Below are 115343 nucleotides of genomic sequence, written 5' to 3' on the forward strand. Positions count from 1 at the left end.
AGTGACACAATCATTGAACAGCCTGTAGCCGCTACAGGGTCAAGTGATTTGGGAGAGCCGCGACCATGCGAATTGGTGAACTGGCGCGCTGCGCGCACTGCGACGTCGAAACGGTGCGCTTTTACGAGCGCGAAGGCCTTCTGGACGAGCCCGCGCGCGAAACCAACGGTTACCGCAGCTACACGGCCGTGCATGCCGCGCAGCTCAACTTTATCCGTCATTGCAGGTCACTCGGCATCGGGCTCACGGACATTCGCATGCTGCGCCGCTTCCAGGCCGACCCGAGCCAACCCTGCGACGAAGTCAACGAATTGATCGACAGCCAGATCGAGCGCATCCATCAGCAGATCGAAGCGATGCGCGTACTCGAGCAGCAATTACGCACGCTGCGCGAGAGCTGCCATGCCAATCAGAGCAGCAGCGCGGAGTGCGGGATCATGAAGAGTCTCGAACAGCCCGTCGACGACGAAAGCTGCTCATGCCATGGTGACGGGCACGCCGCACAGGACGCGCCGCCTGCAGACGGCGCGCCATCCCCTCAGCGCCACTAGCCGCTCAAGGGCAGTTCAAGGCGCGGCGGCGATCACTTCGGCCACCGTGGCCGTGAGCTTCTTCGCGTAGGGCACATGGAGGAACTCGTTCGGCCCGTGCGCGTTGGACTTCGGGCCGAGCACGCCGCACACCATGAACTGCGACTTGGGAAACCCTGCCTGCAGCACGTTCATGAGCGGGATCGTGCCGCCCTGGCCGAGATACGCGCAGTCCGCGCCGAAATGCGTGCGCGAGGCGGCGTTGAGCGCTTCCGAGAGCCACGGAGCGAGTTCCGGCGCGCTCCAGCCGTTGGCCGCGCCCGCGTCCGGCCTGAAGGTGACCTTGGCGTTATACGGCGGATCGAGTTCGAGCAGCGCCTTCAGTTCGGCTACGGCCTTCGAAGCCTCGACTAGCGGCGGCAGGCGCAGCGAGAGCTTGAACGCCGTCCGCGGCCGCAGCACGTTGCCGGCGTCGGCGAGTGCGGGCAGGCCCGCCGCTCCCGTGACCGAAAGCGAAGGCCGCCACGTGGAGTCGAGCAGCGCCTGCTGCGGGTCCGTGGTGGTGGGCAGCACGCGCCGGCCGTCCTGGCCGCACGCCCAAGGCATGGTCTTCCAGACGCTTTCACCAAGGATCTTCGCCGTGGCCTCGGCTTCGCTCAAGCGCTGCGAGGGGATCGCGCAATGGAAACCCTTGGGCAGCAGCGTGCCGCTCGCGGCGTCTTCGAGACGCTCGAAGAGCTGCCGCATCACGCGGAAACTGGACGGCGCAATGCCGCCGTAAGAGCCCGAGTGAATGCCCTCCTCGAGCACTTCGACTTCGAGGTCGCCCGCCACGAGACCGCGCAGCGACGTGGTGAGCCAGAGCTGGTCATAGTTGCCCGCGCCCGAATCGAGACACACGACGAGACCGACGTTACCGAGCCGCTCGCGCAGCGCGTCGACATAAGGCAGCAGGTCGTAGCTGCCCGACTCCTCGCAGGTTTCGATGAGACCCACGCAACGCGGACGCTCGATGCCCTGCGCGTCGAGCGCGGCGAGCGCCGTGACGCTCGCGTAGATCGCGTAGCCGTCGTCAGCGCCGCCGCGCCCGTAGAGGCGGCCGTCTTCGAGCTTCGGCGTCCAGGGGCCCAGGTCGTTGCGCCAGCCCGCGAATTCCGGCTGCTTGTCGAGGTGGCCGTAGAGCACGACCGTCTCGCTGCTACCCGAGCGCGTGGCGGGTACCTCGAAGAAAATCACCGGCGTGCGATTGGGCAGGCGCACGATCTCCAGCTTCAGGCCGCGCACCGGCTGCTGTTCCGCCCACTTCGCGGCCTCCTGCACGACGCGCTCGAGATAGCCGTGCTGGGCCCACTGCGGATCGAATGCCGGGCTCTTGGCCGGCACCGCGATGTAGTCGGTCAACGCGGGCACGATCTCGTCATGCCATTTGCGTTCGACGAAGGCGCGCAGTTCGTCGTGGTCGAGTTGACGGGTGGCCTCGGACGGGTCGGAGATCATGGTGTGGGTTCCCAGCGATGAAAAACCCGATGATAGACCCGAACCCCCACCGGCCGACACCCCTCGCGCCCGGTGATGGCCGTCCGGCCAGGGCATGGCGTGCGCTCAGGGCCAATCCGCGCGACAATGATCGTTCGGGCATATTCCGCCCTTTTTTCTGGAGAATGGAAATATGGTGAGCCGTTCCGTCTTCGAGATCATCGTTCTCGCAGCGGTGGTCGCGCTCTACTTTCTCCCAGCGCTGATCGCCGACAGGCGTCAGCGTCACGACCTGCTGGTCATCGCAGTCTTCAATGCCGTGCTCGGCTGGACACTGCTCGGCTGGCTGCTGGCGCTCTTCTGGGCGCTGCAACCGAATCCGCCGAAGGATCTCGGCGGCCAGACCAGGATTCGCAGCCGCCGGCTGGGGATGCTGCTCTTCTCGCGCCGGCTCGACGACCGGGTCCAGGCGCGCGAAACCCGCGCCACTGAGAGCAAGCGCTCGCCGCATTGAGGCCGTCGCGGCTTATCCGTTTGGCCAACGTTTCAGGCCATGGCGCGCAAGCGCTGCCGTCGCATGAAATAATCACCGGGAATCAAGCTGCGTTGGCCGCGCCGTTTTGATCGTTCTATATCAGGCTGAAGCGCACAGCGTTGTGCCCATCGCTCGAGTCGCCTTCACACTCATCAGCAACCCACGCAAACATCAACACGGAGCCTCGTCATGCCCCACGCCGCCCCGCTGCTCGCCTTTGCCGCCGTCGCACTCGGCATGGCGCTCACGCCCGGACCCAACATGATCTACCTGATCTCGCGCTCGATCTGCCAGGGGCGCAAGGCGGGCCTGATCTCCCTGGGCGGGGTCGCGCTCGGCTTCGTGTTCTACATGCTGTGCGCCGCCTTCGGCATTACCGCGTTGCTCATGGCCGTGCCGTTCGCCTACGACGCGCTGCGCCTGGGCGGCGCGCTCTATCTGTTCTGGCTCGCGTGGCAGGCACTCAAGCCCGGCGGCCGCTCGCCGTTCCAGGTGCGCGAGTTGCCCGCCGACCGCCCGCGCAAGCTCTTTCTGATGGGGTTCGTCACGAACCTGCTGAATCCGAAAATTGCCATTCTGTATTTGTCGCTGCTGCCGCAGTTCATCGACCCGCATCACGGGAGCGTGCTCGCGCAGTCCATCGTGCTCGGCAGCGTGCAGATCGCGCTTTCGATCAGCGTGAATGCCGCCGTGGCGATGACGGCGGGCACGATTGCAGCGTTTCTCGGCGACCGGCCGGGCTGGCTCAAGCTTCAACGCTGGCTCATGGGTACGGTGCTGGCCGGCCTCGCCGTACGTATCGCCGCCGAAGGCCAGCGCTAAAGCAAACGGCCGGGCGCATCCGGCCCGGCCGCTACTTCATCGTATTTGACGCGCCTGTGGCGCGTGTGCAGTCTGCGTGGGTCTACGCCTCAGACCCTGCCGATGGCCCTTCCGCCAGCCGGGCTGCGCATCTTGACGAACGCCGCGGGAATCGAGCGCGGTTCGATCTGCACCATGTCCTGAGCGAACATGTCCTGGCGCAGTTCGCCTTGCTCGTCGAACCACTGGCAGATCAGCCAGTGACCGCTGGCAAAGCCAACCGAACCGGCATACATGACGGTCATGCGCGGACCGCCCGATTTCAGGGTGACAACGTCGCCAATTCCGGCCATGGCAGCGAGCGGCTTTTCGGCTACGTCGATGGTCGTATCAAGCATGATGTGCCCCGTTAAAAAAGTCGCACAGAGAAAAAACCCGGGCGGGCTAGCCCCTGGCTCCCGCCCGCCCTTTCGATAATCAGAATGGGACGGTCATTAATAAGTTCGGCAAGACTAACAACTCGAATTAATGCGCGCAAGCGGTTTCCATTAAACCTGCTGAAAACCCTGTTATTCGAAGCACGCCCAAACCCCCGTTTAATCCCTTCCCGCACAATTTACGCGGAAAGCCGTACATGGCTGGAAAAAGCTACCGGGCAAGGTTTCCCCCGAAACAGTCATATTATTTCGAATCCACAACCAGAAAATCCCGCAATGCAGCGGCAATAAACATGGCACACGGCAACTGCATTAACGATTTCGTCCAAAAACCGGAAGCCCTGCCAGAGCGAATGGAAACGATTTCTACGCGGATAAACCGTCCGTTCGATTAATTCGCCCACGCCGCACTTGAACTGTTCTCCTGGGGGGAAATCCTCATGTTTTACCGATGCCCTCAAAATTCTGCTGTTGAAATACGGTTGTCACTTAAATGGAATTGCAGTGCGGTGCAAAAAAATGCCCCATCCGGCAAAACCGGATGGGGCTGCGCGCGCAGGACGCGGTCAGTCCGCTTATTCGGCAAACGGCAAGGTCGTCTGGCCTTCCGCGCGCATGGCGAAGACATTGAGCGTCATTGCGACGAGCGCGTAGTAGCCAAGCAGCCCGACCAGGTTGATCGTGGTTTCGTAGCCAAAGCGCTCGACGGCACGCGCGTAGGTCGCGTCGGACACACGCTTCGCGTCGTACAGCTCGGTCGTGAACGCGTAGATCAGCGCGTCGTCGGGCTCGTCGAACCGGGGCGCGACGCCCGTGCGGATCTGCTCGGCCAGCACCTCGGGCACGCCAGCCTTCAGGGCGATGGGATAATGGATGTACCACTCGGCCTGCGCCTGCCAGCGCGCGGCCGTGACGAGAATCGCCAGTTCTGAGAGGCGCAGCGACAGGCCTGTCTGGTAACGACAGAACGCCCCAAGGCGCTGCGCATGCTGCGCCAGTTCCGGGCTGTGGATCCAGCCGAGGAACGGACCGTTGAGGTTGCCGCGCGGACCGGAAAGGATCTCGTCCAGCACCGCCTTCTGCTCCGGCGTCGCTTGGGCAGCGTCGAAAGCGGGAAGCCGCGAGGTCGGGTTTTGCGTCATCAATGGACTCCGTTGGAGGTTATGACCGGCGCGCGCGACCGATTGCGGTCGCCGCGATCTCGGCCGCCGCTAGCGGCGGACAGTTAGTTGCACTTCAACTCCATACAGCGAAGCTTACGCCGGGCGCGCCACGCCCGTTACGTCGAGCGCACCGTCGACGGCCGCGGCAAGCCGCTCGACGATCGAGTCGATGTTCTGCTCCGTGCAGATGAAAGGCGGCGCGAGCAGCACATGATCGCCGTTGCGGCCGTCCACGGTGCCGCCCATCGGATAGACCATCAGGCCGCGCGCGAACGCCTCGCGCTTGATCGCCGCATGCAGCTTGAGCGCCGGGTCGAAGGTGGCCTTCGTGGCGCGGTCCTTCACCAGCTCGACACCGACGAACAGGCCGCGGCCGCGCACATCGCCCATGTACGGATGGTTCGCATAACGCTCGCGCAGACGCGCACGCAGTTGTTCGCCGCGGGCGAGCACGTTGTCGAGCAACTTCTCCTCGGCGATCACGCGCTGCACTTCGAGCGCCGCCGCGCAGGCCGTGGCGTGGCCGATATACGTGTGGCCGTGCTGGAAGTAGCCGCTGCCGCCCACGATCGTCTCGTAGATGCGCTGGCTCACGAGCGTCGCGCCGATCGGCTGGTAGCCTGCGCCCAGGCCCTTCGCGATCGTCAGCAGGTCCGGCGCAACGCCGTCCTCTTCGCAGGCGAACAGATGGCCGGTGCGGCCCATACCCGACATGATCTCGTCGAGGATCAGCAGCACGCCGTAGCGGTCGCACACCGCGCGGATCTTGCGGAAGTAGTCGCGCACGGGCGGCACCGCGCCGGCCGTTGCGCCCACCACGGTTTCCGCGACGAAGGCCGCAACCGTTTCGGAACCGAGTTCGAGAATCTTCTGCTCGAGTTCATCGGCGAGGCGCTGCGCATAGGCCTCGTCGGTCTCGCCTTCGTGGCGCTCTCGGTACGCAAAGCAAGGGCTCACGTGATGCGATTCGATCAGGATGGGCAGGAACGGCTCGCGGCGCCACGCATTGCCGCCGATCGCGAGCGCCCCGAGCGTGTTGCCGTGATAGCTCTGCCGGCGCGCGATGAAGTGGCGGCGCGCAAGCTCGCCCTTCTCCACGAAGTACTGGCGCGCGAGTTTGAGCGCGGCCTCGATCGCCTCCGAACCGCCCGACACGAAGTACACATGGTCGAGCCCCTTGGGCGCCGCGGCGATGAGGTGATCGGCGAGTTGCTCCGAGACCTCGGTCGTGAAGAAGGAGGTGTGCGCGTACGGCAGTTGCTGCGCCTGACGCTTGATCGCGTCGATCACGCGCTGGTTGCTGTGGCCGAGGCATGAAACCGCGGCGCCGCCGCTTGCGTCGATGTAGCGCTTGCCGGTGGAATCGACGATTTCGATGCCTTCGCCTGCCACCGCGACGGGCAAGCTTTGCTTCGGCATCCGGTGAAACACCTTGGTCATATGTGTCCTCGATGAAGTCCGTGAATATTTAGCGGTTCGCGCCGTCTGCATCGCGCGCGTTCGAATCGATAAAGCGGCCAAGCACGCGCTCGCCGCCCTGCCAGACGTCGAACGCCACGCCGCGCGGCTCGACGCGCATGCAGGCGGTGGCGAGCGTGTTCTCGTCGTCGGGGTCGTGCGGATCGTCGCGGAAGATCGGCAGGCCGGCGCCCGCGCGATCCTGCAGCACCTGCACGAAAGCCGCGCCGTCGGGCTGCGCGCCAAGCGCGGGCAACAGCTCGGCGAGACGGGTCTGGCGATCGCGCGACGAGTCGGTGACGATCTGCGCCTCACGCTCGCAGCCCGAGTGAATGAGGTGATTCGCGTGTCCCGAGGGCGCGCTCACTTCGCGCGCCGAAGCGCGCTGCGCAGTGGCTTCGACGCTAACCACACGCACCTCGCCCGCCTCGTCGGTCCCGCCGATCGTGTGGTGGAAGCCGCTCGCGCGCGGCGTGTCGCGCAGCAGCGCGAGGGCTTCTTCCAGCGTCGCGCAATCGAGCACGGCGCGCGCCAGGATCATGCGCGGCACACCCACGCGCGGCTCGCGGATGCGCACGTTGTTGATCGCTTGCGCAAGTCCCGCACGCGTAGCTGCGAAGGTATGCCCCGGCAGCGAGCCCGGATAGTAGAAGCTGAGGAAACCGGGCTTTCCGTCGGGTTCGACCTCGACCACGCTGCAGTGGCCATGCAGCCAGGGGTCGCCGTCTTCGTTGTGCGCGATCAGGCCCACACCCGGCGTGCGCACCGCGAGCGTCGTGCAGCCGTCCGGTGCGTGGTGGATCAGTTCACCGCGGCAATTCCAGAGGAACAGGTCTTCCGCGGACCAGTCCAGCGCCTGCGCCATTGCGTCGATTTCCGCGACATAGGTCGGAAAATACTGTGCGGCTGCGGCGCGCAACTGCTGCGCAAACGCACTGCCGCGCCAGCGGCTCACCGCCCGCCAGGCGCTGCTTTGCGCCATGTAATCCGCAAAGATCGGCTTCACGTGTGCGCCGAGCTGCCGGCCGATCGCCTCAGGCGAACCGGCCACGCGGATAGTCTTGAGTTCCTGCATCTGTTTCTCGCTTTTGCTACCGGTATGGGTCTACCTCTTCCTATAGTGCGCTTTATACGTCACCGCAACATATGTTGTCAAATTAAAAATCGATCACAACAAATGCGATGGAAACGTGCAAAGCAAAGCCGGATGCCTGCTCACAACGACATCCGGCTGCGGGAAAACAGGCGCGAAATGGCGCGGAAATGCCGGGGGTGGCGCTCAGGGCACGTAAGCGCCGCGTGCGTTCAAGGAACGCTCGGCCTGTTCGAGCTGCGCGATCGCGCCCGAGCCTTCGAGCGCCAGCAGATGGGCGACGAGCGACTCGGCCAGGGCCGTCGCAGCGACGAGCGAAGGGAAAAACGATGGGCTTTCGTGCGTGAAGATCAGCGCCTTGTCGGCGTTCAGCGCAATGGGCGAGACGGCGCTGTCGGTAATCGCGATCAGGCGGCTGCCTTTGGCGAGCGCGGCCTCGGCCACGCGCACCGCCTCGACCGAATACGGTGCGAAGCTGACAACAATCGTTGCGCTGTCGCGCTCGATGCCGAGCAACTGCATCTCCAGCGTCCCCGCCTCGCCGCCCAGCAAGGAAACCGAAGGCCGGAACAGGCGGTATCCGTAGACGAGCCCGAACGCCACTGCATAGCACGAGCGAAAGCCCGCCACGTGCACATGCTTCGCGCGACGCAACACGCGCGCCGCCTCGACCATCGAGCGGGTATTGTGCGCGGCGCTCGCCTCCAGATTGTGCTGTTGTGCCACGAGCAGGTCGCGCGCGAGGCCGTCCTTCGCATTGCCCGCCACGAGCGAGCGGGCCCGCGAGGAAAGCGGCTCCGGCCGCGTGCGCACGCGCGCGACGAACAGGTCCCGCAGCTCGTTCCAGCCCGGAAAGCCCAGTTGCTGGGAAAGCCGCACGAGCGAAGCAGGCTGCACGCGGGCGCGCTCGGCCACTTTGCGCATCGACGAAACGGCCACTTCGTCGGGATGGTCGAGCAGGAAGGCAGCGCCGGTCTGGAACTGCGGGCTCAAATCGGAGAAACGCGCGCGGATCAGCGCGGCGAGCTGGTCGAAACTGTCTGGCATGCGTCGCTCTGGCAGTGGGTGACAACAAATGTTACCACCGGTGTTGCCGGATGTTGCAAGTCGGGACAGATGACGATGTCGCGCATGCCGACGGACGCGGGCTCCATCCAGGCGCCCGCGTGCTTCATACATCGAAGAGTCGGTTCAAGCCTGTTTGCCCCACAGATCGTCAATCGCTCGGATCGCGAGCAAGTATCCGTTCGCTCCTGCCCCGCAAATTACCGCGGTGGCCGCCACCGAAATCGTCGAGTGACGATATTCTTCCGAGCGTTGGTGAATATTGGTGATATGCAATTCCACGACTGGCCGGCGGATGAGCTTGACTGCGTCGAGCACCGGAATCCGACCGAATGAAAAGCCGGCCGGATTGATGATCAGCGCGGCGTCCTGCAGGAATGCTTCCTGAATCCAGTCGATCAACTCGCTTTCGCTGTTCGTTTGACGAAATACGCAGTCGAACTTGAGCGCGTCGGCCAGCGTGAGGCAATTCTGTTCGATGTCCTTCAGCGTAGTGCTGCCATAAAGATGAGGCTCCCTCGCGCCCAGCATGTTCAGGTTGGAACCATTGAGGATGTAGAGTTTGCGCGTCATGGTGTCAGTGTGTAGAAGAGCGTTCGAGGACCGTGTCCTTGGTTTCCCGGGACATTGCGATCATCAGGAAGGAGATCAGGTTCAGCGAGCCGCAGACCGCTACGATGGCCCACGGGGAACCGTGAAAGGCATTGAGCAGCGCCACGGCAACGATAGGCATCGGGCCGCCGGTGAGCAGGTTGGCGCCCGAATACGACAGTGCGGACCCTGTGTAGCGCGCCTCGGTCGGGAATGACTCGGCGAACCAGACTGGCTGGATGCCGCTCTGGAACTGTGTAAAGCCGAGGAACGCGCCCATGACTGCCATCGTCATCGCGATCGAGTTGTGGTTGAGGATTGGAAAGTAAATCAGGCAGCAGATCAGCGTGCAGGCCGAACCGATCATCAGCGCACGTTTGCGTCCGATCCGATCGCTCAGATAGCCGCCCGCCAGCGCGCCCACGATGGCGCAGACATTCGCCACCATCAACAGCATGAAACCGGTCTGCTTAGGTACGCCGAGGTGTTTCGTCAGGTAGCTGAGCGAGAAGACCACGATCAGATAAAACAGCGCGGCCGGGCCGCAGAAGAACAGCGTCAGGCGCAGCGCGGTGCGCCAGTGATATTTGAAGACCGTGCCGAGCGGATTGGCGGCGCGTGTGGATTCGCCAGTCCTCTTGAGCACCTCGAACGCCGGTGTCTCGCTCACCTTCCTGCGGATGTAGATGCCCAGTAGCACCAGAACGAAGCTCGCGAGAAACGGCACTCGCCAGCCCCAGGTATCGAAGTCGTCCGATGAAAGCAACGCGGCCAGCGTAAAGAGCGAAAAGTTGGCGAGAATCTGGCTGAGTGGCGAACAAATGCCAAGCAGACCTGAATACCAGCCGCGTCGGTTGGCAGAGGCATGCTCCACCGCCATCAATTGCGCGCCCGTCGATTCGCCGCCAAGCGCGAAACCCTGAATGATGCGTAGCGACACCAGCAGTGTCGGCGCGAGGATGCCAACCTGGTGGTAAGTGGGCAGCAAGCCCATCAGGAACGACGACGCGCCCATCACCGATACGGTGATCAGCATCAGTTTGCGGCGTCCCCAACGGTCACCGAGCATCCCGCAGATCACCGCGCCGAGCGGGCGGGCGGCCAATCCAGCCCAGAAACTCGCCAGCGACGCGAGCAGCGCAGCAGTCGGGTCGAGCGACGGAAAAAACAGCTTGGGAAAGATCGTGGCCGCGACGACGCCATACAGCGCAAAGTCGAACCATTCGAGCGCTGTACCGACGGTTGCCCCCGCTACCGCCCGACGCGCCATCAAGTGAGCTTGCGCGGACCGCCCTTCCCCGGCGAGGTCCGAATCAGCAAAAAATGACATGTTGTCTCCTGGATTCTCGATATGGCGAAGCGTTCGTTTCTGGCGACGAACAGGTGCTATTGTTTGCGCTGGACAGGCGGGGCGTTCCGCACCGGAACTCCATTTCATAATATGGAAGTTGGCGAAAAATGTCGCTTAGAAACGGCCTGAGAATTCTCGATCTGCTGGCGTCGCAAGGCGAAGGTGCAGGCCTCGCGGCTATTGCCGATGCCTTGTCTCTGCCGCGCAGCACCTGCCACCGCCTGCTCGCCGAACTCATCGAAAGCGGGTATGTCCGGCAACGGGTCGATCACAGCCGCTACATCCTTACCATGCGCATGACGTCGAACGGACTCGAATTCCTGAGCCTCACGGGCATCGCGGACATCGCCCAGCCGATCATCGAACGCGTCGCTGCCCAGACAGGCGAACTCGCGCGACTGTCGCTGGTGGATGGCGAAGCGATCATCTGGGTCGGGAAGGCGGACGGACAGCGCACCGGCTTCCGCTACGATCCCGACATGGGCCAGGCGGCACGACTTTCATGCACGTCGACCGGACATGCATGGCTCATGACGATGACCGATGAACAGGCGGCCTCGCTGGTCTTGAAGCAAGGCTTCGGACAGCCGAATGAGTTCGGACCCAATGCGCCGACGACACTAAAAGCGCTGTTGGGTTTCGTGCATGCTGCGCGCGTGCGTGGCTACGCGATGATCGACGAGGTGTTTGCCCCGCGTATGTCGGCAGTGGCGGCGCCCGTGGTGAACGGTTCGCGCTGCGTCGGCGTCATCAGTGTTGCCGGTCCCCGGGTACGGCTAACGACCGGGAAGATTCACGAGTACTCTGGACTGCTACGCGAGGCGGCCAATGAACTGGCCCAGTTGAGCAATATGGCGGGATTCTCACGTCGGCCGCCGCTCGGAAAGGGGTGAGGGTGCAGAATCCAGTCAATAGCTGTGATTGCCCTTGTGACAACTGCAGTGGCACATAACGCACGGCAAGCCAACTGCAACGCGTTCCCGCACGGCGGCACGGTTTCAGCGTCAATACGTGTTCAAGGCAGTGGAATCGGAACATGAATGTAACCACCTTTCACGTCGCCGTAAGCATATGTGCGCCCTTCGACCAGGTATCTCGCGGTCAGCGCACACAGCGCGGCATCGAAGTCGTCAATCGATTTCAAGCCAGAGGCGTCGATCATAGCGCTTTCCAGTACTTCGGGCCGCTGCCGGCGCTTCTCCTTCGCAGACGTCCCCTCCTTGCCGCGGAGAGCGCAAGTCACGGCATGGGGAAATGTTTCGAAGCTAACACGCCCGCCCTGGAAATCGCGAGATGACAGTAGCGGATAGTCGGAAGAAAAGACTTGGTAAATGGCTTCTCCGTTGAACATCCACCGGTAGAAGCGCCCAGGATTCTCATCGGCCCGCTGTCGGGTTGGCGTGGCGAAGGAAAAGATGCGTTGCCGCGCAAGTTCCCGTTCCGCACGCCGCCCTTTACGTTCGATACCCCATTGGCATGGAGCATCGATCCCGACGGCCTGCACGCCGTACTCGAGGCAGGCTCGCAGCATCTCCTGCGGGGTTATGGTATCGGCAGGCCGGAAAGCTCGACTGCCCTCCAGAATGACCAGATGGCAGCCCTTCTTGTCACCGCCTACGTCGATGCCAGCAACCGTCCGTGTGTTCAAGCGGTCCCCGCCACGAGTAACAAGCGCTGAACCGGGCCGGAAGCAGGCTTCCGGAGCCCGGTGTGCGCAACTCAGGCCGCAGCGGCCGTGCTCACAGCTTCAGTGCCCGCCGCAGGCGCGGCAACTTCGACGGGCGCCGTTGATTTCACCACAAGCTTCGGCGCACGGGCCTTGCGGACGGCCGGCGATTTCGCCGCTGCGCCGTTCTTCGGCGCAGCTTTGCGTGCCGGCGAAGATACCTTCTTGACAGCAGCCTTTTTCGATGCAGCGTTCTTTTTTGCGGCGGCCTTCTTCGCTGCCGGCGCCTTGGCTGTCTTCACTACAGGCTCGGCCTTTTCAATCAAAAACTTCGACCGGTCCTTCGCGCCAGCGAGCCATGCCGGTGCGATGCCACGACCGGACCACGTCGCACCGGTTTTCGGGTCGCGATATTTCGGCGGTTGCGGCCCGCGCACGTAGTTACCTGCCTTGGGCGCCTTCACTGCAGCAGCCGGTTTCGGCGCCGCGCCTGCAATCAGGAACTTGCTTCGGTCCTTGGCGTTTGCAATCCACGCGGGAGCACGACCATGGCCGGTCCAGGTCGCGCCAGTTTTGGGATCGCGATATTTCGCTGCCGACGAGCCCTGCTTCGCGGCAACGGCCTTTCCCGGCTTGCGGCCGCGCCGCTTGCCGACAAATGCCTCGATGTCGGCAACCGTCACGGCATGCTTGTCCATCAGGCCGCGAATCTTCTCGAGTACCGCCGACGATTTCGTCGTTACCAGCGATTCTGCCTGAGCCTGCAGCTTTGCGATTCTTGCCTGAATCGATTGGAGCGTAGCCATTCGTGGATTTCCTTTGATAAGTTAGTTTTTTCCACTATGCCACATCGAACGACGAATACAACATTTGGTGTCGAATTAGTTTGCGCGAGGCACTGAGAAACATTACTTTCTATTTCAAAATCGGTAAGTCGTCTGACTTCCAGTCAGGAAACGCGAGTAAAAGCCATGTCAGCGGCTACGCCTGTCTGATTGCGCTGCCGCAAGACTCACGCACGATGAGCGGAACCGCCATCATCGAATGCAACTCGTCGGGGCGTTCGCCAGCCCGATTTCCTCAGTCAACGTTAATTCAATTCGGCTGATCCATGCCGCGACTCGTGCGTGTACGCAAGCCGTTCAATTGCGATATCGACGGATCGGCACCGCTTCGGCCACGTGCGGACACGTTCCGGATAATTACGCTAGACTGGGATGTCCGTCGCGCCTGAACCTTCGCCATCATGTCGTCGGTTGCCCGTCTTGTTTCATGGTCCATCCGTCACCGGATCAGCGTGATTGCGCTATCGCTCGTCCTCGCGCTGCTGAGCGGTTACTACGTCTCCCATCACTTCAAGATCAACACGGCTACGGACCGGCTACTGACTGTCGACAAGCGGTGGGACAGCTTGTCCAGGTCGCTGGATCGCGCCTTTCCGCAACGAGGGGGCTCCATTCTCGTCGTGGTGGAATCGAGTGCGCCGGAATTCGCCGACACCGCCGCCAGCGAGCTTGCCACTGCATTGCGCAAGGACACGCACCGGTTCGTTGCGGTAACGCAGCCGGGTGCCGGTCCCTTCTTCGAACACAATGGGTTGCTTTTTCTGTCGTTGCGCGACGTGCAGTCGACGACATCGCAGTTGACGCAAGCGCGCCCGTTGCTCAACGCGCTCTCGCATGACCCCAGTCTGACCGGTCTCGCCAACTTGCTGACGACGACCCTGCTTTTGCCGCTGCAAATCGGGCGGGTCAAGCTGGAGCAGATGGCTCCGCTTCTCGGTCAAAGCGCGGACGTCATGGACCGCGTGCTAGCGAACCAGGCCGCCGCTTTTTCGTGGCGGTCGCTGATGGATTCCCACGCGACGTCACCTGCGCGCGCATTCGTACTCGTGCAGCCCGTGCTCGATTACGCATCGCTGAGGGCAGGCGGCAACGCATCGGCATTGATACGCGACACGGCGGCCTCGCTGCATCTCGATGCGAGATTTGGCGCACGCGTGCGCCTTACCGGCGAGCAACCGCTCGCCGATGACGAATTCGCATCGGTGCAGGACGGTGCGGCATTGAACGGCGCCGTGACGCTTCTCGTCGTACTCGGCATTCTCTGGGTGGCGCTTCGGTCCGCCAAACTGGTACTGGCCGTTTTTATCTGCCTCGTCGTCGGGTTGCTCATCACTGCAGCTTTGGGACTAGTGATGGTGCACGCCTTCAACATGATCTCGGTCGCGTTCATGGTGCTATTCGTCGGCCTGGGCGTCGACTTCGGTGTGCAATTCACCGTGAGATATCGGGAAGAGCACTACAAGGACAGTCGTATCCCCGTCTCATTGATGAGTACGGCAAATACGCTAGGCGGTCGCCTGTCCCTCGCCGCGATTGCCGTCGCCGTTAGCTTCTTTTCGTTTATTCCGACTGCTTATCGCGGCGTGTCGGAACTGGGCAAGATCGCCGGAGTGGGAATGATCGTCGCCTATTTCACCAGTGTGGCGCTCTTGCCCGCGCTCATCAGCGTGCTGCGGCCAGGAGACGAAAAAGTGTCGCCGGGCTTCAGGCGGCTTGCCGGAACCGACGACTTTCTCGACAGGCATCGCAAAGCCATGTTGGCCGTGGCGGCCGTTGCCATTCTCGGCGCGTCGCCCTTGCTGCTGCACCTGCGCTTCGATTTCAATCCACTGCATCTCAAGGATCCACGCACGGAATCGATGGCAACCCTGCTCGCACTGAAAGACTCGCCCGAAATTGGCATCAACAATGTGCGCGTCATGGCGAATTCCTTGAGCGAAGCCGATGCGATCGCCGCCCGCTTGTCAACGCTGCCGCAGGTGGGCAGAACGGTCACGCTCACCACTTTCATTCCGACTGACCAGGCAGAGAAACTCGCCGCAATTGCAGACGCTGCCCGTGTATTGAACCCCGTCCTGGCGCAGACGCCCGCGCCGCCGGCAAGCGACGCCGTTCGCGTCGACGCCTTGCGTCGTGCGGCGAACCAGCTCTCGCTTGCCGCAGAGGATCACCCCGGGCCCGGCGCCGCCGAGGCGAGGCGACTGTCACACGTGCTGACCCGTCTGGCCGACGCGCCGAGCACGACACGCGATCGCGCCGACCATGCGATGACGGCACCGTTGAAGATCGCGCTCGCGCGATTGGTTGCGCTTCTCGATCCTGCCGGGATCACACGCACCAATTTACCGCCCGGGATCGTAAGAGACTGGGTCGCCGCCGACGGCAAGGCAATCGTCGAAATTTCTCCCCGCGTCCCGAGCGGTATCGACCCCAATGATGACGCGATGTTGAGAAGCTTCGCCAACGCAGTGAGTTCTGCGGAACCGAATGCGATCGGCGGTCCGATCTCGATCCTGTACTCAGCTAACCTCGTCATCAAGGCATTCCTTCAGGCGAGCGGATACGCCCTGGTAGCGATCGTCGTCATCTTGTGGATCGCGCTGCGCCGGGTCGACGACATCCTTCGAACCGTTGTGCCGTTGCTCGTTTCCGCGCTTTTGACACTCGAATTGTCTGTAGCGCTCGATCTGCAGTTGAACTTCGCGAACATCATCGCGTTGCCCCTCATGCTTGGCGTAGGCGTCGCATTCAAGATCTACTATGTGATCGCCTGGCGAGGTGGCGCAACACGGCTGCTGGAATCCAGCCTGACTTATGCGGTTGTGTTCAGCGCAGCGACAACGGGCGCAGCGTTCGGTAGCTTGTGGTTCTCACATCATCCCGGGACATCGAGTCTGGGTGCTCTGCTCGCGTTGTCGCTGGTGTCTACACTGATTGGCGCGGTGGTATTTCAGCCCGTGCTGATGGGACGGCCTCGCGCAGCACAGTTCAAAACGCTGGCGTCAGCAGACTGATACCGCGCCTGTGCGGAACTTGAAACCTGGCATCGTTACGATCGCTAGCGTTTCCCTGCACCCTGCAACGCTTCGAGCAAGCTTCGGGCGTCGTGCTCTCCGCCGTAGAGATGACCGTTGATAAACAGCGTGGGTGTGCCATGCACCCCACTCCGTATGCCACTCACGAAGTCGCTCTGAATGCGCTCGTCGTTACGGCCGCTGAACGCAGCAGTCAAACTGTCAGGAGGAAGACTCCGTTCCTCAGCGTACTGCGCGATGTTTGATCTCCAGGGACCGCTGATTCTCGTACAAGATAGGGTCACAGAATGTTTCGGCCGGACGTCGAACCCTGTCGCCTCCGGAAAGCGCCCACCATCCGCTGTTGCCGATCTGGCACGAAGTCCATCGATCGCCCGCCGCACAAGGCATTGGGCCTTTTGTTACGTTTTCGCGACAGTCTTTTTTTTTTCGTTTCGTGAGTTTGCAGGACGTGCCGTATCCTCCGGCGCGCAGTAACGAATAAACCAATCCAAAAGATACTCAGGGACACTGAATTACAGATGAAGAACATCACCATCAAGGCAACGGTTACCGCTGTTGCCGCTTTCGCCGCATCCTCGGCAGCAATGGCACAGTCGTCGGTCACCCTGTACGGCATGCTGGACGCAGGTATCAGCTACACCTCGAACGTCGGTGGCCACTCGCTGGTCGGCCTCGTTGGCGGCGCCTCGGGTTCGAACAAGTGGGGCCTCCAGGGTCAGGAAGACCTCGGCGGCGGCCTCAAGGCGGTCTTCAAGCTCGAAAACGGTTTCAACATTGCCAGCGGTGGCATCGGCGGCCAGGGCCCCATCGGTTCCTCGCGTTCGCTGTTCAACCGCCAGGCCTATGTAGGCCTCACGTCGGACCAGTACGGTACCCTGCGTATGGGTCGCCAGATCGACGCCGTAACGGAAATGGTTCAGGGCCTGACCGGCGACGCCGTTTCGGCGTCGACATTCTCGACCCCGGGCGACGTGGACAACAACGACAATACGACGAACCAGAACAACGCCGTCAAGTACATTTCGCCGATTTTCCACGGCTTCCAGGCTGAAGGCGCGTACTCGTTCGGCGGCGTTGCCGGTGCGATGGGTTCGGGTCAATCGTGGTCGGTGGCTGCGGACTACGCTCAAGGTGGTCTGACGGTCGCTGGCGGCTACTTCCATGCTGCAAACCAGGGTGAGAACGGCTGGCAGAACGCAACGGCACAACCGTCGTTCGGTGGTGCGCTGGGCTATCCGAGCTCGGGCTACTACGGTGGCAATGCGTTCAAGAGCGCGGGCATCGCTCAAATCGCTGGCCAATACGAGTTTGGCCGGTACACGGCTGGCCTTCGGTACTCGAACGCTCAATACGAGGGCAACGACGGCCAGGCGTCGATCCACTTCAACGTAGTGGGCGCCCTTCTGCAGTACCAGGCAACCCCGGCGCTGTCGCTGGCTGCTGGGTACACGTACGTCTACGGTTCGGCAGCCACGCCTGCGCAAGCCGCTGAAGGCCGCACGATGGCTTCGATCAACCAGGCCTCGCTGGGTGCTACGTACGCGCTGTCGAAGCTCACGTCGGTATACGTCATGGGTGCCTACGTTCATGCTCAGGGCGCTCAGGCTTCGGCTGCTGACTTCGGCAACACGGCGTCGGGCGGCAACCAGGTTCAAGCCAACATTGGCATGTACCACCGGTTCTAATAGCAGGTTCAGAAGCTCGGGGTCGTGGACGCATTGCCCCGACAAAGAAATCCTGGCTAGTGAATTGCACCCCAAGAGTTGGACGTCGATCCAATCTTTGGGGTGTTTTTTCATTCATGATCGGCCCTGCCAGACGCATTTCGTCATCCCGCGCGCCGTTCAATAGCCGCCGTCGCCAGTCCATGCTGCGCTGATGTCTCAACTCCGGCTCGACCCAACGCGCCAGCTGCTCGGAGCACGTGCTCCGCCACGCTGATACTCGCGAAGCTGGGCCTGCTGCAAGGCGTTCCCGCATGCACGGACCTCACCACCACGCCGTGGGTCCAAGAGGCGGGTGTACCCGTGCTCAATCAGCCGTTCGTGGCCAGTGGGATTGTCGCGACGGCCGCAAGCCATTGAACGTCTTCGCGCCCTTTCGAAAGGGTCGATCACCGCATGATATAATTCGCACGCGAACTAAATCGCACAATGTTATCTGCGCGGAAATGAAACATCGCCTCGTCTATCTATTGAACGTCGGACAGCGCCGGCTGCAACGGTGGTCGCAAACACGCGCGGCCGGAGGCGGCGTCACAGCAGCCCAGGCCGGGCTGCTGTTTTTTTTGGGTGATCGCAACGGCGCACTCATGAGCGAAGCCGCTGCTGCGCTGGATCTGGGCGCACCAGGCATGAGCGGTCTCGCTGACCGGACAGAAAAGGCAGGGTTGATCGAACGTCGGGCTGACGAGACCGATGGCCGGGTGTCGCGCCTGTGGTTGACGCAAGCAGGACGTACCGCGCGCCAAAAGTCGAAGCTTCGCATGAAAGACTTGAACGCCCGATTGACCGAAGGATTTACGGAAGCGGAGATCGACGTCGTAGCGCGGTGGCTGACCAGCCTGCAGACCAGGTTTCCGCTCGCCGAAGACGGCGACGCGTAACCTCGACCGTGGCCGGCCAGCAAGGCACTGGCTAGTGCCGGGCAACCTTCGCGAAGTCCGGCTTGCGCTTCTCGGCAAAGGCCGCGAATGCCTCTCTTGCCTCGGCGCTCGTCAGCCGCTCCTGAAACTTCGCGCTCTCGCTGTCCATTTGCGCAACCAGGGTTTCGGCTTCGCGCATCAGCTTTTTCATGGCGCTCAGTGAACCGGCCGGCTTGGCGGCGATTCTTTCCGCCATCCTGCGTGCGTCGTCGCGTAGTTGATCCTTTGCGCAGACCTTGTTGGCGAGACCCCACGCGACAGCGGTTTGCGCGTCGAGCGGCTCGCCCAGCGCAAACATCTCGAACGCCCGCACGTGGCCGACGCGCAGCGGAAGCAGGTAGCTGGACGCCGCCTCGGGGACGAGCGCGAGATTGACGAACGGCGTGATCAGTTCTGCGTCTGGCGCGAGCAGGACGTAGTCGCAGTGCAGTAGAAGCGTCGTGCCAATACCGACCGCCTTGCCCTGAACCGCCGCGATGATGGACACGCTCGACTTCGCCAGGGCGTGCAAAAAGCGATGCACGTGTCGCTCACTGGGCCCCTTCCCCGATGCAATGGCTGCGAACTCGCCCACATCGTTGCCCGCGGTGAACATGTCTCCGTCCCCTTGCAGCAGCAATACGCTGACATCGCTGTCGTGCTCCGCATTCTCGATGATGTCTGCCAGCGTGCCATACATCTCGTTCGTCAATGCATTCTTCTTGTCCGGTCGGGCCAGCGTAATCGTCAGAATGCCATCGGCTTGTTCGACGTGAATCTCCGCGCTCATGTGCTCTCCTGAAATTTAGTTTGCATGCGAAGTATATAGGTAGTTCGCATGCAAAGTAAACCGGACGGTCGATGCCATGTAATTCGGGGCCTGCTCGCGAACCCTCGCTCCTGAAGACGTTTGAAGGCGGAATCAGTAGCGGACCAGAATTCGACCAGGTATTCCATTCGCGACGTCGCGCCACTCCTCGCGCGCACCCAAGCTCCGTAGCATTGAAGCATTACCAAACAGACAAGCAACCGGAGGACTGAACATGCTTATTCTCACCGCTGTCGTCGTGATCGCCGCCGTGGCGATCTGGAGCGTCTACCGGCGTTTGCACCCGCGCCAGGACTGAAACATGACAGGCTGCTCCACCAGCCTGTTCGCAACAGCCCGCCGCATGGCGGGCTTTTTTTGGATTCCACAGTCAGAGCGGCGGCGTCCGCGGAAGAGCCGTTTGCGAACATCTCCGCACTCAAAAAAATATCTCCGAATCAGCTCCAGTATCCTGACAAAGTGACTGTATAAATGTACAGTTCCATTCAATTTTCCACAGGACGCACGGTGCCGTCGTCCCGCTGCTCCTGCCGCCATACCCGATGATGAGTAGCGTGCCGGTCGCGCGGAGCCATCGAGAGCTATTTTTGAGTACCAAGGCATGCCAGATGATCGGCGCATAGCCCACATCGACATGGACGCATTCTTTGCGTCGTGTGAACTTTCGCAGTATCCGGAGCTACGAGGCCAAGCCATGGTGGTTGCTGGCCGTCGCTCGGATACGCCCCGAACGAAGCCGGACGGCACTCGCGAATTCTCGCGCCTGCGCGACTATGTGGGCAGAGGTGTCCTGACGACCGCGACCTACGAGGCTCGCGCGCTCGGCGTTCATTCCGGAATGCCCGCCATGAAAGCCGCCCGGTTAGCGCCAGATGCGATTCTCCTTCCAGTGAATTTCGACCTCTACCGAACGTACTCGCGACTGTTCAAGGATGCCGTCCGGTCAATCAGTTCGAACATGGAAGACGTTGGAATCGACGAGGTCTACGCAGACGTTTCACTCACGAATGGCGATTCGGAGGCAATCGCGCGCAAGTTGAAATCCGCCGTCTTCGAAGCAACCAATCTCACATGCTCCGTCGGTATCGCGCCAAACAAGCTGCTCGCCAAGCTGTGCTCCGATATGCAAAAGCCGGACGGAATCACAATCCTGACGCCGGAGGACGTGCAATCCAGGATTTGGCCAATGGCCGCAAACAAGATCAACGGTGTCGGCCCCAAGGCGGCCGCCAAGCTTGCGTCTTTTGGAATCACGACCATCGGTGAGATCGCTGCGCGCGACGAGCACTGGCTCATCGAAAACTTCGGACGAAGCTACGGGGCGTGGCTTCGCAGAGTTTCACACGGACTAGATGACAGGCCGGTGGTGACGTATAGCGAGCCCGTCTCGATGAGTCGCGAAACCACATTCGAGCGCGATCTGCACGCGGTGCGGCATCGACAGGAACTGGGCGCAGCGTTTACCCGCCTATGCGAACAGGTGGCGCTCGACCTCCAGCGAAAAGGCTATCTGGCCAGGAAGATCGGCATCAAGCTGCGCTTTAATGACTTCAAGACTGTCACGCGTGACGTCACGCTTCCTGAGCCTATTGATGACGCGAAAGCATTGCGGCGCGCGGCGACTGAGTGCCTGAAAAGAGTCGAACTCGTCAAATCCATCAGGCTGCTAGGGGTGAAGGCCGGCAACCTCCAACACACCGGAGAAGCTTCCAGTAACGAGTCGCCTCAGTTCACGCTGGATTTTTAGCCGGCAACGCGCAGCCGCCTCGTCGTGCGAGGCGTGCGCGGTGACTTCGCAAACACAGAAGCGAATGCATCAACTGGCCGGCTCCGATGCCAACGCAATCCGCGCCTTCTCCTCCGGACTATTCGCCTTGTAATACTTGTCGGCCCACTTGCGGTCGGGCTGCAGCAACAGCCGTTGCACGGTTCTATGCTGCTGCTCCTCGATGCCAACGGCGCGCGCACGATAGTGCTCGTACAACCGCATGAATTCAGCGAGGTAAATGGCGGCGATTCGCTTGTCTTTTATTTCGAGCAGATTCTCGTCGTTGAAATGCTCGGAGTTGTTGCTCATGTTGGCCGAGCCCGTGTAGACAATCGGATTGTCTCCTTCGGCGTCGATGACGATGAACTTATGGTGGATGATGACCGGCGCGTAACTGGGCGCGACTTCGCCGGGAAAGAGGCGGAGCTCGGGTTCGAAACCTTCAGGCACGGTCGCCGGGGAAAAGTACGATGCATCGATGACGTCGCGGTTTTCCCTGCTTCGATGATAGAGCGCGAGGTTTGCCAGCGCAGTCGTACTCACTGCCTCTCCCGCTTTTTGCGCCTCTTGCGCATTCTCAGCGGACTTTCCGCTGATATTGTTGACGAGGCCGAACATCATGAGCCCCTTGTCGCCGGCGGCAAAGCAGGCGTCGCGAAGCGGTTCGTCTGTCGGCATGAAGAGGCAGAACAAAACCGAATGCTGCGCCTTTCCTATCGCTTCGACGATGGTATCGATCTGGGTACGTCTGGTTTTCGTTTCCGGAGAGAAGCAAACGCGCACGGCTGCGCTTCCCACCGTCACGGAATCGGACCAGCCATTCGTGAGTTCGGCGGTCTGGTTGATCGGCGGATTGCCGGCGATGGCTTTCGTTCTGTCGTCGTACAGTTTCGCGAGGTCTGCCGAATCGAACAGATGAAGTACGTTGGCCTGCTCCGTAATGCCTTCTGTCGTGAAATTCGCAGAACCCGCAACCACGAATGCCGGGTTGCCTTGCCGATCGCCCCTATCCGTCACGATGAGCTTGTCGTGCATGATGTGCGTCTTGTCACGCGGGCAGAACGTCACGACGTTGCCCAGTTCATCGACCGTGGGTTGATTGGGCGATGCAGCGGGCGCTTTGCCTTTTTCGCGAACCCGATGCGAGTCGTATACGACGGCGACATTGGCTTTGCCGTGAGCGGTTCCGAACTCCTTGAACGCCGGGATCGCCCAAAGCGGGTCGGTCAGGTGATAGACGGCTGCTGCAGCGCGCGACGCGTCCTGGAATATTTCCTTGAACACGAGCTGCATATCGTTGGCGAGCCACGTACGAAGTTCAAACGCCTGTGCGGCCGGCGGCGCGGTATGCGGATCGATTCCCATCGCCTTCACTTGTCGTGCGAAAGCCTGCGAGCTCACCACCGCGCGGTTGAACCAGGTACCCACGCCGTCTTCGATATGCGCCGGTAACGTGACCTCACACGAACTCGCCTCTGCGTTCAGCACATTCAGATTGTCCGGCGTACCGACTACCGGGTAGATGGTGTACCTGAATTGCTTGCCTCTGTCGGCTTCCTCGATGCGCGCGTCCCACCACATGAATTTTTGAATCGGCGCGATATTCGAAGGCGCATCGGGTTTCCCGTCCGGCACGGGCCCCTTGAACGTGATTCGATTAGGGAGCCAGCTGCTCGTCTCATGGCATTTACCGTCCGGGCTAGTGAAGCCCGGGGCGCGTTCAATAGCGAAACCGAGGAAGTCGGCACGTGTCGCACCGTCCGGCCAGTCGAGCGCGAGTAAAACCAGCGTCGGGGAGAGATAGCTGCGGACCTTCGTCGACATCGTTCACCTCTGCTGTATTAGCCAAGGGCCCCAGTTTCAACCATCAGTTTGTTGAAACGGTGAACGAAGCATGTTGCCTGGATGTCGTTTCGATGACGCTGCCGGGAGCCGCAATAAAGTCACTTACTGCGGCGTGATATCTCTTTGCACCCGATGAATATGCCGCTCGACATAGAACGCCGCCGCATCGGCGTCTCCACAGACAATGGCTTCGTAAATCAGACGATGCTCGGCAACGTACAGCCGAATGCGAGCCGGGTCGTCAATCCCATCGTCCTTGAGTCGCTTGCACAGCGACTGGCCCATGGTCGATGCAATTTCTTCCGCGAGCGGTCATCGTGAGTTCTCGGTGCGCCTTGAGTTGTTCTCAAACATACCACTTTCGCGACCACTCCTGCTGGCCTTGGCGGCATGTTCATGCGAAGAAACCAATTTTCCGGACCTGACGAGACTTTTTGGTCTAGTTTAAGTCCACATTGACACATTTCGTGCTATCCACCACAAGTGGTATAGATTGGTTCCACATTGCGCCCGAGAAATGGACGGCCTGCCGGTTCCGTACGGCCAGTGAGTCAATAGCGTAAAAACATCATGAAGACTACTCGCACCATAACGACCGTCGAAGTGCATACCGGCGGCGAAGCGTTCCGTATCGTCACCAGCGGATTGCCTCGCCTGCCCGGCGACACGATCGTGAAGCGTCGTGCGTGGCTCAAGGAAAACGCCGACGAAATCCGCACCGCGTTGATGTTCGAGCCGCGCGGTCACGCCGATATGTACGGCGGCTATCTGACCGAACCGGTCAGCCCGAGCGCCGACTTCGGCATCATCTTCCTTCACAACGAGGGCTATAGCGACCACTGCGGACACGGCGTGATCGCGCTGTCCACCGCAGCGGTCGAGCTTGGCTGGGTGCAGCGCAGTGTTCCGGAAACGCGTGTCGGCATCGACGCTCCCTGTGGCTTTATCGAAGCCTTCGTTCAATGGGATGGCGAACACGCGGGCAACGTGCGATTCGTGAACGTCCCCTCGTTCATCTGGAAGCGCGATGTGACTGTCGAGACGCCGTCCTTCGGTACGGTGAAGGGCGACATTGCTTTCGGCGGCGCGTTTTATTTCTATGCTGACGGCCAGCCACATGAGCTCGCCGTGCGCGAGTCGTCGGTCGAGGAACTCATCCGCTTCGGCGCAGAGGTGAAGGAAGCCGCGAACAAGGCCTACCCTGTCGAGCATCCCGAGATTCCCGAAATCAACCACATTTACGGGACCATCATCGCCAATGCACCGCGGCACGAAGGCTCGACGCAAGCCAACTGCTGCGTGTTCGCGGACCGCGAAGTGGACCGCTCACCGACCGGTTCCGGCACGGGTGGACGCGTCGCCCAGTTGTACCTGCGTGGCGAACTCGGCAAAGACGAGACCCTCGTGAACGAGTCCATTATCGGCACGGTTTTCAAGGGACGCGTGCTCAGCGAAACGACCGTCGGCGACTTCGAGGCAGTGATTCCCGAAGTCGAAGGCAACGCGTTCGTGTGCGGCTTCGCGACCTGGATCGTAGACGAGCGCGATCCGCTGACATACGGATTCCTTGTCCGCTAGCCCCTCTTCCTCTTGGTACCTGGCAGCCCGGAACGCTGTGAATTGAGAGTCCGCGCTTTTTTTACAAATCGGAACATGCGAAATAACGCGCCGTTACGAAAATCGCACGGCCGTTGCACCTGTGTCCGGGCTCGCCGCCTACACTCCGAACCGTGCTCACCAGAAACGCACGACAGGTGCGAAGGAGTAGTGAAATGAAAAGGACGATTCTCGGCGTGGTACTGGGCGCGGCCGCACTGGCTGCTTCGAGCGCAGCGTTTGCGCACGTCGATCTGGCCGTGGGCGTCGCACTGCCTGGCGCCGCCTACGCTCCGGCTCAGCCCGTGTACGTTGCTCCGCCGCCTGCCGCCTATGCGCCTCCTCCGGTCGCGGTGGCCTGGCGCGGCGACGACGACTGGCGCGCGCGTCAGTGGCGGGAACACGAATGGCGGGAGCACGAGCGTCGCGAACACCAATGGCGTGAGCGCGAGTGGCACGATAATGGCCGCTGGGGCTATTGAGCCGGTTCCAAAGCTAATATTTCACACAAGTGTTTATCATGAACGTCAATAATCGAATCAGGGTGCTTGCCGCGGCGGCAACTTTAGGCCTCGCGGCAGCCAGCAGCGCACATGCCGCCGGCTGCCTCAAAGGCGCTGTCGTGGGTGGTGTAGCCGGACATTATGCGGGCCACCACGCCGTTGCTGGCGCCGTTGGCGGCTGCATCGTGGGGCATCACGTTGCGAAAAAGCATGCGGAGGAACGGGCCGCAGAACATCAAGCCGAGCGCGCCCAGAAGCTCAACACCTGATTCCCGCCGGACCTTTCGCGACAGCCGCCGGGGACGCCTATTCAAGCTGTGATATCGTGGCGGCACGCGACTTGCGCTATATTCTGCTCAAGAGTTGCATTCAGAGCGAAGCACAACTAGAAATGGACGAACGAAAACGCGAAAGCATCGTGGCCTATCTGCGGCGTCGGATGGCCGAATATGGTATTGAACCCGAAGATGTTGCTGCGTCAATGGCAGCAGACGCCGCGCAAATGCGCGCCGCCCGTTACCGGGATGCGGCTGGCCACACGTGGGACGGCAAGGGCGACGCCCCGCGGTGGGTGGTGCAGGCGACAAGCGCGGGGCAGTCGCTCGAGCATTTTGCAGTCGGCGAGGCGGCTGAACCTGAACAGCAATCAGTGAAAGCCCCAAGCGTGGACTGGCGACAGGACCCATTTGCCGGCAGCCGCCTGGCAAAAGTCAGAACAGAGCACTCCGGCGCCGCCTGAAAGCATGACGGGTTAAACGCCGCCCCGGCGTTAAAGCAAAACTTCAGTCGAATTCGACGTCACTGTTATTGCGCAGTGCATCCAGTCGTCGAATTTGTTCCGGCAGAATCCGGCCTTGGGACAAGGCTGGCAGGTTATCGATATCAAAGAACTGAGCGGCGTCGGTTTCGGCTCCGGCTATTTTCCCCGCGCGCACGATTTCCCCAAGGAAAACCAGTTTCCAGATGTGAAACACAGAAGGCGGATGCCCGTGCTTGAGCATGTCCCACACGGCCAATAGGCGAACGACGTTCACCGTGTAGCCGCTTTCTTCACGTGCCTCTTTTGCCGCGTTCTCGGCGGGCGAAACGCCCACGTCGGCCCAACCGCCGGGCAGAGACCACAAGCCGTCCACGGACTCTCGCACGAGAAGGATTTGACCGGACTGGTTGAATACGGCGCATCTGACATCGAGTTTAGGATTCGCGTATCCCGTTTCGAGAACAAACAGCGCGGCGAGATCGCTCGTTTGCATGGACGCCATTTCCGCGAGTTGCTGATGCGCGATGCTGGCGATTTCCGTGTACCGTTCCGTGTCGAATGGGCTCGTGGCGTAGTGCAACCCCGTTTGCGCAAGTGCCAGTAGCCGGCGCGCCCGCGCGAGGCGTGCTCTCAGCGATTCGTGTTCGGCGGGCGTGGGCATCAATCGCGCCTCACTTTTGCGCCGCGGCTTCCTGATGCGCCTTCGCAAAGTCCGCCATGCTGTTGAAGCGGAAAGCGACGTTCGGCAGCCATCCGGAATTCATGGTCGCGCCAAAGCCCGGCTGCGAATGACGGCGGTAAATCCAGCATGACGCCAGACCAAATTCACTGGCTGGCTTGTGGTCGTGGAAAAGACTTTCGGCTGTGTGAAGGATCTTTTCCTTCTTGATGCCACGCTCACCCAGCTTCTCGAGCATGTATTCGAAGTTTCGCGGCGATGGCTTGTACGAACCGATATCTTCCGCCGTGAAAATGGCGTCGAACGCTACTTGCAACCTTGCATTGCTGTAGCTGAAAGTTTCGTTGTCGACGTTGGAGAGTATGACCAGCTTGTAGTGCTGTTTCAGGTACTGCAGCGCGGCTACGGTGTCTTCGAATGCCGGCCAGTTCCGCACCGACTGCCCGTACGCCATGCACTCCTCGTGCGTGAAGGGCAGTCCCCATTCCTCGGCCAGCCGCTTGTAGACGATGGGCAGCAGTTCCTGGTATCGCTTGGCCGGCGTGTACTTCTGCTGCGACGACTCGTGTCGCGCATGGGCCTCCAGAACCTGGTCTCTCGACAGCGGCACCCTGGCCCGTTCGATCAGGGACTTAAGGCCAGCGAAGATGCCGCTTTCCCAATCGATCAACGTGCCGTAGCAGTCGAAAGTCAGTGTGTCGAAGTCAGTCAATTCCACGGTTACTCCTTTCGGAAGTGCATGGCGGCGATTGCCTCGAGGAAGCGTTTCCGGAAAGCATCGACTGTTCGCGCGTAAGCTTCTCGGCCAGATCGGTGTCCTTACGCGCAACCGCGACGATGATCTCCCTTGTTCCGCTGGTCAATAACTCGGCACCTCACTGTCGGCCGCTTCCTTTGGGCTGTCAACCAGGCGGTTGCCCTTACGTGGAGCGCTTCGTCGAGCTTGCACAGGCGCTCGCGTAACGGGACACGCGCGGCGCCTCATGAACCGCGCGAAATTCAGACAGGTGCCGACGTGACGTCCGCCGTTCGCGTGGCGTGCGTGGCCCGCTTCAAACGCGTCACGCCTTCGCGAATCTCATCGACGTTCGGCGCCGCAAACGAAAGGCGCAGCGACGCGGTGTCGGGCTCGTCAGCGAAGAACGCCTTGCCGGGAACGAAAATCACCTTGTTGGCAATCGCATTCGGCAAGAGCGCATCGATCGCCACACCCGGAATGCGCGCCCACACGAACATGCCGCCTTCGGGCTGATGAAACGCGATCTCGTCGCCGAATTGCGCGCGCAAGCCATCGCAAAGCGCTTCGCACTTGCGTTGATAAGCCTGCGTGATGTGCGGAAGGTGCCGTTCGAGCGAGCCCGCCGTTAGGTAGTGCGCGGCGATAGCCTGAGTCCACGGCGTACTGCACAGGTCGACGGTCTGCTTGGCGATCACGCAGCGCCGCGCGATTTCAGCGGGCGCAATAGTCCAGCCTACGCGCAAGCCAGGCGCGACGACTTTCGAAAGACTCGAGAAGTGCACGAGCCAATCGCGTGCTCCCTGCACCTCGCTTGCCAGCGCCAGCATCGACGGCACCGCGTTGCCAGCGAAACGCAGATCGCCGTACGGATCGTCTTCGACGATCACAAAGCGGTACTGAACGGCGAGACGCAGGAGCGCAAGGCGCCGCTCGCGTGTGAGCGTGGCCCCGGTGGGATTCGCGAAGGTCGGCACCGTGTACAGCAACTTGGGCCGGACGATCGCGCCCGAAGCAAGCTTCGCGGCGAGTACGTCCACGTCGAGACCGTCGCCGTCGACAGGCACCGTCACGACATGCGCCTGCTGGAGCCTGAGCGCCTGCAGCGTGGCCGGATAGGCGGGCTGCTCGGTCAAGGCCGTGTCGCCCGGATTGAGCAGCACGCGCAACAAGAGGTCGAGGCCTTGCTGTGACCCCGTGGTGACGAGCATCTCCTCAGGAGCGCAGGTCACACCGCGGCGCGCCATCAGCGCGAGCAGTTGCGTCTTCAATTCGGGCAAACCGTCGGTCGGGCCATATTGCAGACAGCGCGTGGAAGCCTGCCATGCCTGGGCCGCTGCCGCCTGCAGTCCATCGGCATCGAACAGGTCGCTGGCCGGGTAGCCCCCAGCGAAGGAAATCATGCCTGGTTCTCCCAGGTACTTGAAAAGCTCGCGAATGGGCGAACCAGCGGGATGCTGAAAGGGTGCGGTGAAATCGTACATGGCGGACATGGAGTCGATGGCGGTTAAGCGCGGCAACGGACAAGCTTCGATTGTGGTCAGCCCTCACGGGCACATCAAACGAAATCTAATCACCACGTCATGCGGTTTGCTCATCAAGCCGGCGCGCAATAAAAAAGCCCGCTGAAATCGCGGGCGCTACTTTGTGCGTTGTGCGGCCTGCCTACGCCACCGTCACACGACGTTCTTTTCGACGATCGGCCGGTTTTCCAGCACGCGCGACCAGTCGAGCGAAGACAGATCCAGCGTCGTATACCGGCCATTGAGGATCAGCTCGCTCACGCCGCGCCCGGTTGCCGGTCCCTGCTGCAGACCGTGCCCGCTGAAACCATTGGCAAACACGCAATTGTCGATAGCCGGGTGGTAACCAATGATGGCGTTCTGGTCGAGCACGTTGTATTCGTAATAACCGGACCAGCAGTTCTCCACACGCAGCGCCTCGAAGCCCGGCACGCGGTGCGCAAGCGTGGGCCAGATCACGTCGTCGAAGATGGCGTGATCGACTTCGTCGAGCGGCAGATCGTTGGGGTCGTTCTCCGCGCTCGGCGACGTTCCCGTGATGTACGTGTTGCCCTCGGGGCGGAAATACACGCCGGACGGATCGATCAGCAACGGGCAGGTGGTAAGCCGCGCCGGCGACGACACGTTGAAAATGCTGCGGCGCCGCGCATAAACCGGAATGTCGATGTCCATCATTTCCGCGAGCTTGCGCGCCCACGCGCCGGCTGCGTTCACGAGCGTGTCGCAGGCATGGCGTTCGCCGTCGCTCGCGATCACGTGCGTGACCTCGCGGCCACTGCGCACGACGCCGGTCACATCCGCCGGCACATAGCGCGCGCCGAGCGACTGCGCCTTCTTGCGCAGCGCCTGCACGAGGCCGTAGCCGTCGAACCATCCCTCGCCGCTGCGGCCATACGCGCCGCTCGCGAGATCCTCGACGTTGAGCCAGGGAAACTTTGCGTGCAGCGCGTCGCGCGACATGAGTTCGATGTCGGCACCAAGACGCGTTTGCAGCGCGTGATTCTCGCGCAGCGTCGCATCGCCCGCTTCCGTGGCGAGGAAGAGATAACCGCCCTCGTGCAGATCGATCGACGGGCGGCTGCCGTTCACTTCGAGCCGCTCGCCAATGCCGCGCAGAAACTCGATGCCGAACAGCGACATCTGGATCGACAACGGCGTGGAAAACTGCTGCCGGATCGACGCGGCCGAAAGCGCCGACGACGAGCGCGCATAACTGGGGTCGCGCTCGAACACGGTCACGGAAACCGTTGGGTCGGCTGCGCGCAGAAAATAAGCAATAGAACTACCGATTACCCCGCCGCCAACGATAACGACTTGAGAACTCACGACTTGCTCCAGATAGCGGAAAACCGCAGCGCGCATGGGATTGGGTTTGCGCGAATCGATCCATCGACCGGGCGCACGATGCACCCGGTCACGTACCTCAAACGCGCTTATTCGACGTTGAAATCGATGCCCTGCGCGAGCGGCAGCGCCGACGAATAGTTGACCGTGTTGGTCGCACGACGCATGTAAGCCTTCCACGAGTCGGATCCCGATTCGCGCCCGCCGCCCGTTTCCTTTTCGCCGCCGAACGCGCCGCCGATCTCCGCGCCGCTCGGGCCGATATTCACGTTCGCGATGCCGCAATCGCTGCCCGCGGCCGACGTGAAGCGCTCGCTCTCGCGCAGGTCCGTCGTGAATACGCACGACGACAGGCCATGGTGGGCGGCGTTGTTAGCATCGATGGCGTCGCCGAAGTCGCTGTACTTGAGGACGTAAAGAATCGGTGCGAAGGTTTCCTTCAGGACAACTTCCGTTTGCGACGGCATCTCGACAATAGCCGGGCGAACGTAGAAGCCCTTCTCGTTGCCCGCCACCGTGTGACGCTCGCCGCCGAACACCTTGCCGCCTTCGCGCTTCGCCTGCTCGAGTGCCGACTGCATGCGGGCGAACGACTGCTCGTCGATGAGCGGCCCCATCAGCGTGCCCTGCTCCAGCGGATTGCCGATCACCACCTTGCCGTAGAGCGCTTTCAGGCGCTCGATTGCCTTGTCGTACACGCTCTCGTGCACGAAGAGGCGGCGCAGCGACGTGCAGCGCTGGCCGGCCGTGCCGACCGCCGAGAACAGGATGCCGCGCAGCGCGAGTTCGAGATCGGCTGTCGGGGAGACAATGCCTGCGTTGTTGCCGCCCAGTTCGAGCAGCGTGCGGCCGAAGCGGCGCGCGACCTCGACGCCGACGGTGCGGCCCATTTCGGTGCTGCCCGTTGCGCTGACGATGTTCGAGCGCGGGTCCGCCACGAGCTTCGCGCCCACTTCACGGCCGCCGACCACGAGGCTCGTGAGGCCTTCGGGCGCATCGCCGAATTCCTTCAACACGTCCTGCATGATCTTGTGGACGGCAACCGCGGTGAGCGGCGTTTTTTCCGAAGGCTTCCAGACCACAGCGTTGCCGCACACGAGCGCGAGCGCGGCGTTCCACGACCACACGGCGACCGGGAAATTGAACGCGGAAATCACGGTACACACGCCCATCGGATGCCACGATTCGGCCATGCGGTGGCCGGGACGCTCCGAAGCAATGGTCAGACCGTAAAGCTGACGCGAGAGGCCGACCGCAAAGTCGCAGATGTCGATCATTTCCTGCACTTCGCCCAAGCCTTCCTGGAAGATCTTGCCGGTTTCCAGCGAGACGAGGCTGCCGAGCGCGCGCTTCTGTTCGCGCAGCTCGTTGCCCAGCAGGCGCACGAGTTCGCCGCGGCGCGGCGCGGGCACATTGCGCCAGGTCTTGAACGCCTCCTGCGCCTTCGCGAGCACAGCGTCGACGTCGGCCGCCGACTGGCTCGCGACGCGGCCGATCAGTTCGCCGTTGATCGGCGAATGCACGGCGATGTCGCCCGCTTCCGCGAGCTGGGAGATACCGAGATCCGAGAGGATGGAGGAGGCTTTCATAGGTAGAATCCCTTAAAAATTTCCGATACGAAACATTGCTACTTTAGGAAACTATACACGCGCAATTTTGCGGCGACAACACGAAAATCGACGGGAATTTCGCTATGCCGCGTGTACCGCTTCCGCCCCGCTTTGCGCCATGAAAATGGCATGTGCCCGCACTGCGGGCACACCTTTGTTTTCCTATTGGAAACAATGCATTGGGGCGCCGGCAGTGCCGGCGCCCTTCAAGGTAGCAGAGGCGTGTGATCTCAGTCCGCGGTTCGCGTCGTGACCGGCACCCACGCCACGTTCTTGACCTGATACAGCGTCGAACTCGGGCTCTTCAGGTCGCCCTGGGCGTTGAAAGCGATCTTGCCCGTAATGCCGTCGTAGTTCGTGGCCTTGAGCGCGGCGTTGAACTGCGCGGGCGTCGCCGAGCCGGCCTTCTCCATCGCCGTGATCGCGACCCACGCCGCGTCGTAGGCGAACGGCGCGTAGGCGAGCATGTCGATGCCGTACTTCTGCTTGAACTTCGCCTCGAAGCCCCTACCCTTGGGCAGCGTGCCGAGCGGCTGGCCGTATTCCCACACCGAAGCGCCATCGGCGGAATCGCCGGCGAGCTTGATGAAGTTCGCGTCCATGACGCCGCCGCCCGCGAGGAATTGCGCTTTCAGGCCAAGCTGGCGCATGCGCTTGACGATCATGGCGGCCTGCGCGTCGAGGCCGCCGAAGAACACGAGATCCGGATTCGTGCGCTTGATGCTCGTGAGCTGGGCGCTGAAATCCACCGCCTTGTCGTTCGTGAACTCGCGCGCGACGATCGTGCCGCCGCTTGCCTTCACGGCCTTCTCGAACTCGTCGGCTTCACCCTGGCCGAAGGCCGTGCGATCGTCGATGATGGCAATGCGTTTCGCCTTCGTCACCGTCGCCGCATAGTTGCCCGCGTTGCCTGCGTTTTGCGAGTCGGTGGCGATCACGCGGTAGATGGTCGGCGCGCCGCTTTGCGTGATGGCCGGGTTGGTGGCGGCCGGCGTGATCATCGGAATGCCCGCCTTCGCGTAGATCTTCGAGGCCGGCAGCGTCGTGCCCGAATTGAAGTGGCCGATCACGACGGCCACGTTGTCATCCACGAGTTGCTGCGCGACCTGCACGCCGATGCGCGGATCGCTCTGGTCATCCTGCGAGTCGATCACGAACTTGACCGGCTTGCCGCCGATGGTGGGATGCGCGGCGTTGGCTTCGTCCACGGCCAGACGCACGCCGTTCTCGATGTCCTTGCCATACGCTGCCCCGCCGCCCGTAAGCGGGCTGGCCACGCCGATCTTCACGACCATTTCCTGAGCGCTCACCGCGCCGGCAACCAACATCAACGACGCTGCGATCGCGCAGCCACGACGAGAAGCGAGGAAACGAGGAGACATGCGATATTCCTTCGGTATCTGGAGCCGGCACGTGATGCGTTCGAATGGTCGCGCGGACCTTCGGCGCACTGGATTCGTCCCGCGATGCCGAGCGGCGGGACGTAAGCGGATTGTCGGCAGCCGTGCAGGCGGCATCAAACGAAATCTAATCACCACGTAATGCGCTTTTCTCATCAAGCCCGTCCACGCGGGGAATACGGCAAGGCGTGACGCGGGCCCCGCTGGCATTGGGAAATACCCGATAACGCCGATATGCCCCCTGTGCGTGGATGCCATGCGAGCCCGGATCGAGCGCACGCCAGCCCTTGCGCCGTCTGGGTTTGCGTCAGAAATCATCAACTTCGGGGCGATCGATTTACTTAGCCATGCTTGTTAATTGCTGGATGGCGCGCCAAACGTCGCGCGATACGCAAATGTTATTATCGGAAACATAGAGTACGATACGAACCATCAGCGAACCATCAGCGAACCACCAGCGAACACCCCGAGTTCCCGAATGGAAACCCCGTCCCTCAAGGCCGCCGAGAATGCTTCGGCGGAGCTGGGCAAGCGCGTCAAGGCGGCCCGGCTGAAGCACGATTACACGCTCGAGGCCGCCAGCCGCGTGTGCGGCGTGTCGCGCTCCACGCTCTCGAAGGTGGAAAACGGCGTCATGTCGCCGACGTTCGACGTGCTCCAGAAGATCGTTCACGGTCTGAAGATCGACCTCGGCGAACTGTTCGGCTCGGCGCCCAGGCCGCGCGCGAGCGGACGCCGCGCGCTCACCCGCAAGGGCGATGGGCAACAGCATTCAGCAGGCTGTTATCAGATGGAGTTGCTGGCGACGGAACTCGCCCACAAGGCGATGCACCCGTTTCGCATTCGCGTGACGGCGCACTCGCTCGACGAGTTCACGGAATGGGGCCGGCATGAAGGCGAGGAATTTCTCTTCATATTGAGCGGCTCGGTGTGTCTCTACTCCGAGCTTTACGCACCGACACATCTCGAAACCGGCGACAGTCTCTATTTCGACAGCCGCACGGGGCATGCGGCCGTCTCAACGAGCGAAGAGGACGCCGAAGTCCTCTGGCTCATCAACGAACCGCACCCGGACACGCAGGACGGCGCGCCGGGCGTTTGATCCTTCATGCTTACGCGGCGTTCGCGGTCATCTTGAAGATGCCCGTGGCGTTACCCGCATCGAAGCGCAGATCGGTCTGCCAGCGCCGCGTGACCTGATCGAACGTGCGCTTGCGCGTGATGAACTCGTAGAACGAGCCCGGCACCTCGCGCGTCACGCGCTGGCCGTCCGCCGCGCGAAACTCGCGCGTCACGGTGTCGGCTCGATAGGCCGTCTGAAACACGCGGCCCGAGCGCGAAGTCTCGACGCTGGGCTTCATCGGGCGCCCCTTGGCCTTCTCGTCGTCCGAAAGCTGAAATACGTCTTCCACGCGGTCGGTCGCGTGATTGAAGGCGTTGCCTTCCGTCGCGATCCATGCCATTTCCGCCGATTCCTGCAGCAATGTCTCGTAGTCCGAAATAGATGGCACGTCGTGCTGTCGTGCGAATGCACCGACGATCACGGGCAGCAGTTGCAGCGCCGCGTCGAGCGGCAGCGAGCCGTCGCGTTCCAGTTCGGAGAGCTGCGCCGCGGCCAGCGGCGTAAGCGGATCTTTCGATGCGCCCACCACGTTCGTCACGGCTTGCTGGAACGCCGCCGAAAAGCGCTCGGGGTGCAGCTCGCTCACGAAGAACTGCGCGATCTCGTCGGGTGCGTCTTCGTGGGCGTAGGCGCGCCCCGTCATGCCGAGCTTGTCAAGCGGATAGCGGCCATTCAGGCGAAAGCCGAGCGGCCGCAGAATGCGCGTGAACGCCGCTTCGCCGGGCGGCAGCGCGCCGTTCTGTGCCCAGCGCACCGTGCGCAGCGCGCCATGGTCGAAGTACACCGCACCGCCCTGCGCCACCGTGTCGTTCGTGTACGTGCGGCCGTTGGGAGAGCGCTCCAGCAGGTCTTCGAACAGCGCCATGTTCATCGCCTGGGCGAGTTCGGCACGCGTGACGGTGCCGCTTTCCCAGTCGCCGAGCATCGACGGAAAGTTCAGCGTTGCAAACAGGGTTTCAGTTTTCTCGCGGCCCAGCAGCGCGGACAACAAGCGTTCTACGTTCGAATTGCGCATCACCAATCTCACAGGAAACGACCGCCTGGCGGCAGTCATCAAAGGGGCCTCTGGCCATCGGTTTCGGCCAGCTATACGTAAAACGCATTATTCAAATGGTTGCGCACCGCGTAAAGCGAGTTTAAATTGTCACTTGATGAGTTTCTGGAATCACCATGCGCAAGTTCAAGATCCCGAATATCGGCGCGCTGACGGCCTTCGAAGCCGCGGCGCGGCACGAGAGCTTCACTCACGCCGCCAAGGAGCTGTTCCTCACCGAAAGCGCGGTCTCGCGCCAGATCGCCACGCTCGAATCGAATCTCGGCGTGCGCCTGTTCGTGCGCGCCAAACAGCGGGTCGTGCTCACGCGCGCGGGCCGGCTCTATAGCACCCAGGTGCGGCGTGCGCTCGAAAACCTCGATCGCGACACGCTCTCCATCATCGCGCACGGCAGCGGCGGCGGTTATCTGGAGCTCGCCGTGCTGCCGACCTTCGCGTCCGAATGGCTGCTTCCGCGCCTCAAGGACTTCTACGACCGCACGCCCGACGTGCGCGTGAACATGGGCGTGCGCACCGAGACGTTTTCGTTCGAGGAGTCGCATTTCGAAGCCGCGATCCACTACGGCAAGCCGACCTGGCCCGGCACGTCCTCCGACTTTCTGTTCGGCGAGGAAGTGGTGCCCGTCTGTTCTCCGTCACTGCTTGCGCGCCCCGTCAAGAAGGCGCACGAACTGCTCGCCTACCCGCTGCTGCACTCCACCACGCGCCCCGACGCCTGGACGCGCTGGTTCTCCGACCTCGGCGTGGAAGACAACGCCACCATGCACGGCGTGCGCTACGAACTGCACACGATGCTGATCGCCGCGGCCGCCGCCGGCCTCGGCGTGGCGCTCGTGCCGAAGTTCTTCGTTGAAGGCCAGCTCGAGCGGTTCGGCGTCGTCATTCCGTTCGAAGCCCCTGCTATTGCCGATGGCGGCTACTACTTCGTCTATCCCACCGAACTCAGCCACGGCAAGCCACTCGAGATGTTCCGCGCGTGGCTGCTCGAGCAGGCGAGCGCCTACAACGCTTCGCAAGTGCAACGCTGATCGGCGGGTCGAGTACGCGTGATATACGATCAGAAAAAAGTTTCCTATAGGAAATAGTTGAGTTAGCATCGGACCAAATTACTTCTTCGTCGCGAGACTGACATGGAAGATGTCGTCGTCATCGGTGCAGGCATCATCGGGGTCTGCGCCGCGCTCAATCTGGCGCAGCGTGGCATGCGCGTGCATATCGACGACAGCGCGCCGCCCGGTTCGGGCTGCTCGTTCGGCAACGCGGGCCTGATCGCGGTCGATCACGTCGCGCCGCTCGCGAGCCCCGAGACGATGGCCGGTCTGCCCCGCATGCTGCTGCGCCGCGACAGCCCGCTGCGCCTGCACAAACGCAGCCTGCCGCGCATGGCGCCGTGGGTGCTGGAGTTCGCCGCGCAGGCGCAGCGCCCGCGCTTTCGGCGCAACACGCGTGCGCTCGCGAGTCTCGTGACCGGTGCGGCGCAGGCCTGGCGTCGTCTGCTCGATCAGCACATCGCCGCCGACCTCTTTCGCGACATCGGCTCGCTCTACGTGTTCGAGCAACCCGTTGCGCACGCAACGGAACGCGCGCAACTCGATCTGCTCGACCGGCACGGCGTGCGCTACGTGAATCTCACAGCGGAGCAGGTACGGCGCGACTATCTACCGTCGCTCACGCCGCATATCAGCCATGCGCGCTACTTTCCCGGCATGGCCTCGGTCACGAATCCGCAGCAGGTCGTCGAGCGCATTTTCGAGGCGGCGCTCGCAGCGGGCGCGAGATTCACGCGCGCAGCCGTCGATGCGTTGCGCGCCCTCCCCGATGGCCATATCGGCGTCACGCTGAGCGGCGCGACGCACCCAGCCGCCAAGGTGCTGATCGCAGCCGGCTCGCGCAGCGCCGAACTTGCAGAGCAACTGGGCGCCAGGATTGCGCTGACCAACGAGCGCGGCTATCACGTGCAGGTCGGCGCGCCCTCGCAAGACACGCTGCGCGTGCCCGTGAGCTTCGTCGAGCGCGGCTTCACCTGTAACCCGATGGCGCAAGGTATCCGGCTTGCCGGCACCGTCGAACTCGGCGCGCGCGGCGCACCCGACTGGCGCCGCGCCGACATGCTCGCCACGCAATTCCAGACGCTCTTTCCCGGCGCGCCCGCGGTGCAGGTCGCAAGCCGCTGGTACGGCGAGCGCCCCACGCTGCCCGACTATCTGCCGATGATCGGCGAGATGCGCGGCGCACGGAACGTGTTCGTCGCGACCGGCCATCAGCATCTGGGCCTCACGCTCGGGCCGCTCAGCGGCGAACTCGTCGCACAATTGATGGCGCGCGAGACGCCCGCCGTCGATCTCGCGCCGTTTCGCATCGACCGCTTTTGAGGCCGGCGGCAGGAACGCACGCCGCCCCACACACGCATCATTCATCAGGAGAGAAGATTCGATGGAGCCCATCGCGATTTACGACGCAACCGCCACGGCGCGACTGCTCGACTTCGGCGTGCTGCTCGACGCCCTCGCCACGGCCGCGCAGGATCACGACGCGGGCCGCATTCACGCGCCCGTGCGCACGGGCGTGCCGCTCAAGGGCAACGGCGTCATGCTTTCGATGCCCGCCAGCGCCGACGACATTGCCATCCACAAGCTCGTGAGCGTGTGCCCGGCCAACACGGCGCTCGGCATGCCGACCATCTTCGGCGCGGTGACGGTGTGCAACGGCGCGACGGGTCAGCCGGAGTTCATCCTCGACGGCCCGACCGTCACCGGGCGCCGCACCGCGGCGCTCTCCATGCTGGGCGTGCGCCTCTTTCACCCCGGCGCGCCGCGTGCATTCCTGGTCATCGGCACCGGACAGCAGGCGCGATTTCATGCCCAGGCGATCGGCCAGCTGTATCCGTCGGCGACGCTCTACGTGAAAGGCCGGACCGAAGCGTCCGAACAGGCATTCCGCGCCCACTTCGCGCAGGCTGGCGTGGACGTGACGCCCGCGCACGGTGCGGCTCCGAAAGAAGTCGACGTCGTCATCGCCGCGACAACGAGCAAGACGCCCGTGTACGACGAAGCGGCACGCAAGGACCGGCTCGTGATCGGCGTGGGCGCCTTCACGCCGGACGCGGCGGAAATCGCCCAGGACACGGTGCGTGCGAGCTGCGTGTTCGTCGACGATTTCGCAGCCGCGCGCGAAGAAGCCGGTGACCTGCTGCAGGCAGGCGTCGACTGGGCGAACGTGCGCACGATCGGCTCCGCTGTAACGGACGGGGCGGCACATGACGGCGGTCCGGTGCTGCTGAAGACCGTCGGCAGCGGCGCCTGGGATCTCGCCGCGTGCCGCGTGGCCCGGCAAATGCGCTGACCCGCACGCGCGGATTAGACTCGCACATCGACCGCGCAGCACGATCCCATCCGAGACCCAAGGCAAACGGCACCATGACGACGAGCGCTCCCCAACCCGCCGTGAAAGTCCTGCGCGGCGATGTCATCGAAACCACGCATATCGCCCACATTGCCGTGGTCGACGCCCAGGGCCGCCTGCTCTACGCGCTCGGCGACCCGCATCGCATGACGCTCGTGCGCTCGGCGGCCAAGCCCGCGCAGGCGCTCGCCGTGGTCGAAACCGGCGCGCTCGAGCGCTTTGGCTTCGACGACGCCGATCTCGCGCTCATGTGCGCCTCGCATAGCAGCGAGGACCGCCATATCGAGCGGACGCGCGCGATGCTCGCCAAGGTGTCCGCCACGGAATCGGATTTGCGCTGCGGCGGCCATGTGCCGATCTCCGACGCCGTCTACAAGGCGTGGATCAAACGCGACTTCACGCCGGGCGCGGTGTGCAGCAATTGCTCGGGCAAGCACGCGGGCATGCTGGCCGGCGCCCGCGCCATCGGCGCGGCGCTGGCCGATTACCATCTGCCTTCACACCCCTTGCAGCAACACGTGAGGCGGGTCGTGGCCGAGGTTTGCGATCTTCCCGAGACGGGCGTCGAGTGGGGCATCGACGGCTGCAATCTGCCCACGCCCGCCTTCCCGCTCGACCGGCTCGCCCGCCTGTTCGTGAAGCTCGCCGATGCGCAGGACCACGCGGCCTTGCCGGGCTCGGCCGCGGCCGATGCGCGCTCGCAGGCGCTCGCCCACATCTATCGCGCCATGACGTCGTATCCGGAACTCGTGGCGGGCGAAGGCCGCTTCTGCACGACGCTCATGAGCGCGTTCGAAGGCGCGCTCGTCGGCAAGCTCGGCGCGGCGGGCAGTTATGCGATTGGCGTGCGCGCAAGCGCGGCGACCGCAACGCATACGGGCGGCCCGGCATTGGGTATCGCGGTGAAGATCGAGGACGGCGATTTGACCGCGCTCCATGCCACCGTCGTGGAAGTGCTCAGACAACTGGGCATCGGCACGCCACAACAGCTGGCACAACTAAGCAAATTCGAAGCCCCGCGCATCGTCAACACGATGGGCGTCGAGACGGGTTGCGTCGCGCCGCAGTTCTCACTCGAGCGCGTCGCTTCGTAGCCAGCACAAAATGAGCGCGCGGGCTTTGCAAGCCCGCGCCAAGATTCACAGCAACGCCACGACTTTCACGTCGCTGCGATCGGCCGATGCCACCACCTTGCCGTCCACACGGCGGAACATGAGCGTCACCGTATTCTTGCCCACACGCAGATCGTCCACTTCCAGCCAGTCGATGCCTTCGGGCAGCATGGGCTGCTCGACACGCACCTCGTTGCGCGCCGCGTCGATCGTCACGCCAAGACACGCTTCGAGCATCATGAACGGCGAGCCCGCGGCCCAGGCTTGCGGCAGGCAGGCCACCGGATACGCGGTGGGCGGCTCGCCGCGCCGGCGCGGGAACCCGCAGAACAGTTCGGGCAGACGCATGTCGAACGTCACCGCAGCCTCGAACAGCGCCTGCAAGAGGCGCACTGCTGCCGCCTTGCGGCCATAGCGCGCGAGACCGCGTGCGCACAGCGCGTTGTCGTGCGGCCAGACCGAGCCATTGTGGTACGCCATGGGATTGAAACGCGCCTGGCCCGCCGCGAGCGTACGCACGCCCCAGCCCGTGTGAAACAGCGCCGATTCGAGCACTTCCGCCACGGCGCGGCCGCGCTCCTCCTCGGGCAGCCCGAAGGCGAGCAGATGTCCGGCGTTCGACGCGAGCACGCGGCACAGATCGCCGTGGCCATCGAGCGCAATGCCGTAGAACTCCGACTCCGGCATCCAGAACTTCTCCTCTACGCAGAGGCGGATTTTGGCGGCGCGCGCGGCGTAGCGCGCTGCGTCTTCGATCTGGCCGCGATGCGTGGCGAAGCGCGACATCGTTTCGAACGCAGCGCTCGCATATGCCTGCACTTCGACGAGCGCAATCGGGCCATCGGGGAAACGGCCGTCCGCGTGGAATACAGAGTCGTGGCTGTCCTTCCAGCCCTGGTTCGCGAGCCCGCCCTCCGATTCGCGCCGGTAGTCGAGCAGACCGAGTTTATTGCGGTCGCATACACCTGCGACCCAGGCCGCCGCACGCTCCAGCGCCGGCCATAACTCGTCGATCAGCGAAACGTCGCCCGTGCGTTCGACATAAGCGCCCGCCAGCACGACGAAGAGCGGCGTGGTGTCCACCCCGCCGTAGTAGAGCGCAAACGGCACTTCGCCTGTGGCGGCCATCTCGCTCTTGCGCATTTCGTGCATGATCTTGCCGACCGCCGCGTCGCGGAACGCCGAATCCTCGCGCGCCTGATGTTCCGCGAGAAAACGCAGCACGCCCTGCGCGAGCGCGGGCGTGAGCCACAGCGTCTGCAGCGAGGTGATGACCGCGTCGCGGCCGAACGGCGTGGAAAACCATGGAATGCCCGCATACGGATACGGGCCGGTCGGCAGGTCGGTGGTGAGCAGACCGAGGTCGGCGATCGAGCGGTTGATCCACGCATTGAAGAGCGGATTGCTCGAACGCAAGTGCGCCGCCGCTCGGCGGCGTTCGCGCATCACGATATGCGAATCCACCAGCGCGGCGCGCTGAGCGGCGCGGCCCACGCGCTGCTCCTGCGAGTCCGCGAGGCAATGCGGCGGCTGGAAGATGCCCGCGCTCTGTGTGCCGGGCGCGGCGCCGGGCATGGCCTCGACTTCGATCGCCACCGTGAGATAGATCGAGACGCAGGCCTGCGCGGGCAGATCGACCGTGAAGTCGGCGCGATCGGCGAGGAGTTTGTTCGGCGTGGGCGAGAACTCGATACGCACGCGCCGCGCAACCTTGTCGAGGCCGATGTATTCGAGCCGGACTTCGCCGTCTTCGACTCGCGGCGGCATGAGCGTGCCGCGTTTTTCGCGCTTCAGGCCGCGTACTTCGAACATGTCGCGGAAGTCGCTCGCGAACGAGATGGAAAGCGGCACCACGGCGTCTTCCGTGCCGTAGTTCGTGAGCTCGATGGCCTCGGTCATCATCGTGCCGGAGAGCACGCGCTCGCGCTGCACGTGAATCACGCCTTCGGGCGTGGTACTGCCGCCGAGCGGCGGCAGCGGACGATTGGTCAGGTGGGCCGTGAACACGGCGTTGTCGCTGCTCACGCTGCCCGAGAGCAGTGAGGGCACGCGTCCGCCGAAAGTGAGGCGCAGCGACGAGAGCACGCGCGTGTCGTTGACGAACAGGCCGTCGTCGATGCCGGTGATGTCGCCGAGCGGATCGTTGACGATGAAGGTGCCGCCCGACTTCAGCACATGCTGGTCGGCGCTTGCGACCTCCGGCGTTTCGGGCGCGATGAACGCGCTGTCGGTTTCCCGCGTGTCCTGGTCGGGATGATCCACGCCGCTTGAGCGCGTGACGCCGCCGAGTGTTTCAGGATCCTGCATTGCGTGCCTCCTGGGTGCCATGCAAAGGGTTACGGTACGGTTCGCTTGCGGTTGATTGTAGTGGCTTCGGCGCACGTGTTGGGCGAATGCGCAAAGAACGGCCGAAAGATACGCGCGAAATGAGTGGCAAATCGCAGTGCGGAGCAAGGAACGTGCGCGGAAAAAATTGCGGGCGCCGGCACGACGTAACGTGCGGGCGCCCGTGGAGGCCATGCGCTCGCGCCGGAAGCGGCGCGCGCCGTGAGGATCAGCGTTGCGAAATCGGCTTCGCGACGCGCGGCGTTTCGCCGATGAAGAGTTGGCGCGGACGGCCGATTTTCTGCTCGGGGTCGGCGATCATTTCGTTCCACTGCGCGATCCAGCCCACCGTGCGTGCCATCGCGAAGATGCAGGTGAACATCGAGGTCGGGATGCCCAGCGCGCGCTGCACGATGCCCGAGTAGAAGTCGACGTTCGGGTACAGCTTGCGCGACACGAAATATTCGTCTTCCAGCGCGATCTTTTCGAGCTGCATGGCGAGCTTGAACAAAGGATCGTCGTGCAGGCCCAGTTCGTTGAGCACTTCGTAGCACGTTTCGCGCATGAGCTTCGCACGCGGGTCGTAGTTCTTGTACACGCGGTGGCCGAAGCCCATCAGCTTCACGCCCGAGTTCTTGTCCTTCACCTGCTCGATGAACTTCGGGATGTTATCGACCGAGCCGATTTCTTCGAGCATGTTCAGTGCGGCTTCGTTCGCACCACCGTGCGCCGGGCCCCACAGGCAAGCGATGCCCGCGGCGATACACGCGAACGGATTCGCACCCGACGAACCGGCCAGACGCACGGTAGACGTCGAAGCGTTCTGCTCGTGGTCGGCGTGAAGGATGAGAATGCGGTCGAGCGCGCGCACGAGCACATCGTTGACCTTGTACTCCTCGCTCGGCGCGGAGAACATCATGCGCATGAAGTTCGCGCTGTACGACAGGTCGTTCTGCGGATACACGAACGGCTGGCCGATCGAGTACTTGTACGCCATGGCGACGAGCGTCGGCAGCTTCGCGATCATACGGATCGCCGACACCTCACGATGCTCCGCGTTGTTGATGTCGAGCGAGTCGTGATAGAACGCGGACAGCGCGCCGACCGCCGCCACCAGAATCGCCATCGGATGTGCGTCACGGCGGAACCCCCGGAAAAAGAAGTGCATCTGCTCGTGAACCATCGTGTGGTTCGTCACCGAGGCCACGAATTCGTCCTTCTGCTGCTGCGTGGGCAGCTCGCCCTTGAGCAGGAGGTAGCAGCTTTCGAGGAAGTCGGCGTTTTGCGCGAGGTTGTCGATCGGGTAGCCGCGGTAGAGCAGCTCGCCCTTGTCGCCGTCGATATAGGTGATCGCCGAGTTGCACGACGCCGTGGACATGAAGCCCGGGTCATACGTGAACATGCCGGTCTGGCCGTACAGCTTGCGGATGTCGATCACGTCCGGGCCCTGGGTGCCCTTGTAGACCGGCAACTGCACGCCTTCAGCGTGGCCGGGAATCGTGAGCGTGGCGTGTGTCTTCGAATCGATCATTGTGTGTCCTTGAATTGCTGTCACATCGCAATACTTCGCGCATAACCTCGCGCAACAGGACGCAGCCGCCGGAATGGCCGGCATCGCTGCGACCGCTTGCCGCATTCTACGGCGCGGTGCAGCATCGATTGATAGTGCAGCCAGCAACAATCCCTCTTCAACGCCGCAACACTGCGAAGCTTGCGGCTTCCTTAACGCCGATTCCTGCAACAATATTTTGCTCTTGCAGCGCAACATGTCGCACCCCATCTTTGCGATACTGCTTGACATGCAAGGGTTTTCCATTACTTGCATTTTGTAATCCAGCCTGATCTCACGGGCGGCCGTTTTCACCGCCACGCGCGCTTAAAGCAAAACGTAAGGAAGCAACAGATGAACATCTCGGTCGATACCCTGTTCGCAGAAGACGAACAAGCAGAGGGCGCCGTTGTCACGGCACTCAATCACCAGGACATCGTGGTCGCACTGTCGGCTGCGCTCGCCAGCGAACGCGTGGCCGTGCTGCACATGCTGTATCCGCGCACCGACGCGCGCACGCACCGCAGCCTCGATCACCTCGTGGACGCGCTCAACGGCCACGGCCTGCACCAGGTCGCCCGCCTCGTTTCGCAGGAAGCGCACTATCTCGTGTTCAAGGATCCGGTGAAGGCATGGAAGGCCTTCCACGAAATCCGCAACGATTCGCTCGCGATCGGCGTGCACCTCTACTACGCGGGCCTCGTCGGCGAGGCTGCCGAGCACAAGCTCGACGCCCACGCGCACGGCCGCGACTAGGCGAGAGTCCTTCGGACTACGGTATTTCTCGCAGCAACGAAAAGGGGCGGCCGCATCGCGTGGCCGCCCCTTTTTCGCATCGCGTGAATCAGCGCGCGTCAGCGCCCGTGGCCGCTCACGAAGCGGTCGATCAACTCGTTGAACGCCGCGGGCCGCGCCAGATTCATCCCATGCGATGCGCCCGCCACACTCGCGCGGCGCGCATCGGGCAGCCAGGCGTCGAGCGCGGCCACGGCCCGATGAAACACTTCCGGGCTCAGCTCGCCGTCGATCAACAGCACGGGGCATTGCACCTCGGCGGCTTGCTCGCGCGAATACGCAGGCAGCGGATCCTGAAACTGCGGCCCAAGCGTGTGTGCGTTGTCGGTGGCCATGCGGCGAAACCCATGTGTGCTCTTCACCCAGAAGCCGGGCCGGCTCACCGAATCGACGAACAACTCCAGCCCCGCGTCCACCTGGCCCGACTCGATCAGCGCCACGGCGCGGGCGCGCAGCGCATTGACGTTCTCGGGCAGCGTGGCGAGCGTCTGGCCCGGCTGCTGGACCGGCCCGCCAGGATCGGCGAGCGTGAGCGTGCGCACGTGCTGCGGATGGCGCCGCGCGAACTGGAACGACACGAGGCCGCCGCGCGAATGCCCGATCACATGCGCCGGGCCGGCGCCCAGGGCATCGACGAACGCCGCAAGCTCATCCGCATGCTGCCGCCAGCTGAACGGCAGGCCGCGTGCCGCCTCCGCGGCGGGCCAGTAGTGCGTGAGACTCACCGAGACACAGCGATACTGCTGCGCGAGGCCGGCCAGCTGCGGCTGCCAGTAGCGGTAGTCGCAAAGCGAGCCGTGCACGAAGAGAAGAAGTTCGCCCGCGCCTCGTTCGACATAGGGCATGGGCAGGCCGCCGGGCAGTTCGATGAACGTACCGGGGGCCGGAAAGGCGGCTGGATTCACGGCTGGACGATGTGGAGACAACGGGACAGCGGCGCATTGCAACGGACAACGGCCTACGGGCAGTCCATCGCGGCGCACGCCGGCAAAGTGGCGTATTGTCCCATGCCCGCGGCGCCAACAGCGGTCAAGCCGGCGCCCTCGCGAAGCGGCCTTGCCTCGTGCGCCGGCTTGGGCCGTTATTCGACCATTTCGAAAGCGTGCTCGCTCATGAGCGAGGCCGCCGCGCCCGCGCCGCGCACCGCGCAGGTGAGCGGCTCGTCGGCCACGCGCACCGTCACGCCAAGTTCGGAGGCTAGGCACTGGTCGAGCCTGCCGAGCAGCGAACCGCCGCCCGTGAGCACGATGCCGCTATCGGCGATATCGGTGACGAGTTCGGCGGGCGCGGTCTCCAGCACCTGCCGCACCGTGTTGATCACCACGCGCAACGGCGCGGCGAGCGCGTCCACCACGTCGTGGCTCGTGATCTCGACCGTGCGCGGCAGACCGTCTTCCATGCTGCGTCCGGTCGCGCGGATGCGCTCGATGGGCTCGCCGTAGAGCGCGCAGCCAATCGTCTTTTTCACGTGTTCCGCGGTCTGTTCGCCCAGCACGACGCCATAAAGCGTGCGCACATGATCGACGATGGCGCGGTCGAACTGGTCGCCGCCCACGCGCACCGAACCGCTGCACGCCACGCCGCCTAGCGCGACGATGCCCACTTCCGTCGTGCCGCCGCCGATATCGACGACCATCGAGCCCGTCGCCGCGTGCACCGGCAAACCCGCACCGAGCGCCGAAGCCAGCGACTCGCCGATCAGGTTCACGCTCGCCGCGCCTGCCGCGAAGGCCGCCTCGCGAATCGCGCGGCGCTCGACGCGCGTCGCGCCCGCCGGCACGCACACCGTGAATGCCGCACGGCGGCCGAGCAGACGGCGCGGCTGCGCCATCGCCACGAAGCGGCGCATCATGTGTTCGGCAGCAGAGAAGTTGGCGATCACGCCGTGCGAGAGCGGCCGCACCGTCTCCATATTGGCCGGGGCGCGGCCAAGCAGATCCTTCGCCTCGCGGCCCACCGCGGCCACCGTCGTCTCGCTCGCCCCCGCGCGCCGCTCGAAGCAGACCACGGAGGGCTGGTTCAGCACGATGCCCTTGTCGGCGGTGTAGATGAGCGTGTTGGCCGTACCGAGATCGAGCGCCACGTCCTGGCGGAACAGCCTTTTGGAAAAAATGGATTGCGGCTTGGCTCGGGCCATATTGGTCTGAAGTTCGGTTCTTTTTGGCGACCCGGCAGACGACGCGCCGCCGGATGGCATTCCCGATGGCGGCCTCGTCCAGGCAGCGCGAACCAGCCGCGCGCCGGGCGGAACGGGCCTACGCGGCCCATAAGGTCGCGGCGACTCCCCGTATTAACGGCCGCGACCGGCGCGAACTTTAGCCGGTCCAAAAACAACTGCCTAGGTTATGCGGAAAATATGGCCGAAATACGACACTACGGGCTTATGCCACTGCCAATTTGTACCGATTTAGCCCGCCGATGCCGGCCGATACCTGCTGATTAACGGGGACCGACCTCGTCCCCGCCAGCGACCGGATCGGTCTCGCGATTAGCCGCGCGCGAGCGCGCGCACCAGGGCGTCGCGCCCAAGCATGACGCCCTGCGGCGTAATCGTGTGGCCGACGCCCGGCAGCGCGAAAGCGGTGACCGCGAAGCCCGCGTCGCTGAACGCGGCGGCGGCGCGCTCCAGTTCGCTCGCCGGAATCACTTCGTCGTCCTCGCCGTGCACGAGCGTGAGCACCGTGCGACTTTTCGCGACCACGGGCGTAACGAGCCGGCCCGCATACGCGACCACGGCCGCCGCGCCCGCCGCCTGTGTGGCCACGTGGTACAGCGACATGATCGAGCCTTGCGAGAAGCCCACCAGCGCGAGCGCGTCGTGACCGAGCCCCCAATGGGCGAGTTCGGCGGCGAGCCGCCGCTCGAACACCTGCGAGGCGGCAACGACGCGCGCCTCGCGATTGGTCTCGCTGATGTCGCGCAGGCTGAACCACTGGCGTCCGCCGAAGCCGCCGTCGAACGGCTCGCTGCCGTCGAGCGACGAGAACGCGACGCCCGGCAGCGCGTCGCGCCACACGTCGGCGAGCGGCGTGAGGTCCTGTGCGTTGCTGCCTACCCCGTGCAGCAGCACGACGAGCGCGTGCGCGGCGCCATCGGCCGGCGCCAGACGCCAGCCCCCTTCGAATGCTTCCCAGCTCATGGTCGGACCTCCCCTGTACTGACGATCGTATTGTGTGTCCAGCGCACGCATTTTGCGCGGCGCGCGGCAGGCGCAAGGATACGCTCGCCGCGCTACGCGTGTACGAAAGACTCCATTTCCCGGCGTTACATAAAGCCGCAACGGCAACCCGATCGCGCGCGAAAGCCATTCGCAAGCCCCATGACCCTGCGCCGCATGGGGATGCTCCGCGGCTGGCGATGACAAAAGGCGATTACAGGTATCCTGTGCCGCAAACCGAATACGCGGAGAACACGCTTGAATCAGCCCGCCGCATCATCGGCGCCGCCCGCGCCGCCGCCGCCGCTCCAGGGAGGCAGTCTGGTCCTCGGCACTATCGCGGTCTCGCTCGCGACCTTCATGAACGTGCTCGACACGTCGATCGCCAACGTCGCCATTCCGACCATCTCCGGCGACATGGGCGTTTCCGTCGACGAAGGCACATGGGTCATCACCGTGTTCGCGGCGGCCAACGCCGTTTCCATTCCGCTGACCGGCTGGCTCACGCAGCGTTTCGGCCAGGTGCGCCTGTTCGTCACCTCGATCCTCTCGTTCGTGCTGGCGTCGTGGCTGTGCGGCATCGCGCCGACCCTGCCGTTTCTGCTCGTCGCGCGCGTGCTGCAAGGCGCCGTGGCCGGCCCGCTCATTCCGCTTTCCCAGGCCGTGCTGCTCGGATCCTGGCCGAAAGACAAATCGTCCACCGCGCTCGCCTTCTGGGCGATGACCACGACCGTCGGCCCGATCGCGGGACCGGCGCTCGGCGGCTGGATCACCGATAGCTACAACTGGTCGTGGATCTTTTACATCAACATTCCAGTGGGCCTCTTCGCGGGCTTCGTCACGTGGACGATCTATCGCAACCGCGAGTCACCCACGCGCAAGCCGCCTATCGACGTCGTGGGCCTCGGTCTGCTCATCACCTGGGTTGCTTCGCTGCAGATCATGCTCGACAAGGGCAAGGACCTCGACTGGTTCAACTCGCCGGTGATCGTGACGCTCGGCATCCTCGCGCTCATCAGTTTTGCGTTTTTCCTCGTGTGGGAGCTGACCGAGGAGCACCCGATCGTCGATTTGCGTTTGTTCGGACAACGTAACTTCCTCGGCGGCACGATTGCGATTTCAGTGGCGTACGCGGTGTTCTTCGGCAATCTGGTGCTACTGCCGCAATGGATGCAGGAGTACCTCAACTATCGCTCGGTGGACGCAGGCCTCGTGACCGCGCCGCTCGGCGTGTTCGCGGTGATCCTGTCTCCGGTCGTGGGGCGCCTGTTGCCGCGCTCCGACGCGCGCATCATCGCGACGATCGCGTTCGTGATGTTCGCGGGGGTGTTCTACATGCGTTCGCAGTACGTGATCGAAATCGACACCTTCCATCTCGTGCTGCCCACGCTGCTGCAAGGCATCCCCATGGCGCTCTTCTTCGTGCCGCTCACGGCGATCATTCTCGCGGGGCAGCCCCCGAGCCGCGTGCCGGCGGCGGCTGGCCTCTCGAACTTCGTGCGCGTGTTCTGCGGCGCAGTGGGCACCTCGATCGCGACCAACGCCTGGAACAACCGCACGATCCTGCATCACGCGCGACTCACGGAACAAGCCTCGGTCAATAACCCGACTTTCGTGCAGGCGATGGACCAGACCCAGAAGGTGCTGAATATGAGCGAGCCCTCCGCACGCGCGCTGTTCGACTTCCAGCTCACCACGCAGGCCGCCATGATGGGCCTGAACGACATTTTCCATATCTCGGCGATCATCTTTCTCGTGATCATTCCGCTCATCTGGATCACGAAGTCGACGAAGGGCGGCGCAGGCGGCGGCGCAGCAGGGGCGCATTGACCCGAGAGGTCGAGTCAGGGCGCGCAATGAAGCCGTGGCGGTAAGCGCGAGCCGCTACAATCGCGGGACCGCGGCGGGCGCTCTGCCGCGATTGCCTGGCTCCCTCCCATGAATCACACGTTCGACTACACGCCCATCCTCGACGCCATCCATCACGACCTGCAGCCGTATATCGGCACGGGCCGCGTTGCCGACTACATTCCCGAACTCGCCACGGTGCGCGCCGATCACTTCGGCATGGCTATCGTCACGGTGGACGGCCAGGTGTACCGCACCGGCGACGCCGATGTGCGCTTTTCCATCCAGAGCATTTCGAAGCTGTTCGCCTGCACGCTCGCGTTCCAGCTGCTCGGCGACGTGCTCTGGCAGCGCGTGGGCCGCGAGCCTTCGGGCACGGCATTCAACTCGCTCGTGCAGCTCGAATTCGAGGCGGGCAAGCCGCGCAACCCGTTCATCAACGCGGGCGCGCTCGTCGTGACCGACGTGCTGTGCCGCCGCTTCGTGCAGGCGGAAACCGCGCTCGTCGATTTCATGCGGCGCCTTTCGGGCGAGCCCGGCATCGGCTACGATCTGCGCGTCGCGCAGTCGGAACTCGCGCACGCCGAACGCAATCGCGCGATGGCGCATTTCATCGCAAGCTTCGGCAACCTGGAGATGCCCGCCGATACCGTGATCGACGCGTATTGCCGCCAGTGCGCGATCTCGATGAGCTGCGTGGAACTGGCGCGCGCAGCACTCTTTCTGGCCAACGGCGGCGTCTCGCCCGCGAGCGGCGAACCCGTGCTCGACGCAAGTTCGGCCAAGCGCCTTTCCGCGCTGATGCTGACCTGCGGCACCTACGACGCGGCCGGCGACTTCGTGTACCGCGTCGGTTTGCCCGCGAAGAGCGGTGTGGGCGGCGGGATCATCGCGGTGCTGCCCGGCGAATTCGCGGTGTGCGTGTGGTCGCCGGGCCTCGACGCGACGGGGAATTCGCTGGTCGGCTCGCTGGCGCTGGAGTGGTTGACGACGCGCACCGGGCGCTCGATTTTCTGAGGCTGGGGTGAACGTCATCCGGTCAGCATCCGCAAGCCCTGCGTGACGACACAGCCTTAGAGCGGCGGCCGCTCGAGCGTGAGCCAGCGCTGCACGGAGGGCCTCTGCCACTGAGCCAGGGCGTATTGCGCCAGCCGATGCGGCACCGGATCGCCGTTCAGTACCAGACGGTTCAGCATCAACGCGAGGTCCACGTCGGCGATCGACCACTCGCCGAAAAGATGCTTCTCGCCTTGAGCGAGCAGCGCGTCGGCCATCGCGAAGAGCTTCTCCGCCGCGAGTTGCGCCGCGCCGGAAAGGGGCGCCGTGGTCGGGCCGTAAAACACAACCTCGGTCGAGCGCTCCTGGCGGATCGGCATGAGATCGCTGCGCAGCCACGCCTGAACCTGGCGCGCGCGGGCGCGCTGTTGCCGGTCCGCCGGATAAAACGCCACGCCGGGGAAGGTTTCTTCGAGATACTCCGTGATCGCCGAGGACTCCGACAGCGCGAAGCCGTCGTGGATCAGGGTCGGCACGCGCCGCGTGAGCGACTTCGCCGCGAATTCCGGCTGCTGGTTTTCGCTCTTCGCGAGATCGACCGTCGAAAGCTCGAACGCGAGCGCCTTTTCGTGCAGCGCGACGAAGACGGACATCGCGTAGGGACTGGCGTACTGGGCGTCGGCGTAGAGGTGGAGAGCGGGGTTGGTCACAGTCGGCTCCGTTGTTGGCGCCGACGATAGTAGCAAGCCCAGCCGCCGTTGCGCTCGGCCACCGGCAGGCTGATCGACTCAGCCTGCCCCGCTTAAGCCGTCGCCGAGACCAGCCCCGTGGTCTTGCCGCTCGCGACCATCAGCTGCGCCAGCGAAGTCTGCACGCTCGCCAGTTGCGACGCGATCTGGCTGACCTGGCTCGCGTCCGATTGCGACGCCGAGCTCAACGCGCTCTGCGCATTCTGGATCTGCGCCTTGATCTGGCTGATCTCGCCCGAGTTCGAGCCTTGCGCCGCGGCGCTGGATGTCTGCGACGACACCTGTGCGAGCTGCGCCTGAAGCGACGCGATGAGCGCGTTCAATTCGTCGACTTCGCTCGAAGACGAACTGCTGGAGGATGCCGCTGCGCCTCCACCGCCGCCGCCCGACTTCGAAGACGCCGAAGTGCTCTGCGTCGAAGTCGAAGTCGACGTCGACGTGGTGCCGCTGCTGGGTGTGCTCGTCGACGAACTCGTCGTGCTGCTGTCATTCGGGTTCGACGATGCCGCGCCCGAGGAAGCGCCGTTGCCTGCGCCGCTCGTCGAAGCCTGCGTGCCGCCGCCGTAGGCGGTCGTCGTGGTCGTCGTCGCGGTAATGGGTTGAATCTGCATGGAATCTTTCTCGCCGTAAGTCAGGGGCTGCGCAGCGCTGCCGAATAACGCCCTATCCGTGTGTTATCGGCAAGCTTGACGGTTTCTTGAGCGCTGTCCGTGCCGCTTTTATCGCGGGGCGGTCGTGGCCTGCTTACACCATGATGTATCCGTGCCGCATGCCGAGCATCACCGCCTCGGTGCGATTGGTCGCGCCGAGTTTGCCGAAGATGGACGAGAGGTGCGATTTCACCGTGTTGTCCGAGATGTCGAGTTGCCGGGCGATCTCCTTGTTGCCGAGTCCGTCGGCGAGCATCGCCAGCACTTCGATCTCCCGTAGCGACAAGGCTTCGAACGGTCCGCCGGATGCCGACTGGCGCAACGGTTTTCGTCCAGCGAGCAGCCTTGCGAGGATGTCGGGCGACAGCACGCACAGGCCGGCGGCCGCCGCTTCGATGGCCGCGACGATCTCGGCGGGCGTCACGTCGCGCGACAGGATTGCCGTCGCATAGGCGGGCAGTTCGTCGAGGAACGCGTCGCTATCCGGGTCGTCGAGCAACAGGACCAGCGCCGCTGGTGCGTGGCCTGGGTCGAACAGCGTCTTGAGCGCGTCGCTCGCCTGAGGCTCGATGTCGGCTACGACGACATCCGGCACCGAACCGGCGAGGTAAGCGGCGAGCGTTTCGGCGTCGGCGGCGCTACCGAGGAACGCGAGTGCCGGCTGCGCCTCGACGATCGCCTCGAGGCTCCCACGCACCTCCGGCGATGCCGCGATTACCGCCACCCGCACCGGCCCCATGGGTTCCATCGTTCCATCCCACATATCGCCGTGTCCCGGACCTCACCTGCATGCATGCCGTTGGGGCCGTTCGCCCACGGCGACCGTGCACGCGTGGCGCTCGCCGCCCCGGATCAACGTGACTGGCAACGGCTGCCCGATGCCCGTCGAGCCCAGCGCGGCGTGCAGGTCACCGATGTCGCGGCAAGGTTGGCCGTCCAGTTCGATCAGCACATCGCCGATGAGCACGCCTGCCTGTTCCGCAGGACCGCCCGGCGCAAGCGAGCTGATCAGCAATCCGCTATTGAACGACAGGTTCATTTTCTCCGCCCATGCGTTCGGCAGGCTGACCTGCTGTGTGCCGACGCCAAGGTAGCCCCGCGAGACGCGTCCCTTGGCCAGCAGTTCGTCGGCGACACGCTCCACCGTCATCGCGGGAATCACCATGCCGGCGCCGCGCATCAGTCCCGACGTGCAGATGCCCACGACCTGACCGCGCATATCGGCGAGCGCCGCGCCCGAGAACCCCGGGCGCAGACCGCCGTCCAGCCGCACGAATGCGTCGAGCTGGCCGCCTCGCCACGTGCGCCAGGCACCACCCGTGCTGCCGATCACGCCAAAATCCGCGCTGACGCCGAGTTCGTCGGCACGCGCGACGGCGAGCGCCAGATGACCCGGCTTCAGTGAGCCGGCATCGCCGGACTCGACCGGGCCCAGGTCCACGCCGTCCAGCTTCAGCACGGCGAGGTCCGTGCCCGGATCCTGGCCTGCGAGGACCGCGGCAACCGTACGACCGTCGCTCAAGGTGATTTCGATCCCCTCCTCGCGCCGGATCGTATGGGCAGCCGTCACGACGACGCCATGGCGCCAGATTACGCCACTCGACGGCATGCGATGCCGGCCATGGATTGCCACGACGCTCTGCCCGACTCGCGCGACAATGTCGGCCAGACCGTCCGAGAGAGCCATCAAAGGATTTGCGCCCGAAGATGTCGTTTCCATTTCACGTCTCCTGCCAGTGTGGGTTCACCATTCGTGGGTTCACAATGACAGAACGACGGGCGGCGCGCACCACCCAAATGGGTAGTCGTAGCGATGCAGATCACACGGAGTCAACGTGGGAGGAAGGCCATGAGTACGCTTGCCAGATTCACATCGGGCGTCCGGTGCACGCGCCTGTGGTGGATGGCCGCGATGACCGCGGCGCTCTGTTTGCTGGGCCAGGGCGCTTTCGCGCAAGCGGACGTCAGGGCGACGAGCCTGCGCGAAAAGTACCAGAGTCTCACGCAGCAACTCGCGCAAAACCAGTTCCAGCGCCCGCTATACCTCGAATCGCAGGAGTTGCCTTCGGCACTCAAAGGGGACATTTACGGTGTGGTCAACTTCCCTTTCGCGACGGTCAGCGACACGCTCAACCATCCGACTCAAGGGCCGGCCAACTGGTGCGATGTGCTGATCCTGCACTTGAACATCAAGTACTGCCATGCCTCGACCGGCGCGAGCGGTACGGTGCTCGCGGTGAATATCGGCAAGAAAACCGAGGAATCGCTTACCTCATCCTACCGCGTGCAATTCGCCTGGAACCAGGCAGTGAGCAGCCCTGATTATTTTCGCGTGGAGCTTTCCGCCGCCACGGGTCCGCTGAGTACGAAAGACTACCGGATCGTGGTGGAGGCCATACCCGTGGGCGACGATCGGACCTTTATTCATCTGACTTACGCCTACGGTTACGGCACGGCCGGCCGGCTTGCCATGAAAGCCTATCTGGCAACGATAGGCAGCGACAAAGTCGGCTTTTCCACGACCCGCGATCCGTCGACGAACGAAACGCGATACATCGCCGGCGTACGCGGTCTGGTCGAACGCAACACCATGCGCTATTACCTCGCCATCGAAGCGTATCTCGATGCGCTTTCCAGCCCGCCCAATGGCCGCCTCGACAAACGCCTCACCAAGTGGTTCGATGCCACCGAGCAGTATCCGCGCCAATTGCACGAGGTCAGCCGCGCCGACTACATGCAAATGAAGCACAACGAATATCAGCGTCAGCAGATCGCGCAGTAGTGCGCGTATTAGCCCGTGCGGCGCACGGGCGTTACGGCGCAGGTTTTCCACACTCCCGCTGCGCTCGCCCGTTGGACGAACGCAGCGGATCAGGCGGCGACGTGAAACACGCTCACCGTTCTTTCGAGCAGCCTCGCCTGATCCTGCATGGATTGCGCCGCCGCCGACGCCTGCTCCACGAGCGCCGCGTTTTGCTGCGTCGCTTCGTCGATCTTGCGTGGCGGCAAACGCCTCCGTGACGTCGGATGAAACAGCCGCCGGAATCAGTAGCGCGCGAGCTGGCTGCCGTTGACCTGTACGCGATCGCCTGGGCGCAGGTCGCCGGGTGTCGGCACGTTGAACGCGCGGGTCGAGCCGTCGCTCAACTGCACGTCGATCTGGAATCCTGCGGGCTGGCCCATCTGCTGGCCGATCCGGTTGCCTGCATAGGCTCCCCCGAGCGCGCCGATGACGGTCGCCGCGTCGCGGCCGTGGCCACCGCCGACCTGATTGCCGAGCACGCCGCCAACCAGCGCGCCGACCACGGTTCCGGCGATGCCCGAAGCACCCGTGGCGTTGCTCAACGGCCGGATGCTCGAGATCGTGCCGTACTGCGTACCGTATTGGTTGCCGTATTGCGGGTTGTACTGCGCACCGTACTGACCGTTGCTTTGCGAGTCATACGGCTGTTGCGGCGCAGGCGGCGGTGCGTAGGCGGGTTGCTGCACGGTGCCCGGTTGTGCGTAAGCGGGCTGGCCGTACGCAGACGCCGCCGGTGCTGCATATTGGCCCTGGTAGCCTTGCTGCGCGCCGTACTGCGAGTAGCCCGGAGCAACGCATGCGGACAACGAAAGACTGGCTGCAGCGACAAGCGCGGCGGTGAGGGCGGACTTGGTAGAGAGCATGGACGTCACGGTGGGTTCGCATTGCCGCCGCTGCGGGCACGACAAGCATGAGGAGGAGTGGCGATTGCGCGGCAGTATAAGCAAAGCCCGCCCGGACGTCCGCTGCGCGCGGGTAACAACGTGTAAAGTTCGTTGCCGGATGAATGGCGGCGCGCCGAGCGCGGTGCCATTCATCCGTTGGAATCAAGCTGGCGCCGGATTCCCCGAAAGTTTCAATGCAGGGTTTGGACGCTGCCGATGGTGTCGGCACCCGCATCTTCGGACGCGGCCTGTTCGATGATCGCGCAGCGGAAGTCGAACTTGACGCGAAGGATCGCGGATTCGACCCGTGCGTCGCCGCGATGGCCCTTCAGGCGAGTATCGATCGCCTCCTCGACGGCGAGAATCGCCTGCTCGATACTCTCCGGATCGTCGCTGTCGAAGCCGACCTCGACCTCTATGCTCTCCAGCAGGTTCAACGCGGTTGCAATGTCTTCGGAAGCGACGAATAGCGTCTCGGCGTTCTCTCTCATCTACCCTCCCCGTTGGATTGTCCAGCTCAACAGACAGCTGCGAGTTGCACGTCTATCGTTGCACATCCGGAACAAATCTGCCGGCGACGACTGCCGATGTTGGGTTCGAAACAACGGAAGGGTTGCCGTCCACCGTGAAGCGAATAGAATCGAAGGTTCCAGCCGATAGCGTAAAGGCAATCGAGCCGGCTTCGGGCGCGGTTTCGACCTGCTAGACTGGAAGTTCCCCCGCGAACCATGGAGGGAATCATGACGACTGTCTACGTGGTAAAGACTGGCGAGCAGTACCTCTGCTGCGCAGAGGACGGCGATATCGGCATGGCGCCGGAGATTGGCGGGGCCAAGTCCTTCGTCTCATACGAGGAAGCCGAAAAGGCGGCGTCCGAGCACGCCGACCCCGGATACGAAATCGTCGCCGTCAGCGTTGCCACACACTGACGCGCAAGGCGGCTCCGCCTCGCCTTACCGGAACTTGCCAGCCGGTGCTTTCGGCTGGCTTTCGGCTGCGCCGCCGGCCAGCGCGTGAACCGATCCGGCGAGGAAGTTCAGGATGAATTCGTTCACCTCGTCCGGACGCTCTTGTTGCACCCAGTGACCCGCCTTCGCGATGAGATGCTTCTTCCATAGGTTGGGAACGTTGCTCTCCAGCGCGTCGTAGTCCTTCGCGGCCATTTTCACGACGCCGTCCAGCTCTCCCGCGAGAAAGAGCGTCGGTTGCATGATCCGGGCGCCGTCGAGAAAGCTGGTGAGCGCCCAGTTCCGGTCGATATTCCGATACCAGTTGATTGGCCCACGAAACCCGCTGCGCTCGAACTGAGCGACGAAATATTGCAGATCCGCTTCGGTCAACCATGGCGGAAGCTCGTCGGGCAACGTGAGGTTGTCCACGAGTCGAGTCGATTTGGGAAAGATCGCGAAGTTGGCCGGCTGTCCTTTCACCACCGGGTCTCCCGACGCCGAGTAGAGAATGCCGAGCATCGAGCGACGGACATCTTCTTCCAGTTCACGCTCGATGCGTCCCGGCAACTGAAAATAGTCCTGATAGAAGTGACACTCCTGCGTGATCTGCGCAAAGCGCACCGATGGGCGCACCGGACGTCGAGGCATGTAAGGCACGCTCAGCAGGCCGAGAACGGGAAACAGGTCGGGGCGCAGCAACGCTGCGTAAGCAGCGACAGCGGCGCCCCAGTCATGTCCGATCAGAATCGCCTGCTCTTCACCGAGCGCCTTGACGAGGCCAACGAGGTCGCCGACCAGGTTCAGAATGTCGTAAGCCTCGATCGCTTCCGGGGCGTCGGTGAGCCCATATCCGCGCTGGTCCGGCGCAACCGCGCGATAGCCCGCAGCCGCCAGCGCATCGATCTGCCAGCGCCACACGTACCAGGACTCCGGCCAGCCGTGGCAAAGCAGCACGAGCGGGCCCGTGCCTCTTTCGACGTAGTGCATGCGGATGCCGTTGACGTACGCGAACTTCTCCTGGAACCCGTTCATCATGGAGTCGACCTCGTCTCACGCGGTGGGAAAGCGCCTGGCGGTCATTGTGAATGCAGTACCGCAATGCTTCAACCACATCAGTCGTTTTGAGCGTGAGCCGGAAATCAAGGATCGACGCGTGCCGTGCGGCCCTCCCCCCCACGCAATGACGCTCAGGTAACCGGCGTGTCCATGTCGACGGCCTCCGGCGGCCGTACGGCGGCGAAACGCAGACGCTCTTTACGTCAACCGGCCAGTCTTCTTCGTCCTAGAATTCCTTTCAGGGGGGAGGCGACATGAAGCGCGAAGTGGTCACTGGGCTGCTGTGCGGCGCACTACTCGCCGGCTGCGTGACGGCCGGCGTCGAGGTCAGGCCCGAACAGATGGCGAACTTCAGGCACGGTGTGACGACGCTGCAGGACGTGATCGTCGCGCTCGGCCCGGCGTCGGTCGAGACCGCGTTGGACGACGGCTCGACGCTGCTCGTCTACACCTACGTGACGTCGCGTCCGCACCCGGAAAGCTATATCCCCTTCATCGGCTCGCTGGTCGCCGGCGCCGACACACACTCGTCGGCGGCCGTGTTTCTGTTCGATTCGCACGGTCTTCTCAAGGGCGCCAACAGCACGGGCTCGAACGTCGGCACGGGCATGACCGCGGCCCATAGCGCGGAGCCCCGAGCGCCCGTGCCGGTTTCAGACGCGCCCGTTGTTGGCAAGGGCGTCCCGCCGCCCGCCGTTCAGACCGCCCAGCCGACGCCGGAAGAAGACGCCGCGCCCGCGTCGCAAATGCCTGGCGAACCGCTGGAAATCAACGTTCAGCCGGCTCCCGTCGAATAGCCATATCCCAATGTCAAACTTGCCCTGGCTTTCGCAATATCCTGCTCGCGTTGCGGCCGACGTCGACCTCGACGACTACCCCTCGATGGCAGCCCTGCTGGAACAGGCCGTCGCGCGCTTCGGCGACAGGATCGCCTTTCAAGGCGCGCGGAGTACCCGTCCAGTTCGCGATAAGTGAGATTCACGCCGAACTGATGCGGCGACAATGGCGAGACCGGTTGGTGAATGAAATCTGACTTTTCCGCCGCCGAAGAACCAAACCATTCGAAAAACGACGTTGTCTTGCCCTCCCGCGACAGCACCAGTCCGATGTCGCTTCCAGCGCGTCACCCTGTCGGCTTCGTTCTAGGAGCGACATTTCTGGTCGCATTAACTGTGCAAATCATTACCGTGCGACTTCAGCGTTAAAACCGCTCGCCTCCCATGGCTTCACCATTCGGGGTGATACGCACGTCTTATTCAACGCACAAGGGACGGCCAGATCATGAAAGCGTATCAGCCCAAAGTGGACCCAAAGACGCTTCGCAAGGTGATCGTTGCCGCTGCGGTTGGCAATTTCGTCGAATGGTTCGACTTTGCCGTTTATGGATTTCTGGCGACCCTGCTGACTCGCCAGTTCTTTCCGAATGGCGACCCGGCGATCGCGTTGATGAAGACCTTCGCGGTGTTCGCCGTCGCCTTTGCATTCAGACCGCTCGGCGGGGTCTTCTTCGGCGTGGTGGGAGACCGGGTGGGCCGCAAGAAAACGCTCGCCCTGACCATCTTGATCATGGCAGGGGCAACAACGGTCATCGGCTTCCTGCCGACCTACGCATCGGTCGGCATGCTCGCCCCCTTGCTGCTCGCAATCGTGCGCTGCGTGCAAGGTTTTTCCGCCGGCGGCGAATACGCCGGCGCCTGCGCGTATCTGATGGAACATGCGCCTAAGCACCAGCGCGCGCGATACGGGAGCTTTCTTCCGGTCTCCACGTTCCTGTCGTTCGCGAGCGCCGCAGTCGTGGCGTCGGGACTGGACGCCGTGCTGTCGCCAGAGGCGATGAGCAATTGGGGCTGGAGAATCCCGTTCATCGCCGCGGCGCCTATCGGTCTGGTCGGACTGTATCTGCGCACGCGCCTTGGTGAAACGCCATCGTTTGCTGCAGTCGAACACGATCACGACCTCGCTCATGCCCCGCTGCGCGAAACGCTAAAGACCCAGGCAGGCGCGATCGTGCGCCTGGGTGCCTTCGTGTCCGTGACTGCGCTCTCCTTCTATACGTTCACGACCTATTTCGCGACGTATATGCAGGTCGTCGGTCATCTGAGCCGGGCCAACGCGTTATTGGTCACGGTCTTCGCACTCGTCTTCGCCGCGGCCATCTGCCCGCTCGCCGGCCTCTACTCCGATGCCGTGGGAAGACGAAAAACGGTCTTCACGGCATGCGCCATCCTGATCGCGGCGGTGTACCCCTCTTTTTCGCTGGGAGGCTCAGGGGATTTTCGTTCCGCGATTGCTGGCGCATGCATGCTTGCGCTCGGCGCGGTCCTGTCGGGTGTGGTCACGGCGGCACTGCTCTCCGAAATCTTTCCGACCCGCACCCGTTACACCGCTTCGGCGATCACCTACAACCTTGCCTACACGATCTTTGGCGGCACGGCGCCGCTTGTCGCCACCTGGCTGATCGAGTCGACGGGTAACAGCATCTCGCCCGCTTACTACCTCATCGCCGTCTCACTGCTGGCACTGGTTGGCGGGTTGTCCTTGCCGGAAACGTCGCGGATTTCGCTCGACGATCCCCCGCATGAAGGTGTAACGGAACGCGTTGCGGCGCGAGGTCTGCAAGACGCACCGCACAATTCAGTCTGACGTGAACCCTCCGCCGCTCAGTAGGCCGCGCGCAGGGCCTCCGTGGCCAAGGCAAGGCGCGACGCAATGACCTTCACCAGAAAGCGATGAAACTGCTGGGCGGCCACGGGGTCGTCCCGCTCGAGCGCGACGAGCGCCGCCAGCGACAGCCTGCGCACCCGCGTCGGCGCCTCGGCGAACACGTCCGCGCTGCGCGGTTGCTGCGTGTATACGGCCATTTCCCCGATGACCGTGCCCGGCAGGCAGGCGCGCACCCGCACCGACCGCCCGTTGCCGAGCGGCAGCGAAACGGCGAGCCGCCCGCGCTCGATGAGGTACAGCGCGTCGCCCGGGTCCCCGCGAAGAAACAGCGCCTGGCCCGCCTGCAGATCCTTCGCTTCGAGCCGCGTGGAGAGCGTGTTCAGCGCGCTCGCCGTGAAATGCGGCGCGAGCAGTGAATTGAGGTCGTCACCGGGTTTCGGCGCGAGCGCACTCGACGCGAGCAGCTGGTCTTCGACCCATTCCAGGCCCGCATCGAGCGTGTCGAATTCGCGAATACGCAGATTGAGCGTGCCGGTTTTCGTCAGCAGATCGCGCGAGCGCGACGGCAGCGCGGTCAGGATCAGGTCCGCGTCCGTCGCCGCGCAGAGCTGCCGCAGCTTGACGAAGCTGATCGACACCGACGCGTCGATGCCCTGGGTCGCCGCGAAATCAAGTACAACGAATCGAACCCGCACCGGAGTGCGCGCGGCGAGGCGCTCCCGTATGCGCTGGAGGATCGAATTGGCCGTGCCGAAAAAGAGAAACCCTTGCAGGCACATGCCGCACACCTGCGCGCCGAGCCCGCGCAACGCTTCGGTCTCCTCGATGTTGCGCTCGACATTCGAGGTCCGGGTGCGCAGGTCGAACGCCATGCGAATGCAGCTCACGCGGCCGTAGAGCAGCGTGAACATCACGCACGCGGCAATCACGCCCGCGCCCACGCCGATGAGCACGCCCCAACCCGCGATCGTGCAGAGAATGACGGGCACGAGCAGATACTCGTACCAGGCGAGCTTCGCCCAGGCGCCGACCACCCACTGCACGATGAGGCGCAGCCCCATGAAAAGCTGGAGGCCGACGAGCACCGGCACGGGAAAGAGCGCGACAAAACCGGGCGACGCGGCCAGCACGACGAGGCATGCGAGCGAGGCGAACACGCCCGCCAGCCGGCTCGTCGCGCCCACGCGCGCGTTGAGCATCGAGCGATTGAACGACTGATAACCGACCATGCCGCCCAACAGACCGCTCGCGAGATTGGCGAGGCCCGCGGCCCGCAGCTCGCGATTGAGGTCGACTTCCTCGCCCGTCGCCGCGCCGATCGCCGTCGAATTCATCAGGATCGTGACGGCCGAAACCGAGGTGACCACGAGGCTCTCCGGAAGGTGTGCGGTGATCGCCGTCCAGTCGATGCCGCCCTGCCCGAGCTGCGCGCGCAGGTGCAGCTCCGGTAGCCCGGTGAGCCGCAGCGCCGCGCGCGGCAGCAGCAGGCCCATGGCGCGCGCGTCGTCGATCGACAGGCCCGCGGCACGCAGCAAAACGTAGAAGAGCACGATGCCGAAGGCCAGCGTGAGCGGCAGCGCGGCAACGTGCTTCCAGCTGCGCATCAGGATCGTGGCCAGCACGCCGACGACGAGCGCGGGCAACCATGCGAGCCAGTGGAGATGCGTCAGCAACGCGAGCGTGCGCCATTGCAGCGACTCGCCCGTCATGACGCGAAACGCGCCGGCGAGCAGCAGATAGCCCGTGCCGGCGAGGAAACCGCCGAGGACCGGGTAAGGCAGGAACTGCAGCGAGCGGCTGCGCTTCGACGACCCGATTGCGTAGAGCACGACGCCGGTCACGAGCGAGCAAAGCGCGATGGCGATCAGCACGGTGAGCAGCAGCGTTTGCGGCGAACCGCCGTCCGCCCGCACGCTGCTCGCGACGCCTGCCGCCACGCCCGCAAGAAACGCCGCCGCATTGCTGTCGGGGCCGCCGATGTTCAGGCGCATCGAACTCGTCAAGGCGATCACGAGCGCGGTGACGACACAGCTGACGAGCGCGGTGGGCACGCCGAGCATGGCGTAGCGGGCGAGATCGGCGCTGAAGATCAGCGTGCCGAGGCTCATCGCGTAGCACAGCATGACGAGCGCCGATACCGCGCCGGCCGCCAGATCGCCGGGCAGCGCCGCGATGCGCGAGCGCGGCGGGACGTCGGCGACAGTAACGGTCTTGCCCGGCTTCACGTGAATTCCCGGTGGAATGCGCGAGGCGCGATGGGGAGCGATCCAGTATCCGTCCGCGCCGGAAAGCCTGTCAAACGCCGTACGCAGCCCGTGGCGCGCGCCTACACTGGAAATTCACCGGCACGATCCCCCGACGGGCTCGGGGCGGTTCGCATCAGGCAACCGGCATCGCATCCAGGCGGCGAACATGGATATTGAGCAATGGCTGCACGCCCTGGGACTCGAGCAGTACGCGCAAGCGTTCGCGGCTAACGACATCGATCTCTCGCTGCTCGCGCAGCTGACCGACGCGGATCTGCGGGAACTCGGCGTGCAGTCGCTCGGCCACCGCAAGCGCATCCTCGCTGCCGCCGCGCCGAAGCCGCCAGCCGCGGCTTTGCCCGTGGCGCAAACGGCGGTCGCCCCCCACGCGCTGGAGATCCCCGCGGACGAACGCCGGCAGGTCACCGTCCTGTTTGCCGATCTCTGCGGCTTCACCGCGCTTTCGCGTACGCTCGATCCCGAGGAGGTGCGCGCGCTGATCGGCCGCTTCACGGCGCTCGTCGACGGCATCGTGCTCGCCTGGGGCGGTACGACGGACAGGCATATCGGCGACGCGGTGATGGCGCTGTTCGGCGCGCCGCGCGCGCACGAGACGGACACGCTGCGCGCCGCGCGCGCGGCGCTCGAGATCCATGAGGCGCTGACGCCATTGAGCCTGCAGGCGGCACGCACGTTGCAGGCCCATATCGGCATCGCGAGCGGCGAAGTCGTCGCCGGCGCGCTCGGCTGCGTCGACGCGCGCGACTACACCGTGACCGGCAGTCCGGTGAACCTGGCCGCGCGCCTGCAGGTCGCAGCGGCGGCCGGCGAGACCTGGCTCGCCGATGACGTGGCGCGCGCGCTTGGCGACGCCGCCGTCTGCGACGCGCTCGGCGAGCAGTGCTTCAAGGGCATCGACACGCCAGTGCGCGCATGGCGGCTGCGCGCGATTTCGAGCGACCCGGCGAGCGAATCGGCGAAGACGGGTCAGAGCCTTTTCGTCGGACGCGAGGCCGAGCTCGAGCAGTTTCACGGTATCGTCCGCGCGTGCGTCGCGAGGCGGGCCGGCCACATCGTCCATGTGCGCGGCGAAGCGGGCATCGGCAAGACGCGTCTCGTCGACGAGATGCGCCGCCATGCGCAGTCGCAAGGCTTCGAGATCCATCGGGGCCTCGTGCTCGATTTCGGCGTGGGCAAGGGGCAGGATCCCGTGCACACGATAGCCGGCAGTCTGTTCGGTCTGCCGGCCGGCGCATCGAGCGACGCGCGGCGCGCCGCCGCCGCGCGGTTCGCCGCTGAAGGCAGCCTCGAGGCCGGGCAGCATGCGTTCCTCCACGACCTTCTCGACCTGCCGCTCGCGGACGAATGGCGAACCGTCTACGACGCCATGGACCACGGCGCGCGCAAGCGCGGCAAGCAGGCGCTCGCCGCGAGACTGACCGGCGACGCCTGCAGGCGGGCCGCCACGCTGATCGTCGTAGAAGACCTCCATTGGGCCGAGCCCGAAATGCTCGACTATCTCTCGGCCTTCGCCTCGGGCATCGCGAACGGCCCGGGCCTGCTCGTGACGACCTCGCGCGTGGAAGGCGACCCGATCGATGCGGCGTGGCGCGCGCGCTGCCGCGACATCCCGTTCGCGACGATCGACCTCGGGCCCTTGCGCCAGGACGAAGCACTGAGCCTCGCAAGCAACTTCATCGACGCGACGCAACGGGTCGCGCTCGCCTGCATCGAGCGCGCGGGCGGCAACCCGCTGTTCCTCGAGCAGCTCTTGCGCAACGCCGAGGAAGGCAGCGGCAACGCCGTGCCAGGTTCGATCCGCAGCCTCGTGCTCGCGCGGATGGACCGGCTCGCGCCGCGCGACCGTCTGGCGTTCCAGGCGGCTGCCGTGATCGGGCAGCGGTTCGGCATCGCGTTGTTGCGACGGCTCATCGACGACCCCGGCTACGTCTGCGACGGCCTGCTCGCCAATGCGCTCGTGCTGCCGGAGGGCGAAGAGTTTCTGTTCGCCCACGCGCTGATCCAGGAGAGCGCCTATTCGACGCTGCTGCGTGCGCGCCGACGCGAGTTGCACCGCTGCGCGGCCGACTGGTTCGCGCACGGCGACCCCACGCTGCACGCCCAGCATCTCGACCGCGCCGAGGACGAACGCGCGCCGCAAGCCTACCTCGCCGCCGCGCTCGCGCAGCGCACGGCGCACCTGCTCGAGGCCGCGCTGCGCCTCGCCGAGCGGGGCCTCGAGATTGCCCAGAGCGAGACGGACCGCCACAGCCTGAGCTGCTGCAAGGGCGAACTGCAGCGCGACCTCGGCGACATCGCGGGATCGATCGCGACCTGGCGCGCGGCGCTCGCAGCCGCCCCCGACGACGCCAGTCTGTGCCGCTGCCAGCTAGGACTCGCCGAAGGCCTGCGTGTGAGCGAAGGCCTCGACGAAGCGCTGGACCTGATCGAGGCTGCGCAGCGGATCGCGGAGCGCGATGACCGGGTGGCCGAACTCGCGAGCCTTCACTATCTGCGCGGCAACATCTACTTCCCGCTCGGCAAGATCGATGCCTGCAGCACCGAACACGAACGCGGGCTCGACTATGCGCGGCGCCTCGGCCTGCCGGAGGCCGAGGCCCGCGCGCTCGGCGGCCTCGCCGATGCCGCCTACGCGCAAGGGCGGATGCGGACCGCGCACCGCCATTTCAGCGATTGCGTGGCGTTGAGCCGCGAGCACGGGTGCGGCCGGATCGAAGTCGCCAATCTGTCGATGCAGGGCTTCAGCCGCATCTACCTGAACGAGCCGCGGCAGGCGCGCGAAGACGCCGTTGCCGCCGTGCGCGCCGCCGCGTTGATCGGGCAGCCGCGCGCGCAATTGCTGGGCGAGACGCTCGGCGTGTTCGCCTGCTACGAGCTAGGCGATATGCCGGCTACGCAGGTCCATCTGGAGCAGGAAAAGCGCGTGATCCGGCAATTGGGCGCGCGCCGGTTCGAAGCGCAGAACCTGGAAATGCAGGGACGTGTCTGGCTCGCCGATGGACGCCGCGGCGAAGCCGTCGATGCGCTGCGCGAGGCGCTTGCGATCTCGCGCGAGGTCGGCACGCAATTCTCCGCGCCGAAGAATCTGAGCGCCCTCGCCCGCGCGGTCCACGAGCATGACGAGCGCACGCGCCTGCTCGCAGAAGGCGCGGACCTGCTGCGCCTCGGCACGGTCGGCCACAACCATCTCTGGTTCTACCGCGACGCGATCGAGGCGATGCTGGCGGCCCGCGATCCGGCCGGCGTGCTGCGCTACGCGAGCGCATTGGAGGACTACACGCGGCACGAACCGCTGCCCTGGGCCGAGCTGTTCGCGGCACGCGCACGCGCGCTAGCGCGCGTCCTGCAGGCACCCGCCGACGATGGCGCGCGAGGCGAGCTCGCGCGCGTGCGCACCGTGCTGCTGCAGACCGGCTTCCAGCAATACCTGGCTGCCGTCGATGCAGCGCTTGCTGCTTGAGGCATGCATCCGGCCGAACACGCTTCGCCCAGGGCGTTCATTCCTTGTGCTCTTTGCGGAACGCAGCCTCGCCTGCATCCGATACCTCGACCCACTTCTTGTCGGGCGGCGCGTCTGCGGTGTAGCTGTCGTGCCAGTTCCACCACTTGTAGGTTGGGGTCTGGGGATAGCCCTCGGGCGAGTCCTCCCAGAGCTCCTGGCGACCCAGCGGCGTCATGTCGAGGTAGTTCCAGGTGCCCCCCATCTGTTCGTCGCCGCGATTGTTGATGAAGTACGTACGGAATACGCGCTCGCCATCGCGGTAGAACACGTTCGTGCCGTGCCACTCGTCGACACCGAAGTCGGCGTCGAAGCTGTCCGTAATGGTGAACCATGGCATCTGCCAGCCCATGTGCGCCTTCAGTCGCGCGATGTCGGCCTGAGGCGCACGCGAGACGAAGACGAGCGTCGTGTCGCGGGCGTTCAGGTGAGCGACGTGGGCGACCTGATCCGCCACCATCGAGCAGCCCCGGCAGGCATGCTCGGGCCACCCGAACACGCCCGGTTCGAAGAAAGCGCGGTAGACGATCAGTTGACGCCGGCCGTCGAACAGATCCAGCAGACTGAGCTTGCCCGCGGGACCTTCGAATGCGTAGGCCTTCTCCACCGCCATCCAGGGCATTCGCCGGCGCTCGGCGGCCAGGGCGTCTCGAGCCCGGGTCAGCGCCTTTTCCTTTACTAACAACTGCTGGCGCGCTGCTTCCCACGCTTGCGATGAGACGACCGGTGGAGTGGCCATGGCGGGCTGGCCGCCTTTCCTTCCGTTTTCGGCTGATGAACTCATGGCTTTTGCGACCTCCTGAATAGGGCAAATTCCTGCGGCGCGATTGCGTCCGCTACGCGTCGCTCATTTGGTGACGTGAGTAGTTTGCTACCGGGAATCGGAAGTCGGGAGTAACAAGTGTGGCGGTATTCCGAGGGCGTGCTGAGTGCGGTCGCCGGGCCGGGTCCAGGTTGCCTCAATCCAGGGTCGATTACCTCGGCTCGAATACCGGGTACGAGGCCGTATCGATCAGCGACAGGGTATCGTCGCGCGAAAGCAGCCCGGATTCGTCGAGAATCTGCACGAGTAGCCGACCTTGCGCAACCGACTGTCGCGCCAGCTTGCTGACACGAGCATATCCAAGCTTCGGCACGAGCGCTGTGGCCACAGCCATCGAGTCCATCAGGTGTCGCTCATTGCATGCACCGTCGGCGGTGATGCCGGCGATACACTTCTGCGTGAATCTCTCGATGCCGTTGGTCAGCAGCATGATGCTGTCGAACACACGGGAGGCCACTACGGGCTCGAAGTGATTGATTTCCAGTTCTCCATACTGAACCGCCTGAGCCACTGCGACATCATTGCCGATAACGGCAAAGCTCAACTGGATCATCGCCATCGGCAGCACAGGATTCACCTTGCCCGGCATGATCGACGAGCCGGCCTGCGCCTCCGGCAAGCGCAACTCCCCAATTCCGCCCACGGGACCGGAGGAGAGCACCGTCAGGTCCGATGCAATTTTCGCAATGGACGCCGCACAGGTGCGAAGCTCACCCGAAACGCGCGAGAACACGTCCATGTTCTGCATCGCGTCGAACGAGTTTGCCGGCGCGACATAGTCGACGCCTGCGATATCCGCGAGGTGCCGGTAGACCGCAGTTCGATACCCAGCCGGTGCACCAAATCCCGTACCGATAGCCGTACCACCGAGCGGCAGCGTACGCAGCTTGTCGCGAACCGCCATCAGTTCTTCCGCGAGACGTCGTGTGAGCGACGCGTAACCGCCGAAAAGCTGACCGAGACGCATCGGCTGCGCATCCTGCAGACAGGTACGGCCGAGGTGAAGGACGTCGGCAAACTCGATAGCCTTCTGATCGAACTGCGCAGCCAGTTTTTCCACTTCCGCAATGAGCGGTCCGAGCATTGCGTAGGTCGCAATCTTCAGCGCAGCGGGATACACGTCGTTCGTGGACTGCGAGCGGTTGACATGATCGTTGGGATGGATCACGTCGTACGAGCCCGGGGCGTGACCCAAAAGCTGCTGCGCCCGATTGGCGATCACCTCGTTGAAGTTCATGTTCGTCGACGTTCCACCCGAGCCCTCGAGCAGATCGACGATCAGTGAGTCACGAAACTTGCCTTCGATGATTTCCTGACACGCGCGGCTGATTGCGTCGCATTGTTCCGGCGTGGTGACATCGGTGTCCCGGTTCGCGAGCGCGGCCGCCCATTTGCACTGCGCGAAAGCCACCGCGAACGCCGGGTAGTGAGCAATGCTGAGAGGAGAAACCGTCAGATTGTCGACGCCCCTCACCGAGTTGACGCCATACAATTTCTCGACCGGAATTTCGACTTCACCAACGTAATCGCGTTCGGTACGCGTTTCAGCTTTGGCTTGACTGTTCATTTGAGTTCCTGTTTCCAATATCAATCAGTTGTTCAATTTCCTGACCGAGAGCCTTTTTCACTCGCGGGAGGAACGATGTTTTGATCACTTCGGACGCCGTGTCGCATGCATCTTCGAAAAACGCGCTGTATTCGTCGCGCCGCGCTACCAGATACAGCGACCGTTCGAGGCCCAGTCTGTCGACAACGTGGCGAGTCACTCCATCCGCGTAAGCCGCACCCTGAAGCAGACACATCGGCGAGGTCACGGCCCAGCCGATGCCTTCGGCCACCATCGATGTCAGCGCGTCGGCGTTGTCGAGCTCGAGCCTCGTCGGCGTACGCACTTCAATTCGACGCAGATAGCGCTCGATCTGCATGCCGACCTGCGATTTGCGGTTAAAGCGCACGATGGGCAATGCGTCCGCCAGGGCCCGGATGTCCTCCACGGTGCGGACCGACTTGCGGAATTCCCGCGGCGTGATGACAAAGTACTTCTCGGAGAGGAGCCGGAAGCGCACTACGTCATTGGCGTCGATCAACGCGTCGCTCGTGACGATGAGGTCCAGGTCGCGCCGCAGCAGCGCCTCGCCTTGCTGCGGGCTCAATCCCGTACGGATCGACAGTTGCGATACCTTCTCCAGCAGCCGCTTCGTAAGAGCCGAGCCGCAGGTAGCCGCGAACGAGTCGACAAACCCGATGCGAAGATCAGGCTTGATGCCACGCCCCGCTTCGACGACCTGGGCCTTCAGATTGGCGATCTCCTCGCTGAGTACCGCTCCGCGGTTCCTCAATGCGATGCCGTATGGCGTCAACGCGAGCGGACGGGTCGTGCGATTGACCAGCACGACCCCCAGTTCGTCCTCCAGCTGGCGGACGATCTGCGAGACACCCGATTGGGAAACGCCCATGCGTGCGGCCGCCCCGGACATGCTGCCTTCCTCCGCCACTGCGACGAAGACCTGCACCGCATACATATCGATCGGCTTGTTGAGCGACACGATGGACTCTCCCATAGTTACTGTCAGCAGACGTTGCCACGAGTGCGCCAACGTGGGAGCGTCACACGCCAGGCCTTCAGTGGCGATGTCCCGCTGTATGCAGGCTCACGTTCGGTGCGCCGTCCACCGCCGGCTCGTTGCTGCCCTGACCAGAACCCATATCCGAAAGACTCTCTTTGCCGGTTTCCGGTGCGAACAAATGACAGAACACGCCGCCGAACACCAATACGGCCACGCACACGCCGAGCGCTGCGTGAATGCCAACCTGTTGCACGGCCACGGGCAGGAGAAACGTACTGATCGCGGAACCGAACCGGCTGGAGGCAACGGCCAGCCCGACGCCTGACGCGCGCAGGTGGGTCGGGAAAAGCTCTGGCGGATAGACGAATTCGAGGTTCGCGGCGGCCGAGAGAATGCAGGCGAAAATGCCAAATGCGAGGATTGTGCCGAGCGGACCGAATCCGGCGTAGGCGAGCACCGCCAGCCCGATCGCTGCGAGATAGAAGCTACCAATGAGAAACGCGCGGCGCGAGAGTCTGTCGACGATTAGCAATCCAAAGATCGCTCCGGCGAACAGCAGCACGTTATAAACGAGTCCGCCGACAAAGCCGTCCTTGACCTGCAAGGCTTGCAGTACCTTCGGCGAAAAGGTACCGAGCGCAAAGTATGGAATGACCTGGCACGTGTAGAAAACGCAGCCGACCAGGGTGTTCTTTCTCCAACGGGCCGAGAACAGTTCCGACCACGCACCACGACGTTGCTCGGGCGCGGCTGTCGGTGCGGGCAGAATAGTCTCCGCACCGAACTTTGCACGGATGATCTTCAGTGCCTCGTCCTTCCGGCCGCGCTTCATCAGCCACATGGGCGACTCGGGTACGCCGAGCCGGAACGGGAGAATGAGCAGTGCCGGCAGTCCACTCGCAGCCAGCATGATCCGCCAGGCGTCGGGGCCGATATCGCGAATGGCAAAGCCCGCGAGATACGCGCAGACGTAACCCGCTGCCCAGGCTGCTGCGAGCACACTCAGGAGACGGCCGCGATAGCGGCGTGGGGAAAACTCCGTGACGAGCGATTTGCTTACGACGTAGTCGGCGCCGAGAATGAAACCAAGCAGCACGCGCAACACCAGCAGCTGGGTCGGCGACGTCACAAAGAATTGCGCTGCAGAAATCGCCGCAAACAGCAGCATGTCGAAGGCGAAAATGGTGCGCCGGCCATATCTGTCCGCCACGGGCCCGGCAAACATGCTGCCAAAAAACAAGCCGGCAAGGGACGCCGCACCGAGTGCGCCCATCCAGAGCGCGTTCAGGTGCAGCGCTCCCGCCGCCATGCTCACCGCGATGCCGATGATGCCCAGCACGAAACCGTCGCTGAACTGTCCGCCTGTGCCGCTGAACGCCACGCGCAAGTGGAAACCGCGCAGCGGAACGTCCTCCATCAATATCGGCTTGCTCACTTTCGTCTCCTGGACTCTGGTTGTCAGCGAGGCGCCTGCCTGCGCCTTCTGAAACCAGTGTAGGGACTCGGATTCAAGAAAACAGCATATCCGGTGTCAGTATCAGCAACTCTAATACTATGTCACGCGGCGGTTGAAGTGGAGCAGTTCAACGTACGCCAACCGGTCGAGGCTCGAACCGGGGCCGGCTTCGGGCCTCACGGAACGACATGCGGCGCGGCGGTGTGCTTTGGCAGCACCGTCGCGCCTGAACGAATCATCTTCACCGGCCCTGAGCCGGCAAAAGCGATTCAAAACTCGTGGAGCATTGCCTGGATACTCGCCGGATCTTTGGTCGTCGTCAGCGCGAGCATCAGCAGAATGCGGGCCTTTTGGGGGTTCAGATCGTCACCGAGAAGACCCACATAGGCCGGATCTTCCGGTATGAATCCGCCCCCTGTGCGGGACGAGCGGACCACAATCACCCCCTGGGCGATCGCCTTCTTGATGGACGGAAGAGTGAGAAGCGATTCGCTGCCTGCTCCAACGCCTGCGACGACAATGCCCTTTGCTCCGTGCGCGACTGCGGCGTCGTAGATGTAGCCGCCGTCATTCTGATAGCCGTAGACAATATCGACTTCCGGCAGAGAATCGAGCTTCGACACGTCAAATGGCGTTGCAGTGGTATTGCGTTTCAGCACGGACGTTTCGAAGTGGGGAACCTCGTCCACCAGCGTGCCCAGGTAGCCGGCGTCGTTTCCCTTGAACGTATCCGGTGTCGTGCCGTTGGTCTTCGTGGTGTAGCGAGCCGAGCCGATCCGGTCGTTCAGCACGATCATGACGCCGTGGCCACGCGCCTCCGGCGAGGCCGCAACCGTGACTGCCTGCAGGAGGTTGCTCGGACCATCGGCGCTGATGGCCGTCGACGGACGCATCGATCCGGTGACTACCACGGGCTTGTCGCTCTTGACGACGAGATCGAGAAAATAGGCCGTTTCCTCGAGGGTATCGGTGCCGTGAGTCACCACGACACCTGCGATGTCCGGCTGAGCGAGAAGCTGATTCACGCGCTTCGCCAGTTTCAGGAGGATATCGTTGGTGATGTTCTCACTCCCGACATTCGAAATCTGTTCGCCGGACACCTGTGCAATCTTGCCCAGTGACGGGACTGATCTGAGAAGCGCATCGGCCGTCAGGACGCCGGGCTTGTAGCCCGTCGTCTGCGTCTCACTGCCCGCGGTACCTGCGATCGTGCCGCCGGTTGCCAGCACCGCTACGTGGGGCAGTTTATCGGGGGATGTGGATTGCGCCATGGCCGGGGCCACTGAGAACAGGCAGAGTGCAAGCCCGGCTAGAAGCCGGCCTAAGTCGTTGCTCATATGAGCGCGGTTGTGTTTCACGGGATGTCTCCAGATTGGAAGAGTGAAACTCTGGATAGCCATCGAGATTGGCGTATCGCTGAAGACGAGTGTAGTGACACATTCAGGAAATCAAATCAGGCACGGGCTATCATTAAGGAAACTGATAGTGCGGTGCACGGAAGATGAAGATGCGCATTCCCCGCGCTGCTCGCGGATGCGTAGTCTCGACGCACAAAAAACAGCTGCGTTGCGTCCAAGCGGTCGTTGAAGCCCTCGTGCGATCCCCTGATGTCCAGGAGAAACGTATTTTCTCGAACGCTAAAGCAATCGCCCCTCTGGAGATGACATCGAAAGGCGGTGGATGATCGCGTCGACGGCCTGCTCGACAGAAACGTTAGCTGTGTCGACAACGAGATGCTCAGATTCCCATGCGTCATATTGGCGTTCAAGCACGCTCTTCCACGTCGGCAGCTTGTGGCCCGGAATATCGGCTCGCCGTCCCTCGACCCTCAAACGGTGCGTCGTCGTATCAGAACAAACCAACTCAATCTCGAAGATTTGAACACCGGCTTCGAGCGCGACACTTCGCCAGGCGCTGCGCGTCATATGCAACGCGTTGACCGAGTCGGCGACGACGGTCAAACCAAGGCGCAAATTATCTTTCGCAACTCCATATCCGGCCAGATATCCGGCAGGTCCGATATCCGCCGCTGCGCCCGCGGCCTCGATGAATGCCTGTTCCAACGTATCAATGCGCAGATAGACCGCGGCCAGTTTGCGAGCAAGTGTTTGCGCTATGGTTGTTTTTCCGGTGCCCGGTAGTCCCCCGAAGGCAATCAGCATTTTCGACGCTCTCAATATTCGAATATTGGCTGATTGTCGCAGGATTTCTGTCGCGACTTCCAGTGTCCGCTCCTGGCGGATCTCCGCTGCCCGCCGCAGCTCAGGCGTGACGGTCGTCGTGCGGCACACCCGCGGCCGTGGGCCCCGACAATTTGCAGACAGAGTCAGGACTATCCGTGACGCGGAGGTAATACCTTGCGAGCGGTCGTTGAGAGGCCGAGCAAGCGAGGGGCCGGAGTCTGTCGGGACAGTGCCATCGCTCCCGGCCCGCTTTCGAAGTGTCGGTACCTGAGGTGTTGAATCAGTTGTCGTCGCTTCTGGACGGGAGATGCTCGTGAGGCTCGGGCTCTGCCGCGTCGGCGTCAGGAAGGTCGTCTGGGGCCGGATTTTTCAGGCCCTTTGGATCGGGCTGCCGCGTTGTGCCGGCGGAGGTTGGCGCGGGGTTGAGGGGGGTGCCGGTCGGCTCACTGGATGGATTCGACGTCATGATGTGCTCCTGCGCTGATGAATACATCTCCCGATCATGATAGTACGCCTGGTCGCCTTAAGCCGATGCCCTGATTCCGGTTGGACTTACTGGCTTTGCCAATCTTTGGCCATCGCCGACGAATGAGCGGCGGCACAGAGTCGCTCAGCGACCGTTGCACTGCATGCTCGACGGAATTGCCAGATCGCGTGAGACGATTCCTGCGACCTCAGCGTGCCACCGGGGACAGCGTGTTGGCGTCGCGGGCCAGAAGCCAGCGGCCATCGGGCTGTTTGCGGTACAGGGTCATCCGATGACCGGCCAGCTCCGTTGCTTCTCCGCCGGCGCGCGGTGTCACAGATAACGAGTCCCGGCACAGTGTGTAGGCGACTTCGCCGACGATCACGACCTCTTCCAACTCGCTGATGCAGCGGATCCGAGATTGTTGGTGGGCGGCCGAGAAGCCGACGTGGAATCGCTCCCGACCGATGGGCGCTCGACCCGGATTCAAAAACACGACATCGTCCGCCATCAAGGTGAGCAAGCGGACAAGATCGCCCGCGTTGACTGCATCAATCCAGGTTGTGTGCATCTCACGAATAGCGCGTTCATCGGATCCCATCTGGAACCTCCATTGCCAAAACAGTTCGATTACGACGACCATCAGGGCGTCGGTCAGCATCGATCGCCATCCAGGTCGGGAGCGCGGCACTATCCGAGGCTGTCGAACTTCCCGGTCTGAGGATAAATGGTTTCGCCGCGATTCAGCATGCCGATGAACTGCTCGATCTTGCGCACCGGTGTTGCGGGCTTTTTGGCATTCTGCATCCGAAACAGGATAGCGTAGCGGTTGCGGGCGACGATGACGCCTGCTTGCCCGGTCACCATCAACTTCCGGGCGAGCCTGCCGTTATAACGGTGCAGCAAACCGAAGGGCACGGCCCCTTCTTCTTTCAGGGTCATGTCGACGCACTCAAGCGTCAACCAGCAGCCAGTACGGCTCGCGCAAGAAACGGGGCCGGACGTGAGTAAACCGCAGACAATCATCAGCAGTGTTGAGCCGGCATGGCTTCATACTTTCGCGCCGCGCGGGCTCCCACTCCCGAGCATCCTGATGGCCACAGAGTCGAGCCCCGTTCTAATTCGCCCGACCTCGGAAGAAGACTGGCAAATCTTGAAGACGGTCCTCCTTGCCGCGCTGCTTGACAGCCCAACGGCGTTCGGTCTGAATTACGCCACCGCGGCTGCGTATAGCGAGCAGCAATGGCGCGAATGCGCTTCAGGTCAGACGCAGCCGCAATATTTGGTAGCCATGGTGCAAGGGCAAGCAGTCGGTCTTATCGGCGATGCGATAAGCCGCACGCGCGAATACAACCTGATTGCCATGTGGGTTCATTCGAAGTGCCGGGGTTTGGGAATTGCAAGTCGCCTGGTCAACGCAATCCAGGCGCGCGCGATTGAACGCGGACAGCGAAGAGTCGTGTTGAGAGTCTCGCCAGACAACGCCCGCGCTGTAGGTCTCTATCGCCGACATGGTTTCCGGTTCTTGCCCGAACGAGAAGCGCTAGCCAATCAGCCCGGCATCAGCGTGCAGAAAATGGAATGGAATAGCGGTGGCTGACTGTCGGTGCGATATCTCACCGAGAGGGTCCAGACAGGCAAAACCGGGGATGGAAACGCCCTTGCTGGATTCGCGGCTCATCGGGTCAGCCGGCGTGCAGATGACTCGATCCTTGCGCTAGTATGGAAGGGCAAAAGATGCATCGAAGACAGCGCGCCGGCCCGGTGCTGACGTCACCTGCCCGCTTTGCCCTGCTATTCAGCCGCTAGCATCGCCGCGTTCAGACGGAGGTCGACATGAACGAACAATCCGTGCTCGGTATCATCCATGCGCAGGAACTACTGATGGTGTCCCTCATCCGCGTACTCCCGCCCGACGAGCGGCGCAAAGTTTCCGAGGAGTTCCACCGCCAGGTCGAGCTAGCCGAAGCGCCGCATCTGAGTGACGGCCATCACCGCGAGATGACCGAAGCGTTCAAGGCGCATATCCGCAAGCTGTCGATCTTGCTGGCATCGTTGAGTTGATCGGGCCGACGTTCGCGCCACCGTCAACAGCCACGAAACGCGCCCGTCATGCACTGACCGTCGCCGCGTTCGCCCGGGCGTGGCCAACCACGCCCGATCCAATGCGACACGCCCCGTGGTTGTATCATTCACTAGCTCTTCTGGTCTCCCCATTGGCAATCGGACTACGTCGCTAGCTTTTTCAACGCGACAAGCTGCCTGAAACATCCACCGAACCAGCTGAGGTACCGCCGTGAAATGCAACCTGCTATTTCTGCTCCTCGCCCTTGCCGCATGCTCGCAAATACCCGACGCGCAAAGCCCGGCGCCTTCAACGAGCGCGTCGACTGCTGCCGGCGCGAGCGCGGTACCGGCGATCGAACCTGGGATACTCAGTCAGTATCACTGGCAACTCAGCGACGCGTTTGACAGCAAAGGCATGCGCATTGATGCGTTGTTTGCCCGTGCAGAAAAGCCCGTGCAACTGGACTTCAGCGCCGACCGGCTAAACGTAGTCAATAGCTGCAACAATATGGGCGCCAGTTACAGTGTCAAGAAAGGACGGCTGCAGATTGGCCAGATGGTGAGCACCATGATGGCTTGCCCTGACGCCGCTCGCGCCGCCCTCGACGACGCCATTGCCAGGCGCCTGCATGGCAGCCTCGACGTGAGCCTGCTGGCCCGTGGCGATACCCCCCGCATGCAACTGGTTACGGATAGCGGCGACACGCTGACATTTATCGGCGTGCCCACTGCTCAGACCCGTTTCGGCGGACCGGGTGAAACGACCTTCCTCGAAGTGGCCGCGCAATCGGTGCAGTGCCACCATCCGCTCATTCCGGACAATCAATGTCTGCTGGTGCGTGAGCGCCACTTCGACGAGCACGGTTTGCCAACCGGAACACCTGGCGCATGGCAACCGCTGTATCAGGAAATCGAAGGCTATGCCCATACGCCTGGAATGCGCGATGTACTGCGCGTCAAGCGCTATACCATCAAGAACCCGCCCGCCGACGGACCAGCGATTGCGTACGTGTTGGACATAGTGGTTGAATCGGAAAAGGTGGAGAACTAGCTTTCCCGACCTGTCAGTTTCAGCACTCGGCCTTTCACCACTGGCATTCCACCCGGATCAGTCGGGCTAGTCCTGCGCAATCCACCACAACCGCGCAGGCAAGTTCGACGATGGTGACGAGCCCTACCGCTCCCGGGTGCTGCAACGCGTGATCGCCAGGGGCATCCTCCCCAAGGGCACCAAGCTGTCCCCGCTGGATTCTCTTCCCCCAGGTGTTGCGAATCAGGCGGATTACAGCGCGCTCAGTCGAGCGGCACGGTGAGGCGGTCGATGACCGCGGCCGTCAACGGTCGAACGCCGCGCCACCATGCAAAGGCTTCGGCCGCCTGTTCGACCAGCATGCCCACGCCGTCGGCGACACCGTGTACGCCGGCGTTGCGCGCGAGCCGCAGGAACGGCGTGAGCCGCTTTCCGTACGCAAGTTCGTAGGCAGTGCCCTCCGGGCTGAACACGCCCGGAGGGACGGGTGGCAGGTCGCCCGTCAAGCTTGCTGACGTCGCGTTGACCACAAGGTCGAAGCGGCCTCGCGTCGCGAGATCACCATAGCCGCAGGCGCGTAAGCCCGTACCGCGCGAGCCGACCTGGGCGACCAGCGCGCAGCCTTTGGACACGTCGCGGTTGGCGAGGACCAGTTCGGCGGGACCCGCGGCGAGAAACGGCAGCAGCGCGCCGCGCGCTGCGCCGCCCGCGCCGAGCATCAGCAGGCGTTTGCCGGCGAGCGGGACGCCAAGATTGACTTCGATATCGCGCAACAAGCCAATGCCGTCGAAATTCTCGGCAACGATCCGGCCGCTCTCGAACTTGAGCGCATTGGCGGCACCCGCCAGTGTCGCGCGCTCGCTGCGCGCGTCGGCGAGCGCGAAGGCCTTGAGCTTGAATGGTGCGGTGACGTTCATGCCCTTGCCGCCATCCGCAGCGAACTGGCGCACGGCCCTCGCGAAGCCATCGTCAGGGTCGAGCGGACCTTCGATTGCGACGTAGGACATCGCCTGTTGCGTCGCTTCGGCAAACAGGCGGTGAATCAAGGGTGATTTCGTGTGTCCGATCGGGTGGCCGATCACTGCATACGGGTCAGTCATGGTGTCTCACTTCGCGTAGAGAACGCCTTCGCATTGCATCGCGTCGATCTCGGCAGCGGAAAAGCCGAGCGATTGCGCGACCTCCGTGTTGTGCTGCCCGAGATCCGGCGCGACGTCGCGAATGGTCGTGTCGCAATCAGAAAAGCGGAAAGGCAGGTTGGGCAAACGCAGCGTTCCATAGCGCGGGTGATGCTGCTCGACCACCATGCCGCGCGCCTGGATCTGCGGATCGTCGAGCACCTCGTCGATGCGCTGCACCTTTGCGCAAGGCACATCGATGCCATCCATCAGTTCGAGCACCTGCGCGACGGGCCGCGCGGCGACCCACGGCTGCACGACAGACAGAATCGCCTGCCGGTGCGTGTTGCGGCCGACGCTATCGTAGAAGCGCATATCGCTGCCGAATCCGGCGGGCCCGCCGTGCGTTTCGATCAGCGCGGCGAGGCGCTTCCACGCGTCGTCCACCTGTGCCGCGATCACGAGGTCGCCGTCCGCGGCGCGAAACACGCCATAGAGCGTCGAGGTCGGCATGTCGTGCCCCGTCTGCTCCGGCAGCACGCCTCGAAGCGTGTAGCACTGCACCGCGTATTCGTGCATCGAGACGAGCGTGTCGTAGAGCGCCATGTCGATATGCTGGCCGCGGCCGCTCTTCGCGCGTCCGAGCAGCGCCGCGTTGATCGCCGCCACCGCGTGAATGCCCGTGTACATGTCGCCGAGCGAAATGCGCAGCAACGGCGGCGGCTCGCCCGGCGTGCCCACCATCTGCATGATGCCGCTCTTCGCCTCCGCGATCAGCCCGAATCCGGCGCGATGCGCGTCGGGGCCGGTATGGCCGTATGCCGAGATCGAGCAATAGACGAGGCGCGGATTGCGTGCGGATAACTCGGCATAGCCCAGTCCGAGCTTGTCCAGCGCGCCGGGACGGTAATTCTCGACGAACACATCCGCCGAATCGCACAAGCGGCGCATGAACTCCTTGCCGCGCGCATCTTTCATGTTGACGCTGACGCCGCGCTTGCCCATGTTCAGTTGCAGGAAATAGCCGCTTTGCTGGCCGTCCAGCACGGTCGCGTGCTGGCGTCCTGGGTCACCGCTGCCCGGACGCTCGACCTTGATGACTTCGGCGCCGAGCGCAGCGAGACAGCGGCCTACGTAGGGACCGGCGAGGAAGTGGCTGTAGTCGACCACGCGAATGCCTTCGAGAGGACGGCCCTGCATCAGTACGCTCCCGGCCGACGCAGCACCATCAGACGATGTTCGCCGCGCTGAACCACCTGGTTATCCTGATTGATCAGTTCGGAGGGCAGCACGGCGATGCCCCAGCCAGGGCGGCTGTTGCTCGGCCGCATGGCGCCGACGCGAAATTTCACGTGCAACACATCGTCGACCTTGATTGGCAGCAGAAAATCCCACGTCCACCCGAGCGAGATACCGGGCGGAAAGCGATAGTCGCTCTGTGTCTTGAGGCCGTCGGCAATCGACAGACCGAAAAGCCCATGCGCGACCAGGCAGCCGAAGTGGCTCGCTTTGGCGTATGCCTCGTTCACATGCACGGGCGTATGGTCGCCCGTGAGGTCGGCGTAGGCGAGGATGCGTTCCTTCGTCACGGTGTAGCTCGGGCTCACGCACTCGTCGCCTTCGCGGGCGTCGTCCCAGTACTTCTCGATGATCGTCATGCTTACGCCTCCGCGCGCGGGTTGATGATCAGCGCCTGCGCAACACAGGACGCGGGTTTGGCTTGAATCAGTTCGACGGCGAGGCCGCCGGGCAGACGCAGCCAGTTGCGCCCTTGCGGCAATTCGCTGACGCCAAAGGCATGGGCCGCTGCCAAAGCGGCTTCGAGGTCTTCGCACATGACGCCCAGATGCGCGAGGCGCCCTTCGGGGCCATCGTGTTGCGGCGCATGAATGAACTGAAGACCGCCGAGCGTCCAATACTGGCGCGGCGCGTCGACGGTGCCGTCGACTTCGCGCATGGTCATGCCGAGCACGTCTTCGAAGAAGCGGATATGCCAACGGATGTCGTTCACCCAGATCGCGACATGCTCCAGGTAAGCCTTCGAGCCGCTCATGCCGTCGCCTCCTTGCGCGCTTCATCGGCCATCGCGCGCTCGATGCCCTTGATGCAGGCCACCAGCGTCGCGTTGACGGGCGTCGGCACGCCGAGCCGTTGTCCCCAGCGCACCACCGAACCGTTGATGAAATCGATCTCGGTGACCGAGGCTTTTTCGAGGCTTTGCAGCATCGACGTCTTGAACGCAGGAGACAGACCTGCGGCCGCGACTGTCCAGGCCTGCTCGGGGTCCGTCATCGAGAGCCTGATGCCGGCCGCCTGTGCCGCCGCGATTGCCTCGGATACGGCCGCGAGGGCCGTCGCTTTCAGCAGCGGCTCGTCATAGAGCTGGCCGTAAGTGAGGCGCGTAATGCCGGTAATCGCGCCCGTAGCGACGTTGACGAGCAGCTTGTCCCACATCGTGCCCATGATGTTGTCGCTGACGATGGTCAGCAGCCCCGCTGCGTTGAAGGCCTCGGCGATCGTCTTCGCACGGCGCGTGAGTTGGCCATCCAGTTCGCCGATATACGTCGCCTTGCCGGTGACACCCGACTGGATACGCCCCGGACCGCGCAACACGCCGCCCACATACGTCTTGCCCGCCAGCACGCGCTCGCGGCCCACGATATCGGCGAGCACGTCTTCATGCCCGAGGCCGTTCTGCAGCGACAGCACGAGCGTATCGGGCCCGATCAGCGCGAGTGCGCCGCGCATCGCCGCGTCGGTGTGGAAGGACTTGACCAGCACGATCACCACGTCGGCTGCGCCGATTTCGCTCGCCTGGGTCGCGGCGCGCACTGCGATGCGCCGCGTGCCTTTGTCGTCGTCGACCTGCAGACCGTCGCGGAGCATCGTTTCGACATGGACGGGCGAACGGTCCAGCAGCCAGGTTTCGTGGCCACCTTCCGTGAGTGCGGCGCCGATCGCGCAACCTAGTGCACCGGCGCCGAGAATTGCAATCTTCACAGGGTTTCTCCTTGACGTATAGGCACACGATAGGAGTCGCCGCTCATATCGACAATGCAATGACTACAATGACGTCATTGCGCCATACAATAATGCTCGCTACGCCATGATGCCGACCGATTTGCCTGATCTGAAGCTGCTACAGCTGTTCGACCTTCTGTATGACGCGCGCAGCGTCACGCGCGTTGCCGAGCAACTGGGGCAAAGCCAACCCACCATCAGCATCTGGCTCGGGCGCCTGCGTGAGTATCTGCAGGACCCGCTTTTCATCCGCACCCCCGGCGGCATGGCGCCGACCCCGCAGGCCGATGCGCTGATCGGGCCTTGCCGCGAGATTCTCGAATCGCTCAGGCGCTTCGCCGCGTGGGAGATCACGTTCGATCCGGCGACCGCGCAGCGGCGCTTTCGCATCTGCATGACGGACGCGAGCCACATCACGCTGCTGCCGAGACTGCTCGCGCACGTACGCGCCCAAGCGCCCGGCATCCGGCTCGAGGCAGCGGGAATCGACGGCAACACGGAACGGGCGCTGGAGTCGGGCGAAGCCGATCTGGCTATCGGCTATGTGCCCTGGCTAAGCGGCGGCATCTACCAGCAACAGCTTTATCAACAGAATTGGGTGTGTCTGACGAATCGGCACCATCCGCGCGTTCGCGCGCGGCTCGGTTTGAAGCAGTACCGCTCGGAGGGACACGTCGCGATCGAATCGGGCACGGGTGCTCAATTGCTCGAACAGGCGCTGGCGCGCGAGCGGATCGAGCGTGACGTCGTGCTGCAGCTGCCCGGGTTCCTGGGGCTCGGCACGATCGTCCAGACAACCGATCTGATTGCCACGCTGCCTCGCCACATTGGCGAAACCCTGGCGCAGGCCAACGATCTGGCAGTCCATTCGTGCCCGATTCCCGTGGATGGTTTCGCCGTCCGGCAACATTGGCATGCCCGGTATCATCACGAGGCCGGGAATCGCTGGCTGCGTGGCGTGGTCCTTCAGCTGTTTGGAGTGTCGCCGTGAAAATGACACTAAGGCGCCGTCGATCCGGCAGCTCTCTCGACCCGTGATGGGACGACATCTGTGCCGACACGGCGTATCGAGGCCCGATGCGATTTCATGGCATCATCGTGCGGACCTTCACACAACCTGAGGAGCGACACGATGGCGACCTATATTGTCTTCACGAAGGAAAGCACGCAGGATCAGAGTGAGCTCGATATCTACCAAAGCAAGGTGGGTGCGACCTTCAAAGGTCATCCGGTCAAGATTCTCGCTGCCTACGGACCACAGCAGGTTCTCGAGGGCGAAGCGCCCGAGGGTGTCGTGATAGTAGAGTTTCCGTCGACTGCGGCTGCGCGTGCGTGGTACGACAGCCCGGCGTATCAGGAAGCCGCGCAGCACCGCTTCAAGGGCGCGCGCTATCGCGCCGTTCTTGTCGAAGGCGTGTGACAATCTCGACGTAACCATCGATGTGCATGCGCTCGCCTGCCATCGCGATGAGCTGCCCTCGTTCGCGGATTTCGATGTAGTTGCCCGTCTCGTGCGTGCGTCTGGCGAAAGGACCTCGCCCTGTATAGCGTTGCACGAGCCGCCACATTGCGGTCTCCGCGGGCTGGAGACATTCGAAATGAATTCTTCGCTGCACCAGCCACGAAAGCGTCAATAGCCGTCGCGTAGTGAACGAGCGAAATCACGTCAGTCATTTGCCCACCCATCGCCGCCAGCACGTCGCGAATATTCTCGAGAACCTTGCGCACCTGTAACGCACCGAATGGCGACCAGACATCTGGAAGATTCGCGTTGGGCGCCGCCTGCGCGGCGCCCAACGTATTCAAGGCGCTGCCGCGATACCGAACACGTGCAACTTGCCTTCGCTGGACTGCCTTGGCAATGTCACGCTCGCCACCAGCCTGCCGGGTGTCAGCGGCACCGACTGCGCAAACAGATAAGTCTTGACGCCGTCGGTCGAACCGTTGCCGCCATTGCGATACCCGGTGGTCAACGCGATCGGGTCCACCGGAGCCGCGCTGCCTCCATTGAGAGTCCAGTCGTCAAAGGCGAGCGTGAACGGCGTGGTCGTCCCGTCTGTATAGGTCACGAGCGCGGCTCCCGAGCCGGGGCCGTTGTTGGCCGAACCCAGCAGAACCAGCGAGTGACCGGTCGTGCCGGGCGGCATCGCAATCGTCTGTCCTACCGCCACCGCGTTATCGAGCGGTCCATTCGACAGAACGAAGCTTGCTCCGCCGACAACGAACGGCTTGCCCGGCGCCGCGCCGGCCGCAGCCAATGCAGTCGACGAGTAGCTGAACAGAGAGCCGTCGAAGTCCGAACCGAGGCCGTCGGTGTCGGTGCTGCCGTCGGCGCTGATGCCGTGGTTGTTGAAAGCATCCGCCACGTTGCGCGCGACCGGCACCCCGTAGGACGGAGGCGCATCGGCCGGGTTCGCGCCCCACTGCGAAGGTGACGAACCCATCGCAAAGTTCAGCGTCGCGCCATTGGCGAGTGCGTCAACTTCCAGCCAGGAACGATTGTGAGCGCTGCCATTGACGGTGAGCCCCTGCACATAATTCGCGCTGGGCGCGCCGGGTGCATTGATGCGCAACGTCTTGCCGTTGCCGAGATGAACGACGATCGAGGAGAATTGCGGGCTGCCGATCGCAAAGCCCCCGACGCCCGGGATCTCCGGATAAAGGCCCAGCGCGCCCCACACATACCAGCCCGACACGGCGCCCAGGTCGTCATTCCCGGGCAAACCGTTCGGCCCCGTGCCAAAGGCGCTCGCCATGATCTGCTGGACGACATTCTGCGTGCCCGATGGCGAACCTGCCCAGTTATACAACCAGGGCACCTCGAAGGTCGGCTCGTTGCCCATATAGAAGTTGGGCAGCGTCGTCCCCGCATTCAGCACGGTAAAGAACGTGTTCAGCCGCGAGACCACCGGCGTATTTCCGCCCAATTGCGCGAACAAGCCAGTCGGGTTGAACGGCACCATCCATGTGTACTGCTCAGCGTTGCCCTCCACGTAGTTGTCGGTGCTGCCCTGGTTCTCCGGAATCCACGTGCCGTCGGAGTTGCGTCCGGCAATAAGAGGCGGCGTCAGGGAAGTGTTGAGCAGGTTCTGCCAGTAGCCCGAGCGGCTACGCAGCATTTTCTGGATCGCCGTGTTGCCCAGTGCTCCGGCAAACTGTGAGATCGCGAAATCGCTGCTGCCGTACTCCAGCGTGGACGAAGCCTGCCCCCATTCACCGTTCGTGATGTAGCCGAACTGTAGATAGCTGGCGCGCCCGCCGTTGGTCGTCACGCCGTTGCAGGCGGTGCCGGGAATGTTGGCCATCTGGATCATATGCCTCAAGGCGCCCGCCGTATCGAACTTGCGCGCACCGAAGGCATACGCGCCCGCCACGATAATCGAGCCGGCGTCGCCCGGCATCACGCCGTCTTCGACGTTGTCATTCACCCAATGTGGAATGGCCCCGCACTGATCCGCATCGTTGACGAGCGACTGCGCCATATCGCTCGTTTCCTCAGGAAACAGCGTGGCTTTGAGCGGTATCAGCGAACGATAGATGTCCCAACCCGAAAAGCTGGTGTACTGCGCAGCATGGCCAGCGCTGACCTGATGGACCTTCTGGTCGAAGCCGATGTATTGGCCATTCACATCGCTGAATACGCTCGGTGCCCATGATGCGTGATAGAAGGCCGTGTAGAACTTCGTCAACGCCGTGGTATCGCTACTGCTCACCTGAATGGTGTTGAGGCGCTGATTCCATATCGCATCGGCAACCTTCTTGACGCCATCAAAATCCCATGAAGGATTTTCTGCCTGGAGATTATTTTTGGCGTTTGCGACGCTCACATATGAAATGCCGATTTTCATCAATACTGTGGCGCCTTTTCCGAAATTCATCACGGCAACGCCATTGTTAAAGGATGATGTCTTTACAAATGGCTGACTGAACTCCGCATAGAAGTACACCGGAACATTCGTTGAATTACCGCAAAAGTGGCCTCCCGTGGTACTGCCCGAAATGGTTCTCGCGTCGACCTGCGCGACCGAACCGGCCACGTTCGTCTGCGTGTTTGTATACGTCGTGTTGAGCACGAGCGTCGAAGGCTGATTGTCAGGATACGTGAAGCGTCCAAAGCCGGTACGCAGGGTTGCAGTCAACTCGACCTTCACCTGGTTATCGAGCAGTACCGCATAGGCGCCCGCTACCGACTTCTCGTTGGTATGGCTAAACGTCTGCGCGAGCGGCCTGGTGGCATCGAGCGTCGGCATGACGGGGAATTCGCCGTCATTTCCCGAACAACCGGCACCGCTCATATGTGTGAGACTGAAACTCTGGATCGAGCCGATGTCGTAGTAGTAACCGGCCGGCGAACCGGGCTCCGCGCTGTTCGAGGGAGCCGAGGTGGTATTCGTATCGGGTGCCCACTGCACCATGCCGTTCGGCAGGCCCGCCGCGGGTACGACACTGCCAGCCTGCCCTGCTGGCACGGGGTTGGGAGAGTTGCTGGCCAACGTGCCGATCAGCGGGTTGACATACCGCGTCAATTGCATGGTGCCATGATCGGAAACGGGAATTTGCTCGGCGGCAGCGACAGCCGCGTTCGCACTGCTGGAGCCGGTACTGGAACTAACCTGAGCTGCTGCCTTGAGCTGGTCAGCCGCGACAGCGGCGGAGCCGGACTGGCCTGGACTATCTCCTCCACAACCCGCCAAAGAACCAATGATGATCATGGCGGCCGCAAGACGGCGTAAATCTATCATGGCTGTCTCCTGAGTATCACTACGCGTATCTGGTTTTGTTTAGTTATCCTGTTTATCCATGTGGCATGTGGTATCTGGCTGGAAGCCATGCTATACGAGACATTTGAATCGCGTCAATTGATTATCTGTTGGCGTTTTGTGTTTATCAGAAATTACTAAACAAGTGAATTCATGACGCAACTTCACGTGTTAGTCGCTGCGCATAATCGGTCCAACATGCAGGAGGTTCACATGCGACGACGACTGAGTTCAGGCGTGTCATATTTTCACGCAACCGCGCATTTTCGCTAAAAGTGCCCGAACGGTGGCAGGAACACTCGATGCGGGGCGTTCTCATCAACCCCAAAGGCAGGAGCGAGCGCATGATTGAACCTACTGACTTTCTGGCCATGACGACTGCCCTACGCGACGGTTATCGCAATGAGGTCGTCACGACGGTCAACGATCACGACATTCATGTCAGCGCGATGGAGGTGCCGTACTTCTGGCATTTTCATCCCGACTCCGATGAGACGTTCATCGGAATCGAGGGCGTATTGCTCATTGACTTTGAAGAAGGGACAACGGAGTTGCGCGCGGGTCAGTTGCTGACCATCCCCGCAGGCGTGCGCCACCGCACGCGCCCGGCCGGTGCACGCTCGATCAACCTGACGGTGGAAAGAGCCAATGCCAAGACGATCCGCTGTGACGCACCCCGCGAAGGGTGACTTCATTGCCGTTCGAACGGCGGGGCAATCGATGCCTCAGGCCTGTCCGGCAAATCGAAGTCGCTGGTAGGACTACCAGGTAATACGCAGCGGCAATAATGGGCGCTGCACTAGCGGCAAACGCCCGTGCCATCGCGCCTCATACGCCCAGAACGTCCTGAAGCCGCTGAATCACGTCCGGCCATCCTTTGCCCATGCCCTGGAAGGCTGCCTTGCCGAGCGGCGAATCGAGGTCGAAGCCCTTGTGCTCGAGTGACAGGCGGGTACCGCTTCCTTCGGGTTCGAGCCGCCAGGTGACCGTCGTGTTCAGCGTGCCGGGTGCGAACGACTAGCACAACAGCCGCTCATGCTCGACGGCGACGACCTCGCAGGGCTGCAGGCCCCACGGTCCCATATCCAGCATGAAGCGATGCCCGACAACCGCGCGCACATCGCCAGCAGCCCGCCATCTGGCGTGAATCGCAGGGTCGGTCAGTGCAGTCCAGACCTTGGCCGGCGAGTGCGGAATGAAGCGAGTGAGCTGGATGAGTCCGGGTTCTGTCATTGCGTGTCCTTGCCGAGTATTTCAGTGAGTGCATCGAGGCGCTGCTCCCAATACTGCTCGAACGGATGCAGCCACTCTGAGTGTGCGGAAAGCCCGCCCCGTGGGCGTTACACCAGCACCATTGCAAAGGGTCAAATAGTGCTTGCGCTGCATCGCAAGAACTCACTATGCGTCCAAGTCAAGTATGGGATGTATCCGATTGGAGCCGGTTTTCGATCTCCGTCATAAACCATTGCGTCCGCAACCAGGTCCCCGACACTCTTCTAAATACCTCCACGCAATCGATTTCACCAGTCAATCGCCAATAACTATTAAAACGACAACAAACTCGATGCGCGCCGTGTGAACTGTTTCACTAGGGAGCAAAGCGCAACGCGAACGTCTCCCGTTCGCACGTTGCTCCCTTGCAGGTGCAGCTCGTATGGACTAACCATCAACAGAGTTCATGAATTCGATTCCCCGAATTCGCTCTCGTTGCTCGCTGCTAAATCTACTTCTTCGCAACCCAGCTGTCCGTATAGCTTCATCGCAGTCACCCAACCGTTGCTCCGACGCCAAGGTGACAAGCCAAGAAATGACCCGTTCAAGATAGGCCGGACGGGATTCAACCAGTCCCAAAACGCTCTCAAACGGTCTGTTCCGGCTGGATACTCGACAAAAACCTGCTCTTTCGAGAATGGCCCCTCGAGTAGCACTAATCGGGGGTTCAGTCGATATTAGTCCATGGAACGCCTCGCGAATCTGGTCGGAGGTTGGTTGCTTCAGCCGAACCGCCCCTTTCGTTCGCCCAGGTGACCGGTGGCTGCGATTAAATGTGCCGTCGGAAAAGGCCGATCTCAGCAGGGCCAGAACGCTATTGAAACTATTTTTGCGTCATGGCTTTCACGACGTCCTGCGTCGTGACGACGGCATGTGCGAGAAACGCGTAGTTGACCAGCGCGGCTCTATAACCGTCGCCCCACGTCGGATGGCGGGGCCCAGCTGTGGCATCGGCGACGACGGCTACCTCGAAACCCTGCTCGATCAGATCGCGCAGATGAGCCTCGACACACATGTTGGCCAGCATGCCGCCCAGTACGACTTTCTGCACATTGTGCTTCCGGAGTTGCAGCGTAAGGTCGTTGGTCTGTGGACCGAAAACCTTGTGTGGGCTCACGACGATAGTTTCGCCATCGTCGATGAACGGCTTGAATTCTTCCAGCCAGTCGGCACCCGATTTTTCGAACCCGCTCAGGTTTAGCGCTCCTGTGCGTGCGAACGTTCCCGTCTCGAACTCGCCCGCCTCAAGCGGGCCATTAAATTGCCATCGACGGTCAGTCGGATAGAAGTAATGGGGGGAGATGAAAACACTGAACTTTCCCGTTTTCGCCGCCTTGAAGATTGCCAGCATATTTTCGACGGTCCGGTTTTCCGTCACGCTTGTGCCCAGGACGCCCCAGTTCTTCCCGTTTGGGCTGAGTACGTCGTTTTGTGGATCGGTGAACACCACCGCGGTGTCGGCGGGATCGTAGTTCATAATGCGCACTCCAGTGAACGGATGACGGGACGCGTGCGTCAGAACGGCTTTGTCGGAGCGGAACTTCAACGTTGGGTCAACAACGCCGCCTGAGCAACCACGTCTACGTTTTAGTTCATCGCGCCTATTTTTGCGTTGGAGCCGCAGGTTGAGCGAAGGACGCCGAAAATGACGAGACTCGAGCGTTATGAAACGTCGACGTGGTTTTTTCCAGGGTCACGGCAAGCCGGCGTAGCGAGGTCGTGACGGTCGATAATGGCCGCCGCACATGAACTCAATTTGCGGACCGTCTTCGAAAGGGGCAAATGGCCGAAACGCGGCGAGTTTCTGCCACCTGTCACTGTCGGGCGAGCGTCGCTTCATGGCCCGACCGCCGCCGGCCGTGGACGGCTCAGCTCGACCCCGGAAGAGACGGTCGCGTAACTACAAAACGGACGTTCAATCTGCCGCGATCAGTCGCCACACGTCCGGGTCGCAAAGGCTTACCGTATGTCGATTCTCGTACCATCCATTCACCATTGGCAGGGACGCGATGATATCGGGAATGCCTTCTTCGAATTTCACAAGGCAAATGGTTTTCCAGCCATCCGGAACCCCATCAAATGGCTTGGCATATTGCTGTGTTACTGCGGCGATCTCGCAGCGTGTTCTCGTCAGTGACTGTGGGGCGCCCGTCGGAAAGAGAAATTCGAACGTCCGACCTATCGGAAGATCGGCGTATGCAAACGACATGAGCAGAACTTCGCTGTTCGGTGGCAGTTCCGTCGGGAGCGCGCCCCGCACATGGAATAGGACTGTCGCCGACGCGCGCCCTTCAACAATAAGTACGCGCTCCCGCAAGGGAGCGTCACTCTCAGAGCGCACTAACAGACCCCTTCCGGATTAGTGATTCGGGCAATATACGGTTCGGCATTGTCGACGATCCGAGTCGTTACGTCGACCGTCCCATCCTGGCCGAACCCGCCTGATATAGCTCTGTTGCACTACACCGCGCCTTTCATTCTTCATACGGCGAAGCGTCCGCCGGGACGATGGTCCAATGGTATCGCTCGACCGGTCGCGCGACTGCGGACCGCACTCTATCGTTCCACTGCGCTTCAGCCGCCCGGATACGGACATCTTCTCGCGCTAAAGCTTCAGGCGCCCAGTAGGCTCTAACTTCGCCAACAGGCAGGTCGTCGGTCCCCGACGCGATCGCGCGGAATAATTGAAATTCCGGCTCTTCTTCGACCTTGGTCCATCGTGCTAATGGCAGCATGGCCCTCGCTGTTTCAATGACACCCAGACGACCTTCAAGAAAATCTGACGCTCTCGCGCGAATCTTTCGGCAATGCTTGCGCCAACGCTGTTCGTTCGTAATTCCTCTAGGGATCTTTATCTCACGATCAATGGTGGAAGGGCCGCTCGATTCAAGCAAGGGACTGAGGACTTGCAGGACATCAGCTATGCCGATAAGCCTTGTACCCTCCGCTACTTCAATGCGTCGACCAATCCAAAAGGTTTGAGGGTATGCCTCCGGCGACAGAAGCCACACCTCCGCGTGAGCCTGCTGTCCTGTCTCAACGCGCGAAACATCCATGAATTCGTGGTGGGCAGACGACCAGTAATCAGGCTTCACCTTGTAGATTGGTTTGTAACCAGAAATCACGTACTTCGGCGAGCCATCCGTTCTGAGCGCTGTCAGGGCGAAGTTAACAATCAGGTCAGGCGAACGAGGCGGGCGGGTCATGTCTCTGCGTCTGTTCAGTACGAGCGTCTGCCAATTGTCGCCAATCTACGACTGGCTGTCGAACGTCGCATATTGGCCGCTCTGCGTCCCACGACCGGGCACGCCGCTCGCTCCCGGCCCAAGTTTCATGCAATAGGCATAACCGACCCTGAGCGGTCGGTCACCGCTCTAGATATCTCGCAGGAAAGTGGTCGGTCGCCGATAGAGTTCACCGACTGCCGAAACGAAGCGCCAGCGCGTTTCGTAGTACCCGAAGCCAGTATTTAGGCTTAGATCCGATGGAAATTTGATACGAATACAGTCGATCTCGGATAAGGTAAGCCCCATCGAGCAAGACCATTTGACCGGCTACCAAGCGTTGGACTGGATTCCAGTGGTGAGTGAATTCGGCATGGCAGTGCGGACACTTTGGATTCGCACCTGGGCGGAATTGCCCTCCGCAGGGGCACTTCGGCAAAGTGGCTGCAATACGGTCAAGCAGCTCTTGCGTGGGCTCTGACGGATAGACAAGCTCCTTATCTCGTTCGCGGTGTACAACGTTTGAGCAGGTATCGCAATGAAAGTAAGGAAAACTTTCGCTCATGCCACTGGACTGCCACGCAGGCGTCAATCGTGTGCACGACGGACACTTCATTGAGCCTACCCAAGGCGCGTTTGCTGCGTAGTAGACAACCTTCATGACGCTGTACCGGGTTGTAGTGCTTTGGTCATTCTCATTTCCAACCGTTGGATAACTCGCTCAGCCTACCCGAAAGCCGACACTCGTGACTGGCAGAAAAAGCATATCCCGATCCGAGGCGATCCCTCATGCGCACGTCATTACCTTTGCTGAGTAACCGGTAGGTGCATCCAGCGAACTACAACTATGCAAATAAGGACGCCACCGCAGATGATGGCAACCAATGCGAACCACCCTTTCTTCGATGTAGGCAGGTCCAATCCAGGCCCTGCCGCCGCGGCGACGAGTAACAAGACAATGCTCAAGAGACCGATTATTCCCCGACCTAGCCACGAGAACAACGTGGTCGCACGATTGACCAGACTCCCTTCGCGATAGGGACTCTGCGGTCGCCGTCGAAACTCAGGTCTTTTGTTAAACAGCATTTTGACAGTGTTTTATTGATGGTCCGCTGGACGGCGCGCCTTTGTTATCGGCATTAAAAACTAGGCTGATTGCTCGGATTGTCGACGATTCACGCGCTCATCTCGAACGGCCGTCCCTGGCCGGAGAGTCTCACGTGGAGTGCGGGCGATTGTCTCGCGCACGCACCGTCATGCAAAAGGCATAGGTCGACCCGATGCCGACACTCACTAGATTGATGGCTCGCGGGCTGCATACCAACTAGAGCAGCCACAGATCACATCCTCGCGGTGCGGCAGTTCCACGACCAAGTGTCCCATTACGTTGGGGGGGCAATAATTGGTCGCGTTTTGCATATGAGGCGCCGGCCCGAGGAGACTTTCTCCAGTGAGCCGTGGGGTCTGCGCGAATGGCGAAAGCGTCCCGCTCAGGGGCGAGGATGCAGCTTTATCCGGGCCGCCCATTCGTGACCCGGCCAGTTCTGTACGGTTTGCCACCGCCACCTGGCAATACCCAGCTCTGCACTACGGACCATGACCACCGTAACGGCGTCCTGATTGGCTAGCGCAGGCGCCACGGCAAACGCGGCACGGACTATCTCAATGGCCTCTGCCTCCGTTTGCAACGCCGGTGTGGTCACAGCCGCAGTGATAATCGTCTGGGTGGTGGATGACGAGGTGGCTCCCACCCGATGCATGTCCGACACAGAGCTTTGCCGCACACCCGGAACGTCTGCGACCGCCCGCTGAATTTCCTGCAAGCCGGAAAGTGCCTCATCAAACCGGTGCCGCAAAACGGCGCTGCCCACCACCACCAGCGAACCGATAACACCCATCGCAATCCAGTGAGTGCGCCGCACCGGCGCATTCGGACTGGCGTGTGCATCAACACGCACTACGGCTGTGGAGAACGCCATGTCGTGCAACGACCGGCGGCTTGGCTTGTTAAAGACCAGCAGATAAACAAGTACCATTTCCCATAGAAAGACCACCGTTGAATTGGCAATCGCCAGCAACGACGTTCCTTGTCGCATCGCGGGCGTGTCCACGAAACCCATGCCGCCGAGAACAACCGGCACCGCGATGATCGAATATCGCAGCCATGCCTGAATCGGAGTGAGCGGCACCAGGCCATCCGGCGTAATGCTCGTCACCTTAATTTTCAGCAGGTGTTTGCCGAGTGACTGACACCGACCGCTCGTGCCTTCCATGGATATGAAATACAGCGAGCCGAGCGCGAATCCGATCAACCTGGCCCACTCGCCAATACGAGCCAGCCACTCGAAGCTGACCGCAATCACCGCCATTCCGATAAGACCGAGAACGATACCGTCGATTGCGAACGCAGCGGTTCTCCGCCAAAAACCGGCTGGCGCCGCATAGTCGGCGTGGAGTGCGATTACTTCGTTGTGGGTCTCTTCAACCATTGTTTGATTTGAATTTGATTACGGAAAGTTCGTCGTCAGCATGCCGCTGCTTGTATTTCCTAGCGAGCGGACCCACTATCGCCCGATAGGTCATCATCTCACCGGGCACGCTGGACAGCCCGCCGTCACCTGGACATACAGCGATCACACCAGTTCTACGGCAACCGAGCGTGAAACTTAAGAAATCGACCGAACGACTGTTCTCAGAGCGTCTCTCGCGTTGGAATGTCCGGTCGGCGTGTCATGGCCGTTCGCGGCTAATTGATGATGTTTTCGCGTGTCGACGCTGGGTCTTTCGGCTCCCAGTACCCACCGCTACCATGATACGTTTCCGCGTGCAGCCAAAAAGATTCGTTGCAATGCATGCAGCGAAAATGGTACTTGACATGGTCGCCCCACTTGGCTCCCTCTGCGAGGTCGGCAAACGAAACGGAGAGCCGAGGAGTGTCGGGATTTACTTCACCGAGCGTTCCGTCCGCGATGTTCTCCGCGGCGATTTGTATCGCTTTGCGTAGCTCACGAGGATGTCTGATTGCATACCGAACGCAAAGGTCCTTACATTGTGCGCATGCCACACAAGACTCCGTCAGGTTTTCGCTGCGAGTTGCAGAAAGATCGGCTGGTATCGGCGAGTGCGGCGAACAGGATTGTCCACGATCAGGGCGGCGGTGTCGAACGGCCGTTTATGGCCGCCCCCCGCCGCACAGGTGGAATTTCTCGCGCCACGGAACAGTACAACGCCGATCGATGATGATCATGGGTAGGCCTCTCGGCCGCGCAAAGAAGGGGCTCACGGGTGCGCCTCCACGCTCACCTGATTAAGGACGACCCCCCACCGGCCCGTGGTCTCGGTCACACGCAGCGTGCCGGTACCCGGCTGCTGAGGCAGGTGCCAGTGCGGGCCGCATACCGTAAGCCGGGCTTGCAAGGCATTGTCGTAGAAGGCTACACCGTAACCACAATTTTTCCAGCCGCTGGTCACCGCGTAGGGTACCAGCGCGATGCGGACCTGTGTGGCTGTCTGGCGCGCCAGCAGGTCGAATGACAGGCCAGCAATCAACCAACCCGAAATCGCGCCGAACGCGATGCTCCCTAGCAGGCGGCTCAGGGGGCCGTCCCCTCTGCGCCACGGCATATCGCGCAATAGGGGAACGGCGGCGACACCACCTGCGAGGCCGCCAGTGATCTGCAGGACGCGCACTATCCGGTATGGCGCGCCGTAGGCGTTGCGTGTGAGCAGCGCCAAGACCAACAGGAGGATCAGCGGACCCAAGCCGACCGCCAGGGTTCCGAGCATGGGCCTCCACGCGCGGCGGGGGGCAGACAGTACGACGGGACGGCGCACCCAGGGCATAGTCGTTAAACGATATATTTTCCCGACGAGGCATACAATCGGACCAGTCCGAAGCAGAGGACTCCAGAAAACTCTCACCTTTATTCAGAGCCTGCAGGGAAAATTGTTGACGATTTCGGTATCAATGTCGAGTGACTGAAACTGGCCGCACTGCACCCTACGACCGGGCACGCCGCTCGCCCGCGACCCAAGCCTGACGCAACAGGCACAACCGATCCGAAGCGGACGGCGCAGCTTCCCCAAATCACCCGCTGTGACGCTGTAGGCGGCGATTATTCAACGCTTCAAGATACGAGCCGGGTATTGGTTGCATCTCGCCTTCCGGTCCTATCACGTGAATCTGCGGATCATTGACGGCAACTTGCAGCCCCGGCGGCAAGGCAAAGAATTTGATCAAATCGGGCCTATCTACGCCCAATTGATAGAGCGAAATTCTGATGAATTGCGCGGGATTCTGAGAACCGTCTTCATCATTCAAATCTGTGAGCGACCAGCCAGAATCTGTTTCATGAGCAGGATCGCGAGTCAGCAGCACGCGACATGCGCTCTTGTATCCGGCGTGCACAACTGCACTTTGCCGTAGCAACGGAAAGTCAGGTTGCAGATCCATGGCGACGCTTTCGACCACGTCTTTCTGATTGCGCAGGTGCATCAGCGTGTTGTTGACGGAGTCGATGAACTTGATCGGAATCTCCTTCATATCGGGTTCCGTGATGCGCAGAGTGTCGGCCGCCCCTGCATCGAGCATCGTTAGCATCCAGCCGATTTGTAGAGTCTCGCCCACGCGGAATCGCTCGCCATCTGCGACACGCTGCTCAAGGAAGCGTAGCAGCCAACTGATGTCCTGAGCGGGGATTGCATCGTTTGCGACCTGGATCTGGAATTCCGGGTGCGCAAACCGCTTGCAATCGACGGTTCTATGAATAGAACAGGTCTGCTGCTGCGCAGCTTGTTTCGAGCCGGTCGATTGAAATAGTGAGCGAAAAAGCATAGTTCACATTCTTGGTTGGCGACGATTGTCGCCGATCTTGGTCACGATGTCGAAGGTCCGCTGTTGGCCGCACTGCGTCCCACGACCGGGCACGCCGCTCGCCCCCGGTCCACGTCTCATGGAACAGGCATAACCGACCCATAGGGGACCCGCAGCCCTCTCAACAACGGCCACTCGGCAATCACCAGGTGGATATTGGACTGCGCCAAAGTCGCTTAAGCCCACGAAACACACACTGGTGCCAGCTTGCAGCATTTGAGTCCGTGTCCGGAGACACTTCATCGGCTACTCGACCCAAAGATGGCGTCCGTCTCACAGCAAAAATCACTGGGTCGCCTCTATAAACTGGCCGCCCTGGTATTTGTAGAAGCGCGAAACATCACTCTTGTCTCCATAAACGTCCCAGCGTACCTGGATGCCTACTGGTGCCTCTTTCCACGAAATTGCCAAATATTCCGACTTTTGATTGGAATCACTTGCCAATTCGAGATCTTTGAGACAACTCTGTACCTGCAAGGCAAAGCGCGGCACCGCAGAACTCCCGTGCAATTCCAGTGCGTAGAGAGTTCCTTCCTCACCCGCACCGCAGTACCCCGAGGGATTGGTACTAGACGACTGATTTACAACGACGAGAATGTATTCCTTCCCGTCTATCAAGCGCGAGTGGTCGGCCGGAAAGCCAATGCTCGAAGACTTCTTAAGGGCTCGACTGAGAGCAGTTGGCACTTGAATGGGCAATATCTTGTGCTTCCCGGCGTCGACCGTAAAAAGGCGGTTCTCTTTCTGTTGCACCAAACGACCACCTTCAAGGTCAATTTGCGCGGGTGGAGGAACTTTCGCAAGTGCGCTGGCGCTACCTACACCTAACGCCACCAGAAAGGTAAATTGTTTAATTCCCGGCAATGTGATCCGCATAGCAAATCCCAGAGTAGAGCCAGACGTGATCTTTATCACGCCCAGCCTTCATTTTCCTGTAAGTTTCTTTGTCGCGTTCGTGCAATTGATCGGAAGTCTGCCCAGCGTTTGCCGAGTTTGACATGTCCCAACCAATGTTTGAGGTGGACGGGTCGCACATGATGTCACCACTGCGGTCCCATGCCTGCGTTTGAGGGTTCCATTCGTAATACTTGCTGCCGTTCCACAACCCGAAAGTCTCGCGTGATAACTGCTCCTGAGTGTACGGATGCGCCTTGAGGAGCACTTTTGCCTTTGCTTGCTTGTCCTGGAACAACGTCACGCCGACCTTAACGTTTTCCTTCCAGTTCCAGACTTGTTCGTAGTTTGGCGCCGGATTAGTCATCTGTGTTAGCCCATAGCCGGAATCGCCCGCGACCACAGGTTCATTGTCAGCGTTAATGAAGTGCTTGAAATGACTCTCCTGATCGATGACCTTGTCGAAACCGATGGTGTCGGGAAGTGTCGACACGAAGGCCACCACGTCTTCTTTGGTGGGATTCTTTCCTAAGACGAACACAGTGCGCCGGAACTCCGAGCCACCCGCCGTGACCTCGACGGACAACTTACCTCCAACGATCTTGTTGTCGAGATTTGCCTGCCATGACTTGTCGTTGCTCGTGAAGGTGCCATTAGCAGTAAATGTCTTTAACTTCTTTCCGCGCTTCGCGCTTTCGCGTAGACCGCTAACCTGCGCATCCCACGCAATGGTCCATTTCCATTGATAGGGCGGAGAGGCATCCGTCTTGATCTCAAAAAAAATCGATGGGAATTTCGGTATCGCGTCGATATAGAACTTATCGCCTGTCGCCGGACGAACCCATTCGCCCGCATCGTTCTGAATCACGACCTTGACAAGCGATTTGTCGTTCGCAGATGTTGTCGATGCATGCTTCACGTGTCGGATGTGATGCTTATGCTTCTTCGGTTGAGTCATTATCGTCCACCAGCTTATAGATGGTTAGAGAAAGGCTCTCTGGCTCGTCCGTATAAACATGCTGAGTCAGTCCTTCACCGTCGCTGTACCCGGACCATTTCTTACCGGATTCACTCTCAATCTCGTAACGTGTGTGCGGCAGCGGAGTGGTCTCATCATCGTCGAGCAAACGGAATTGCTCGTGGTAGCGAGACGCCGCACCAGAATTTGGCAATCCGGGCAGCACGTACCCTTGAGCGGTGGGGCCGCTGAATGAATGCTGGCCGCCCTTGATGTCAATCTTGCCGGGTGCGTGAATCTCGATGTTTCCATCCTTGATGCGGATATACGCACCTCCAGATGTCAACAGGATTTCCTGCTTTGCCGCCGCCTCAATGTTATCCGTTACTGAGAGCAGCTTTACAGCTTTTTGAGCAGTGAGTTCGATGTTGTCCGAGTGCGCCTGGACTTCCACCATGCCCTTCGCAGCAAAGAGCTTCATCCCCGCACTCTGCACAAAGAGGCTCAGCCTCTCCGAAACACTTGCAATCAGCGATTTTCCGGTTGCGATATGCGTGCTCTGGCCGCTGACGATATTGGTCTGGGCATCACTCGCGATATGAACAGACTTCTGCGTGGACAGCGCGATGCCTGCCGGGCTACCGAACAGCATGACTGGTCCCTTGAATGCGTTGGCGTTGCCTGTTCCACCGCCCGCCGTTTTTCCGCCCGATGATGAACCGGATACGCTGTTCTGCGTCGCGTCCGTGAACATTTTGAGTGAATCGTAGCCGTCGTTCAGGCTTCCTGCCTGATGTGCCGTGCTGGCGCCTGACATCGCCTCCAGCACGCTTTTCGAATTCACAAGCTGCGAAGTGGAGTCGCGAGCATCGAGCGGCTGGCTGGCCGCGGGGTGGGTGGTGACATAAAGGCCTTGACCCGCGCGCACTGCTCCAAATGCGTCAGACTTCAGGTCAAAGCCGCTGCCCAGGTAACTCCCTCTCGTGTTGCCGGACTGGTCGATGAGGTAACCCAGTTGTAGCTGGGCATTCGTGCTCGACGAGTAAAGTTGAAGCCGGTTCTGGCCCGTCGAGTCGTCAAGCACCATCTGGTTATAGCCGCTGCCCTGATATTCCTTCGATTTGTAGCCGGAGAGTAAGCCGTTGGAATGCCAGTGCGGTTGCGTCTGGCCGTTGTAGACCTTCCCTGTAACCACGGGCCTGTCACAATCGCCGTCAACCCAGTTGATCAGGACTTCTTCGCCGACCCGTGGCACATGCACGCTGCCGTATCCAGCGCCCGTATCGGACATGGCAACCCGCACCCAGCACGACGCTCGATCGTCGCCGTCGTTGAGCCGGTCCCAGTGGAATCGCACCTTGATACGGTTCAACGAGTCGGTGTAGACCTCTTCGCTTGCCGGGCCGACCGCGATCGCCGTTTGCAGATGCATCGCTGGTTTGCGGTGCTCAAGCGGACTGCGGTAGGGCACGATCCTGCGTTGGGCTTCAAACTCAACGAGAAAGAATCCTTCGCTGCCGTCAGCATAAGTGACTTTAAGGCTTTCCTCGGCAGCATAGTCCGTCCGTATCTTCGCCATTTCGCCCTTGAGGCTATGGGGATAGTCTGCGGTCCGACTCGAAACGGGCAGATTGTTTTCGATAAACCACGTGGTTCCGATTGCGGCGAACTGCCGGTTCTGCGCACTGTCGATGGCGTGCCACGGATGATTATCCAGCTCAAACCAGTGGCCCGCATCCATGCGACGCACGCCGCCTGTACCCACAAAGCGCTTGGCGCGGGATTCCCACTCTTCCATGCGGATCTTCGATAGCGCATCGCCTCTAACCTGGTCGCTATAGGTATAGGCTCCGGTGTATTCATACACTTCGGTCTGCTGCGGCAGGTCACCCTGGTTAGGAAGCGTGGAAACGTTCGTGCCCTTCGGATTGGCAGGCGAGGCGGGGCTCTTGTAATCAAAGGTGCGGGTGGTCAGCATTGAGCTTTGCAGCGTGCGCGTGCAGGACCACTGCGCCAATGCATCCGCCTCTCTGCTGATGCCCGCCCGGTAAAACTCAACCGTTTGCGGTGAGAGCGCCGGAAGGTGGTAAATATCGTCTACGACCACGAGCGTGTGCGACTTGCCATCGCTCGCCTGCTCGAAATAGCCGAACAGGCCTTCGCCCTCCATGACGCGATGAACGAAATTCCAGTCGTCTTCATACTGTATGCAAAATGAGCGAGCAGGAAGGGGCTTGCTGAATGCAAAGCGAAAAGCACCTTGAGCCTGCGGATGCATGTTGAAGACATCTGTGAGGATCGCGTCGGCCGGCTTGTCCTGCCAGATTCGTGCATCCTTGCGAAAGCGCAGGAAGTGCATCCATGACGCAAAGGCGATCTGGTAGCTGGTCAACCCGCCGTCCGAGCCGAGCCGGCGTGCGGTGTGTACGTAACCGTGATGAGGCAGGTAGGACTTGTCGCTCTGCTGGATCCACAGCGCTACCGGCTGCGCAATCAGCTTCTTGAGTTCGATGGCGTCGGAGGGCGAAACAACATCGGCCGTGAATTCAAAATGACGGCCAATGCGTGAATAACCCAGGACCCGCTGAGGCAGTAGCAGGTCACTGCCAAGCGGATTATCCAGTTTCAGCAGGCGGTCGCTTTGTAGCAGCCCACCGGTCAACGCCCCGATTAAGTCCCGCGCACCCATACTGCCTCTTCGTGTTGTTCACTGCGCTTAATATGCTCGAGCGGGATTTTACGGGATGCCAGAAAGGTCGGCTAGAAACAATATTCAATAAAATCAGTCCTTGAGACGCATTTCCAATAATTTATATGCGCACCGCATATAGGAAATAATTTTACCAAAGAGTCACCGTTTAGGTGGTAAATCCGGCGACTGCCGGCTCAATGCCTCGGTAAAAATTACTGGGGCCCGCATTGCTAGTCATCCACGCAGCGCCGCTAACGGTCCGTTCTTCGCCAGCGGGAGCCGATCCTACGCTTCGGCTCGACGGATTGCCGCGATTAGTGAACCGGCGGGAATCGTAGAATTGGCGAAAAATCGATCTTCCACAGGACGAGCTCGAACAACTGACCAAAGTTGTCCAAAGACAAGGTCGCGAGGATGGCAACGCCATCCGAATCTAGAAATGCCATCTGGCAAAGGTCATCGCCGAGACGGCGCTCCCCTTATTCTGCGAATCGAACCGAATGCTACCCATTCCGCCATCGCTCAGATCTTCGACCAGGCAGTTCGAGAGCAAATCTCGGAACGAGTTTTCCTGCGAGACCTCATGAAGCATATGCTCAATGAGCGCTCGTTCATCGGGGCCAAGAGCTCTCAGATTCATCGTGGTGGACTGTTGTTGCCAACGCGGCCGACAGCGAAAATTGTTGAAGATCTACGCGCGGATGTCGACTGACCGTTCATGGCGGCGGATTCAACCGGTCGATGCAACACACTACAACCTGCGTGAGCAGCGGAGGTGTTGCAAATGAAACAGCGACCGAGGATCTGGGTGCTGGGGACGAGTTTCCGCACGGGAGAGATGCTATCCGTCTCACCATTTGGAAGCTGCCGACGACGGATTTGATGCTTGAATTGAAGCATGAAGACCGAGAGGTTCCGATTCGTCTCATGCTAACGCTTGCCCCGGCCGAGGGACGGACTACATAGATGGCGGTATCTCCGAATGTCCGCTTTGCGCTTTGCCGAAGGTCCGTTGTGGGTCGCACCCAGCCGCTCGCGAAGCGATGACGTGCTGCCGTTCGATGCAAGACGCATCAGGCAGTAGCCGGGCCAGTAGGCGTCACTCGCAACCATTGTTAGGCGGACGTGTGGATGTCGGCTTCGCGTCCGACAACCGCCATTGACCGCGAGGATGAAAGCTTGCTTCGGCGGGCGCGACACGAACGGCAGGCAATGGCGAGGGCCGGGACAGCTTCTGAGTCCCGTAACCGATCTGCTCAACGGGGCGCGTCACGGAAACAATTGAAAAGGTCCTGGCCGCCACAGCCGTAAGATCTGCCTTTGCACATGCTTATCCCGAGAACCACACGCCATGCCGGCCCACATCATTGCTGCGGCTGCGGTTGGAAAGGCTGAGTGCCATGTGTCGTCCTTCGCTCACGCCTTTGATGGACCGATTTAACCGCTCAACCTGCGCGGAGCGCTCGCTCTAGTGCCGATCGCCTTTCATGCTTTCGGCTTCCATCGCGGCATGCAATTCCTCATACGCCTCAATTGGTTCCATGTCCTGATCGACGAACGCGGCTGCGCGCTCTGCGGCGGTCGACGCGTCGCCCGAGATATCGCTCTGGCTGTCGTCGTCGGTACTTGGCGGCAGCAGCATGTCCTCAAGCATCCCGCGCAGTTCGGGAGTATTCCATGGCTTGCCCAGCTTGGCCTTCCTGTTCACGTAGTGACGGATTTCCGAATCTTGCTCGGCCGTGAGCGGAAGCCCGCGAAAAGTGGGGTCTGCGTTGTGATGGATCATGATGCGCCTCCCGAAGCGGTTTGCGCTTTCAACGCGCAGATGTCAGCGTTGAACGTTACAAGTTACGTGTGTCCACTGGACCACCTGTCCGCGGCCCAGCGATTACGTCCTTTACTTGGCGACAACTTCGTTCGCAGCCGGCGAATGAACCGTGCTGAACGGCTTTGCCGGCACTGACGGCTTCCTGGGCTGCTTGGGCTTTTTCGCTTCGCGAGTGCTGCGTAATTGACTCTTGGCCATGGTATTGCTCCTGGTGCGTTACGTGACAAGTTGGCATTCCCAGCATACGCGCCTAGCTTGGTCCCGGCGTGAAAATCAACTGATGTGGAGTGTCGCCACGCGGAAAGCTGACAGAGTTGGCCGGTTGGGAGTGGCAGCTACAGGAGAAATGTGAAATTCCCTTTCGGGTCGCGCGCTGCCGATGGGTCCCTCGTGAGGCGTGGAAAGCATACGCTCATTGCCAAGGCAGTAACGGCCACTTGCGGAGGTTCGGCACATTCGCGTGGATCACCGACAATCGAGGCGCATTGATTGACCATATTGGTAGTTGCGGTCCTGAACGTCCCGATAAGCAGATTTTGACGAGCGTATGGTGGCGCATGCGTGACTACCTAGCCCAATAGTTGCATAAGCCGTCCAATGGTGACTCATGTTAGGCTCCGATGACGAAAGGGAGGCTTTCATGCACCGAACGATCGCGTACCGCGGCTTCGAGATTCAGGTCGAACTGACTCCGGCTGCTGATGAGGACACCTTTGACGTGACCTTTCAGATAAAAGGCGCCACAAACCTCGAAGTGCTCGGCGCGCGGGGAGGCCGCATCCCGTTGCGCAATGGCCCTTTTACTGAGCGATGGGCCTATCTGGTAGCCGAAATCGCCGGTCAAGCTGCAATCGACGTGTTACTCGGTCCCGTGGACTGATTCCATATTTGTTTCCCGACCCAATGCACTCAGCGCTCGTGATGTTGATGTTGAGTACGGTCATTAGTCGAGCATCAGGTCCGTAAGCAGCAAAAGCGGTTGTCAGGAGCACAGCGAGACACCGATGATACTCAGCGGGCGATTCATGCATCGTTTCATTTTATGTGCGCCTCTGTCCGTGTAGACCGGATTCAGACAGAGCTATTCCTGGGCCCCGTCTTGCGCATCAGCACCGAATATCGACTCGATAGTCTCCAGCAGTTTGACGCATGCGCCGCGAATTGGCCATTCGAGAACGCCTCGTCCTCAGTAAGCGCTAGTAATCGGCTGGCGTCTCCACCAGTTTCCCGATCAGGCGCAGAAGTTCGCTATGCTCCGGCCCTTCGCCATCTCGAACAAGGAAGTCGCCAATTGAGATGTCTGACGGCCGGCCACCTGACGAGAGGTTGGGCTCATGTCGGACGAAAACCCGGCCAGAATCGTATTCGTGGACGAGCGACCAACGGTCACCGTTCGCGCTCCGATAAAGCTCTCGCGCCTTTTGAGTCATGGCCCTCTCCTGTTCGCGGCTAAGCATACGGCAGCCGGGACGTCGCTGACAGGGTGTCAACGTGGTTTTATACAAAGGTGTCAGAAGTTCTCCCCGGTGGCCGACGATTACAAGGTCGACCACAACACCGGTCTAGTGAGCGAGCGTCTCAAGCAGGCGCAACAGAGGGCCTGGCGCGGCGCCTTTCTGGCAGTATGCATCGAAGCCCGCACCGACGCCCGACCGACGCGTGGTAGGTTCATCCAAGGCAGTAAAAGCTACAATGCTCGTTTGCCGCGTCAGATCTTCCGCGCGCAGGCGTCGCGCAACCGCGTACCCGTCCATCTCAGGCATGTTGATGTCCAACAACGCGATTTGGGGGATCCACGACCTGACGGTTTCCAGTGCGGCCAGACCATCAAGCACAAATCGAACCTCGTATCCTGCCTCCGTGAGCGAGGCGGAAACGGCCTCGGCACCGGGACCGTAATCATCCACGACCAGAACGCGACGCACGCAGTCGTCGGGGGGGGAGGTTGCGCACTGTCCAGCGCGCGGTTTCAAGTTGCGACGGCATTCAAAGCGGGCATGGTTGATGCATTGAGCTCAATAGGGTCGACAACGTGACCATTGAGCTGGCCGCGTCGCCTCTAATGCCATAGAGGAAATAGCAACTCGCGTACCCAATGGAGGTCAAATGAGCCTGACGGACTTCATTGAAACCGATCTGGAGGGACTGATAGACGACTGGGCCACATACGCCCTTGCGATCAGCCATGAGGGCACTCACCTGTCCGAGAGCCAGTTACGTGATTCAGCCGCCCAAATCCTGGCAGGCATTGCGGCCGATATGCGCAGCATGCAAAGTGCGGCGCAGCAGGAAGCCAAGTCGCGTCATAGTGGAGGCAGCTCGGAATCCGGGTTCGATCAAGTGGCTTATCTGCACGCGGAAGAGCGCCTTGCACACGGATTCGGGATCAACGACGTGGTGGCGGAGTTCCGTGCGCTGCGCGCCACAGTGCTGCGCCGCTGGCAGATAAATTCGCCCGGCGGTGCCGAGGCTTTTCAGGAAATGATCCGGTTCAATGAGGCCATTGATCAGATGCTCAGCGAATCGGTACGGCGGTATGCGCAACAGACGAGGCGCATTGGGGACCTTTTTGCCGGCGTGCTTGCACACGACCTGCGCTCACCCCTTGGCGCGATCCTGAACTCAGCGCAACTTCTGCTGCATGACAACGAATTGTCTCCAACCAGTCTGAGAGCTGCGGCGAACGTACAACGCAGCTCAATGCGCATGAAAGAGATGATTGACGACCTTCTCGTTTTCACACGCGGCAGGCTGGGTGGCATGTTGCCGGTCAGTATCTCTCCACAGGATATGGGGCGCATCTGCAGCGATGCGGTGGATGAGGTGCGCGCCTCCTACCCCAACGCAGTCATTCGGCCGCGTTTCGCAGGCGACCTGCGAGGCACGTGGGATGGAACCCGTATCGGGCAACTGGTCGTCAACCTGCTGGTGAACGGCGTGCGCTATGGATCGGGCGAGGTGGCCGTCGAAGCTGCCGGTCACGATGGACACGTGACTGTCGTTGTCTCGAACGAAGGCAATCCGATACCGGAAAGCGCCCTGCCTACGCTGTTTGATCCGATGACAAGGGCGAGCCTTCACAATCGGGAGGGGACTGCTGCAGGCATGGGCCTTGGCCTCTACATCTGCAGGCGCATTGCCACAGCGCATGACGGAACTATCGGTGTTGAATCGACCGAGCACGGGACAAGCTTCACCGTCTGTATCCCGAGGTCGCCAGCGGTTTCCGGTTGATCTATTTATCGCTGGCCGCTCGGGAACAGCTCGGTGGTGACCGCTCCTTATGCGAAAGCCGCCATCGTTGTGACGCGAGTTCGGACGGCCGTTGTGGGTCGAGGCTGTGTGGAAACGCGAAACACGGAGTCCGCGGGCGCATATTCCATGCTGCCTTCTCGCAACCCATCGGTAGACCAGGAATGCTGGCGTAATTTCGATGCCTCGCTGCAGACCACGCCAGCTTATACGAGGAACCTTGGGTGCTTCACGCACCCACCAGCCTCATGGTATCGCTATTACGCGCTTGAGGTTGTATGCCAGCACATGCAGGCTCATTTCGGTACTCACATTGGCAAACCGGCGAGTCAGGAAGTGCGTGTAGCCCATCCAGTGTTTGAACGTCCCAAACACGTGCTCAACAGTCCGCCTTCGCGTTGTCATCGCATTCGGCATTCTGTCCAGTCTTCGCTGCGCGGCTTCTAGTACCGACTCGTGTTCCCAGCGCGTAATCCGCCGGCAATCGCTTGGCGTACATCGCGGCTTCATTGTGCAACCAATGCATGCACTGCTCCAATAGCGGCGCAGATACATGCCATGTTCCAGACCAGTAAAGCGGTAAATTGCGCGTTGCCCGGCCGGGACTCCCATGATCTCCTCGCGCCGTTCGAAAGAAGCAGCCGAAGTTTCCCTCGGAAATAAATTGCGACTGGTTGCAATGGCGAGCGCGGCGGTTTGTTTCGTCGGATATGCTCATTTGAATTGGTATAGGTAGCCGATCTTGAACGTTGGAATGTACCGTCTTCCCACGATCGGGCTGTCAGTAATACCACTGCTGAGGTGTGATACGCCTACATCGAAACTTACCATTTGATGGGACGTGAAACTGTAGTTGACCTGCGTGCCGATCGACGAGTTGTAGGCGGCCTTACCTGCGTATTCGGGGCGTCCCACCCGGACCTCGGACGGTCGCACGCCATAATAGTAATTGACGTATTTGCTGCTCAGCCAATCGAAGCCCGCGTGCGGTTCTATCGACCAGTGCCCGAGGTCGAACGACTTACTGTATTGAAGGTCGACCATCTGCCCCTTGTTGCCCCCAAGCAGATAGTCAGCTGACAGTGTACCGAACGCGGTTTTCCATGCGAGTGCCGGACCGTACCAGAATGTACCGTTTCGATCCTCCATTCCATTAAGGATCGGCGCGTCGGAACCCTTGTAGCCACCGAAGACGTCGAACTTGCCGCGCAGCGTGAAGGTCACGTTGCTCCACTTACCGACCTTAAAATCGACATTGGTGCCGAAGGCGTGCAGCCATTTGTTATCGAAGGAAATCAGCGGAATCGGTGCGACGCGAGTACTGTCTCCCCTATAGGGCGACGACTCGATTCCTACTGCGGCACCCAGACCCCAATGTGTCACGTTCGTCGCGTTGCTGAGTACGGTGAAGCCGCTGTCTTCCGCTTCGGGTGGCTCCGCGCTGACACCATTTGCCCACGCCGCGCCTGAAGACAGAAAGGCTGATGCGATAGCCAACAGCAACAGTCGTTTACGCAAGATCGTTTTTCTCATTGTCATTCCTCAAGTGGATTGCCAAGACGGAAGCGACTGTAGGACGGGCCGACTTACTCATCACTTACTAGACGAAAGATGTTGACTGCGCGAGCAGGCGCTCCGGTCAGAACACGGAAGCCGAGTGATAGAACGACCAATGAAAAGTGCGAACGTGGATTTGCCGGACCCCTGGGGAGGAGGCGATAAAAAAGGCGATGAGAAAGATAGAAACGCCAACGATGGTCATCGCTTTGCGGCAGTCAACTTGAATCCGCCCCGCACGAGGAATCGATATTTAAGCGTGGTGCTGTAGTCCGGCCGTTCCATTCGCTACACAAGAGCCGCGGGGTGCTTGGCGTACCCCGCGACATAACGCTCTGCCGACCCGCGTGCGAGTGGTTCGTTTTGATCCACAGCGGGTACGAGCTTGATTGGCCCGTACACTGGCAACCGGCCAGTCGGAATCGACGTCAGGATTGCCGGTGTCGTCACGATGCGCGACGGCGCCTGCTTCACGCCGCGCAATAGCTCAAGCGGCCGGAGTCCTGCCGTGTTCCGTGCCATGCGCAATCTGCAAAGCACCGTTTCCAATTGCGAAAGACGTCCTCGGTGAAAATGCGAAAAAAAACGGGTAATAAGGCGCGTTCTGCGATCCGTATCGGCCGCTAGCATTTCCGGTAACGGGTATACAGAAGGCAGACAATGTGTCTCGTGGCCAGCCGTAATTCCGGAAAAATGAAAAACCATCCAAGCAGTGTCTCAAGCTGGCCAGCGTTATCTGTACGTGATCGCCCGGAATGGTATTTGCCAGTGCACCCGGGCCACGACTGACTTCGTAACCAATTCGTAGGCAAGAATGAACAGGAGCCGCTGAACGGCAGTCCGTTTTATCGTCTCGTTCCTATTGCCTTGCGCGGGCGATGAAGATTCGTGACCCGGCACGGTAAAGATCGTGTGTCGGCCTTTCCTGTATACGTGCGAGTCAGTCTGTACAGCGCCTTCCATGCAACTCCAAATGCAGCTGAACGAGCCAGGCACAACGACAGTCATCCGGGACGTAGACCGCGTGGTCGGCTTCATTTTCCGGCCCGACCTTCCTCGCACGAACTGCGGCATCGAAAGCGCGTCTGGCGCCCCATCTGAACATCGCCATGATGACCAGAGTGACGGCAGCAGTGCATGCCTGCCACCACCAGTCCGGCATACCGTCACCAAGGAGGTCAGATATCGCCGCAAATCCGAAGCACGGGACCATGGCAATACTTGTCGATATCGAGAGAAGCGCAACATTCGCACGTATCGTCGTCAGGGTGCTGCCTTTCATGGATTGAAGCTTAGGGAGTAGTTGACGCGCATTGTTGCCAGGAATCGCTTACCGGATACTTACCGATCAGTCAACGTAAGTGGCCTCCTTTGGTAACTTCGACAGGCGGTGGGATGCCCGTTGTCCGCAGGCGTATTCGAGCATCCATCGCATCATTCCAGCGCGCCTCTTGTTTGGACGACCGGACCGGCGTGAGCGAATACTCGTCAAGCATCACTTGAGCAAGTTGCGACGCCGAGCCAAGCAGATCAGCGCGGCAACCGGTGAAGCATTTTTCCTGCTCTCGATGTCGGCCACTGCCCAATGCGGTCGGCAGAAACTGGCTCGACTCGGACGGTTGCCCTGGTCACCCGCCATAACAGCCTCGAATGTGCCGAATGCCACGCGGTCATCTCCGCACCACTCGTCTAGTGCTGAGCGCCAGCAACGATGCCTGAAAGCAGCGAAAATGCGATTGCCAAAAAGGCGGGGAAAAAACGCAATCTTGAAACTGTTCGAATCCGCGTTTTACCTGGCGCCATTACCCCGCACCGTTACGCCGGTTTCCAGCGGAATTCGCTCATAACCAAACGGTGAATCGGGTCCCAATCGAAAGAGAGCGCACTGTCAACCGCCAGTCATGCGCCAGCGCAATTTCCTTGCATATTGCCAGCCCCAAACCAGCGCCATCATGACTTGCATCGGGGGCACGCCAAAACCGCTCGAACAGAAACGGAAGATAGTCCACCCGTATGCCTGGACCCTCATCACATATCTCGATCGATACCCCGTTGATCGTTACCAACACAGTGCCATTGGCTGGCGACGCATTGATCGCATTTTCGACAACGTTCTTGATGAGGATAAACAACGCGCTTTTGTCGGCGCGGATTGTCGGTAGCGAGTCAAACTCCTCGATACGCAGCCTCACCTGCTTGCCATCAGCCTTGCGGGCCAGGTACGCGACGACATCCTGCGCAACATTGGCCGTGCTAACTTCGGCGAATTCGAAATTCTGTGTCTCGCTGACTTCGGCAAGATGCAAAAGTTGTCGAACCTGCCGCGACATCAGGTCGATCTCGCGGAATAAAAGGTCCTTTTGCCTGATCTCCGGCTGCAGCTCGATCTGTCCGCGGATCAATGTCAGCGGCGTTTGGAGCTCATGCGCCGCCGCTGCAAGAAATTGCTGCTGGACCTTGAAGCCATTCTCCAGTCGGTCAAGCGCCTTGTTAAATGCGTTGATCAACGGCTTGATCTCGGTCGGAATGCCATTGGCCGAAAGGCGAGTTTTCAGATTTTGAGGCGCTATCTGCGCCGCCGCTTCAGATACATCCCGCAGAGGTTTGAGCACCCGGCCGATGGTAAGGGGCAGTGTCAGGCCAAAAATCACGACCGCAACGAAGAAAATGACCCTGACCGTGGCTGGAATCGGCCTGACCTTTGAACTGACCAGCGTTTCGATGAAACGTGTGCTGGTTGCGGTCTGAACATAGAACACAGATTGTCCCCGCAGCACCTCCTGCGTGGCGACGGAGAACCGCCTTCCATTGATATCCAGGTGGACTGTTTTGCCGACGGCTCGAGAAAGGTCATCGGTCAGCCAGGGGCCATCCTTTTCTGCTCCTGTTGAGGCCAGCTGGACGTGACCCTGGCCGTCCAGCACACGGTATTTGAGCTCGGTAGGCACGACCTCAAACAGCCACGCTTCATTGTCAGGAAGGTCTACAGAACGGGGATGGCCCGCTTTATCGAATCCAATTCCATTCATTACCCTATGGACGTTCTCCGCCATCTCGTGTCGCCCCAGCGTTTGCTCCGGATAGTGATCGAACACATAGATAACCACGCCAGCGAGCGCAGTCAAGCTGAGTGCAAGTGCGACTATCGTCGTTACCCACAGCCGCGCTGACAGACTGCGGATCCAGTGATTGAGCATGAAGCCCCCATTTAGAACGGCTATGCAATGCCGCGAGACGGATTGCAGACGGAATGTTTACATCGTGGGTTCCGAGGGCGATGTGACGCAGTCGACCTTTCGGTTCACGTGTGCGCGCTTGCCGCTGGCGTCCGGATGGAAAACATAACCCCCTTCGCGTATCACTCTTGCGAACGCAAATCAGCGCACCGGTTCTCGTGAGGCCGCGACCAGCGCGAAGCTGACATCGTCGATGTTTCCAGTCCGCACCAAAGCGTCAATGACAGCCAGCGACCGGCGTCACCCGGAGAGTTTCTCGAGGGCAAATCCCGCACCGCGATGATTCACCAGCCGTGTCCTTGCATTGATCGAGGCAAGCTTCTTGCGCAACCGGTGCACGGTCACTTCCAGCGCATTTGGTGTTACGGCATCGCCCAGGCCCCATGCGGCATGCTCCAGTGCCGAGTGCCGAACCGTTCGCCCGGCAGCGTCGATCAGACAAAGCATGATCTGCAGTTCGGCGGGCGCGAGCGTGACCGACAGATCACCGCAGGACATCTCGCGTTGCCGCGGATCCACTGTAACGTCCGCGAATGACGCGTCAAGCGCTCTCAGCACCACTGGCCGGCGCATGAGGGTACGCACCCGCGCAACCAGCTCGCTCATAGCGAATGGTTTGGTCACGTAGTCGTCCGCGCCACTCTCAAGACCGTCCACCCGATCGTGCAAGGCATCGCGCGCGGTCAGTATCAGGCATGGCGTCATCTGACCTGCAGCACGCAGTGCACTCAGGAAGGACAGTCCGTCGCCGTCCGGTAGGCCTCGATCGAGAATCATCACCGAGTAGTCGGCCTTGCGCAGGCCAAAGGTCGCCTCGGAGATGTTGCGAAACTGGTCGACCTCGATTCCCACGCCGGCAAGGGCCTGTCGCACCATATCGGCAAGACGTTCGGAGTCTTCAACGATTGCAACTCGCGACATGAAATGAACTCACTTGAACTGATTGTTCGGCCGAATCTGGTTTCCGGGGTGAATCACTTACTACTCGCGGAGATGACGCTGCCAACTGACGATGCAGCGGCGCCCAGAAAATCTGGGCTGTTGTTGCATTGACCAGGCGTTGAAGCGAGCGTTCAATGACACAGGCCCCGTGATTCGCACTGGTCGCCTTAGGGCAGCAACAGCAGATTTTCCGTATCGGCGTGGCTAGTGGCCACTTCTGCTTCCCCCGCCGCCCGGGAGAGAGTGCAGCCAAAGAGGAACATTTGTCGAACAGGCAAAGGTTTCGCTCACGGAACGTCAGTGTCCAAGGCGGGAGTGACTCTACAGCAACACGACTTACCGGTTCCTTACCGGTTCGAAAATGGTTGCCAACGACGCGTTATCGTGGCGGCTCAGTTGCTGTGTCGCCTGGATGAATGACGTGTCGATCCGTGACTGACAAGTTGAAGTCGCGCAGTAAGAAGAAGATGCCTGTGTTTTTCAGTATCCCCGTGGCCTTGAACGTGCATCTCAGACCCGAGCGCTGACGTCGCCGTCTTTGACCGTTCAATGACGACCAGGCCAAATGTAGAGGGCGACGGTCCCGCGTAATCCGCTCCGGCGAACGGCCGACACCCGGCGCTGCCGGAAGAGAAATGTGTTGGAAACGATGAAGGTTCCTGGCTTGAGAGCCTTGTCGAGAAAATCGCCCAGCTTCGCCATAACGCTCGGCATTAGATAACAGACGATTGCATCGGACTTGTCGAGATCGCTATGAAAGAAATTCCCCCATTTCAGCGACACGTTAGGCAAGTGGTGTGTTCTCAGGCGCGATACGAGATAAGGGAATAACGATATCTCCACGCCCTGAACGGACGCCTCGGGGAATGCTCGCGCCAACGCAATGACGGGCGCGCCCCACCCGCTTCCAAGATCGACGATCAACGCGTGCTTTGGCAGCCGCGCATGCTTGAGCAATGCGACAATGTCGTCCACTTCCGATCTTCTTGATGAAAGCGTCGGCACGCCTGTCAACGCGGTGGAAATCAAAAGGGATGCACCGACGAGCAGGGTCAGGAAAACGGCAAAATATGGAATGAATGAGGCCGCCACGATATTGACTCAGCTGCGAGGCGGGATGTGAGGCAACAACAGGTACGATGCATGTTTGCTACCTGTCACGACAGTGTCCGTTCCACCGTATAGTGCGGGATCGCGATTGGGATGAGCGGCGAAGAACAGCCCGGAATGGCTGTAGTCCGGAAGATCGTAGTCTTTCGCGTGCACGGTGGACGCACCGGGCCCATAGCCGAAGTCCTTCCCCTGGATCGTCAGGGCCACGCGGTACCCCTTGGGAATTACGATGCTCGTCGGCTCCGTGAACTCCACGTCGACCGGATACAATTGGCCAGGAGTCATCGGCGCGGCAGCAAGGTGCGGATGAACCGGCTGCCAGGCAGTGGATTTCGCCAAGTCTACAGCACGGTGCGAGACCCGCAGATAGCCAAGATCGAGCGGTACGTTCGGATCGCTGTTTCCCATGAAAGTGACATCACGGCCGTCGGGATCGAGGAGCCGAACTGCCGCAAAAATGTCCATATCTGCCGTTGAGGAACTGACCCACAGCCGCAAAGCGATTGGACCAGTGAACTCCGTTTCGTTCGTAAATGGCGCGGTCGTAAATGTCAGCCCTTCACCTAACGCCGGCCAGGATTTCGCAGCTGGCGCCGCGGCTTCGAGCGCCGGATCCATCGTCCGGCTCGCTGCGTCCAGGTAGTAGGGCTCCCAGTTCGTATCAGGCAATGGCCACGCCGTCTCGTTTCGCCATGTCGTGCCGTCTGGGCGCCTGACCTGCACGGCGACACGCGGCTCCTGGTCCCAGCCGTTGTCGATGCCTTTCAGGAAATGATCGAAGAAGCGCTTTTGCAGCGCCAGCGCCTCGTCCGAATAGAAGGGCGTCAAGTGGTCGCCGGTCTGGATGCGCAGCCACTTCTGGTTGCTGTCCGCCGCAAGATAACCTCGAGTGCTCCAGTCGGTCCAGTTGGCGACGTCGAGCAACGGCACCGTGATGCGGCGCCCGTCCGGTGTGCGCTCGTGATACCAGGCGTCGTCGAACGGATGTCTGGCGAAGGCTCCGACGGGATCGATGCGGTTGTCCTTCAGACGCTCCTGCGAAAGCGGTAAGCCGGTGTCCTTGCCTCCCCTGATGGAATCGACCAGCGGTGTCCCGGCATTACCGTTCTGGTTAGGCACGACCTGATGTTCCCACCAGAACTCCCACGCCACGTTGAGGATGCCGCCGTAGTAAGCGATCTCGCGATATTGATCGAAGGCGCCTTCCCAGGGAAGGATCGCGGCGAGGCCTTCGGGCTTTAGAGCGGCGACCTGATACTGGTTGATTGCCTGGTACGATGTACCGAGCAGACCGACCTTGCCTGTGCTCCATGGCTGATGCGCGGCCCAGGTAATCAGCGTTGCGTAGTCTCGCGTTTCGCGCGGCGAAAAAGGATCGAGAACACCTGGCGATGCGCCGGCGCCCCGCACGTCGGCGTGGATAACGACATAGCCATTCGGAATCCAGCGCTCCGGATCGGGAGCCTCGAACCGGATATATCGGCAAGACGACTTTTTGCACAGGTCCGGATACTTCGCGATGAGCTTGGTCCACGACGTCTTGTACGCGGGCGCATCGGCCATGCTGGTGTCTTTGCCATAAGGGCCCATCAGCATCAGCACCGGATAACGACCGGGCTTGTCCGGTCGATAGATGTTGATGCTCAGCTTTGCGCCATCGTTCATGGCCACAGGGACGTCATGCTCGAAGAGCATCCCCGGCACGCCGCTGTCGACACGCTCAGCCTGTGCCGACTGCGCGAACGCGATGAAAAGAGCCGCGGCTAGCGGCGCCACTCTGGTCAAACGCATCGGAACTACTCCTGGTTGTTGTGGAGCCCGTTTCGGCGGCCCGTCGTTTGCACCTACACGGCAATCAAGGGTTGGTGCCTCTATGCTGTGTCCGGAGCACGAGAGACGTTAACGACGTACGTCGCGCAAGGAAGCCATAAGGTCTGTCATCAACTGCGGATGGCGCGGCTCCCAGCCCAGTCGCTCCCGTGTGGCCTGACTGGAAACCGGGTTATCTGCGCTGACGAAGGGCGCCAGCCAACCAAAATGCTTCGCAGCATCTTCAGTTGGCAAAGGCATGACCTGGATGTCAAGATGGCGCCCAATTACCTCGGCGATGTTACGGAACGGGATGCCCTCCTCGGCCACAGCGTGATAGCGGGCTCCCGCCTCGCCGCTTTCGAGCGCGAGCCGGAATAGCAGCGAGGCGTCGAGCCGGTGCACGGCAGCCCATCTGTTGCCTCCATCCCCTGGATAGGCGGAAATCCGCTTCTTCCGTGCGATTTCGATCAACCGCGTGACGAGCCCGAGCCTGGTCTCGTCATGCACCGACGGCGGCAACCGAACGACCGTGGCGCTCACGCCGGTCCGGACGAGATCCAATGCCGCTTTTTCGGATTGCGCCCTGCGCCCGCCCACCGCACCGGCATCGGCGGAGTCAGTTTCAAGTGCCCGACGCCCCTGTGCCATCGCCATCGTCGGAAACGCGATGACTAGCGAGCCTTTTCTTGCTTCCAGTGCGTCACCGAATGTTTCGATGGCGCGCCGCTCTGCTCCCACGGCCGCAGTCGTGAATCGCTCGACGATATTCGTTGGGCGACCGCCGAACACGATGCGCGCACGAATACCGAGGCTGGCTTGCGATAGCGCGTGAAAGAAGGCGGTGTGAATGACGCCATCCGCAGTTGCCGCAGCCTGGCGCAGGACGTGGAGGTCCTCGATCGTCCCGCGGCAAGCTCGAGCCCCCAAGGCTTCCAGCGAAGCGGCGGCCTTCGCCGAGCGTACAAGTCCGGTAACGTCGTGGCCGGCGGCGACAAGACTGCGAACGGTAGCAGAGCCTATGAAGCCTGTGGCTCCAGTGATAAAAACCCGCATTCCGGGCTCCTTCGGTGTAAATTCAGTGGGAGGACGCGGCCGATCCGATGCCGAAATAATCGGATTGCGTCAGATTGGCGAGGAGGCCAGCTTGCTCAGGCGTCCAGCCCAAAAGCGCCCGCGTGCAATCACTTGTAGCAGGCGCGTCAATTGCCACGAATGGTGCAAACCATCCGAAATGCGCGGCGGCCTCCTCCGCAGAGGGTGAAACCAGCGGTAAGCCCAGGCTACGGCACCGACGAGCGACCGTGCACCGACGGCGGCGAGCTTCTCGACGCCCCCTGCTGAGCGAACCAAACCGATGACCTGATGCCCACATTGAATCAGTTCCCGGACGACGGCGGAGCCAACCCAACCGGTCGCCTCAGTAACAAATACTCGCATCGCAAACCTCCTCTTTCGTTTCCAGGACAGGCTACGGCATTGAACCCGGACGATCTATGTTCTAAAGTACCGAATTAGCATTCAATCGTTCAGAATTTGTCTATGACGGACCCGTTATCGGATGTACTGTCGTTGCTGAAGCTGCGCAGCTATGTGTCCGGCGGCTTCGATGCGAGCGGAGATTGGGCCGTGCGATTCGGTCCACACGACGGCATCAAGTTTCACGCTGTTCTTTCGGGCCAGTGCTGGGTCCTTGTAGATGGCGAACCTGAGCCCGTGAAAGTCATTGCGGGGGAGTGCTTCATACTTGCGCGAGGGAGGCCCTTTCGAATCGCAAGCGACATGGCTGTAGAAGCAATCGATTTCCGCACGCTCCTACCGGACGTGCAGGACGGTCGTATCGTGACCTACAACGAGGGCGGCGAGTTTCTGAGCATTGGTGGCTATTTCACGCTGGCCGATGGCCAGGCAGATCTCCTGTTGAACATGCTCCCGCTTATCATCCATGTCCGGGACGAGCCGGGCCTCTCCACGTTGCGATGGTGTGTTGAGCGCATGAGGCAGGAATTGCGCGAGCGGCAACCGGGGGGAGGCATTATTGCTCAGCAGTTGGC

Annotated in this window: 102 protein-coding genes and 7 pseudogenes (2 of these 109 cut by a window edge); 37 read left to right on the forward strand and 72 right to left on the reverse strand. The window is 61.8% G+C overall.

The genetic code is table 11. The features are described 5' to 3' along the window. Both ACOJB8_RS13730 and ACOJB8_RS13735 read left to right on the forward strand, forming a co-directional pair. Window positions 1–28: the 3' end of a hypothetical protein gene (locus tag ACOJB8_RS13730; protein WP_475012919.1), read on the forward strand. 335 nt of this gene lie to the left of the window's left edge; 28 of the gene's 363 nt are visible here — the last part of the coding sequence; the start codon falls outside the window, past its left edge; its stop codon occupies window positions 26–28. Between the two features lie 37 nt (window positions 29–65). Further along, window positions 66–551, forward strand: a complete 486-nt coding sequence (locus ACOJB8_RS13735) for a Cd(II)/Pb(II)-responsive transcriptional regulator (RefSeq protein WP_475012921.1) — start codon at window positions 66–68, stop codon at window positions 549–551. Window positions 552–566: 15 nt separating this feature from the next. Here the strand turns inward: ACOJB8_RS13735 and ACOJB8_RS13740 are convergent, their stop codons facing one another. Beyond that, window positions 567–2027 carry a M20 family metallopeptidase gene (locus ACOJB8_RS13740; RefSeq protein WP_406953544.1) on the reverse strand — a complete coding sequence of 487 codons (1461 nt, stop codon included), beginning with the start codon at window positions 2025–2027 and terminating at the stop codon, window positions 567–569. Between the two features lie 172 nt (window positions 2028–2199). On the opposite strand from ACOJB8_RS13740, the gene ACOJB8_RS13745 reads away from it, so the two are divergent. Together ACOJB8_RS13745 and ACOJB8_RS13750 are read left to right on the forward strand one after the other, a co-directional pair. Continuing rightward, a complete protein-coding gene (locus ACOJB8_RS13745; RefSeq protein WP_069261971.1) occupies window positions 2200–2520 on the forward strand; it encodes a superinfection immunity protein in 321 nt (106 codons plus the stop codon). Window positions 2521–2730: 210 nt separating this feature from the next. Beyond that, window positions 2731–3363, forward strand: a complete 633-nt coding sequence (locus tag ACOJB8_RS13750) for a LysE family translocator (RefSeq protein WP_069261972.1) — start codon at window positions 2731–2733, stop codon at window positions 3361–3363. Window positions 3364–3452: 89 nt separating this feature from the next. Here the strand turns inward: ACOJB8_RS13750 and ACOJB8_RS13755 are convergent, their stop codons facing one another. The 7 genes from ACOJB8_RS13755 to ACOJB8_RS13785 form a co-directional block, all read right to left on the reverse strand. Beyond that, a complete protein-coding gene (locus ACOJB8_RS13755; RefSeq protein ID WP_368604817.1) occupies window positions 3453–3740 on the reverse strand; it encodes a YodC family protein in 288 nt (95 codons plus the stop codon). Window positions 3741–4354: 614 nt separating this feature from the next. Then, window positions 4355–4921 carry a carboxymuconolactone decarboxylase family protein gene (locus tag ACOJB8_RS13760; RefSeq protein ID WP_069261974.1) on the reverse strand — a complete coding sequence of 189 codons (567 nt, stop codon included), beginning with the start codon at window positions 4919–4921 and terminating at the stop codon, window positions 4355–4357. Window positions 4922–5035: 114 nt separating this feature from the next. After that, on the reverse strand, window positions 5036–6382 hold the full coding sequence (locus ACOJB8_RS13765; protein WP_368604816.1) for an aspartate aminotransferase family protein: 1347 nt from the start codon (window positions 6380–6382) through the stop codon (window positions 5036–5038). 28 nt (window positions 6383–6410) lie between these two features. Then, on the reverse strand, window positions 6411–7475 hold the full coding sequence (locus tag ACOJB8_RS13770) for a C45 family autoproteolytic acyltransferase/hydolase (protein WP_368604815.1): 1065 nt from the start codon (window positions 7473–7475) through the stop codon (window positions 6411–6413). A 204-nt stretch (window positions 7476–7679) separates the two neighbouring features. Beyond that, window positions 7680–8540: a MurR/RpiR family transcriptional regulator gene (locus tag ACOJB8_RS13775; RefSeq protein WP_069261977.1), complete on the reverse strand. Its 861-nt coding sequence runs from the start codon at window positions 8538–8540 to the stop codon at window positions 7680–7682. 144 nt (window positions 8541–8684) lie between these two features. Further along, complete coding sequence (locus ACOJB8_RS13780; protein ID WP_069261978.1) at window positions 8685–9131, reverse strand: type II 3-dehydroquinate dehydratase; 447 nt, start codon at window positions 9129–9131, stop codon at window positions 8685–8687. 4 nt (window positions 9132–9135) lie between these two features. Next, window positions 9136–10479 (reverse strand): MFS transporter, encoded by a 1344-nt coding sequence (locus ACOJB8_RS13785; protein WP_410860102.1) that lies wholly within the window; start codon window positions 10477–10479, stop codon window positions 9136–9138. Window positions 10480–10607: 128 nt separating this feature from the next. Between ACOJB8_RS13785 and ACOJB8_RS13790 the strand changes: the two genes are divergently transcribed. After that, window positions 10608–11393, forward strand: a complete 786-nt coding sequence (locus ACOJB8_RS13790) for an IclR family transcriptional regulator (RefSeq protein ID WP_069261980.1) — start codon at window positions 10608–10610, stop codon at window positions 11391–11393. Between the two features lie 122 nt (window positions 11394–11515). On the opposite strand, the gene ACOJB8_RS13795 is transcribed toward ACOJB8_RS13790, so the two are convergent. Beyond that, window positions 11516–12148, reverse strand: a complete 633-nt coding sequence (locus ACOJB8_RS13795; protein WP_475012925.1) for a DUF429 domain-containing protein — start codon at window positions 12146–12148, stop codon at window positions 11516–11518. A 71-nt stretch (window positions 12149–12219) separates the two neighbouring features. Continuing rightward, window positions 12220–12972 (reverse strand): H-NS family nucleoid-associated regulatory protein, encoded by a 753-nt coding sequence (locus tag ACOJB8_RS13800; protein WP_475012926.1) that lies wholly within the window; start codon window positions 12970–12972, stop codon window positions 12220–12222. 440 nt (window positions 12973–13412) lie between these two features. On the opposite strand from ACOJB8_RS13800, the gene hpnN reads away from it, so the two are divergent. The 4 genes and pseudogenes from hpnN to ACOJB8_RS13820 all read left to right on the forward strand — a co-directional run bounded on the left by hpnN (window position 13413) and on the right by ACOJB8_RS13820 (window position 18654). Continuing rightward, window positions 13413–16025, forward strand: a complete 2613-nt coding sequence (hpnN, locus tag ACOJB8_RS13805) for a hopanoid transporter HpnN (RefSeq protein WP_475012928.1) — start codon at window positions 13413–13415, stop codon at window positions 16023–16025. Between the two features lie 542 nt (window positions 16026–16567). Further along, window positions 16568–17734 carry a porin gene (locus tag ACOJB8_RS13810; RefSeq protein ID WP_069261984.1) on the forward strand — a complete coding sequence of 389 codons (1167 nt, stop codon included), beginning with the start codon at window positions 16568–16570 and terminating at the stop codon, window positions 17732–17734. A 184-nt stretch (window positions 17735–17918) separates the two neighbouring features. Next, window positions 17919–18130, forward strand: a pseudogene (locus ACOJB8_RS13815) (AraC family transcriptional regulator); the annotation flags it as partial. 89 nt (window positions 18131–18219) lie between these two features. Then, window positions 18220–18654: a MarR family winged helix-turn-helix transcriptional regulator gene (locus tag ACOJB8_RS13820; protein ID WP_069261985.1), complete on the forward strand. Its 435-nt coding sequence runs from the start codon at window positions 18220–18222 to the stop codon at window positions 18652–18654. A gap of 31 nt (window positions 18655–18685) precedes the next feature. Here ACOJB8_RS13820 and ACOJB8_RS13825 read toward each other — a convergent pair whose 3' ends face one another. Further along, window positions 18686–19462 carry an enoyl-CoA hydratase-related protein gene (locus ACOJB8_RS13825; RefSeq protein ID WP_475012929.1) on the reverse strand — a complete coding sequence of 259 codons (777 nt, stop codon included), beginning with the start codon at window positions 19460–19462 and terminating at the stop codon, window positions 18686–18688. A 640-nt stretch (window positions 19463–20102) separates the two neighbouring features. On the opposite strand from ACOJB8_RS13825, the gene dinB reads away from it, so the two are divergent. Then, entirely contained in the window at window positions 20103–21248 is a 1146-nt protein-coding gene (gene dinB, locus ACOJB8_RS13830) for a DNA polymerase IV (RefSeq protein ID WP_069261987.1), read from the forward strand. A gap of 69 nt (window positions 21249–21317) precedes the next feature. On the opposite strand, the gene ACOJB8_RS13835 is transcribed toward dinB, so the two are convergent. Together ACOJB8_RS13835 and ACOJB8_RS13840 are read right to left on the reverse strand one after the other, a co-directional pair. Then, a complete protein-coding gene (locus tag ACOJB8_RS13835) occupies window positions 21318–23093 on the reverse strand; it encodes a phospholipase D-like domain-containing protein (RefSeq protein WP_475012930.1) in 1776 nt (591 codons plus the stop codon). A 123-nt stretch (window positions 23094–23216) separates the two neighbouring features. Then, window positions 23217–23423, reverse strand: a pseudogene (locus ACOJB8_RS13840) (FCD domain-containing protein); the annotation flags it as partial. 261 nt (window positions 23424–23684) lie between these two features. Between ACOJB8_RS13840 and lhpH the strand changes: the two are divergent. The 4 genes from lhpH (at window position 23685) to ACOJB8_RS13860 (ending at window position 25952) form a co-directional block, all read left to right on the forward strand. Further along, window positions 23685–24692, forward strand: coding sequence for a trans-3-hydroxy-L-proline dehydratase (gene lhpH, locus ACOJB8_RS13845; protein WP_368604806.1), 1008 nt, complete (start codon window positions 23685–23687; stop codon window positions 24690–24692). A gap of 194 nt (window positions 24693–24886) precedes the next feature. Then, complete coding sequence (locus ACOJB8_RS13850) at window positions 24887–25192, forward strand: hypothetical protein (RefSeq protein WP_069261991.1); 306 nt, start codon at window positions 24887–24889, stop codon at window positions 25190–25192. Window positions 25193–25230: 38 nt separating this feature from the next. Next, window positions 25231–25482: a hypothetical protein gene (locus ACOJB8_RS13855; RefSeq protein ID WP_342946052.1), complete on the forward strand. Its 252-nt coding sequence runs from the start codon at window positions 25231–25233 to the stop codon at window positions 25480–25482. A 56-nt stretch (window positions 25483–25538) separates the two neighbouring features. Continuing rightward, window positions 25539–25952 (forward strand): H-NS family nucleoid-associated regulatory protein, encoded by a 414-nt coding sequence (locus ACOJB8_RS13860; protein WP_370684246.1) that lies wholly within the window; start codon window positions 25539–25541, stop codon window positions 25950–25952. Window positions 25953–25995: 43 nt separating this feature from the next. On the opposite strand, the gene ACOJB8_RS13865 is transcribed toward ACOJB8_RS13860, so the two are convergent. From ACOJB8_RS13865 to ACOJB8_RS13890, 6 genes are all read right to left on the reverse strand, one after another. Then, complete coding sequence (locus ACOJB8_RS13865) at window positions 25996–26634, reverse strand: NUDIX hydrolase (protein ID WP_475012933.1); 639 nt, start codon at window positions 26632–26634, stop codon at window positions 25996–25998. 10 nt (window positions 26635–26644) lie between these two features. Beyond that, entirely contained in the window at window positions 26645–27370 is a 726-nt protein-coding gene (locus tag ACOJB8_RS13870; protein ID WP_475012935.1) for a haloacid dehalogenase type II, read from the reverse strand. Between the two features lie 281 nt (window positions 27371–27651). Next, window positions 27652–28872, reverse strand: a complete 1221-nt coding sequence (locus ACOJB8_RS13875; RefSeq protein ID WP_475012937.1) for an aminotransferase-like domain-containing protein — start codon at window positions 28870–28872, stop codon at window positions 27652–27654. 192 nt (window positions 28873–29064) lie between these two features. Beyond that, the gene (locus tag ACOJB8_RS13880; protein ID WP_475012939.1) at window positions 29065–30237 is read right to left on the reverse strand and encodes an NAD(P)/FAD-dependent oxidoreductase; all 1173 of its coding nucleotides are present in this window, start codon (window positions 30235–30237) and stop codon (window positions 29065–29067) included. A gap of 107 nt (window positions 30238–30344) precedes the next feature. Then, the gene (gene amaB / locus ACOJB8_RS13885; protein WP_475012940.1) at window positions 30345–31844 is read right to left on the reverse strand and encodes an L-piperidine-6-carboxylate dehydrogenase; all 1500 of its coding nucleotides are present in this window, start codon (window positions 31842–31844) and stop codon (window positions 30345–30347) included. A 251-nt stretch (window positions 31845–32095) separates the two neighbouring features. After that, complete coding sequence (locus ACOJB8_RS13890) at window positions 32096–33247, reverse strand: branched-chain amino acid ABC transporter substrate-binding protein (protein WP_069261996.1); 1152 nt, start codon at window positions 33245–33247, stop codon at window positions 32096–32098. A 496-nt stretch (window positions 33248–33743) separates the two neighbouring features. On the opposite strand from ACOJB8_RS13890, the gene ACOJB8_RS13895 reads away from it, so the two are divergent. Next, window positions 33744–34367: a helix-turn-helix domain-containing protein gene (locus ACOJB8_RS13895; RefSeq protein WP_069261997.1), complete on the forward strand. Its 624-nt coding sequence runs from the start codon at window positions 33744–33746 to the stop codon at window positions 34365–34367. A 10-nt stretch (window positions 34368–34377) separates the two neighbouring features. Here the strand turns inward: ACOJB8_RS13895 and ACOJB8_RS13900 are convergent, their stop codons facing one another. Continuing rightward, window positions 34378–35403: a 2-oxoadipate dioxygenase/decarboxylase family protein gene (locus ACOJB8_RS13900; protein WP_475012943.1), complete on the reverse strand. Its 1026-nt coding sequence runs from the start codon at window positions 35401–35403 to the stop codon at window positions 34378–34380. Between the two features lie 155 nt (window positions 35404–35558). Here ACOJB8_RS13900 and ACOJB8_RS13905 point away from each other — a divergent pair, with 155 nt between their 5' ends. From ACOJB8_RS13905 to ACOJB8_RS13920, 4 genes are all read left to right on the forward strand, one after another. After that, window positions 35559–36470 carry a LysR family transcriptional regulator gene (locus ACOJB8_RS13905; RefSeq protein WP_368604797.1) on the forward strand — a complete coding sequence of 304 codons (912 nt, stop codon included), beginning with the start codon at window positions 35559–35561 and terminating at the stop codon, window positions 36468–36470. A 102-nt stretch (window positions 36471–36572) separates the two neighbouring features. Beyond that, window positions 36573–37814 (forward strand): NAD(P)/FAD-dependent oxidoreductase, encoded by a 1242-nt coding sequence (locus ACOJB8_RS13910; RefSeq protein ID WP_475012945.1) that lies wholly within the window; start codon window positions 36573–36575, stop codon window positions 37812–37814. Between the two features lie 61 nt (window positions 37815–37875). Next, window positions 37876–38784, forward strand: a complete 909-nt coding sequence (gene lhpI / locus ACOJB8_RS13915) for a bifunctional Delta(1)-pyrroline-2-carboxylate/Delta(1)-piperideine-2-carboxylate reductase (protein WP_368604795.1) — start codon at window positions 37876–37878, stop codon at window positions 38782–38784. Between the two features lie 74 nt (window positions 38785–38858). Next, the gene (locus ACOJB8_RS13920; protein ID WP_475012947.1) at window positions 38859–39938 is read left to right on the forward strand and encodes an asparaginase; all 1080 of its coding nucleotides are present in this window, start codon (window positions 38859–38861) and stop codon (window positions 39936–39938) included. Window positions 39939–39983: 45 nt separating this feature from the next. Here the strand turns inward: ACOJB8_RS13920 and ACOJB8_RS13925 are convergent, their stop codons facing one another. Both ACOJB8_RS13925 and gltA read right to left on the reverse strand, forming a co-directional pair. Further along, window positions 39984–42263 carry an amylo-alpha-1,6-glucosidase gene (locus ACOJB8_RS13925; RefSeq protein WP_475012949.1) on the reverse strand — a complete coding sequence of 760 codons (2280 nt, stop codon included), beginning with the start codon at window positions 42261–42263 and terminating at the stop codon, window positions 39984–39986. A gap of 247 nt (window positions 42264–42510) precedes the next feature. Further along, window positions 42511–43812 (reverse strand): citrate synthase, encoded by a 1302-nt coding sequence (gene gltA / locus ACOJB8_RS13930; RefSeq protein ID WP_069262004.1) that lies wholly within the window; start codon window positions 43810–43812, stop codon window positions 42511–42513. Window positions 43813–44184: 372 nt separating this feature from the next. Here gltA and ACOJB8_RS13935 point away from each other — a divergent pair, with 372 nt between their 5' ends. After that, window positions 44185–44586 (forward strand): hypothetical protein, encoded by a 402-nt coding sequence (locus ACOJB8_RS13935; RefSeq protein ID WP_028203504.1) that lies wholly within the window; start codon window positions 44185–44187, stop codon window positions 44584–44586. 98 nt (window positions 44587–44684) lie between these two features. Here the strand turns inward: ACOJB8_RS13935 and ACOJB8_RS13940 are convergent, their stop codons facing one another. The 3 genes from ACOJB8_RS13940 to ACOJB8_RS13950 form a co-directional block, all read right to left on the reverse strand. After that, entirely contained in the window at window positions 44685–45470 is a 786-nt protein-coding gene (locus ACOJB8_RS13940) for an alpha/beta fold hydrolase (protein WP_475013059.1), read from the reverse strand. Window positions 45471–45706: 236 nt separating this feature from the next. Further along, entirely contained in the window at window positions 45707–46762 is a 1056-nt protein-coding gene (gene mreB, locus ACOJB8_RS13945; protein ID WP_475012951.1) for a rod shape-determining protein MreB, read from the reverse strand. A 351-nt stretch (window positions 46763–47113) separates the two neighbouring features. Beyond that, window positions 47114–47764 (reverse strand): alpha/beta hydrolase, encoded by a 651-nt coding sequence (locus ACOJB8_RS13950; protein WP_069262006.1) that lies wholly within the window; start codon window positions 47762–47764, stop codon window positions 47114–47116. A 276-nt stretch (window positions 47765–48040) separates the two neighbouring features. Between ACOJB8_RS13950 and ACOJB8_RS13955 the strand changes: the two genes are divergently transcribed. After that, entirely contained in the window at window positions 48041–49612 is a 1572-nt protein-coding gene (locus ACOJB8_RS13955; RefSeq protein WP_368729722.1) for a DHA2 family efflux MFS transporter permease subunit, read from the forward strand. A gap of 108 nt (window positions 49613–49720) precedes the next feature. Beyond that, window positions 49721–50647, forward strand: coding sequence for a glutaminase (locus ACOJB8_RS13960; RefSeq protein WP_475012954.1), 927 nt, complete (start codon window positions 49721–49723; stop codon window positions 50645–50647). Window positions 50648–50703: 56 nt separating this feature from the next. Here the strand turns inward: ACOJB8_RS13960 and yfcF are convergent, their stop codons facing one another. Next, on the reverse strand, window positions 50704–51336 hold the full coding sequence (yfcF, locus tag ACOJB8_RS13965; protein ID WP_475012956.1) for a glutathione transferase: 633 nt from the start codon (window positions 51334–51336) through the stop codon (window positions 50704–50706). A gap of 92 nt (window positions 51337–51428) precedes the next feature. Beyond that, on the reverse strand, window positions 51429–51698 hold the full coding sequence (locus ACOJB8_RS13970; protein ID WP_475012958.1) for a hypothetical protein: 270 nt from the start codon (window positions 51696–51698) through the stop codon (window positions 51429–51431). On the opposite strand from ACOJB8_RS13970, the gene ACOJB8_RS13975 reads away from it, so the two are divergent. Continuing rightward, window positions 51685–51942: a hypothetical protein gene (locus ACOJB8_RS13975; RefSeq protein WP_475012960.1), complete on the forward strand. Its 258-nt coding sequence runs from the start codon at window positions 51685–51687 to the stop codon at window positions 51940–51942. The two genes, ACOJB8_RS13970 and ACOJB8_RS13975, sit on opposite strands and share 14 nt — an antisense overlap. 177 nt (window positions 51943–52119) lie before the next feature. Here ACOJB8_RS13975 and ACOJB8_RS13980 read toward each other — a convergent pair whose 3' ends face one another. Together ACOJB8_RS13980 and ACOJB8_RS13985 are read right to left on the reverse strand one after the other, a co-directional pair. After that, window positions 52120–52764: a response regulator transcription factor gene (locus ACOJB8_RS13980; RefSeq protein WP_368684245.1), complete on the reverse strand. Its 645-nt coding sequence runs from the start codon at window positions 52762–52764 to the stop codon at window positions 52120–52122. A 42-nt stretch (window positions 52765–52806) separates the two neighbouring features. Beyond that, entirely contained in the window at window positions 52807–53712 is a 906-nt protein-coding gene (locus ACOJB8_RS13985) for a S1C family serine protease (protein ID WP_342946622.1), read from the reverse strand. Between the two features lie 162 nt (window positions 53713–53874). Between ACOJB8_RS13985 and ACOJB8_RS13990 the strand changes: the two genes are divergently transcribed. Further along, window positions 53875–54807 (forward strand): hypothetical protein, encoded by a 933-nt coding sequence (locus ACOJB8_RS13990; RefSeq protein ID WP_368617844.1) that lies wholly within the window; start codon window positions 53875–53877, stop codon window positions 54805–54807. A gap of 89 nt (window positions 54808–54896) precedes the next feature. On the opposite strand, the gene ACOJB8_RS13995 is transcribed toward ACOJB8_RS13990, so the two are convergent. The 3 genes from ACOJB8_RS13995 to ACOJB8_RS14005 form a co-directional block, all read right to left on the reverse strand. After that, complete coding sequence (locus ACOJB8_RS13995; protein ID WP_368618001.1) at window positions 54897–55034, reverse strand: hypothetical protein; 138 nt, start codon at window positions 55032–55034, stop codon at window positions 54897–54899. A gap of 36 nt (window positions 55035–55070) precedes the next feature. Further along, window positions 55071–55700, reverse strand: a complete 630-nt coding sequence (locus ACOJB8_RS14000; protein WP_141710563.1) for an outer membrane lipoprotein — start codon at window positions 55698–55700, stop codon at window positions 55071–55073. A gap of 203 nt (window positions 55701–55903) precedes the next feature. Then, window positions 55904–56203, reverse strand: coding sequence for a hypothetical protein (locus tag ACOJB8_RS14005; RefSeq protein ID WP_069262014.1), 300 nt, complete (start codon window positions 56201–56203; stop codon window positions 55904–55906). Between the two features lie 249 nt (window positions 56204–56452). Here ACOJB8_RS14005 and ACOJB8_RS14010 point away from each other — a divergent pair, with 249 nt between their 5' ends. Further along, window positions 56453–56641, forward strand: coding sequence for a hypothetical protein (locus ACOJB8_RS14010; protein ID WP_028203473.1), 189 nt, complete (start codon window positions 56453–56455; stop codon window positions 56639–56641). Window positions 56642–56665: 24 nt separating this feature from the next. Here ACOJB8_RS14010 and ACOJB8_RS14015 read toward each other — a convergent pair whose 3' ends face one another. Continuing rightward, window positions 56666–57697 (reverse strand): alpha/beta fold hydrolase, encoded by a 1032-nt coding sequence (locus ACOJB8_RS14015; RefSeq protein ID WP_368617843.1) that lies wholly within the window; start codon window positions 57695–57697, stop codon window positions 56666–56668. Between the two features lie 275 nt (window positions 57698–57972). Between ACOJB8_RS14015 and ACOJB8_RS14020 the strand changes: the two genes are divergently transcribed. Next, on the forward strand, window positions 57973–58515 hold the full coding sequence (locus ACOJB8_RS14020) for a hypothetical protein (RefSeq protein WP_069262016.1): 543 nt from the start codon (window positions 57973–57975) through the stop codon (window positions 58513–58515). A gap of 484 nt (window positions 58516–58999) precedes the next feature. Further along, complete coding sequence (locus ACOJB8_RS14025; RefSeq protein ID WP_475012963.1) at window positions 59000–60361, forward strand: MFS transporter; 1362 nt, start codon at window positions 59000–59002, stop codon at window positions 60359–60361. Window positions 60362–60378: 17 nt separating this feature from the next. Here ACOJB8_RS14025 and ACOJB8_RS14030 read toward each other — a convergent pair whose 3' ends face one another. Continuing rightward, entirely contained in the window at window positions 60379–62607 is a 2229-nt protein-coding gene (locus ACOJB8_RS14030) for a SulP family inorganic anion transporter (RefSeq protein ID WP_475012965.1), read from the reverse strand. A gap of 187 nt (window positions 62608–62794) precedes the next feature. Between ACOJB8_RS14030 and ACOJB8_RS14035 the strand changes: the two genes are divergently transcribed. Beyond that, the gene (locus tag ACOJB8_RS14035; protein ID WP_475012966.1) at window positions 62795–66109 is read left to right on the forward strand and encodes an adenylate/guanylate cyclase domain-containing protein; all 3315 of its coding nucleotides are present in this window, start codon (window positions 62795–62797) and stop codon (window positions 66107–66109) included. A 37-nt stretch (window positions 66110–66146) separates the two neighbouring features. On the opposite strand, the gene ACOJB8_RS14040 is transcribed toward ACOJB8_RS14035, so the two are convergent. From ACOJB8_RS14040 to ACOJB8_RS14075, 8 genes and pseudogenes are all read right to left on the reverse strand, one after another. Beyond that, window positions 66147–66932 (reverse strand): DUF899 domain-containing protein, encoded by a 786-nt coding sequence (locus tag ACOJB8_RS14040; protein WP_342946029.1) that lies wholly within the window; start codon window positions 66930–66932, stop codon window positions 66147–66149. A gap of 190 nt (window positions 66933–67122) precedes the next feature. Then, the gene (locus ACOJB8_RS14045; protein WP_475012968.1) at window positions 67123–68538 is read right to left on the reverse strand and encodes an aspartate ammonia-lyase; all 1416 of its coding nucleotides are present in this window, start codon (window positions 68536–68538) and stop codon (window positions 67123–67125) included. After that, the gene (locus tag ACOJB8_RS14050) at window positions 68516–69517 is read right to left on the reverse strand and encodes a LysR family transcriptional regulator (protein ID WP_475012969.1); all 1002 of its coding nucleotides are present in this window, start codon (window positions 69515–69517) and stop codon (window positions 68516–68518) included. The genes ACOJB8_RS14045 and ACOJB8_RS14050 overlap by 23 nt, the downstream gene beginning before the upstream one ends. Before the next feature lie 76 nt (window positions 69518–69593). Then, window positions 69594–70973 (reverse strand): MFS transporter, encoded by a 1380-nt coding sequence (locus ACOJB8_RS14055; RefSeq protein WP_475012971.1) that lies wholly within the window; start codon window positions 70971–70973, stop codon window positions 69594–69596. 290 nt (window positions 70974–71263) lie between these two features. Beyond that, window positions 71264–72352 carry an asparaginase gene (locus tag ACOJB8_RS14060; RefSeq protein ID WP_342946025.1) on the reverse strand — a complete coding sequence of 363 codons (1089 nt, stop codon included), beginning with the start codon at window positions 72350–72352 and terminating at the stop codon, window positions 71264–71266. A 279-nt stretch (window positions 72353–72631) separates the two neighbouring features. Continuing rightward, a complete protein-coding gene (locus tag ACOJB8_RS14065; protein WP_475012974.1) occupies window positions 72632–73156 on the reverse strand; it encodes a P-loop nucleotide/nucleoside kinase family protein in 525 nt (174 codons plus the stop codon). Window positions 73157–73851: 695 nt separating this feature from the next. Continuing rightward, window positions 73852–74304: a YybH family protein gene (locus tag ACOJB8_RS14070; protein WP_368604779.1), complete on the reverse strand. Its 453-nt coding sequence runs from the start codon at window positions 74302–74304 to the stop codon at window positions 73852–73854. A 29-nt stretch (window positions 74305–74333) separates the two neighbouring features. Beyond that, window positions 74334–74477, reverse strand: a pseudogene (locus ACOJB8_RS14075) (YdeI/OmpD-associated family protein); the annotation flags it as partial. Window positions 74478–74736: 259 nt separating this feature from the next. Between ACOJB8_RS14075 and ACOJB8_RS14080 the strand changes: the two are divergent. The 3 genes from ACOJB8_RS14080 to ACOJB8_RS14090 all read left to right on the forward strand — a co-directional run bounded on the left by ACOJB8_RS14080 (window position 74737) and on the right by ACOJB8_RS14090 (window position 76761). Then, window positions 74737–75243, forward strand: a complete 507-nt coding sequence (locus ACOJB8_RS14080; RefSeq protein WP_475012976.1) for an N-acetyltransferase family protein — start codon at window positions 74737–74739, stop codon at window positions 75241–75243. A 236-nt stretch (window positions 75244–75479) separates the two neighbouring features. Then, window positions 75480–75707, forward strand: a complete 228-nt coding sequence (locus ACOJB8_RS14085) for a hypothetical protein (protein WP_069262027.1) — start codon at window positions 75480–75482, stop codon at window positions 75705–75707. A 232-nt stretch (window positions 75708–75939) separates the two neighbouring features. Further along, entirely contained in the window at window positions 75940–76761 is an 822-nt protein-coding gene (locus ACOJB8_RS14090; protein ID WP_475012978.1) for a DUF4377 domain-containing protein, read from the forward strand. Between the two features lie 242 nt (window positions 76762–77003). Here the strand turns inward: ACOJB8_RS14090 and aroE are convergent, their stop codons facing one another. From aroE to ACOJB8_RS14115, 5 genes are read right to left on the reverse strand one after another with little or no spacing between them, the layout of a single operon-like run. Continuing rightward, window positions 77004–77840 (reverse strand): shikimate dehydrogenase, encoded by an 837-nt coding sequence (aroE, locus tag ACOJB8_RS14095; RefSeq protein ID WP_475012980.1) that lies wholly within the window; start codon window positions 77838–77840, stop codon window positions 77004–77006. Window positions 77841–77846: 6 nt separating this feature from the next. Next, a complete protein-coding gene (locus ACOJB8_RS14100) occupies window positions 77847–79058 on the reverse strand; it encodes a CaiB/BaiF CoA transferase family protein (protein WP_069262030.1) in 1212 nt (403 codons plus the stop codon). Continuing rightward, a complete protein-coding gene (locus ACOJB8_RS14105; protein WP_475012983.1) occupies window positions 79058–79516 on the reverse strand; it encodes a MaoC family dehydratase in 459 nt (152 codons plus the stop codon). Before ACOJB8_RS14105 ends, ACOJB8_RS14100 begins: the two co-directional genes overlap by 1 nt. A 2-nt stretch (window positions 79517–79518) precedes the next feature. Continuing rightward, window positions 79519–79911, reverse strand: a complete 393-nt coding sequence (locus ACOJB8_RS14110) for a VOC family protein (RefSeq protein WP_368604775.1) — start codon at window positions 79909–79911, stop codon at window positions 79519–79521. Then, window positions 79908–80858: a ketopantoate reductase family protein gene (locus tag ACOJB8_RS14115; protein WP_475012985.1), complete on the reverse strand. Its 951-nt coding sequence runs from the start codon at window positions 80856–80858 to the stop codon at window positions 79908–79910. The genes ACOJB8_RS14110 and ACOJB8_RS14115 overlap by 4 nt, the downstream gene beginning before the upstream one ends. A gap of 106 nt (window positions 80859–80964) precedes the next feature. On the opposite strand from ACOJB8_RS14115, the gene ACOJB8_RS14120 reads away from it, so the two are divergent. After that, window positions 80965–81870 carry a LysR family transcriptional regulator gene (locus ACOJB8_RS14120; RefSeq protein WP_368604773.1) on the forward strand — a complete coding sequence of 302 codons (906 nt, stop codon included), beginning with the start codon at window positions 80965–80967 and terminating at the stop codon, window positions 81868–81870. Between the two features lie 141 nt (window positions 81871–82011). Next, the gene (locus ACOJB8_RS14125; RefSeq protein WP_475012987.1) at window positions 82012–82299 is read left to right on the forward strand and encodes a DUF1330 domain-containing protein; all 288 of its coding nucleotides are present in this window, start codon (window positions 82012–82014) and stop codon (window positions 82297–82299) included. Window positions 82300–82463: 164 nt separating this feature from the next. Here the strand turns inward: ACOJB8_RS14125 and ACOJB8_RS14130 are convergent. Further along, window positions 82464–82676, reverse strand: a pseudogene (locus tag ACOJB8_RS14130) (RidA family protein); the annotation flags it as partial. Window positions 82677–82681: 5 nt separating this feature from the next. Continuing rightward, window positions 82682–85621 carry a GH92 family glycosyl hydrolase gene (locus ACOJB8_RS14135; RefSeq protein WP_475012989.1) on the reverse strand — a complete coding sequence of 980 codons (2940 nt, stop codon included), beginning with the start codon at window positions 85619–85621 and terminating at the stop codon, window positions 82682–82684. 362 nt (window positions 85622–85983) lie between these two features. Here ACOJB8_RS14135 and ACOJB8_RS14140 point away from each other — a divergent pair, with 362 nt between their 5' ends. Further along, complete coding sequence (locus ACOJB8_RS14140; protein ID WP_368617826.1) at window positions 85984–86328, forward strand: cupin domain-containing protein; 345 nt, start codon at window positions 85984–85986, stop codon at window positions 86326–86328. Between the two features lie 139 nt (window positions 86329–86467). On the opposite strand, the pseudogene ACOJB8_RS14145 reads toward ACOJB8_RS14140, so the two are convergent. From ACOJB8_RS14145 to ACOJB8_RS14210, 14 genes and pseudogenes are all read right to left on the reverse strand, one after another. Beyond that, a pseudogene (locus ACOJB8_RS14145) lies at window positions 86468–86872 on the reverse strand (SRPBCC family protein). 862 nt (window positions 86873–87734) lie between these two features. After that, window positions 87735–88388, reverse strand: coding sequence for an isochorismatase family protein (locus ACOJB8_RS14150; protein ID WP_368617824.1), 654 nt, complete (start codon window positions 88386–88388; stop codon window positions 87735–87737). Window positions 88389–88826: 438 nt separating this feature from the next. Continuing rightward, window positions 88827–89120: a hypothetical protein gene (locus ACOJB8_RS14155; RefSeq protein WP_368729911.1), complete on the reverse strand. Its 294-nt coding sequence runs from the start codon at window positions 89118–89120 to the stop codon at window positions 88827–88829. A gap of 265 nt (window positions 89121–89385) precedes the next feature. Then, window positions 89386–90117: a hypothetical protein gene (locus ACOJB8_RS14160; protein WP_368729912.1), complete on the reverse strand. Its 732-nt coding sequence runs from the start codon at window positions 90115–90117 to the stop codon at window positions 89386–89388. 1508 nt (window positions 90118–91625) lie between these two features. Next, window positions 91626–92624 (reverse strand): RDD family protein, encoded by a 999-nt coding sequence (locus ACOJB8_RS14165; RefSeq protein ID WP_342950146.1) that lies wholly within the window; start codon window positions 92622–92624, stop codon window positions 91626–91628. Between the two features lie 790 nt (window positions 92625–93414). Next, window positions 93415–93921 (reverse strand): hypothetical protein, encoded by a 507-nt coding sequence (locus ACOJB8_RS14170; RefSeq protein WP_342950147.1) that lies wholly within the window; start codon window positions 93919–93921, stop codon window positions 93415–93417. Between the two features lie 301 nt (window positions 93922–94222). Further along, on the reverse strand, window positions 94223–94969 hold the full coding sequence (locus tag ACOJB8_RS14175; RefSeq protein WP_342950148.1) for an immunity protein Imm33 domain-containing protein: 747 nt from the start codon (window positions 94967–94969) through the stop codon (window positions 94223–94225). Window positions 94970–95293: 324 nt separating this feature from the next. Beyond that, complete coding sequence (locus ACOJB8_RS14180; protein ID WP_342950149.1) at window positions 95294–95884, reverse strand: hypothetical protein; 591 nt, start codon at window positions 95882–95884, stop codon at window positions 95294–95296. Beyond that, entirely contained in the window at window positions 95859–96860 is a 1002-nt protein-coding gene (locus ACOJB8_RS14185; protein WP_368690162.1) for a hypothetical protein, read from the reverse strand. Before ACOJB8_RS14185 ends, ACOJB8_RS14180 begins: the two co-directional genes overlap by 26 nt. Next, complete coding sequence (locus ACOJB8_RS14190; RefSeq protein ID WP_342950151.1) at window positions 96838–99549, reverse strand: type VI secretion system Vgr family protein; 2712 nt, start codon at window positions 99547–99549, stop codon at window positions 96838–96840. The genes ACOJB8_RS14185 and ACOJB8_RS14190 overlap by 23 nt, the downstream gene beginning before the upstream one ends. A 317-nt stretch (window positions 99550–99866) precedes the next feature. Further along, a pseudogene (locus ACOJB8_RS14195) lies at window positions 99867–100013 on the reverse strand (DUF6984 family protein); the annotation flags it as partial. Then, window positions 99986–100192, reverse strand: coding sequence for a DUF6984 family protein (locus ACOJB8_RS14200; protein ID WP_428996046.1), 207 nt, complete (start codon window positions 100190–100192; stop codon window positions 99986–99988). The pseudogene ACOJB8_RS14195 and the gene ACOJB8_RS14200, both read right to left, overlap by 28 nt. An 828-nt stretch (window positions 100193–101020) precedes the next feature. Then, window positions 101021–101338 (reverse strand): hypothetical protein, encoded by a 318-nt coding sequence (locus tag ACOJB8_RS14205; RefSeq protein WP_069262045.1) that lies wholly within the window; start codon window positions 101336–101338, stop codon window positions 101021–101023. Window positions 101339–101449: 111 nt separating this feature from the next. Beyond that, window positions 101450–101578 (reverse strand): hypothetical protein, encoded by a 129-nt coding sequence (locus ACOJB8_RS14210; RefSeq protein WP_256094484.1) that lies wholly within the window; start codon window positions 101576–101578, stop codon window positions 101450–101452. 442 nt (window positions 101579–102020) lie between these two features. Here ACOJB8_RS14210 and ACOJB8_RS14215 point away from each other — a divergent pair, with 442 nt between their 5' ends. After that, a complete protein-coding gene (locus ACOJB8_RS14215; protein WP_069262402.1) occupies window positions 102021–102260 on the forward strand; it encodes a hypothetical protein in 240 nt (79 codons plus the stop codon). 316 nt (window positions 102261–102576) lie between these two features. On the opposite strand, the gene ACOJB8_RS14220 is transcribed toward ACOJB8_RS14215, so the two are convergent. Both ACOJB8_RS14220 and ACOJB8_RS14225 read right to left on the reverse strand, forming a co-directional pair. Further along, window positions 102577–102810 carry a hypothetical protein gene (locus ACOJB8_RS14220; protein ID WP_069262046.1) on the reverse strand — a complete coding sequence of 78 codons (234 nt, stop codon included), beginning with the start codon at window positions 102808–102810 and terminating at the stop codon, window positions 102577–102579. 132 nt (window positions 102811–102942) lie between these two features. Then, window positions 102943–103305, reverse strand: a complete 363-nt coding sequence (locus tag ACOJB8_RS14225) for a response regulator (protein ID WP_475012997.1) — start codon at window positions 103303–103305, stop codon at window positions 102943–102945. Window positions 103306–103486: 181 nt separating this feature from the next. On the opposite strand from ACOJB8_RS14225, the gene ACOJB8_RS14230 reads away from it, so the two are divergent. After that, window positions 103487–104614 (forward strand): ATP-binding protein, encoded by a 1128-nt coding sequence (locus ACOJB8_RS14230; protein WP_368729224.1) that lies wholly within the window; start codon window positions 103487–103489, stop codon window positions 104612–104614. 264 nt (window positions 104615–104878) lie between these two features. Here ACOJB8_RS14230 and ACOJB8_RS14235 read toward each other — a convergent pair. From ACOJB8_RS14235 to ACOJB8_RS14265, 7 genes and pseudogenes are all read right to left on the reverse strand, one after another. Next, window positions 104879–105235 (reverse strand): annotated as a pseudogene (locus ACOJB8_RS14235) (transposase); the annotation flags it as partial. A gap of 111 nt (window positions 105236–105346) precedes the next feature. Then, the gene (locus ACOJB8_RS14240; protein ID WP_368729223.1) at window positions 105347–106165 is read right to left on the reverse strand and encodes a MipA/OmpV family protein; all 819 of its coding nucleotides are present in this window, start codon (window positions 106163–106165) and stop codon (window positions 105347–105349) included. A gap of 1865 nt (window positions 106166–108030) precedes the next feature. After that, the gene (locus ACOJB8_RS14245) at window positions 108031–109386 is read right to left on the reverse strand and encodes a sensor histidine kinase (protein WP_475013001.1); all 1356 of its coding nucleotides are present in this window, start codon (window positions 109384–109386) and stop codon (window positions 108031–108033) included. 279 nt (window positions 109387–109665) lie between these two features. Next, window positions 109666–110346, reverse strand: coding sequence for a response regulator transcription factor (locus ACOJB8_RS14250; RefSeq protein WP_342950154.1), 681 nt, complete (start codon window positions 110344–110346; stop codon window positions 109666–109668). A 567-nt stretch (window positions 110347–110913) separates the two neighbouring features. Further along, the gene (locus ACOJB8_RS14255) at window positions 110914–111459 is read right to left on the reverse strand and encodes a methyltransferase (RefSeq protein WP_368617807.1); all 546 of its coding nucleotides are present in this window, start codon (window positions 111457–111459) and stop codon (window positions 110914–110916) included. A 9-nt stretch (window positions 111460–111468) separates the two neighbouring features. After that, entirely contained in the window at window positions 111469–113271 is a 1803-nt protein-coding gene (locus tag ACOJB8_RS14260; protein ID WP_368729221.1) for a CocE/NonD family hydrolase, read from the reverse strand. A 108-nt stretch (window positions 113272–113379) separates the two neighbouring features. Then, complete coding sequence (locus ACOJB8_RS14265; protein ID WP_368729220.1) at window positions 113380–114345, reverse strand: SDR family oxidoreductase; 966 nt, start codon at window positions 114343–114345, stop codon at window positions 113380–113382. Window positions 114346–114831: 486 nt separating this feature from the next. On the opposite strand from ACOJB8_RS14265, the gene ACOJB8_RS14270 reads away from it, so the two are divergent. Further along, a protein-coding gene (locus ACOJB8_RS14270; RefSeq protein WP_368617804.1) for an AraC family transcriptional regulator crosses the window boundary here: on the forward strand, window positions 114832–115343 show its 5' portion. It continues 448 nt past the right edge of the window; the window shows 512 of its 960 coding nt (coding positions 1–512); it begins with the start codon at window positions 114832–114834; its stop codon lies off the right edge, out of view.

This window comes from Paraburkholderia sp. BR10141 (assembly GCF_056155635.1).

Excerpts from the sequence above, each read along its gene's own strand:
- ACOJB8_RS14210 (WP_256094484.1), bottom strand. The coding sequence starts at position 101,578 with ATGGCCAAGAGTCAATTACGCAGCACTCGCGAAGCGAAAAAGCCCAAG.
- ACOJB8_RS13790 (WP_069261980.1), top strand. The coding sequence starts at position 10,608 with ATGTCGCTTAGAAACGGCCTGAGAATTCTCGATCTGCTGGCGTCGCAA.
- ACOJB8_RS14245 (WP_475013001.1), bottom strand. The coding sequence starts at position 109,386 with ATGCTCAATCACTGGATCCGCAGTCTGTCAGCGCGGCTGTGGGTAACG.
- ACOJB8_RS14015 (WP_368617843.1), bottom strand. The coding sequence starts at position 57,697 with ATGATGAACGGGTTCCAGGAGAAGTTCGCGTACGTCAACGGCATCCGC.
- ACOJB8_RS13855 (WP_342946052.1), top strand. The coding sequence starts at position 25,231 with ATGAACGTCAATAATCGAATCAGGGTGCTTGCCGCGGCGGCAACTTTA.
- ACOJB8_RS13875 (WP_475012937.1), bottom strand. The coding sequence starts at position 28,872 with ATGTACGATTTCACCGCACCCTTTCAGCATCCCGCTGGTTCGCCCATT.
- ACOJB8_RS14170 (WP_342950147.1), bottom strand. The coding sequence starts at position 93,921 with ATGCTCGGAACCCTGGCGGTCGGCTTGGGTCCGCTGATCCTCCTGTTG.
- ACOJB8_RS14230 (WP_368729224.1), top strand. The coding sequence starts at position 103,487 with ATGAGCCTGACGGACTTCATTGAAACCGATCTGGAGGGACTGATAGAC.
- ACOJB8_RS14155 (WP_368729911.1), bottom strand. The coding sequence starts at position 89,120 with ATGTCGTTTGCATACGCCGATCTTCCGATAGGTCGGACGTTCGAATTT.
- ACOJB8_RS13770 (WP_368604815.1), bottom strand. The coding sequence starts at position 7,475 with ATGCAGGAACTCAAGACTATCCGCGTGGCCGGTTCGCCTGAGGCGATC.
- ACOJB8_RS14120 (WP_368604773.1), top strand. The coding sequence starts at position 80,965 with ATGATGCCGACCGATTTGCCTGATCTGAAGCTGCTACAGCTGTTCGAC.
- ACOJB8_RS13775 (WP_069261977.1), bottom strand. The coding sequence starts at position 8,540 with ATGCCAGACAGTTTCGACCAGCTCGCCGCGCTGATCCGCGCGCGTTTC.
- ACOJB8_RS13735 (WP_475012921.1), top strand. The coding sequence starts at position 66 with ATGCGAATTGGTGAACTGGCGCGCTGCGCGCACTGCGACGTCGAAACG.
- ACOJB8_RS14020 (WP_069262016.1), top strand. The coding sequence starts at position 57,973 with ATGAAGCGCGAAGTGGTCACTGGGCTGCTGTGCGGCGCACTACTCGCC.
- ACOJB8_RS14065 (WP_475012974.1), bottom strand. The coding sequence starts at position 73,156 with ATGCTGATTGCCTTCGGGGGACTACCGGGCACCGGAAAAACAACCATA.
- ACOJB8_RS14165 (WP_342950146.1), bottom strand. The coding sequence starts at position 92,624 with ATGGTTGAAGAGACCCACAACGAAGTAATCGCACTCCACGCCGACTAT.
- ACOJB8_RS14160 (WP_368729912.1), bottom strand. The coding sequence starts at position 90,117 with ATGACCCGCCCGCCTCGTTCGCCTGACCTGATTGTTAACTTCGCCCTG.
- ACOJB8_RS13985 (WP_342946622.1), bottom strand. The coding sequence starts at position 53,712 with ATGGCTCTCTCGGACGGTCTGGCCGACATTGTCGCGCGAGTCGGGCAG.
- ACOJB8_RS13980 (WP_368684245.1), bottom strand. The coding sequence starts at position 52,764 with ATGGGGCCGGTGCGGGTGGCGGTAATCGCGGCATCGCCGGAGGTGCGT.
- ACOJB8_RS13810 (WP_069261984.1), top strand. The coding sequence starts at position 16,568 with ATGAAGAACATCACCATCAAGGCAACGGTTACCGCTGTTGCCGCTTTC.
- amaB (WP_475012940.1), bottom strand. The coding sequence starts at position 31,844 with ATGAAAGCCTCCTCCATCCTCTCGGATCTCGGTATCTCCCAGCTCGCG.
- ACOJB8_RS14125 (WP_475012987.1), top strand. The coding sequence starts at position 82,012 with ATGGCGACCTATATTGTCTTCACGAAGGAAAGCACGCAGGATCAGAGT.
- lhpH (WP_368604806.1), top strand. The coding sequence starts at position 23,685 with ATGAAGACTACTCGCACCATAACGACCGTCGAAGTGCATACCGGCGGC.
- ACOJB8_RS14035 (WP_475012966.1), top strand. The coding sequence starts at position 62,795 with ATGGATATTGAGCAATGGCTGCACGCCCTGGGACTCGAGCAGTACGCG.
- ACOJB8_RS13825 (WP_475012929.1), bottom strand. The coding sequence starts at position 19,462 with ATGAGCGCGGAGATTCACGTCGAACAAGCCGATGGCATTCTGACGATT.
- ACOJB8_RS14190 (WP_342950151.1), bottom strand. The coding sequence starts at position 99,549 with ATGGGTGCGCGGGACTTAATCGGGGCGTTGACCGGTGGGCTGCTACAA.
- ACOJB8_RS14140 (WP_368617826.1), top strand. The coding sequence starts at position 85,984 with ATGATTGAACCTACTGACTTTCTGGCCATGACGACTGCCCTACGCGAC.
- ACOJB8_RS14100 (WP_069262030.1), bottom strand. The coding sequence starts at position 79,058 with ATGCAGGGCCGTCCTCTCGAAGGCATTCGCGTGGTCGACTACAGCCAC.
- ACOJB8_RS13780 (WP_069261978.1), bottom strand. The coding sequence starts at position 9,131 with ATGACGCGCAAACTCTACATCCTCAATGGTTCCAACCTGAACATGCTG.
- ACOJB8_RS14045 (WP_475012968.1), bottom strand. The coding sequence starts at position 68,538 with ATGAACAGTCAAGCCAAAGCTGAAACGCGTACCGAACGCGATTACGTT.
- ACOJB8_RS14205 (WP_069262045.1), bottom strand. The coding sequence starts at position 101,338 with ATGATCCATCACAACGCAGACCCCACTTTTCGCGGGCTTCCGCTCACG.
- ACOJB8_RS13745 (WP_069261971.1), top strand. The coding sequence starts at position 2,200 with ATGGTGAGCCGTTCCGTCTTCGAGATCATCGTTCTCGCAGCGGTGGTC.
- ACOJB8_RS14265 (WP_368729220.1), bottom strand. The coding sequence starts at position 114,345 with ATGCGGGTTTTTATCACTGGAGCCACAGGCTTCATAGGCTCTGCTACC.
- ACOJB8_RS14180 (WP_342950149.1), bottom strand. The coding sequence starts at position 95,884 with ATGCGGATCACATTGCCGGGAATTAAACAATTTACCTTTCTGGTGGCG.
- ACOJB8_RS14175 (WP_342950148.1), bottom strand. The coding sequence starts at position 94,969 with ATGCTTTTTCGCTCACTATTTCAATCGACCGGCTCGAAACAAGCTGCG.
- ACOJB8_RS13750 (WP_069261972.1), top strand. The coding sequence starts at position 2,731 with ATGCCCCACGCCGCCCCGCTGCTCGCCTTTGCCGCCGTCGCACTCGGC.
- ACOJB8_RS14110 (WP_368604775.1), bottom strand. The coding sequence starts at position 79,911 with ATGAGCGGCTCGAAGGCTTACCTGGAGCATGTCGCGATCTGGGTGAAC.
- ACOJB8_RS13920 (WP_475012947.1), top strand. The coding sequence starts at position 38,859 with ATGACGACGAGCGCTCCCCAACCCGCCGTGAAAGTCCTGCGCGGCGAT.
- ACOJB8_RS14040 (WP_342946029.1), bottom strand. The coding sequence starts at position 66,932 with ATGAGTTCATCAGCCGAAAACGGAAGGAAAGGCGGCCAGCCCGCCATG.
- ACOJB8_RS13960 (WP_475012954.1), top strand. The coding sequence starts at position 49,721 with ATGAATCACACGTTCGACTACACGCCCATCCTCGACGCCATCCATCAC.
- ACOJB8_RS13740 (WP_406953544.1), bottom strand. The coding sequence starts at position 2,027 with ATGATCTCCGACCCGTCCGAGGCCACCCGTCAACTCGACCACGACGAA.
- ACOJB8_RS14080 (WP_475012976.1), top strand. The coding sequence starts at position 74,737 with ATGGCCACAGAGTCGAGCCCCGTTCTAATTCGCCCGACCTCGGAAGAA.
- hpnN (WP_475012928.1), top strand. The coding sequence starts at position 13,413 with ATGTCGTCGGTTGCCCGTCTTGTTTCATGGTCCATCCGTCACCGGATC.
- mreB (WP_475012951.1), bottom strand. The coding sequence starts at position 46,762 with ATGGCCCGAGCCAAGCCGCAATCCATTTTTTCCAAAAGGCTGTTCCGC.
- ACOJB8_RS13785 (WP_410860102.1), bottom strand. The coding sequence starts at position 10,479 with ATGTCATTTTTTGCTGATTCGGACCTCGCCGGGGAAGGGCGGTCCGCG.
- ACOJB8_RS13755 (WP_368604817.1), bottom strand. The coding sequence starts at position 3,740 with ATGCTTGATACGACCATCGACGTAGCCGAAAAGCCGCTCGCTGCCATG.
- ACOJB8_RS13865 (WP_475012933.1), bottom strand. The coding sequence starts at position 26,634 with ATGCCCACGCCCGCCGAACACGAATCGCTGAGAGCACGCCTCGCGCGG.
- ACOJB8_RS14135 (WP_475012989.1), bottom strand. The coding sequence starts at position 85,621 with ATGATAGATTTACGCCGTCTTGCGGCCGCCATGATCATCATTGGTTCT.
- ACOJB8_RS13800 (WP_475012926.1), bottom strand. The coding sequence starts at position 12,972 with ATGGCTACGCTCCAATCGATTCAGGCAAGAATCGCAAAGCTGCAGGCT.
- ACOJB8_RS14185 (WP_368690162.1), bottom strand. The coding sequence starts at position 96,860 with ATGACTCAACCGAAGAAGCATAAGCATCACATCCGACACGTGAAGCAT.
- ACOJB8_RS13890 (WP_069261996.1), bottom strand. The coding sequence starts at position 33,247 with ATGTCTCCTCGTTTCCTCGCTTCTCGTCGTGGCTGCGCGATCGCAGCG.
- ACOJB8_RS13910 (WP_475012945.1), top strand. The coding sequence starts at position 36,573 with ATGGAAGATGTCGTCGTCATCGGTGCAGGCATCATCGGGGTCTGCGCC.
- ACOJB8_RS13850 (WP_069261991.1), top strand. The coding sequence starts at position 24,887 with ATGAAAAGGACGATTCTCGGCGTGGTACTGGGCGCGGCCGCACTGGCT.
- ACOJB8_RS14250 (WP_342950154.1), bottom strand. The coding sequence starts at position 110,346 with ATGTCGCGAGTTGCAATCGTTGAAGACTCCGAACGTCTTGCCGATATG.
- ACOJB8_RS13935 (WP_028203504.1), top strand. The coding sequence starts at position 44,185 with ATGAACATCTCGGTCGATACCCTGTTCGCAGAAGACGAACAAGCAGAG.
- ACOJB8_RS14200 (WP_428996046.1), bottom strand. The coding sequence starts at position 100,192 with ATGAATCTGAGAGCTCTTGGCCCCGATGAACGAGCGCTCATTGAGCAT.
- ACOJB8_RS14010 (WP_028203473.1), top strand. The coding sequence starts at position 56,453 with ATGACGACTGTCTACGTGGTAAAGACTGGCGAGCAGTACCTCTGCTGC.
- ACOJB8_RS14105 (WP_475012983.1), bottom strand. The coding sequence starts at position 79,516 with ATGACGATCATCGAGAAGTACTGGGACGACGCCCGCGAAGGCGACGAG.
- ACOJB8_RS14085 (WP_069262027.1), top strand. The coding sequence starts at position 75,480 with ATGAACGAACAATCCGTGCTCGGTATCATCCATGCGCAGGAACTACTG.
- ACOJB8_RS13940 (WP_475013059.1), bottom strand. The coding sequence starts at position 45,470 with ATGCCCTATGTCGAACGAGGCGCGGGCGAACTTCTTCTCTTCGTGCAC.
- lhpI (WP_368604795.1), top strand. The coding sequence starts at position 37,876 with ATGGAGCCCATCGCGATTTACGACGCAACCGCCACGGCGCGACTGCTC.
- ACOJB8_RS14260 (WP_368729221.1), bottom strand. The coding sequence starts at position 113,271 with ATGCGTTTGACCAGAGTGGCGCCGCTAGCCGCGGCTCTTTTCATCGCG.
- aroE (WP_475012980.1), bottom strand. The coding sequence starts at position 77,840 with ATGACTGACCCGTATGCAGTGATCGGCCACCCGATCGGACACACGAAA.
- ACOJB8_RS13820 (WP_069261985.1), top strand. The coding sequence starts at position 18,220 with ATGAAACATCGCCTCGTCTATCTATTGAACGTCGGACAGCGCCGGCTG.
- ACOJB8_RS13765 (WP_368604816.1), bottom strand. The coding sequence starts at position 6,382 with ATGACCAAGGTGTTTCACCGGATGCCGAAGCAAAGCTTGCCCGTCGCG.
- ACOJB8_RS14215 (WP_069262402.1), top strand. The coding sequence starts at position 102,021 with ATGCACCGAACGATCGCGTACCGCGGCTTCGAGATTCAGGTCGAACTG.
- ACOJB8_RS13950 (WP_069262006.1), bottom strand. The coding sequence starts at position 47,764 with ATGAGCTGGGAAGCATTCGAAGGGGGCTGGCGTCTGGCGCCGGCCGAT.
- ACOJB8_RS14070 (WP_368604779.1), bottom strand. The coding sequence starts at position 74,304 with ATGCTGACCGACGCCCTGATGGTCGTCGTAATCGAACTGTTTTGGCAA.
- ACOJB8_RS14005 (WP_069262014.1), bottom strand. The coding sequence starts at position 56,203 with ATGAGAGAGAACGCCGAGACGCTATTCGTCGCTTCCGAAGACATTGCA.
- ACOJB8_RS14240 (WP_368729223.1), bottom strand. The coding sequence starts at position 106,165 with ATGAGAAAAACGATCTTGCGTAAACGACTGTTGCTGTTGGCTATCGCA.
- ACOJB8_RS13925 (WP_475012949.1), bottom strand. The coding sequence starts at position 42,263 with ATGCAGGATCCTGAAACACTCGGCGGCGTCACGCGCTCAAGCGGCGTG.
- ACOJB8_RS14025 (WP_475012963.1), top strand. The coding sequence starts at position 59,000 with ATGAAAGCGTATCAGCCCAAAGTGGACCCAAAGACGCTTCGCAAGGTG.
- ACOJB8_RS13905 (WP_368604797.1), top strand. The coding sequence starts at position 35,559 with ATGCGCAAGTTCAAGATCCCGAATATCGGCGCGCTGACGGCCTTCGAA.
- ACOJB8_RS13760 (WP_069261974.1), bottom strand. The coding sequence starts at position 4,921 with ATGACGCAAAACCCGACCTCGCGGCTTCCCGCTTTCGACGCTGCCCAA.
- ACOJB8_RS13975 (WP_475012960.1), top strand. The coding sequence starts at position 51,685 with ATGAGCGCGTTCAATTCGTCGACTTCGCTCGAAGACGAACTGCTGGAG.
- ACOJB8_RS14150 (WP_368617824.1), bottom strand. The coding sequence starts at position 88,388 with ATGAACTACGATCCCGCCGACACCGCGGTGGTGTTCACCGATCCACAA.
- ACOJB8_RS13895 (WP_069261997.1), top strand. The coding sequence starts at position 33,744 with ATGGAAACCCCGTCCCTCAAGGCCGCCGAGAATGCTTCGGCGGAGCTG.
- ACOJB8_RS14220 (WP_069262046.1), bottom strand. The coding sequence starts at position 102,810 with ATGACTCAAAAGGCGCGAGAGCTTTATCGGAGCGCGAACGGTGACCGT.
- ACOJB8_RS13835 (WP_475012930.1), bottom strand. The coding sequence starts at position 23,093 with ATGTCGACGAAGGTCCGCAGCTATCTCTCCCCGACGCTGGTTTTACTC.
- ACOJB8_RS13900 (WP_475012943.1), bottom strand. The coding sequence starts at position 35,403 with ATGCGCAATTCGAACGTAGAACGCTTGTTGTCCGCGCTGCTGGGCCGC.
- dinB (WP_069261987.1), top strand. The coding sequence starts at position 20,103 with ATGCCAGATGATCGGCGCATAGCCCACATCGACATGGACGCATTCTTT.
- ACOJB8_RS13990 (WP_368617844.1), top strand. The coding sequence starts at position 53,875 with ATGAGTACGCTTGCCAGATTCACATCGGGCGTCCGGTGCACGCGCCTG.
- gltA (WP_069262004.1), bottom strand. The coding sequence starts at position 43,812 with ATGATCGATTCGAAGACACACGCCACGCTCACGATTCCCGGCCACGCT.